This is a genomic window from Flavobacterium sp. NRK F7 (assembly GCF_024054195.1).
In the GTDB taxonomy this organism is placed as follows: Bacteria; Bacteroidota; Bacteroidia; order Flavobacteriales; family Flavobacteriaceae; genus Flavobacterium.
The window spans coordinates 2,845,516-2,960,858 of sequence record NZ_JAMXLB010000001.1 but is presented as its reverse complement, the minus strand read 5'-3'; the positions used below and the strand labels follow the sequence as shown (position 1 = coordinate 2,960,858).

Annotated in this window: 95 protein-coding genes and 1 tRNA gene (2 of these 96 only partly in view); 58 read left to right on the top strand and 38 right to left on the bottom strand. The window is 31.8% G+C overall.

What is annotated here, in order from left to right; all coding sequences use genetic code 11:
* The 10 genes from NHF47_RS13380 to NHF47_RS13335 form a co-directional block, all read right to left on the bottom strand.
* On the bottom strand, positions 1-387 hold the 5' end (the start) of the coding sequence (locus tag NHF47_RS13380; protein WP_252765403.1) for a hypothetical protein. The gene continues 390 nt to the left of window position 1, outside the view; 387 of the gene's 777 nt are visible here — the first part of the coding sequence; the start codon lies at positions 385-387; its stop codon lies off the left edge, out of view.
* A 113-nt stretch (positions 388-500) separates the two neighbouring features.
* The gene (locus NHF47_RS13375; RefSeq protein ID WP_252765402.1) at positions 501-1,193 is read right to left on the bottom strand and encodes a M50 family metallopeptidase; all 693 of its coding nucleotides are present in this window, start codon (positions 1,191-1,193) and stop codon (positions 501-503) included.
* 15 nt (positions 1,194-1,208) lie between these two features.
* Positions 1,209-2,288, bottom strand: a complete 1,080-nt coding sequence (locus NHF47_RS13370) for a YARHG domain-containing protein (RefSeq protein WP_252765401.1) — start codon at positions 2,286-2,288, stop codon at positions 1,209-1,211.
* Positions 2,289-2,299: 11 nt separating this feature from the next.
* Positions 2,300-3,091 carry a hypothetical protein gene (locus tag NHF47_RS13365; protein ID WP_252765400.1) on the bottom strand — a complete coding sequence of 264 codons (792 nt, stop codon included), beginning with the start codon at positions 3,089-3,091 and terminating at the stop codon, positions 2,300-2,302.
* 66 nt (positions 3,092-3,157) lie between these two features.
* The gene (locus NHF47_RS13360) at positions 3,158-4,237 is read right to left on the bottom strand and encodes a serine hydrolase (RefSeq protein WP_252765399.1); all 1,080 of its coding nucleotides are present in this window, start codon (positions 4,235-4,237) and stop codon (positions 3,158-3,160) included.
* A gap of 128 nt (positions 4,238-4,365) precedes the next feature.
* Positions 4,366-5,115, bottom strand: coding sequence for a triose-phosphate isomerase (gene tpiA, locus NHF47_RS13355; RefSeq protein WP_252765398.1), 750 nt, complete (start codon positions 5,113-5,115; stop codon positions 4,366-4,368).
* 37 nt (positions 5,116-5,152) lie between these two features.
* Positions 5,153-5,653: a TlpA family protein disulfide reductase gene (locus NHF47_RS13350; RefSeq protein WP_252765397.1), complete on the bottom strand. Its 501-nt coding sequence runs from the start codon at positions 5,651-5,653 to the stop codon at positions 5,153-5,155.
* A 107-nt stretch (positions 5,654-5,760) separates the two neighbouring features.
* Positions 5,761-6,159, bottom strand: a complete 399-nt coding sequence (locus tag NHF47_RS13345; RefSeq protein WP_252765396.1) for a hypothetical protein — start codon at positions 6,157-6,159, stop codon at positions 5,761-5,763.
* Positions 6,159-7,268, bottom strand: coding sequence for a BT_3928 family protein (locus tag NHF47_RS13340; protein WP_252765395.1), 1,110 nt, complete (start codon positions 7,266-7,268; stop codon positions 6,159-6,161). Before NHF47_RS13340 ends, NHF47_RS13345 begins: the two co-directional genes overlap by 1 nt.
* A gap of 75 nt (positions 7,269-7,343) precedes the next feature.
* Positions 7,344-7,886, bottom strand: coding sequence for a DUF1599 domain-containing protein (locus tag NHF47_RS13335; RefSeq protein ID WP_252765394.1), 543 nt, complete (start codon positions 7,884-7,886; stop codon positions 7,344-7,346).
* Positions 7,887-8,011: 125 nt separating this feature from the next.
* Here NHF47_RS13335 and folP point away from each other — a divergent pair, with 125 nt between their 5' ends.
* Both folP and NHF47_RS13325 read left to right on the top strand, forming a co-directional pair.
* The gene (gene folP, locus NHF47_RS13330; protein WP_252765393.1) at positions 8,012-8,842 is read left to right on the top strand and encodes a dihydropteroate synthase; all 831 of its coding nucleotides are present in this window, start codon (positions 8,012-8,014) and stop codon (positions 8,840-8,842) included.
* A gap of 11 nt (positions 8,843-8,853) precedes the next feature.
* Positions 8,854-9,588 (top strand): biopolymer transporter ExbD, encoded by a 735-nt coding sequence (locus NHF47_RS13325; RefSeq protein ID WP_252765392.1) that lies wholly within the window; start codon positions 8,854-8,856, stop codon positions 9,586-9,588.
* 72 nt (positions 9,589-9,660) lie between these two features.
* Here NHF47_RS13325 and NHF47_RS13320 read toward each other — a convergent pair whose 3' ends face one another.
* From NHF47_RS13320 to uvrA, 4 genes are all read right to left on the bottom strand, one after another.
* Positions 9,661-10,161 (bottom strand): hypothetical protein, encoded by a 501-nt coding sequence (locus tag NHF47_RS13320; RefSeq protein ID WP_252765391.1) that lies wholly within the window; start codon positions 10,159-10,161, stop codon positions 9,661-9,663.
* A gap of 152 nt (positions 10,162-10,313) precedes the next feature.
* Positions 10,314-10,787 carry a 23S rRNA (pseudouridine(1915)-N(3))-methyltransferase RlmH gene (gene rlmH, locus NHF47_RS13315; protein WP_252765390.1) on the bottom strand — a complete coding sequence of 158 codons (474 nt, stop codon included), beginning with the start codon at positions 10,785-10,787 and terminating at the stop codon, positions 10,314-10,316.
* Entirely contained in the window at positions 10,784-11,380 is a 597-nt protein-coding gene (locus NHF47_RS13310; protein ID WP_252765389.1) for a hypothetical protein, read from the bottom strand. The genes rlmH and NHF47_RS13310 overlap by 4 nt, the downstream gene beginning before the upstream one ends.
* Positions 11,381-11,428: 48 nt before the next feature.
* Entirely contained in the window at positions 11,429-14,227 is a 2,799-nt protein-coding gene (gene uvrA, locus NHF47_RS13305; protein WP_252765388.1) for an excinuclease ABC subunit UvrA, read from the bottom strand.
* Between the two features lie 356 nt (positions 14,228-14,583).
* Between uvrA and NHF47_RS13300 the strand changes: the two genes are divergently transcribed.
* The 12 genes from NHF47_RS13300 to NHF47_RS13245 all read left to right on the top strand — a co-directional run bounded on the left by NHF47_RS13300 (position 14,584) and on the right by NHF47_RS13245 (position 38,792).
* Entirely contained in the window at positions 14,584-15,825 is a 1,242-nt protein-coding gene (locus NHF47_RS13300; RefSeq protein ID WP_252765387.1) for a T9SS type A sorting domain-containing protein, read from the top strand.
* Between the two features lie 150 nt (positions 15,826-15,975).
* Positions 15,976-18,738, top strand: a complete 2,763-nt coding sequence (locus NHF47_RS13295; protein ID WP_308219269.1) for a triple tyrosine motif-containing protein — start codon at positions 15,976-15,978, stop codon at positions 18,736-18,738.
* A 226-nt stretch (positions 18,739-18,964) separates the two neighbouring features.
* The gene (locus NHF47_RS13290) at positions 18,965-22,021 is read left to right on the top strand and encodes a TonB-dependent receptor (protein ID WP_252765386.1); all 3,057 of its coding nucleotides are present in this window, start codon (positions 18,965-18,967) and stop codon (positions 22,019-22,021) included.
* Positions 22,022-22,031: 10 nt separating this feature from the next.
* A complete protein-coding gene (locus NHF47_RS13285) occupies positions 22,032-23,507 on the top strand; it encodes a RagB/SusD family nutrient uptake outer membrane protein (RefSeq protein WP_252765385.1) in 1,476 nt (491 codons plus the stop codon).
* Positions 23,508-23,519: 12 nt separating this feature from the next.
* Complete coding sequence (locus NHF47_RS13280; protein ID WP_252765384.1) at positions 23,520-25,073, top strand: hypothetical protein; 1,554 nt, start codon at positions 23,520-23,522, stop codon at positions 25,071-25,073.
* Between the two features lie 11 nt (positions 25,074-25,084).
* Positions 25,085-26,734: a glycoside hydrolase family 16 protein gene (locus NHF47_RS13275; RefSeq protein ID WP_252765383.1), complete on the top strand. Its 1,650-nt coding sequence runs from the start codon at positions 25,085-25,087 to the stop codon at positions 26,732-26,734.
* A gap of 108 nt (positions 26,735-26,842) precedes the next feature.
* Positions 26,843-29,146: a beta-glucosidase BglX gene (gene bglX / locus NHF47_RS13270; RefSeq protein WP_252765382.1), complete on the top strand. Its 2,304-nt coding sequence runs from the start codon at positions 26,843-26,845 to the stop codon at positions 29,144-29,146.
* A gap of 6 nt (positions 29,147-29,152) precedes the next feature.
* Positions 29,153-29,911: a family 16 glycosylhydrolase gene (locus NHF47_RS13265; protein ID WP_252765381.1), complete on the top strand. Its 759-nt coding sequence runs from the start codon at positions 29,153-29,155 to the stop codon at positions 29,909-29,911.
* Positions 29,912-30,099: 188 nt separating this feature from the next.
* Positions 30,100-32,298 carry a beta-1,3-glucanase family protein gene (locus tag NHF47_RS13260; RefSeq protein WP_252765380.1) on the top strand — a complete coding sequence of 733 codons (2,199 nt, stop codon included), beginning with the start codon at positions 30,100-30,102 and terminating at the stop codon, positions 32,296-32,298.
* A gap of 379 nt (positions 32,299-32,677) precedes the next feature.
* Positions 32,678-35,080: a carbohydrate-binding protein gene (locus NHF47_RS13255; protein WP_252765379.1), complete on the top strand. Its 2,403-nt coding sequence runs from the start codon at positions 32,678-32,680 to the stop codon at positions 35,078-35,080.
* A 53-nt stretch (positions 35,081-35,133) separates the two neighbouring features.
* On the top strand, positions 35,134-37,035 hold the full coding sequence (locus NHF47_RS13250) for a glycosyl hydrolase family 18 protein (protein WP_252765378.1): 1,902 nt from the start codon (positions 35,134-35,136) through the stop codon (positions 37,033-37,035).
* 65 nt (positions 37,036-37,100) lie between these two features.
* On the top strand, positions 37,101-38,792 hold the full coding sequence (locus NHF47_RS13245; RefSeq protein WP_252765377.1) for a carbohydrate-binding protein: 1,692 nt from the start codon (positions 37,101-37,103) through the stop codon (positions 38,790-38,792).
* A gap of 51 nt (positions 38,793-38,843) precedes the next feature.
* Here the strand turns inward: NHF47_RS13245 and NHF47_RS13240 are convergent, their stop codons facing one another.
* Both NHF47_RS13240 and NHF47_RS13235 read right to left on the bottom strand, forming a co-directional pair.
* The gene (locus tag NHF47_RS13240; protein ID WP_252765376.1) at positions 38,844-39,542 is read right to left on the bottom strand and encodes a LytTR family DNA-binding domain-containing protein; all 699 of its coding nucleotides are present in this window, start codon (positions 39,540-39,542) and stop codon (positions 38,844-38,846) included.
* Complete coding sequence (locus NHF47_RS13235; protein WP_252765375.1) at positions 39,532-40,572, bottom strand: sensor histidine kinase; 1,041 nt, start codon at positions 40,570-40,572, stop codon at positions 39,532-39,534. Before NHF47_RS13235 ends, NHF47_RS13240 begins: the two co-directional genes overlap by 11 nt.
* 290 nt (positions 40,573-40,862) lie before the next feature.
* Here NHF47_RS13235 and NHF47_RS13230 point away from each other — a divergent pair, with 290 nt between their 5' ends.
* The 7 genes from NHF47_RS13230 to NHF47_RS13200 all read left to right on the top strand — a co-directional run bounded on the left by NHF47_RS13230 (position 40,863) and on the right by NHF47_RS13200 (position 55,954).
* The gene (locus tag NHF47_RS13230) at positions 40,863-43,898 is read left to right on the top strand and encodes a SusC/RagA family TonB-linked outer membrane protein (protein WP_252765374.1); all 3,036 of its coding nucleotides are present in this window, start codon (positions 40,863-40,865) and stop codon (positions 43,896-43,898) included.
* Positions 43,899-43,908: 10 nt separating this feature from the next.
* Positions 43,909-45,489: a RagB/SusD family nutrient uptake outer membrane protein gene (locus tag NHF47_RS13225; RefSeq protein ID WP_252765373.1), complete on the top strand. Its 1,581-nt coding sequence runs from the start codon at positions 43,909-43,911 to the stop codon at positions 45,487-45,489.
* Positions 45,490-45,565: 76 nt separating this feature from the next.
* A complete protein-coding gene (nagB, locus tag NHF47_RS13220) occupies positions 45,566-47,503 on the top strand; it encodes a glucosamine-6-phosphate deaminase (RefSeq protein WP_252765372.1) in 1,938 nt (645 codons plus the stop codon).
* A 144-nt stretch (positions 47,504-47,647) separates the two neighbouring features.
* Positions 47,648-49,708, top strand: a complete 2,061-nt coding sequence (locus NHF47_RS13215; protein WP_252765371.1) for a beta-N-acetylhexosaminidase — start codon at positions 47,648-47,650, stop codon at positions 49,706-49,708.
* 163 nt (positions 49,709-49,871) lie between these two features.
* Complete coding sequence (locus NHF47_RS13210; RefSeq protein ID WP_252765370.1) at positions 49,872-54,920, top strand: glycosyl hydrolase family 18 protein; 5,049 nt, start codon at positions 49,872-49,874, stop codon at positions 54,918-54,920.
* Between the two features lie 250 nt (positions 54,921-55,170).
* Positions 55,171-55,755 carry an RNA polymerase sigma factor gene (locus NHF47_RS13205; RefSeq protein WP_252765369.1) on the top strand — a complete coding sequence of 195 codons (585 nt, stop codon included), beginning with the start codon at positions 55,171-55,173 and terminating at the stop codon, positions 55,753-55,755.
* 55 nt (positions 55,756-55,810) lie between these two features.
* A complete protein-coding gene (locus NHF47_RS13200) occupies positions 55,811-55,954 on the top strand; it encodes a hypothetical protein (protein ID WP_181369160.1) in 144 nt (47 codons plus the stop codon).
* A gap of 22 nt (positions 55,955-55,976) precedes the next feature.
* Here NHF47_RS13200 and nth read toward each other — a convergent pair whose 3' ends face one another.
* Entirely contained in the window at positions 55,977-56,636 is a 660-nt protein-coding gene (gene nth, locus NHF47_RS13195; protein ID WP_252765368.1) for an endonuclease III, read from the bottom strand.
* Between the two features lie 70 nt (positions 56,637-56,706).
* Between nth and bcp the strand changes: the two genes are divergently transcribed.
* Positions 56,707-57,162, top strand: coding sequence for a thioredoxin-dependent thiol peroxidase (gene bcp / locus NHF47_RS13190; protein WP_252765367.1), 456 nt, complete (start codon positions 56,707-56,709; stop codon positions 57,160-57,162).
* Between the two features lie 51 nt (positions 57,163-57,213).
* On the opposite strand, the gene NHF47_RS13185 is transcribed toward bcp, so the two are convergent.
* On the bottom strand, positions 57,214-58,677 hold the full coding sequence (locus NHF47_RS13185; RefSeq protein WP_252766104.1) for a TonB-dependent receptor: 1,464 nt from the start codon (positions 58,675-58,677) through the stop codon (positions 57,214-57,216).
* Positions 58,678-58,793: 116 nt separating this feature from the next.
* Between NHF47_RS13185 and NHF47_RS13180 the strand changes: the two genes are divergently transcribed.
* The 16 genes from NHF47_RS13180 to NHF47_RS13105 all read left to right on the top strand — a co-directional run bounded on the left by NHF47_RS13180 (position 58,794) and on the right by NHF47_RS13105 (position 75,220).
* A complete protein-coding gene (locus NHF47_RS13180; protein WP_252766103.1) occupies positions 58,794-59,558 on the top strand; it encodes an MBL fold metallo-hydrolase in 765 nt (254 codons plus the stop codon).
* A gap of 4 nt (positions 59,559-59,562) precedes the next feature.
* A complete protein-coding gene (locus NHF47_RS13175) occupies positions 59,563-60,057 on the top strand; it encodes a hydrolase (protein WP_252765366.1) in 495 nt (164 codons plus the stop codon).
* A gap of 75 nt (positions 60,058-60,132) precedes the next feature.
* Positions 60,133-61,158 carry a quinone-dependent dihydroorotate dehydrogenase gene (locus NHF47_RS13170; protein WP_252765365.1) on the top strand — a complete coding sequence of 342 codons (1,026 nt, stop codon included), beginning with the start codon at positions 60,133-60,135 and terminating at the stop codon, positions 61,156-61,158.
* Positions 61,159-61,188: 30 nt separating this feature from the next.
* Positions 61,189-62,052, top strand: coding sequence for a hydroxymethylglutaryl-CoA lyase (locus NHF47_RS13165; RefSeq protein WP_252765364.1), 864 nt, complete (start codon positions 61,189-61,191; stop codon positions 62,050-62,052).
* Between the two features lie 9 nt (positions 62,053-62,061).
* Positions 62,062-62,439, top strand: a complete 378-nt coding sequence (locus NHF47_RS13160) for a hypothetical protein (protein WP_252765363.1) — start codon at positions 62,062-62,064, stop codon at positions 62,437-62,439.
* Positions 62,440-62,541: 102 nt separating this feature from the next.
* Positions 62,542-63,747 (top strand): DUF4856 domain-containing protein, encoded by a 1,206-nt coding sequence (locus NHF47_RS13155; RefSeq protein ID WP_252765362.1) that lies wholly within the window; start codon positions 62,542-62,544, stop codon positions 63,745-63,747.
* Between the two features lie 98 nt (positions 63,748-63,845).
* Positions 63,846-64,964 (top strand): imelysin family protein, encoded by a 1,119-nt coding sequence (locus NHF47_RS13150; protein ID WP_252765361.1) that lies wholly within the window; start codon positions 63,846-63,848, stop codon positions 64,962-64,964.
* Between the two features lie 12 nt (positions 64,965-64,976).
* The gene (locus NHF47_RS13145) at positions 64,977-66,338 is read left to right on the top strand and encodes an HTTM domain-containing protein (protein WP_256477038.1); all 1,362 of its coding nucleotides are present in this window, start codon (positions 64,977-64,979) and stop codon (positions 66,336-66,338) included.
* Positions 66,319-68,754 carry a TonB-dependent receptor gene (locus tag NHF47_RS13140; protein WP_252765360.1) on the top strand — a complete coding sequence of 812 codons (2,436 nt, stop codon included), beginning with the start codon at positions 66,319-66,321 and terminating at the stop codon, positions 68,752-68,754. Before NHF47_RS13145 ends, NHF47_RS13140 begins: the two co-directional genes overlap by 20 nt.
* Positions 68,755-68,769: 15 nt before the next feature.
* Positions 68,770-69,399: an SGNH/GDSL hydrolase family protein gene (locus NHF47_RS13135; protein ID WP_252765359.1), complete on the top strand. Its 630-nt coding sequence runs from the start codon at positions 68,770-68,772 to the stop codon at positions 69,397-69,399.
* A 229-nt stretch (positions 69,400-69,628) separates the two neighbouring features.
* The gene (locus NHF47_RS13130; RefSeq protein ID WP_252765358.1) at positions 69,629-70,795 is read left to right on the top strand and encodes an imelysin family protein; all 1,167 of its coding nucleotides are present in this window, start codon (positions 69,629-69,631) and stop codon (positions 70,793-70,795) included.
* A 28-nt stretch (positions 70,796-70,823) separates the two neighbouring features.
* Positions 70,824-72,242: a di-heme oxidoredictase family protein gene (locus tag NHF47_RS13125; protein WP_252765357.1), complete on the top strand. Its 1,419-nt coding sequence runs from the start codon at positions 70,824-70,826 to the stop codon at positions 72,240-72,242.
* 181 nt (positions 72,243-72,423) lie between these two features.
* Positions 72,424-73,017: a hypothetical protein gene (locus NHF47_RS13120; RefSeq protein WP_252765356.1), complete on the top strand. Its 594-nt coding sequence runs from the start codon at positions 72,424-72,426 to the stop codon at positions 73,015-73,017.
* Entirely contained in the window at positions 73,014-73,493 is a 480-nt protein-coding gene (locus tag NHF47_RS13115; protein WP_252765355.1) for a hypothetical protein, read from the top strand. The genes NHF47_RS13120 and NHF47_RS13115 overlap by 4 nt, the downstream gene beginning before the upstream one ends.
* Positions 73,494-73,606: 113 nt before the next feature.
* The gene (locus tag NHF47_RS13110) at positions 73,607-73,978 is read left to right on the top strand and encodes a VOC family protein (protein WP_140997763.1); all 372 of its coding nucleotides are present in this window, start codon (positions 73,607-73,609) and stop codon (positions 73,976-73,978) included.
* A 372-nt stretch (positions 73,979-74,350) separates the two neighbouring features.
* Entirely contained in the window at positions 74,351-75,220 is an 870-nt protein-coding gene (locus NHF47_RS13105) for a hypothetical protein (RefSeq protein ID WP_252765354.1), read from the top strand.
* 90 nt (positions 75,221-75,310) lie between these two features.
* On the opposite strand, the gene NHF47_RS13100 is transcribed toward NHF47_RS13105, so the two are convergent.
* Positions 75,311-76,822, bottom strand: a complete 1,512-nt coding sequence (locus NHF47_RS13100; protein WP_252765353.1) for a sulfatase-like hydrolase/transferase — start codon at positions 76,820-76,822, stop codon at positions 75,311-75,313.
* Between the two features lie 292 nt (positions 76,823-77,114).
* Here NHF47_RS13100 and NHF47_RS13095 point away from each other — a divergent pair, with 292 nt between their 5' ends.
* The 14 genes from NHF47_RS13095 (at position 77,115) to NHF47_RS13035 (ending at position 90,269) form a co-directional block, all read left to right on the top strand.
* Positions 77,115-77,450 (top strand): hypothetical protein, encoded by a 336-nt coding sequence (locus NHF47_RS13095; RefSeq protein ID WP_252765352.1) that lies wholly within the window; start codon positions 77,115-77,117, stop codon positions 77,448-77,450.
* A 160-nt stretch (positions 77,451-77,610) separates the two neighbouring features.
* Entirely contained in the window at positions 77,611-78,441 is an 831-nt protein-coding gene (locus NHF47_RS13090) for a hypothetical protein (RefSeq protein WP_252765351.1), read from the top strand.
* Between the two features lie 193 nt (positions 78,442-78,634).
* The gene (locus tag NHF47_RS13085) at positions 78,635-79,087 is read left to right on the top strand and encodes a hypothetical protein (RefSeq protein WP_252765350.1); all 453 of its coding nucleotides are present in this window, start codon (positions 78,635-78,637) and stop codon (positions 79,085-79,087) included.
* A gap of 12 nt (positions 79,088-79,099) precedes the next feature.
* Positions 79,100-79,849, top strand: a complete 750-nt coding sequence (locus NHF47_RS13080) for a hypothetical protein (RefSeq protein ID WP_252765349.1) — start codon at positions 79,100-79,102, stop codon at positions 79,847-79,849.
* A 208-nt stretch (positions 79,850-80,057) separates the two neighbouring features.
* A complete protein-coding gene (locus NHF47_RS13075) occupies positions 80,058-81,611 on the top strand; it encodes a rhomboid family intramembrane serine protease (RefSeq protein WP_252765348.1) in 1,554 nt (517 codons plus the stop codon).
* Positions 81,612-81,756: 145 nt separating this feature from the next.
* On the top strand, positions 81,757-82,158 hold the full coding sequence (locus tag NHF47_RS13070; protein WP_252765347.1) for a hypothetical protein: 402 nt from the start codon (positions 81,757-81,759) through the stop codon (positions 82,156-82,158).
* A gap of 197 nt (positions 82,159-82,355) precedes the next feature.
* Positions 82,356-82,946 (top strand): hypothetical protein, encoded by a 591-nt coding sequence (locus tag NHF47_RS13065; protein WP_252765346.1) that lies wholly within the window; start codon positions 82,356-82,358, stop codon positions 82,944-82,946.
* A 140-nt stretch (positions 82,947-83,086) separates the two neighbouring features.
* Positions 83,087-83,734 carry a hypothetical protein gene (locus NHF47_RS13060; protein ID WP_252765345.1) on the top strand — a complete coding sequence of 216 codons (648 nt, stop codon included), beginning with the start codon at positions 83,087-83,089 and terminating at the stop codon, positions 83,732-83,734.
* 87 nt (positions 83,735-83,821) lie between these two features.
* Positions 83,822-84,421, top strand: a complete 600-nt coding sequence (locus tag NHF47_RS13055; protein WP_252765344.1) for a hypothetical protein — start codon at positions 83,822-83,824, stop codon at positions 84,419-84,421.
* A 588-nt stretch (positions 84,422-85,009) separates the two neighbouring features.
* Positions 85,010-85,333 carry a hypothetical protein gene (locus tag NHF47_RS13050; RefSeq protein ID WP_252765343.1) on the top strand — a complete coding sequence of 108 codons (324 nt, stop codon included), beginning with the start codon at positions 85,010-85,012 and terminating at the stop codon, positions 85,331-85,333.
* A gap of 46 nt (positions 85,334-85,379) precedes the next feature.
* Positions 85,380-85,502, top strand: a complete 123-nt coding sequence (locus tag NHF47_RS17260; RefSeq protein WP_256477037.1) for a hypothetical protein — start codon at positions 85,380-85,382, stop codon at positions 85,500-85,502.
* Between the two features lie 683 nt (positions 85,503-86,185).
* A complete protein-coding gene (gene guaB / locus NHF47_RS13045; protein ID WP_140997782.1) occupies positions 86,186-87,658 on the top strand; it encodes an IMP dehydrogenase in 1,473 nt (490 codons plus the stop codon).
* A 231-nt stretch (positions 87,659-87,889) separates the two neighbouring features.
* On the top strand, positions 87,890-88,408 hold the full coding sequence (locus NHF47_RS13040; RefSeq protein WP_252765342.1) for a hypothetical protein: 519 nt from the start codon (positions 87,890-87,892) through the stop codon (positions 88,406-88,408).
* A 73-nt stretch (positions 88,409-88,481) separates the two neighbouring features.
* Positions 88,482-90,269: an ABC transporter ATP-binding protein gene (locus NHF47_RS13035; protein ID WP_252765341.1), complete on the top strand. Its 1,788-nt coding sequence runs from the start codon at positions 88,482-88,484 to the stop codon at positions 90,267-90,269.
* A gap of 59 nt (positions 90,270-90,328) precedes the next feature.
* Here the strand turns inward: NHF47_RS13035 and NHF47_RS13030 are convergent, their stop codons facing one another.
* The 8 genes from NHF47_RS13030 to NHF47_RS12995 form a co-directional block, all read right to left on the bottom strand.
* Entirely contained in the window at positions 90,329-90,688 is a 360-nt protein-coding gene (locus NHF47_RS13030; RefSeq protein ID WP_252765340.1) for a cupin domain-containing protein, read from the bottom strand.
* A 148-nt stretch (positions 90,689-90,836) separates the two neighbouring features.
* Positions 90,837-93,308 carry a CAP domain-containing protein gene (locus tag NHF47_RS13025; protein ID WP_252765339.1) on the bottom strand — a complete coding sequence of 824 codons (2,472 nt, stop codon included), beginning with the start codon at positions 93,306-93,308 and terminating at the stop codon, positions 90,837-90,839.
* Between the two features lie 81 nt (positions 93,309-93,389).
* Positions 93,390-93,899, bottom strand: a complete 510-nt coding sequence (locus tag NHF47_RS13020) for a CAP domain-containing protein (RefSeq protein ID WP_252765338.1) — start codon at positions 93,897-93,899, stop codon at positions 93,390-93,392.
* Between the two features lie 10 nt (positions 93,900-93,909).
* A complete protein-coding gene (locus tag NHF47_RS13015; protein ID WP_252765337.1) occupies positions 93,910-95,055 on the bottom strand; it encodes a hypothetical protein in 1,146 nt (381 codons plus the stop codon).
* A 137-nt stretch (positions 95,056-95,192) separates the two neighbouring features.
* Positions 95,193-97,037 (bottom strand): PLP-dependent transferase, encoded by a 1,845-nt coding sequence (locus tag NHF47_RS13010; protein ID WP_252765336.1) that lies wholly within the window; start codon positions 97,035-97,037, stop codon positions 95,193-95,195.
* Between the two features lie 172 nt (positions 97,038-97,209).
* Positions 97,210-98,556 (bottom strand): adenylosuccinate lyase, encoded by a 1,347-nt coding sequence (gene purB, locus NHF47_RS13005; RefSeq protein ID WP_252765335.1) that lies wholly within the window; start codon positions 98,554-98,556, stop codon positions 97,210-97,212.
* A gap of 168 nt (positions 98,557-98,724) precedes the next feature.
* Positions 98,725-99,507, bottom strand: coding sequence for an anti-sigma factor domain-containing protein (locus NHF47_RS13000; RefSeq protein ID WP_252765334.1), 783 nt, complete (start codon positions 99,505-99,507; stop codon positions 98,725-98,727).
* The gene (locus NHF47_RS12995) at positions 99,500-100,030 is read right to left on the bottom strand and encodes an RNA polymerase sigma factor (protein WP_140997793.1); all 531 of its coding nucleotides are present in this window, start codon (positions 100,028-100,030) and stop codon (positions 99,500-99,502) included. The genes NHF47_RS13000 and NHF47_RS12995 overlap by 8 nt, the downstream gene beginning before the upstream one ends.
* A 109-nt stretch (positions 100,031-100,139) precedes the next feature.
* On the opposite strand from NHF47_RS12995, the gene NHF47_RS12990 reads away from it, so the two are divergent.
* Positions 100,140-100,748, top strand: coding sequence for a hypothetical protein (locus NHF47_RS12990; protein WP_252765333.1), 609 nt, complete (start codon positions 100,140-100,142; stop codon positions 100,746-100,748).
* Between the two features lie 48 nt (positions 100,749-100,796).
* Entirely contained in the window at positions 100,797-101,456 is a 660-nt protein-coding gene (locus NHF47_RS12985; RefSeq protein ID WP_252765332.1) for an RNA methyltransferase, read from the top strand.
* A gap of 60 nt (positions 101,457-101,516) precedes the next feature.
* Here the strand turns inward: NHF47_RS12985 and NHF47_RS12980 are convergent, their stop codons facing one another.
* The 4 genes from NHF47_RS12980 to NHF47_RS12965 all read right to left on the bottom strand — a co-directional run bounded on the left by NHF47_RS12980 (position 101,517) and on the right by NHF47_RS12965 (position 106,607).
* Positions 101,517-103,088 (bottom strand): carboxylesterase family protein, encoded by a 1,572-nt coding sequence (locus NHF47_RS12980; protein WP_252765331.1) that lies wholly within the window; start codon positions 103,086-103,088, stop codon positions 101,517-101,519.
* Positions 103,089-103,105: 17 nt separating this feature from the next.
* On the bottom strand, positions 103,106-103,567 hold the full coding sequence (locus NHF47_RS12975; protein WP_252765330.1) for a hypothetical protein: 462 nt from the start codon (positions 103,565-103,567) through the stop codon (positions 103,106-103,108).
* A gap of 334 nt (positions 103,568-103,901) precedes the next feature.
* Positions 103,902-104,675: a carboxypeptidase-like regulatory domain-containing protein gene (locus NHF47_RS12970; RefSeq protein ID WP_252765329.1), complete on the bottom strand. Its 774-nt coding sequence runs from the start codon at positions 104,673-104,675 to the stop codon at positions 103,902-103,904.
* 90 nt (positions 104,676-104,765) lie between these two features.
* The gene (locus tag NHF47_RS12965; protein ID WP_252765328.1) at positions 104,766-106,607 is read right to left on the bottom strand and encodes a DEAD/DEAH box helicase; all 1,842 of its coding nucleotides are present in this window, start codon (positions 106,605-106,607) and stop codon (positions 104,766-104,768) included.
* A gap of 179 nt (positions 106,608-106,786) precedes the next feature.
* Here NHF47_RS12965 and NHF47_RS12960 point away from each other — a divergent pair, with 179 nt between their 5' ends.
* Complete coding sequence (locus NHF47_RS12960) at positions 106,787-107,398, top strand: trimeric intracellular cation channel family protein (RefSeq protein ID WP_252765327.1); 612 nt, start codon at positions 106,787-106,789, stop codon at positions 107,396-107,398.
* On the opposite strand, the gene NHF47_RS12955 is transcribed toward NHF47_RS12960, so the two are convergent.
* Both NHF47_RS12955 and NHF47_RS12950 read right to left on the bottom strand, forming a co-directional pair.
* Positions 107,370-107,951 carry a non-canonical purine NTP diphosphatase gene (locus tag NHF47_RS12955; protein WP_252765326.1) on the bottom strand — a complete coding sequence of 194 codons (582 nt, stop codon included), beginning with the start codon at positions 107,949-107,951 and terminating at the stop codon, positions 107,370-107,372. The two genes, NHF47_RS12960 and NHF47_RS12955, sit on opposite strands and share 29 nt — an antisense overlap.
* Entirely contained in the window at positions 107,948-108,826 is an 879-nt protein-coding gene (locus NHF47_RS12950; RefSeq protein WP_252765325.1) for a lysophospholipid acyltransferase family protein, read from the bottom strand. Before NHF47_RS12950 ends, NHF47_RS12955 begins: the two co-directional genes overlap by 4 nt.
* Positions 108,827-108,908: 82 nt before the next feature.
* Here NHF47_RS12950 and NHF47_RS12945 point away from each other — a divergent pair, with 82 nt between their 5' ends.
* Positions 108,909-109,550 carry a rhomboid family intramembrane serine protease gene (locus tag NHF47_RS12945; protein WP_252765324.1) on the top strand — a complete coding sequence of 214 codons (642 nt, stop codon included), beginning with the start codon at positions 108,909-108,911 and terminating at the stop codon, positions 109,548-109,550.
* Between the two features lie 39 nt (positions 109,551-109,589).
* Positions 109,590-110,285, top strand: a complete 696-nt coding sequence (locus NHF47_RS12940; RefSeq protein WP_252765323.1) for an SIMPL domain-containing protein — start codon at positions 109,590-109,592, stop codon at positions 110,283-110,285.
* A 55-nt stretch (positions 110,286-110,340) separates the two neighbouring features.
* On the opposite strand, the gene NHF47_RS12935 is transcribed toward NHF47_RS12940, so the two are convergent.
* The 5 genes from NHF47_RS12935 to NHF47_RS12915 form a co-directional block, all read right to left on the bottom strand.
* Positions 110,341-110,421, bottom strand: a tRNA-Tyr gene (locus NHF47_RS12935).
* A gap of 165 nt (positions 110,422-110,586) precedes the next feature.
* Complete coding sequence (locus NHF47_RS12930; RefSeq protein WP_252765322.1) at positions 110,587-111,723, bottom strand: TlpA disulfide reductase family protein; 1,137 nt, start codon at positions 111,721-111,723, stop codon at positions 110,587-110,589.
* A 123-nt stretch (positions 111,724-111,846) separates the two neighbouring features.
* Positions 111,847-113,256 carry a rhodanese-like domain-containing protein gene (locus tag NHF47_RS12925; RefSeq protein ID WP_252765321.1) on the bottom strand — a complete coding sequence of 470 codons (1,410 nt, stop codon included), beginning with the start codon at positions 113,254-113,256 and terminating at the stop codon, positions 111,847-111,849.
* Positions 113,257-113,317: 61 nt separating this feature from the next.
* Positions 113,318-114,103, bottom strand: coding sequence for a sulfite exporter TauE/SafE family protein (locus tag NHF47_RS12920; RefSeq protein ID WP_252765320.1), 786 nt, complete (start codon positions 114,101-114,103; stop codon positions 113,318-113,320).
* On the bottom strand, positions 114,103-114,735 hold the full coding sequence (locus NHF47_RS12915; RefSeq protein WP_252765319.1) for a Crp/Fnr family transcriptional regulator: 633 nt from the start codon (positions 114,733-114,735) through the stop codon (positions 114,103-114,105). Before NHF47_RS12915 ends, NHF47_RS12920 begins: the two co-directional genes overlap by 1 nt.
* A 73-nt stretch (positions 114,736-114,808) precedes the next feature.
* Between NHF47_RS12915 and NHF47_RS12910 the strand changes: the two genes are divergently transcribed.
* Positions 114,809-115,343: the 5' portion of a hypothetical protein gene (locus tag NHF47_RS12910; RefSeq protein WP_252765318.1), read on the top strand. Its footprint extends 11 nt past the window's final position; only the first 535 of its 546 coding nucleotides appear in the window; its start codon is at positions 114,809-114,811; its stop codon lies beyond the right edge, outside the window.

Sequence of the window (115,343 nt, the reverse complement as noted above, 5' to 3'; positions counted from 1 at the left end):
TTTCTCTAAAAAAAGACCTTTATCACATGCATCAACAAATTCAGTTGTTTTGGATTTTTTTTCAAAATTTATTTTACGAATGAAAAATTCAGAAGGAGTGGTAAGATGTCCAATATGTTCTCCATTTTCAAATGCTTTAGGGTCAACTTTTGATAAATCATGTCCTTCAGTTTCGTCTAAATCATGAAACATGGTAGCATGCATACTGGTATATTCTGCTTGATTTAAATCATCTAAAGTGAAAATAATTGTTTGATTTTCATACTCTTTTCTGAAGTTATAATAAATTTCAAGTAATTCCTTTATTGATTGAAAGTCTTCAATAAGATAATTTGGAAATAATCCTTCCTTTGAATTTTGATTTTCGTTTAAGAGTGTGATTTTCATATGGAGTAAATAATAGGTATGTTATTGGTTTAAATGGTTATTTTAAAAAGCAAAAGTAATTCAATTTTTAAATGAATTTTTAAATTACATTCATCTATTTTTAGTATAAAATTTTATCCTTTTTTTTGGTTTCTATAAATATATTGAAAAGCATAAAACAAAAGTAATAATGCAATTAGGATCCAAATTATGCCTACAATTCTACTTGGAATGCCTGTTAGGTTAGCAATTTGATGGGCGTCACTAACTTGGTTCGTTAAAGGGAAAAGTACATCTTCTTTAATATCAATAATAACATATACACAAGAAGTAATGCCTATAAATTTTAAAAATAAATCATGAAAAAGAGGTCGGCAATATTTAAAAGCTAGCATCATGAAAAGTCCAAACCCTAAAGTAATTGCGGTACCAAATAATTCACCCGATTGCAATACAAAATAAGAAAGCAGTAGTAAAATAAGGCCTATAATTAAAGTAATGTATTTATCTTTTACAGATTTAATTGCGGCTAATAAAATTATTATACCACCAATTAAACTCCCTAAATAACCAGCACTAGCCGTCATGAATTGTCCCCAAAAGCCAGCTTGTATTTGATATTCACAATAACCTCCAATTTGAGAATCAATTTGGATTTGAAGAATTTTTCCACCAAAAAGTACAGCCATTAGTCCGTGACTCATTTCATGAAGCATGACCACAAAAAGTTTGATAGGGTAGATAAGTAAAGTATTCCAAAAAACAAAAGCAATTAATAGCATCCCAATTAAATAAAGAATTGTATGGCTTCTGCTTTTGAAATTCATGTTGATTAATTTAAATTACTGATTTTCTTTACTAATTATTTTCTCAATAAAGTCTTTTTCAAATTGTTCCAATTGTATATCTTCCATTTTAAGATTTGGATTAGGAATATACCATCCAAATTGAGAAAAGTATTCTTTTAAGTCGGGAGCGTTAAAAACATAACCATATTGTGCATAAATTGTATTTCTCATAAGACGTAATTCATTTTTAGAATAATTTCCGTCAAGTTGCATTTTTCCTAGTGAAACTATTTTCCCTTCTTTAATTTTTTCATGATGAATAGGATAGGTTATGAAGGATAATTTATTAACAATTCCAAATTCGATGTTTTTTTTAGGTTCAAATTGGTAACACTTAATTTGTAAATAACCATTTAAAATACGGATCATTTTGCAAAAATCATTATCAATGTAATCGAATTTATCTTGTGTTACTTTCCCTGTTCCAATAATGGACCATTCTGTATTTTTATCAAAAATATCATTGACATAAAAATAACTATTTTTCCCCATGTCAATAGTAATTGTCAAATCTTTTATTTTTCCTCCAGCCCATTTCGATCCAGTTGTTAAAATATAATTGTAGAATTCATTAATCGCAACATTACTACTGTAAGGAAACTCATAACTATGCTGAATTTCATTCATGCCAGGTTTAAATGTAATTTCAAAGAGATAAACAAAAACTCCAACTTCTGTTTCAACAAAATCTATTTCATTTACATTTTTTAATTCACAATTTTCACATTCTGCTTTTTTGATTTCATACGGAAGAATTTTTTCATTTTGAAGAATTATGAAATTAGAAATTTGATTTCTATTCTTCATCTCATTTGAGACATCCCCAACTGATGTTGGTGCTTGAAAGCCAATTAATAATTTTCGACTTATATTTTCAGGATTGTTAAAAGTAAATTGAATGGTAACACTTGCAACACCTTCAGGGGAAACCTTAAAAGATAAAATTTCTTTTTCTAATGCTATTTTTGTTTCTTTTGTAGGATAGATTACACCACCATGTGTGAGATATACACCATCATTTGCATATGATATATAAGTCAAAAATAAGAGTAGTATACAATATAAGTTTTTCATCTATGCGAAATTTATTCTATTTTTAAAAAAGTTCCCTCAATTGTTGCATTATGACCAAATTGACCTGAACAATAGCCATTTGTATACATAATAGTTGCAAAATCCTTATAAAACTGTACATTAAATGAACAATTATCTGAGTCTGGAATTGTGTAAGTGAAATTTGTTCCATCTAGGGTAATCGTATCTTTATCCACAGTAGCTAAATTTCGTGCAGGATCACTAGTTACACTTTCAATTTCAAATATAGCTTGATTGTCATTTAATTTTTCAATTGTAAAATACCCTTGGGGACCAGCATCGCTAAATCCATAATGGTATTTGCCAAATAGTTTATTTTCATTGGCAACAATACTTGGTGCAATTACGGTAGTATCTTTTTCTGTTAAATCTAAAGTAAAATTCTTTCTTGTTTTGGGTGAAAACCAATCACCAACGAAATGATTTTCGCCCGTAACAGTACCTGTAATAATTCCTGAGATGTTCCCAGATGATTCAAATTCTAGTAAACGAAACTGATCCTCTTCAAAACTGCCAATAATTTTTATAGGTTGTTTTTCTTGGGTATTTAAATAAATTATTTCACCTACAATAATGTCATTTTCTATTTGGTAATGTAAGTAAATAGGAATCGATTTATTAATATATCCTTTCCAGAATGTTTCAGAAATACCCATTTCTTCTGATTGTGAAAAAGTTGAAGTAAGGGTGTCTTTTACTAAGGTTGGAGTTTCTTTTTCTTTTTTGGATTGACAAGCGATTCCTAAATACAATGCGGTAATAAATAGAATTATTTTTTTCATGTGTATATGTTTACCCTAAAAATAGCATAATCTTTTTAGGTAAACAAAAAGTCAATCTTATTTATTTTATTCTTTTTTCCAAATGGTTTTGAAAGTAGCCACATTATTTTTTGTTAGATCTTCATTGGCCATAAAAATTTGCCCTGTATTTGTCTTAGGATTAAACTTGAGCACACTTGAAGCTCCTAAATCGGAACCTGTATGTCCGATTTCTCCAGAAGGAAAATAGAAAATAAAAATCCCAGAATTGGGTTCTTTGGGATTACTATTTTGTGGTTGCCAATGGTTTTCTGAAAATTGCTTTGAAAAAAAAGTGGACCAGCCATTTTTACTAATTAGATTAGAATTTCCATTATAGCCTTTAATGAGTTCGATTAGATATAGTGATAAATCTGTTATGGTAGTTTTTAGGCTTCCATCAGGATAGGTGTCACAAGAGTATTTTGCTAAAGGTGTTTTATTTTCGTCATATAATAGGGCTAGTTTTGTAGCATCGATTTCGTCAAAAAACCAACCCGTATTCTTCATTTGTAAAGGAGTGTAAATGTATTCTTGTGTAAATTTATTAAAGGGTTTTCCGCTTGCTTTTTCAAGTACGTAGGCCGCTAAAGCTGCTCCAACATTACTATAAGAATAATTTTCTCCAGCTTTGTATTTGCTAAAGAGTTTCTTTTTGGATTTGGATGCCAACGCTAAATTTTTATAAAAAAAATCGTGTAAATTATTTTTAGGAACTACATCAAAAGTATAGGAAGATTCATAGATTATTTCATCATCTATAATTCCTGAAGTATGTGTTGCCAAATGTCTTAAGGTAATCGTATTGGCCTCTTTTATGTTTGGATTACTAATTTCAAAATCAAGATAGTCATTAATATTAGTATCCAAATCAATAATTCCTTTTTCTTGAGCAATAATCAAGGCAAGACCAATAAAAGTTTTGCTAACAGATCCAATGGGTTGGATTGTGTTTTTTGCATAAGCTATTTTATTTTCTTCATTAGCATAACCAAAAGTAGTACAACTTATAATACTATCTTGATTCACTTTTGATACGGCGTAACCAACAAAAGAATCATTTTGACAATAGGAGGAAAACTTACTGAATGAGAAAAATAGAATAATAAGTAGTTTTGAAAATCTCATAATGCTAGGTTTTTTTATAAGACTTTACAAGTTAGATTTTGTTACTTTTTTTTATTTAAATTGGAATAAAAAGAGAACCCCTTATTATGTTTTTATAATAAGGGGTTATTTATCTATAGAAAATGGATCTAAAAACCATTAACAATTGCTAAGAAATCGTCTGCTTTTAAAGACGCTCCGCCAATTAATCCTCCATCTACGTCAGGTTTTGAGAAGATTTCTTTCGCATTATCGGGTTTAACGCTACCGCCATATAGAATAGTAAGAGTATCAGCAATTTCATTACCATATACTTTTGCAACTAAGTTTCTAATAAAAGCATGCATTTCTTGAGCTTGTTCTGGAGAAGCTGTTTCTCCTGTACCAATCGCCCAAACAGGCTCATAGGCTAAAACGATGTTTGCCCAATTTTTCTTTTCAAGATGGAATAAACCATCTCTTAATTGATATTCTACAATATTGAAATGATTGTCTGCTTGTCGGTCTTTCAATTCTTCACCAAAACAAAATATTACGCGCATTTCATGCTTTAAAGCGGTGTCTACTTTATTGGCTAGCAGTGCATCCGATTCATGAAAATAAGCACGTCTTTCACTGTGGCCTAAAATGACTGTTTTTACATTAATATCAGTTAGCATATTGGCAGCAATTTCACCTGTGTAAGCTCCACCTTCCGCTTGATGCATGTTTTGAGCAGCCACTGTAATTCCTTTTCCAGCAACTTTGTCTTGTGCTGCTTTTAGATTAACAAATGTAGGTGCTACAATAATTTCAGCGGTAGTATCTTGTTTTTTGGCTAGTATCTCCTCTAATAAAGCTAAGGTTTCGGTATGCGTTTTATGCATTTTCCAATTTCCTGCTACAATATTTTTTCTCATTGTTTGTAGTTTTCGTTTGTAATTTATAAAGTAAAAATTATTTTACTTGTTCTTTTAAAGTAGCTATTAACTTTTCATCATCTGCTTCAATAGCTTTGAATAAAGCGATTTTACCTTCTTTGTTCACAATCATATATCTTGGAATCCAATCTAATTTAATTGAAGATCCAAAAACGCCTTTCATTCCATCAGTTGTAAGGAAATGTTCTCCTTTAACTTCATATTTTTCAATACCTTTTAACCAGGCTTCGTAGTTTTTATCCATTGAAATAAATAAGTAAGTTACATTTGGAAAATCTTTTTGTAAGGTTTTAACCTTTGGCATACCTTTAATACAATCTGGACACCATGAAGCCCAAACATCTATTAAAACCGTTTGTCCTTTATATTGATTTAAAATTTCTTTAAATGTAATGTTTTCATTTTTGGTTGAAATCATGACATTGTCTAAAGCATCTTGTTTGAATTCGGTATCTTGTGCATTTGAACATGAGGTGATGAACAGAGCAAAACTTAATAAAGCGATTATTTTTTTCATTTTTAAATTCATTTTTATAATTCAAAAATAAGGTTTCTGAATTTTATATTTGTTAATTAAAAGTAAAAAACATTCCTTTTGTTTGTCTTCTAACTTTCTTGATAGTATTAATAAATAGTTATTTGAAAAGATTTACTTACTGTATTGCCACAAATTCTATCACTACTATTTTCATCATTATAATCGGTCAGTATGAGGGTAACATTAAAATCATAGGTTCCCGCTAAAGTAGGTCTACCATCAAGGTATAATTTTCTGCCATCTGGAGTTGCAGTAATTCCAGGAGGTAAGTTTCCTTCAATAGTAAACTCTTTGATATAGTAATATTCATCAGAAGCATTTACAATGGTGACTTCTACATAATCTTCATAGAGTTGTCCTACAATTCCATTGTTTAAATTCCTATCTACTATTTTTGCTTCAATTTTTAAAAGACAACCTACAATAGATTGACAGTTAATAAAAGTAATACAAAAGACAAAAAGTAAAATCTTAACAACTTTCATTATTTTAAAATTATTGTATCTATATCATTAAAATGTACTTTTTGAACAATGGTTCCTTTTTCTAATACAACGATTCCAGGATTAGCTCTTACAATGGTTTTAAGTGTTGTTGGGTCACAAAAATAATAGTCAAATGTCAGGTTAAATTGTTTTTGGAATGCTTCTCTTAAGTTTGCATCAGAAGCCGTTAAACCAATTACTTCATACCCTTTCTCTTTAGCTTTCTGGTTCAATTCTTCTAATTTTTTCATTCCTTTTTCTTTCGATTTATTCAAATCATAGGTAATTAGCAAGACCACTTTAGGCTCTTCTAAAATGGTTTCTACATAATTAGTACCGTCTTTTTCGATACTGAAATCATGAATTGGAGGTATATATCCTTCTACTATAATTTTGTCTTTTCGGTCCACAAATTCTGCATTTTCAGGAACTTTATTAGCCATTACATCAGCATATGAAATTTCAGTTTCTACACCATTTATTTTATAAATAAAGACCATTTCATATTCACTTTTTGGAGCTCCTTCTGGAATTTCCATCCCTTTTTGAATATTATTACCCACTTTATACGCTCTAAAATCGATAATTGGAAGATGTTGTAATACATAATATGCCATTAGTAAACATAAGGAATAGGCTGCAAAAACCGTTAGATTTAAAGCCGATTTACCATATAATGGTTTGATGTATTTTTGATTGAAGAACAAAATTAAAATTAGTGCTGTTAAAATTAAATCTTTAATAAAAGATTCAAATGGAGTTAATTTTAAGGCATCTCCAAAACAGCCACAATCTTTTACTTTATCAAAATACCAAGAGTAGAAGGTAAGAAATGTAAAGAATACAATCATTCCTAAAAGACTCCAAACTGTAAATTTTGTTTTAAAGCCAATGAGCAACATTACTCCTAAAACAATTTCAAAAATGACCACAAAACAAGCAATAATTAATGCCATTGGAATTAAAAATTCCATGTTTAATACATTTGCATTAAAATATTCTTCTAATTTATAGGAAAACCCAAGAGGATCATTTAATTTAATTAAACCTGAAATTATAAATAATATACCTACTAAAATTCGGGCTATTTGTGTAATTATATTTCTCATGAATGTAGTTTTTTCAAAGTTACTTTTTTCAAGACGTTTTACTTCTAAATAAGATGTTAATCAGTTGTTAAAGGATTATACTGCTTTTCCTAAATGAATCAATGCAAAAACAGAATAATTAATCATATCTTGGTAATTGGCATCTATACCTTCAGAGACTAAGGTTTTTCCTTTATTATCTTCAATTTGTTTTACGCGTAAAAGTTTTTGCAAAATCAAATCGGTCAAACTGCTTACACGCATGTCTCTCCATGCTTCACCGTAATCATGGTTTTTATCTTCCATTAATTTTTTAGTAAGTGCAATTTTAGTATCATATAATTGTACCGCTTCCTCATAGTTTAAATCGGGTTGGGTAGCAATACCTTTATCAATTTGGATTAAAGCCATTATACAATAATTAATGATTCCAATAAATTCTGAGGTTTCATCTTCATCAATTTTTCGTACTTCATTTTCTTGTAGTCCTCTAATGCGTTGTGCTTTAATAAAAATTTGATCAGTTAAAGAAGGCAAACGTAAAATTCTCCAAGCGGTTCCATAATCTTTTGTTTTTTTGGTAAACAAATCGCGACAAATTGTAATTATGGCATCATATTGTTGTGAAGTATTCTTCATTTATTCGGTATATTTGTATGAAATTTTTTCAAAAATAAAGAATATAGTATTACGATTGAAGTATTCGAGATAAAGATTTTTTATTTTAATCTTCGATTTATTAATAATAAAGAGGAAACGCTTTTATGACTATCAATTGTAGAGGAAAACTAATCGATTTAAGTCGCCCGAAAGTCATGGGAATTTTGAACACAACACCCGATTCATTTTATGATGGAGGCAAGTATAAAAATGACCAAGCTATTTTACAACAAGTAGAAAAGATGCTCAAGGAAGGTGCCACTTTTATTGATATTGGAGCTTACTCGAGTAAACCTGGAGCTGCTTTTGTGTCTGAAGAAGAGGAAATCAATCGTTTGTTACCAATAATTGATTTAATTGTAAATCGTTTTCCTGAAATCTTAGTTTCTGTAGATACTTTTAGAAGTGTTGTTGCAGAAGCAGCCGTTTTACATGGAGCCAGTATAATTAATGATATTGCTGCTGGATTTTTAGACCACAACATGTTACCTACTGTTGCTAAATTGCAAGTTCCGTATATTATGATGCATATGAAAGGAACGCCAGAAACCATGCAGTCTTTGGCATTTTATGAAGATATTTTTAAAGAAATGATGTGTTATTTTTCTGAACGAATAGCTATTGCTCGAAGTTATGGAATTAATGATGTACTAATCGATCCTGGTTTTGGTTTTGCTAAAACATTGGAACATAATTATCAATTAATGCAGCATTTGGATTACTTTTTACATTTAAATTTACCTATATTAATTGGTGTTTCCAGAAAATCGATGTTGTATAAGTTATTGGAAACTACTCCAGAACATGCTTTAAATGGGACTACGGTTTTGAATACGATTGGTTTACAAAAAGGAGCTTCTATTTTAAGAGTTCATGATGTAAAAGAAGCGGTAGAGTGTATTACTATTTTAGAAGAATTAAAAAAAATAACCTAATTATTGAACTAATGAAAATAAACCAAGCCTTGAAGAGTGTTTTGATACTAATAGTAACTGCTCTTTTATTTTCTTGTAAAAAAGAAGATGTTTTGCTTCCACAAACCAATGTGTCTGTTATGGAAACGATTACAGATCATTCTCCTATTTATCTCTTTTATGAAGCAAAGAAAACGGATACCATTGCTTTAGTTAATGCTAAAAACAGCATTAGTACGACCAATTGGATTTTTAACATTGATAAACGATTGTCTTTAGACTTGGTGATTCCAGAGGTGAGAGTGTTACAATCCATGAAAAAAAGAGCTAGTCATACCAATCAAGATGCCATAAATGTGTTTTCGTATTCGGATAGTATTACCAAGAATTTGGCCTTTTTGCCTTTTACAGATGTTCAATTTAAATACGATAAAGATTTTTCAAAATTTTATATCAAAGATCATGGCGATTTGTATTTGGATTACTTTAATTTAACGGTAAATTTTAATAAGGATAACCAAATTACAGTAGATGGAAATGAAGTGGAGCGTGAAGAGTTTATTGCTTTTATTAAAGATTTTGCTGATTTTATGAGTGCTGGAAAAACAACCATTATTCATTTAAATTTTGATAAAAGGCTTACTTATGGGGAATATATTCAAAATAAAGTGATGGCTTGGCAATTAACATCTGATAAAATTCAATTGTCTTCCTATGAATTTATTTATGATGAAGCGCAATTACCTGAATGCGGTTGTAAATTGTAAAATTCATTTTTGTATATAAATAAAAAAGGTATCAAAATAGATACCTTTTATTATTTTACAAATGTTCTTTTTTTATTTGAATTCCGACATTACATCGTCTCCTTTTTTCTTTCCTTTACTGTTTCCATTTGTTGCTTTTTTCTCAAATAATTTATCGATTTGACTTAAAGTAAACGCTTTAGAAACTCCCGTAACTTCATTGTTTTTATTTTTACTCATGAATTGTACAAAAGTACGATCTAAGTTTTTAGAATAGTGTAACCATACAAATTGGTTTGGTAATTCTAATTTAATGTCTAATAATGGATCTGCATTAAAACCAGAAACAATAATTTCTTGCAACTTTGCGAAATCATTATCTAAATCTTTAAAAGAGAAAGAACGCGTATTTGTTTCTTCTTCTTTTTCGACATTTTTATAGAAGAATGTATATTCTTCACCTTCATGTTGAATGAACATATCATTTTGGCCGATAGATCCTAATCTTACTACAGGAGTGGTTTCAATCACTTTAATTTGGGCAAATGCAATACAATTTGAGATTAATGCAAGGGCAATAATGACTTTTTTCATAACTTTTATCAGTTTGGGTTAAGTGTTATTTATTTTTGCTAAATATATGTTAAAAAATCATACTGGCAAAAAAAAATTAATCGAAATGAAGAATTAGTATGTATTTGTAAGAAATAAAATATAAGTTATTAAAAAGAGCACTTTTCTGATTTTTATTGATGGTGATAAGGTTCGTTTCTTAAAATAGTAAAGCCTCTATAAATCTGTTCGATTATAAACAAACGTACCATTTGATGCGAAAAGGTCATTTCTGATAAGGAAACTTTTCCTACGGCTTGTTTGTAAACAGTATCACTAAAACCATACGGACCGCCAATCACAAATGCTAGAGTTTTAATACCTGCATTCATTTTCTTTTGTAAAAACTCAGAAAAACCAACACTTGAAAATGTCTTTCCCTTTTCGTCTAAAAGAATCAAATGATCGGTTGCAGTAATTTTGGAAAGAATCAATTCGCCTTCTTTTTCTTTTTGTTGGGCTTCGCTTAAATTCTTTACGTTTTTTATATCGGGAATAATTTCTAAATCAAATTTTATATAAAAACCTAAACGCTTGGTATACTCATCCATTAAGGCTTGTAAGTTTTTATTATCCGTTTTTCCTATAGTTAGTAATTTGATGTTCATTGGTTTAATTTTGAATAGTTACCATTTATAACTTTCATTGGTAAAGGTCTTTCAAATTTACCATTATAATAATAAAATGTATAGTTATTATTTAATTTATCAAAAGTACAATAAGCATTTTTTCTATTAAAATTTGATTTTTTATCAAATTCTAAAAAAATGGTATCCTTTTTAATTTTGTATTTTCCTTGATTGTAATCTATTCCAAAAAAAATCGATTTTTCAATAAATACATTATCATTTTTGAATTTTAAATTTGTGGTCCCATTTGCAACACCTTCGTATTGAATATAAAGAATGTCATCACCATAAATAATTTTTTCAAAATTGATACATCCAAATGGGAATAAATATATAATTACTAAAACAAATAAAGAAACCACTATATTAATATTCCTCTTTTTAAATTGAAATTTTTCATTAAATCCTTTTTTTAATTGTTTTATGAATAATACGATTAGAATTAAAAAACTTAGAAATAATAAAAAACTTATTAATGCGTCAAATAATACAGGAAGTTTTACCCAGAAATAAGAAGTATTTACTAGCAATAAAAGAGAAATTGAAAAAACTATAATTGCATTTTTTTTCATTTTAGAGTTTTTTCATATTAAACGTAATTCTTGATGTAATGATTATTACTATTCTAACTTTTCTTTCAAATACTTCCCAGTCACTGAATTCTTATTTTTTGCTACTTCTTCTGGTGTGCCAAAAGCAATTAATTCACCACCGTTTTCCCCACCTTCCGGACCAATGTCAATAATGTAATCGGCACATTTTATCAAATCCAAATTATGTTCAATTACAATAATGGAATGTCCTTTTTCAATTAAGGCTTCAAAGGATTGTAATAATTTTTTAATATCATGAAAATGTAAACCTGTTGTTGGTTCGTCAAAAACAAATAAAGCTTTGTCTTTAATCGTTCCTTTGACTAAAAAGGAAGCCAGTTTGATACGTTGTGCTTCACCACCAGACAAGGTAGATGAAGATTGTCCTAATTGCACATAGCCTAAACCAACATCCTGTAAAGGTTGTAATTTTTGAGTGATTTTAGTTTGTTTATGAAGATCAAAGAAAGCTACCGCATCATCAATAGTCATGGTTAAAATGTCATCGATATTTTTGCCTTCAAAAGTAACTTCTAAAATCTCTTTTTTAAATCGTTTTCCATTACAAGTTTCACATTCTAAGTGCACATCTGCCATGAATTGCATTTCAATGGTTACTTCGCCATCTCCTTTACAGGTTTCACAACGCCCTCCATCAACGTTAAATGAAAAATGTTTAGCTTGATACCCTCTTAGTTTGGATAAATTTTGTTTGGAGAACAAATCTCGAATATCATCATAGGCTTTAATATAAGTCACAGGGTTGGAACGAGAACTACGACCAATTGGGTTTTGATCTACATATTCAATATGCTTAATGTTTGCAAAACTGCCACCTAATTCTGTGAATTGCCCTGGTTTTTCACTTACGCCTTCTAATTTCTTTTGAATAGCTGGAAATAAAATTTTCTTAACTAACGTACTTTTTCCACTACCAGAAACTCCTGTAATAACCGTAAGACAATCTAAAGGAAAAGTAAAATTCTGGTTTTTTAGGTTGTTTTCACGAGCCCCAATAATATCGATATGATTTTTAAACTTTCTTCTTTTTTGAGGTACAGCAATTTGTTCTTTTCCATTTAGATATTTAGCTGTTAACGATTCGGATTGTAAGATTTCTTCATACGTGCCTTGTGCCACTAATTCACCACCAAAAGTACCTGCTTCTGGACCAATATCGATAATCATATCGGCTGCTTTCATGATGTCTTCATCGTGTTCCACTACAATTACAGTATTGCCTAAATCACGAAGGTCTTTCAATACTTCTATTAAACGTTCGGTATCTTTTGGATGTAAACCAATACTTGGCTCATCTAAAATATACATAGAGCCCACCAAACTACTTCCTAAAGAGGTAGCCAAATTAATACGTTGTGATTCTCCTCCCGAAAGAGAAGCTGAATTTCGATTTAATGTCAAATAACTTAATCCCACATTCGCTAGAAACCCTAAACGATTATTAATTTCAATAAGTAATCGTTTTGCTACTTTAGCATCGTACTCATTAAGCTCTAATTTTTTGAAAAATTCAATTAGATTCACAATTGGTAAATCGACCAATTCGGTAATGGTATGATTGGCAATCTTAATATTATTCGCTTCAGGTCGTAGTCTTTTCCCTTTACACAGTGTACACTTGGTTTTGCCTCTATAACGAGATAATAAAACCCGATTTTGAATTTTATAATTTTTTTCTTCTAATTCGGTGAAGAAATCATGTAATCCGGTAAAGTATTTATTTCCGTCCCAAATAAGTTGCTTTTGCTCTTTAGTCAACTCAAAGAAAGATTTATGAATGGGGAAATCAAATTTATAGGCATTGTTAACCAATTGATCGCGGTACCAACTCATACTGTCTCCTCTCCATGGAAAGATAGCATTTTCATAGACTGACAATGCAGTATTGGGAATTACTAAATCTTCATCAATACCAATAATGTTTCCGTAACCTTCACATTTAGGACAAGCTCCATATGGGTTGTTAAAACTAAACAAATGGACATTAGGTTCTAAAAAAGTAATCCCATCCAATTCAAAATTGGAACTATAATGTAGTCTTTTTTGAGTATCTACTTCTTGTAAATAACACTCACCTTTACCTTCATAAAAAGCAGTTTGAACGGCATCAGCTAATCGATTGTAGAATTCTTCTTCCTCTTTTACAATAATACGATCAATAATCAAAAATATTTCATTATCTGAGGTCACTTCGAGCGAAGTCGAGAAGTCATCCAAACGAATCATTTCATTATTCACCAAAATACGAGCAAAACCTTGTTGAAGTAGTACTTTTAATTTGTCTTCTAATGCTCTTCCTTTTTCCAAATGAATAGGAGCTAAAAGCAACCATTTTGAATTTAATTCAAACGTCTTTATTTCTTCGATGACGTCTGTAACCGTATCTTTTTTTACTTCTTTTCCTGAAATGGGAGAGTAGGTTTTACCAATTCGAGCATATAAAAGTTTTAAATAATCGTATATTTCAGTAGAAGTACCAACAGTAGAACGTGCATTGGTAGTATTAACTTTTTGTTCAATGGCAATAGCTGGAGCAATTCCTTTAATATATTCTACTTTAGGTTTGTCTAAACGACCTAAAAATTGTCTAGCGTAAGAAGACAAACTTTCAACATAGCGCCTTTGACCTTCTGCGTAGAGGGTATCAAAAGCCAAGCTAGATTTTCCTGATCCAGACAATCCAGTTATGACTACAAGTTTGTTTCTAGGAATAGCGACATCTATATTTTTGAGATTATGCAATTGAGCTCCTTTAATAAGGATATTTTTTTTAGGCTCTAATTTTGAAAAATCTGTTTTTACCATAATAAAATCTAAAGGAATGCAAAGATAATTAATCTAAAAATAAGTTCCATATGCATTAGCATTTCATTTTAATTTATGGATTTTTTTTAACTTTTATAGGTTTTAATCTGTTTGTAGTATCCAATATTCACCTATACATAACCTATACGAAAGCGTTGTAATTGGGTTAAAAATGTTGTAATTCTATTTTTCAAATGTAGCCAAATCTTTTGTTTTAAAGGCTTTTAGTGTTTTTTTTAATGCTTTGTTTCAAAAGATTATATTGTATAGTTAGTATAACAGTTATTTTGTTATTTATAGCTTTTTAGTTTATAAATTTATATATTCTTATTTTTTAACCATTTTAATTGTATAATATGAAAAAAATTACTCTTTTAATTACCTTATTAGGAATTTCGACTGGGTTTTCCCAATCTTTTCCACTTGACTTTTCAGATCCTTTGGATTTGATGACTGGCTATGATGGTTGTAATGTAACTTTAGTTGATGATTCAGGGAATATGGTTGCACAAGTTGTAGGAGGTGGACAATTATATGATACGGCTCAATTAGATTTAGCTCAAAATTTAAATTTAGCAGATGACGCAAATAATACCATTACTTTTAGGATTAAACCTGCTGCAGGTACAACAACAGGAAATCATTTGCTGAAATTTGAAGGGGGTGTAGGTGGCCCCGCTACTGTAGAATTACCATTTACAACTTCCGGTACTGCATGGCAAAACATAACATTAAATTTTGGAAGTGGTTTAGGAAATTATTCAAAAGTGGTTCTTTTTACTGATTTTAATAATTATGAAACAGATACGTACTGGATTGATGATTTTGCAGGAGGAACAAATGTAGCTCCGCCACCACCATTACCAACACCTTCTGGCCCTGCACCTGTTCCTACAGCAGATCCTTCCACAGTGGTAAGTATGTATAGTGAATCGTATCCAAATACGTATCAATATTCTTTTGGAACCGCTTCAGATGTTGACTTAGATTCTGGGTCGGGTGTAAACAATGCATTAAAAATTAATTTTGCTGTTGCAGGTTTTGGAGCAGGATATACGGAAACAAATGTAACGAGTGCTCAGTTTGTTCATTTTGATTATTGGACAAGTGATGCAACTACTTTTGGATTGTATTTGATTTCAAATAGTCCCGTTATGGAATATGTATATCGTTTGCCAGAACAGGAAGCCATCGTTTTAAATACATGGAAAAGTGTTACTATACCCATGTCTTATTTTACTAATTTAGGATTTAATCCAGCAACTTGGTTTCAGTATAAGTTTGATGTGTTAGCTGCTACTCCAGGTACAGTTTACTTTGATAATATTTATTTCACATCGGCAGCTTTGGATATTGAAAATTTTGATACAAAAACAGTACAGATGTATCCTAATCCAGCTACTACTTCTTTAAGTTTTAAAACTAACACAAAAATTAATCAAGTTAAGCTACTTAATCAATTAGGTCAAGAAATATTGGTAAACACAGTAAATGATAATCAATTTTCTATTAATGTTGAGGGGTTGCAAAAGGGACAGTATTTTGTTACTTTACAATCCGATAACAATGTAATAACAAAGATTTTTATAAAAAGTTAATCACTTTATTATTTTAAATACGAAAAAGGTGTGCTGTGCATACCTTTTTTTATATTTTTATAATGTCATACATTAATTTTAAATGTTTTAATCGATTAAAATATATTTATTTTGAGATCAAAAGTTTTTCTTTTTATATTTTTTTGCTTTTTGAATAGTTTTTCACAAGAATTACCTCCTATAGTAAAGTATCCTCAAAATGCTTACTCAGCAGGGAATCAAAATTGGATGATTACCCAAGACAAAATGCATTCTGTTTTTTTTGCTAATAATGAAGGATTGTTAGAATTTAATGGCGCCAATTGGATTTTGTATCCGTCTCCTAATGAGACAATTATCCGTTCTGTTAATGCAATTGATGATAAAATTTTTACTGGTGCCTACATGGAATTTGGTTTTTGGTCTAGAAATCCAAATAACGAATTGTTTTATACCTCATTAAGCTCTAAAGTAAAAGAAAAATTGATAGATGATGAACAATTTTGGAACATTCTTCATTATGAACAATGGATTATTTTTCAATCCTTTAATAGAATCTATATATATGATACTAAAAATGAGGTATTTAATATTATTTCTGAAACTGATGCTATACTAAAAGCATTCGTAGTCAATAATGCGATTTATTTTCATGTTATCAATAAAGGATTATTCGAAATTGAAAAAGGTAAAAGCAAACTTATTTCAAATGATCCTATTTTTTTAAATAGTAAGATTGTAAACTTATTTTTTATAAATGAAGAATTGTTAGTTCAAACTGAATTTTCAGGTTTTTTCAAATTAAAAGAAGGAAGATTAAATAAGTTTGTTACTGATGCTGATTCTGAAATTGCATCTAGTAATGTGTATAGTAGTTTGTTATTGTCTGATGGAAGTTTTGCTGTTGGAACGGTTTCAAATGGGGTTTTTATATTAGATAGTAATGGGAAGATTAAATATCATTTAACGCAAAATAAAGGGTTAAGTAATAATACTGCCTTATCTCTTTTTGAAGATGTAGATAAGAATTTGTGGATAGGACTTGATAATGGTATCAATTGTATTAATTTGCAGTCACCTATAAAAAGCTTTTCTGATGATACTGGAATTTTAGGAACAGTTTATGCTTCAATAGTTCATAAGGATAAGTTATATGTGGGAACCAATCAAGGATTGTTTGTTAAGAAATTAAAAGACGAGGACTCTTTTCAATTTGTTCAAGGAACTAAAGGACAGGTTTGGTCTTTATTTGCAGAGAAGGATGATTTATTTTGTGCGCATAATGTGGGTACTTTTTTGATAGATGATACGAAAGCGAATCTTTTATATGCAGGTTCTGGAACTTGGAAAATTGAAAAAATACCCAATAGATCCGATTTGTTACTTCAAGGAAATTATATTGGTTTGACTATTTTAAAAAAAGTGAATAATCAATGGGTTTTTAGTCATAAAATTAAAGGTTTTGATTATTCATCAAAGCATTTTGAGTTAACCAAATCTCAGGAAGTCTATATTAGTCATGAGTACAAGGGTGTATTTCGACTGCAATTGGATCCTAGTTTCACTAAAGCTACTTCTTTTTATACCTATCCTTCTCCTTCTAAAGGTAAAAACTCTTGTTTAATACAATATAATAGTAATATATACTATGCTTACAAGGAAGGTGTTTTTAAATTAAATCCTAAAAATAAGCAGTTTGAAAAAGATTCAATTTTAAGTGCTGTTTTCGAAAAAGACGAATATACATCTGGAAAGCTTATTGTAGATCCATCTAATAAATTATGGTTGTTTACCAAGAATTACATCCACTATTTTTCTCTTAGTAAATTAAGCAATCAATTGAAAGAAAATGTGATCCCTATTCCAGCTTCTTTAACAAATTCGATGCTAGGTTATGAAAATATTACACAATTATACAATTCCACCTATTTAATTGGGACAACAGATGGTTATTATACGATTAACTTAAATGATCTGACTTTTAAAGAGTATAAATTAAAAATAACAAATATTGCCATTAATAAACTTAATGAAAAATTGATTAGTTGCTCTATTGTGGAAAACGGACTTTTTAAATACAATGAAAATAATATCATTTTTAATTATTCGGTTCCAGAATATAATAAATACATCAATGCGGAATACCAATTTTTATTAGAGGGTTTTCAAGAAGAGTGGAGTGAATGGTCTTCTAAAACAAGTTCCAATTTTAAAAACTTATCACCTGGTGATTATACTTTTAAAGTGAGAGCAAAAATTGCTAATTCTAAACCCGATGATATAGTAACGTATCGTTTCACTATTTTAAAACCTTGGTATTTTACAAATGTAGCGTTAATGATTTATGTTTTCATTTTAGTTGTAATTGCTATTTATATTCATAAAAGGTATAAAAAGTATTATATTCAAAAAGAGCAAAAATTAATTGAAGAAAATAATTTATTGTTAGAAATAAAGGAGCTCGAAAATGCCCAACAATTAATGAAAATTAAAAATGAGCAATTGGCGCAAGATGTAGATAGTAAAAACAGAGAATTGGCAGTTTCAACGATGAGCTTAATTAAAAAAGATGAATTATTGGCTTTAATTAAGGAAGATTTAAAAAATGCACCAGAAATTACAAATAAAAGTGTCAAATCGGTAATTACTACCATTACAAAAAATATAAATAAAGAAGATTCTTGGAATATTTTCAAGGAAGCTTTCGATAATGCAGATAATGATTTTCTTAAAAAGGTAAAACAAGATCATCCAACTCTAACTCCTAATGATTTAAGACTTTGCGCTTATTTAAGATTGAATTTATCATCAAAAGAAATAGCTCCTTTACTAAATATTTCAGTGAGAAGTGTGGAAATTAAAAGGTATCGTTTGCGCAAAAAGATGAATTTAGATCATGAGCAAGGATTAGTAGAGTACATCTTATCTTTCTAATACCTATACATTATAAATTTTACCTATACAAGACCACAACATCAACGTTTTCGTTGTTAATTTTAAGTTTTTTTTAAGATTGAGTATTGCTTAAAAATAGGACGATTTTTTATCAATAACATAATTAAAATATATTTTTTTTACAATGTATATTTTTTGTTGAGGTTATTTTTAATTTATTATTAAATCAATGGTTTAATTTTAACTTTATAAACCGAAACATATTATGAGATCAAATTTTTTACTAATTGCATTTCTATTATTAACAGCTATGGGTTTTGCACAAAACGTAGATGTTTCTGGAAGTGTACTTGATTTAGGTACTGGGGAACCAATACCTAGTGTTAACATCTTTGCTAAAGATTATAAGATTGGAACTTCCACTGATTTTGATGGGAATTTTACTCTTTCTAATGTACCAGTGGGTGTTACTTTAATTTTTAGTTATGTGGGATACAATAATTACGAATACAAAGTAACGAAATCTGAAATCATTAAAATAAACATGGTCCAAGATTTAAAAGCTTTAGAAGAAGTTGTTGTTATTGGTTATGGAACTAAAGCAAAGAAAGATGTAACAGGTTCTGTAGCAGTAGTTGATACTAAAGTAATTGAAGATTTAAGACCTATAAAAGCAGAACAGGCGCTACAAGGAACTGTTGCTGGTGTTTATGTTTCTGCAGCTTCTGGAGCACCCGGTGCTGGTTTGAATATCCGAATTAGAGGTATTTCTTCAAATGGAGATAATGGACCATTAGTACTTATAGATGGATATCAAGGAGATATGGAATTACTTAATCCATCCGATATTGAATCTTATACTGTACTTAAAGATGCTCAAGCTTCAGTTTATGGTGCAAAAGGAGCAAATGGTGTTATCTTGATTACCACTAAAAAAGGTAAAAAGAATTCTAAAACAAAAATTTCTATCAATTCCTATACTGGATTTCAAGAAACAACTAAAAAATTGAATGTTTTAAATGCTACTGAATATGCGTTGCTTTTAAATGAAAGTTATGCAAATGCAGGCTTAACATTACCTTATCCTAATGTTAGTGGATTAGGCGTAGGTACTAATTGGCAAGATGAAGTGTTTGAAAGAGCTCCAATTACCAATAATGATATTTCTATTTCAGGTGGTTCTGATAAAATTGCCTATGCTTTTAGTGCTTCTAAAATTAACCAAGAAGGGATTGTTGGTTTAAATAAATCAGGATTTGATAGAGGTACGGCAAGAGTGTTTGTTGGGGTAGATTTATATGATAATCTAAAATTAGAAACCAACTTAATCTATACCGATTTTAATAGACAAAGCTTAAATGAAAACGGTTTAGGTTCTGTTTTATTTAATGCAATTAATATGCCATCTGTATTTTCAGTTTATGATACAAATGGTGATTATACTTTATTGCCATCAACTGCGGGTTATGGTTTAGAAGTAATTAATCCATTGGCACAAATTCAAAATACATACAACAGCTATAATCAAGAGCGCTTAAATGGATCTGTGAGTTTAGAATATAAAGTATTTAATGATTTAAAAATAACTTCTCGTTATGGCTTTCAAAGAGCAAATAGTGTAGGGAAAAGTTTTAACATGCTAGTTTTCTACGGGCCGAGTAAAGTTTTTAATAATGTGGACCAAAGTACTGTTTCTCAAAATACAATTAAGTTTAATAATTCGACTTTTGATTTATTTGGTGAGTACAAAAAAACACTTTTTACAGATCATACTTTTAAATTGACTTTAGGTGGTACTCTATATCAAGAGAACGGAGAAGGATTATTTGCAACAGGTTATGATGTACCAAACAATTCTTGGGAATATGCTGATATTGCGTTAGCGAATGGTACACCAAGTGGCGGACCAATAAAAACGAATGGCTCATACAAAGCTACACCGTATAAAAGACCTTCCTTATTTGCCACTTTAGATTATAATTTCAAAGAAAAATATCTTTTATCCTTTATTTTTAGAAGAGATCAATCTTCTAAGTTTGGTCCTGAAAATAGCGTAGCTTATTTTAAATCAATTTTGGGAGGATGGATTATTTCAGAAGAAGACTTCTTTAATAAAGATGGAAAATTGAACTTCTTAAAACTAAGAGGTAGTTATGGAACATTAGGAAATGATGCAATTGGTAATGATGCATTTCGTTCCTTATTAAATGGAGAAGCTGAATACGTATTTAATGGAAATTTAGTTACAGGAGTTGCTGTAGGAGGGATTACAAATCCAAATGTTAAATGGGAAACAGATACTAAATTAGACATTGGATTAGATGCTAAAATGTTTAACAACAAATTAGAAATAACTGCGGATTATTATAATAACGTTAGAAAGGATTTATTAATTCCAAATACTCCCGTTTCAGGTATTGGTGGTGGAGCTGCACCAGGCTCCGGAAATCCAACTATAAATGCTGGAACTGTTGAAAATAAAGGATTCGAACTAGCATTGAACTACAAAGACAATATTAAAGATTTTAATTATGCTGTTGGCTTTAATATTACTACAATTAACAATAAAGTTACAGAAGTGAATAATGGATCTGGATTTCTTCAAAGTGGCGCTTTTGGTGTAGGTCAACCAGCACCAACGAGAATGCAAGTGGGACAAACTATAGGTGCCTTTTATGGCTATCAAACCGATGGTATTTTCCAAAACCAAGCAGAAGTTGATGCACATCCATCACAGTTAGCATTAGGTGCTGAAGCGGTTCCAGGTGATATTCGCTATAAAGATATTAATGGTGATGGCATAATCAATTTAGAAGATAGAACCTTTATTGGTAAACCAGTTGCCGATTATACTTTAGGCTTTAATTTAAATTTAAGCTACAAAAATTTTGATTTTGTGGGTTATTCTTATGCATCAGTTGGAAATGACATGATTCGTAATTATGAAAGAGCTGAAAATAAATTGAATAAATTGAATTATGTTTTAGGAAGATGGACAGGTGAAGGAACTTCTAATGAAGTGCCAAGAGTAACTGCTGGAGCTTCTGCAAACAATGTTTTTTCAGATTATTTTGTTGAAGATGCTTCTTTCTTAAGAATTCAAAATATTCAACTAGGATATTCGTTACCATCTAGTTTTATTGAGCATGCAAAATTATCTAAAGTAAGATTATATGCTTCTGTAAATAACGTATATACATTTACAAAATATAGAGGGTATGATCCTGCAGCTAATAGCGGTGATCCAATTGCTGGAGGAATTGATTATGGTTTTTATCCTACTCCAAGAACTTATATGTTAGGATTAAATGTTACTTTTTAAAAAAATGACTATGAAAAAATATACAGTAAAAATTGGAATTATTATGACAATACTGGTGTCATTAATTTCAGCATGTTCAGATGAATTTGTAAATGAAGCACCACCTTATTCAATTGATTCAGAAAATTATTTCAATTCAAAAGATGATTATGAAAAGGCATTAATAGGTGCATATGATATATTACAATCTACGTATGTAAATGTCTTATTAGGAGAAATTGCTTCTGATAATACGCTTTCGGGAGGAGAAAGTGCAACGGATGTAATTGGTTTTCAACAAATAGATGAAATGATTCACACTCCAGTAAATTCGAATTTAAAAGATATTTGGAACTGGATGTTTGCAGGGGTTTACAGAACCAGTTATATCTTAGAATTTAAAGATAAAACTGATTTTGATGGGAAAGAGCAAATTATAGCGGAAGCGCGATTTTTAAAAGCGTACTATAACTTTGAATTAGTGAAATGGTTTGGTCCAATTCCTATTAAAGAGGATCAAAGATTTAGCGTAAGTGATGTAGAAACACTTCCTCGTTCTCCGGTATCTGAAGTGTATGCAAATATCGAAAGTGACTTATTATATGCTATCGATAACTTAAGCCCAACTGCGGCTCAACAAGGTAGAGCTACTAAAGGTGCCGCACAAGCTTTATTAGGAAAAGTATATTTATACCAAAACAAATTTGTAAATGCATCTACTATTTTAGAACAAGTTATTTTAGACGGGAACTATTCTCTTGTTGCGGATTATTCTACGCTTTTCGAAAATAATGCAGAAAATGGACCAGAATCTGTTTTTGAAGTGCAGTATTTTGACGGTCAAGGTGCAGGATTTGGTTGTTTACAATGTAGTGAAGGAAATGTTGCTGTAGGTTTTAATGGTATTAGAAATTATAGTGGACCTTTATTTGATTCAGGATATAGCTTTAATGTGCCAACTCAAGAGGCTTATGATGCTTTTGAAGTAGGTGATAACAGAAGAGACGTAGCAATTTTAAATATTGTTGAATGGGCAGCTAATACGGGAGCTACATATGGTGAAGGATACAAGCACACTGGATTTTTCAACCGAAAATACCTACCTCGTCAAGGAGATTCTAATGTGGGTGACCAAAACTTAACCAACCCAAATAATTATAGAGCAATTCGTTATGCAGATGTATTATTAATGGCTGCTGAAGCATTTAACAGAGGCGGAATTGACGATGCTAAAGCAAGATTGTATTTAAACATGGTTAGAAGAAGAGCTTTTGGAGATACCAATCATGATATTTCTGCATCAGGTGCTTCTTTAACCGATTTTATTTTAGACGAAAGAAGATTAGAATTAGTGGGTGAAGGACACCGTTTCTTTGATTTAGTTAGAACAAATAGAGCTGTAGGAACCATTCCAGGATTTACGGCTAATAAAAATGAAGTTTTCCCAGTTCCTTTTGAAGAAATTCAGTTTTCTAACGGTAATTGGCAACAAAATCCAAACTATTAAAATATACGTATTATGAATAAAATTAAAATAGTAATAGGTCTATTGGTTTTCTCCCTTTTTATGGGATGCTCCAATGATGACGATACTGTGAACTTAGATAGCATTAGTACTCCTAAAAATATAAGTGCAGTAATGACCATAAAACAAGACAATTCAGGGCTTGTGACTATAATTCCTAATGGTGAAGGTGTAACCCAATATGAAATTTATTTTGGTGATGCAACTACTACACCTGCTTTAGTAAATCCAGGTAGTGCAGCACAACATACTTATGCCGAAGGGAATTACCAAGTTAGAATTGTTGGTACTACATTAGATGGTAAGTCTTCAGAAGCTACTCAAGATTTAACAGTTTCTTTTGTGGCACCTGAAAATTTAGAAGTAGCAATTAACTCCATACCAGGTAACAATTTAGGAATTACAGTTTCTGCAACAGCAGATTATGAAACTTTTTTTGAAGTTTATTTTGGAGAAGATCCAAATCAAGCTCCTGTAGTTTTTATGCAAGGAGAAACAGTAACATTTAACTATGCAACTGTGGGTACTTATACAGTACGTGTAGTTGCTCTAAGTGGTGGTACTGCTACTACTGAATATACAGAAGATGTAACTATTACCAATCCTGTTTTATTACCAATTGATTTTGAATCTGCAACTTTAAATTATGACTTTGTTAGTTTTGGTGGTGCTAATACTGTAAAAGTAGCTAATCCTAATATAGACGCTAATAATGGTAGTGCAAATGTAGCTCGTTTAACTAAAAACAATGGATCGGAAGTTTGGGCTGGTTCTTTAATTGAATTAGGTGAGCCTATCGATTTTTCAACCATGCAAAAAATTAAAATGAAATCTTGGGCTCCTCAAGCTGGAATCGTGGTGAAGATGAAATTAGAAAATTTATTAGACTCTAACATTAATGTTGAAGTGGATGCAACTAATACATTGGCTAACGGATGGGAAGAGTTAACATTTGATTTTAGTGGTGTTAATAATGGAAATAACTATCAAAGAATTGTTGTATTCTATGATTTTGGAAATGCTGGAACTGGGGCAAATTATTATTTTGATGATATCGAATTAACTTCAGGTGCACCATCAGTACAATTACCTTTAGATTTTGAATCAACAGTTTTAACGTATTCATTTGATAATTTTGGAGGAGCTAGTACTACGGTGGTAAACAATCCTGATATGTCAGGAATAAATACTTCTGCTACTGTTGGTAAATTAGTAAAAGCAAATGGAGCAGAAGTTTGGGCTGGTTCTTTTATTGAATTAGGTAGTCCAATCAATTTTGCTACGATGCAAAAAATTAAAATGAAAGTATGGTCTCCGCAAGCTGGTATTGTTGTGAAACTGAAATTAGAGAACTTAGTAAACGGTGGTACAATAAATACAGAACTAGACGCTACTACTACTCAATCAAATGCTTGGGAAGAGCTTACTTATGACTTTACTGGAATAAATAATGCAAATAATTATCAAAGAGTGGTTGTATTCTTTGATTTTGGAAATACAGGAACTGGAGCATCATATTATTTTGATGATATACAATTATCCAATTAAAATACTAGAAAATGAAAAATATAAAAAAATATATCTTATTGTTATTAGGGCTTACATTTTTAGTGAGTTGCCAAGAAGAAGATAAAAACATTGGAGATTTAGATGCTCCTACCAACTTAGTTGTTGAAGCTGTTATTCAAGGACAAGATGCTAATAATCCATATGGAGATGGAACAGGAGTTGTCAATTTTAAAGCGCATGCAGATAATGCTATTTCTTACAAATATGCTTTTAGCGATGGAAATACTAAAAACGTGCCTTCTGGAGAATTTGCCTATGCATTTAATACAAATGGGATTATCGAATATACAGTAACTGTTATAGCATTTGGTAAAGGAGGAGTAAGTACTACAACAACTTTGATGCTTACTGTTTTTAGCGATTTTTCAGATTTAGAAGCAGTTGATTTTTTAACTGATGGAACAAGCAAAGAATGGTATTGGTCCGCATCGGAACCTGGTCATCTAGGAGTAGGTCCTAATAGTACTGATGAAACACAAAACTATTTTGGTTTTTGGTATCAAGCTGCTCCTTGGGAAAAAGCAGCGAGTCCAGACAGTAGCTGTTTGTATGATAATGTCTTAACTTTTTCTGTTGAAAACGGACAATTAAAATTTGTATTGGATAATGGTGGTAAAACATTTTTTAACACAGCTTTCGAAGGTGTTGTTGGAGGAAGTGCAGGAACGGATATGTGTTACGATTATGATGTTTCGGGCCTTAAAAACGTAACCTTAAGCCCTTCTACATCTGTAGTTACAATGAATGCAAATGCGGCAACTCAAACTAGAGGTACTTTAATGAACTTTTCTGATAATGGCTTTATGGGGTATTATATTGGCCAAAGTACTTATGAAATTTTATCTTTAACACGCAATAGAATGGTAGTTAGAGCTATTATGGGGAATGACCCAGGATTAGCGTGGTATCATACTTTTACAACTACAAGACCAGTTCAAAATCCAACTACAGATTATACTAATTTAGTTTGGTCTGATGAATTTAATATAGATGGAGCACCAGATGCTACAAAATGGGGCTATGATTTAGGTGCTGGTGGATGGGGAAATCAAGAAGCACAAAACTATACCAATAGTGCTACAAACTCAGTAGTTTCTAACGGAAATTTAGTGATTACAGCAATCAATTCTGGTGGGAATTATACTTCAGCAAGATTAAAATCTGAAAATAAATTTGAATTTACTTATGGTAAAGTAGAAGTTCGAGCAAAATTACCAGTTGGTGGAGGTACTTGGCCTGCTATTTGGATGTTAGGAGCTAATTATGATCAAGCAGGATTCACTTGGCCGGCATGTGGCGAAATTGATATTATGGAACACAAAGGGAATGTACCCAATGTTATTCATGGAACCTTACATTATCCAGGTAATTCTGGAGGAAATGGAAATGGAAATACAACAACGATAACTGGGGCAAGTACTGATTTTCATGTTTATAAAACAATTTGGAGTCCAACTTCTATTCAAATATTTGTAGATGATGTATTGTTTCACTCTGTACCTAATTCAAACGCAGTTCCATTCAACCATGATTTCTTCTTAATTCTAAATGTTGCAATGGGAGGAACTTTTGGTGGAGCAATTGATCCAGGTTTTACACAATCTTCAATGGAAGTAGATTATGTAAGAGTTTATCAATAATACTTTTTCATTTTTTTATAAAATATTTTTTATCATTTCAATCTTAAGGAAGTCTAGTTTATAAATTGCTAGCTTTCTTAAGGCTTGGAATATTATTACCTATCTCTAATGAAAATCAAACCTATTACACATAGTATTTTATCCTTATCCTTTTTATTTTTTATTGGATGTAACAAAAACCAAACAAAACAAGTGGGGACATCTGAAAAAAATGATTTGATTGAACAAAAAGTAGATTCCATTTTAAAGCTAATGACTTTGGATGAGAAAATTGGTCAAATGAATCAATACAATGGTTTTTGGGAAATTACGGGCCCAGCTCCAAAAGAAGGGCAAGCAGCTAAAAAATATGAAGATTTAAAAAAAGGACTAGTAGGTTCCATGCTTAATGTAAAAGGAGCTAAAGAAGTGTATACCTTACAAAAGATTGCAGTTGAAGAAACTAGATTAGGAATTCCACTATTATTTGGGTTTGATGTTATTCATGGTTATAAAACTATCAGTCCTATTCCTTTAGCTGAAGCAGCAAGCTGGGATTTAGAAGCAATTCAAAAATCGGCTGCAATTGCTGCTGAAGAAGCAGCAGCAGTAGGTATTAATTGGACTTTTGCCCCTATGGTTGATATTTCAAGAGATGCCAGATGGGGAAGAGTTATGGAAGGAGCTGGAGAAGACCCTTATTTGGGAAGTAAAATTGCTGAAGCTAGAATTAAAGGTTTTCAAGGTGAGGATTTATCTTCTAAAAAAACAATTCTTGCTTGTGCTAAACACTTTGCAGGTTATGGTTTTGCTGAAGCAGGTAGAGATTATAACACGGTAGATGTTGGTGAACAAACACTTCAAAATATTATTTTGCCACCTTTTAAAGCTTCAGTTGATGCTGGGGTACGCACATTTATGAATTCGTTTAACGATTTAAATGGAGTTCCTGCTACAGGAAATAAAATGTTGCAAAGAGAAATTCTAAAAGAAAATTGGAATTTTAATGGTTTTGTAGTTTCCGATTGGGGTTCTATTAACGAAATGATTGCTCATGGTTATGCTAAAGACAGCAAACATGCTGCAGAAATAGCTGTTAATGCTGGTTCTGATATGGATATGGAATCCTATGCATACGTCACTTATCTAAAAAAATTAATCGAGGAAGGTAAAGTTAAAGAAGCTGATGTGGAAGATGCAGCTAGAAGAATTCTAAGAACAAAATTTGAATTGGGATTGTTTGAAAATCCCTACAAATACTGTGATGAAGCTTATGAAAGAGCAACAGTAGGTAAAAAAGAATTTCATGATGGCGTTTTAGAAGTGGCCAAAAAATCGATTGTTTTGTTGAAAAACGAAAATGATTTATTACCCTTATCTAAGACGGGTAAAAAAATTGCATTAATTGGCGCTTTGGCTAACGATAAGACAAGTCCGTTAGGAAGTTGGAGAATTGGTGCTGACGACGAAACAGCTGTTTCAGTTTTAGAAGGTATGGAAGCATATGTTGGCAATCAATTGTCTTTTGCAAAAGGGACTAATGTAGCTACAGGTAGAACTGAATTTATGTGGGAAACGAAAATTAATACTTCAGATAATTCTGAATTTTCCAAAGCAATAGCTATTGCTAAAAATGCAGATGTAGTGGTCATGGTTTTAGGAGAACATGGTCTGCAATCTGGGGAAGGAAGAAGTAGATCCGATTTAGGTTTACCAGGTCTACAACAAGATTTACTAGAAGCTGTTTATAAAGTAAATAAAAACATTGTTTTAGTATTAAATAACGGGCGTCCCTTGGTTATTCCTTGGGCAAAAGAAAATATTCCTGCCATAGTAGAAGCATGGCATTTAGGAACGCAATCGGGTCATGCTATAGCGCAAGTATTGTATGGCGATTACAATCCTAGTGGTAAATTGCCTATGACTTTTCCTAGAAGTGTAGGACAAGTTCCTTTGTATTATAATTATAAAAACACAGGTAGACCTATCATGAATGAACCAGAAAGTGTTTTTTGGTCTCATTATATAGATGAAAAAAATACACCCCTTTTTGCCTTTGGTCATGGATTAAGCTACTCTAAGTTTGAATATTCAAATCTTACTTTAAGTAAAAAGAACTTAAATAGTTCTGAGAAAATTATTGCTTCAGTAACCTTAAAAAACAATAGTAAAGTTAAAGGGAAAGAAGTCGTACAAATGTATATTCGAGATTTGGTAGCGAGTTCAACAAGACCCGTTAAAGAGTTGAAAGGATTTCAAATGGTTGAATTAAATGCTAATGAATCCAAAGTAATTTCATTCGTAATTGATGAAAAAATGTTGGCTTTCTATACGAATAATAAAAAATGGGAAACAGAACCAGGAGATTTTAAAGTCTTTATTGGAGGTAGTTCAGACGCTACTTTAGAAGATACGTTTCAATTTTTAAACTAATTTATAATGAAAAAAATAACGCTACTAATACTCCTTTTTAATTTGACTTATGCTCAAAAAGATAATAGAAAATTAGTTTGGGAAGAAAATTTTAATGGAAAAACTTTAGATTCAACTGTTTGGAATTATGAATTAGGAAATGGATGCCCTAATATTTGTGGTTGGGGAAATAATGAATCTCAAATTTATACGAAGAATAATCATAAAGTTGAAGATGGTATGCTAACGATTACTGCTGCTTATGATGGAACGCAGTATACTTCTACAAGAATCACCACAAAAGATAAAAAAGAATTTCAATATGGTAAAATGGAAGTTCGTGCAAAATTGCCTCAAGGAAAAGGATTATGGCCAGCATTTTGGATGTTAGGTTCCAATATTTCTCAAGTAGGTTGGCCAAAATCGGGTGAAATTGACATTCTGGAATATATTGGAAAAGAACCGGGACAAGTTTTTACTTCTTTGCATACACAAGATAGTCATGGAAATACTATTAATACGAAAAAAACTAAAATTGAAGGTATTGAAGAAGGCTTTCATTTGTATGCAATTGATTGGAATAAAGATCAAATTGCATTTTATGTAGACAATCATTTGGTATATACTTTTAAACCTGAAGTTAAAAATGAAAATACTTGGCCTTACAACCAGCCTTTTTATTTTTTAATTAACATGGCAATTGGCGGAAACTTTGGCGGTCCCGACATTGATAATAGTGTATTTCCTCAAGAATTTAGTATCGATTATATTAAAGTATATCAATAACTAAGTTCCTGTTTGTTTCCTCATTTTTAGTACTAAAAATGTGTTGTTAAAAATTGTAATTGAGAGTAAAAAGCGATTTACTCTTTATTGTAATACGTTTCTTTATAAGAAGCCCTCAAATAGAAAAGTTCATAAAATAAAATTGCTATGTGAAACCAAACTATTTATTAACATTTAACAAACAAAACATGAAAAAAACAAAACAAACTTATGCTGTAAGTTGGAAATTTCTTTTCCTCTTATTGATTACTTCTTTGGGTTATAGTCAAGGTCCTATACCATTTGAAATCAAGAATACCTCTACATTTAACGATTCCGAATTGTATGTAGCTATTGTAGGGATTAACTACAATACCGGCGCACATGTTTGGGTTGATGCCAGAACAAGTCAGGTGTATCCAATGAATTCTTCTTATAATACGGTACAAGGGCCTACACCTGGTGGAAATCTTGGTCCTGGTGGCAATGGGAAGTATGCAAACTGTTTTACAAGGTTAAGTGATATCCCTAACAAAACGTTCACTTTACCTTTAATTGCAGGTTGTAGAGTTTTTATTTCCAAAGGATCGCAAATGTATCTTTATTTCTTTGGATCTACTGGTGCACCATCGGGTTATGCAGGACATAATCCTTTAAATCCAACAGATCCCAATAACGGAATTTTATATGAAATGATTGAATTAACCAATAATCAGTATGGTTTTTTTGGTAACCCAACACGTGTAGATTCCTATAAATATCCAATGGGATTGGAATTGTATGGCGCAAATGGATATTACAAAAGAGTGGGCGAATTAAAAAAACATGATGAAATTGTTGCTGCTTTTAGGGCTAATGTTCCAACAGAATTTCAAGGTTGTTTAAATAATACTACTGGAGAAATTACGGCACCTTCTAAAACTCCTGCTTTTGCAGATGGAACTGGCGGTACAACTCCTGGACCGTATGCAAATTATCTGAAATCATATATTGACGCAATTTGGAACAAGTATAAAAACCAAGATTTAATTTTTTATGCAGGTCAAGCAGGTGTCTTTAAAGGGAGAGTTATTGGTGAACAATTAGAAATGGTTGGACAATCAGGAGCTTTCGTAGGAAGAACGGGTAGAGTACAATATAGACCTTCTACTCAAGAAGCTTTAGAAGGAAAAGGTGTATTAGATAGAAGATTAGTAGATGGAGATTTGGACTTAGTGATTCAAGCCCAATTAACAGCAGCTATCAATAGACACGTTGTAGATGTTACCAGTGCAAATCCTGGCCAACAAAACTGGCATAATATTGCTTCATTTTATCAAGCGAATCCTATGAATCATTATTCTAAATTTTGGCATTTACCAGGAATAAGTGTTGATAATCTTTCGTATGGTTTTGCATATGATGATGTTGCAGATCATTCACCATCCTTACATACGACACAACCTACAAGAGCTGTTGCTGTTTTTGGTGGTTTTGGAAATGGTGCACCAAGTACTGCAACGGTTTATAAGCATTGTAATTATGGCGGTTATGCAGTAGGTTTACCTGTAGGAAACTATACATTAGCACAATTACAAGCCAGAGGAGTTTTAGATAATGATGTATCTTCAATAAAAGTACAAAGTGGTTTTGAAGTAGTATTATATGCTAATGACAATTATTCTGGGAATTCTATTATTATTGGTTCAGATGATACTTGTTTAGTGGATAATAACTTCAATGATGTTACTTCTTCAATACGAGTTCGAACTGCTACGAATGCTTCATCTGTATTTATACAAGCTGAAGATTACTCAGCCATGAATGGTGTTCAAACAGAACCTACTACAGATACAGGAGGAGGTCTAAATGTAGGTTATGCTGATACAGGTGATTGGATGGCCTATAACAATATTACTTTCCCAACTAATGGTGCTTATTTGATTGAATACCGTGTTGCAAGTGCTGTTAACGGAGCACAAATTTCTTCAGATTTAAATGCAGGTTCCATTGTTTTAGGCTCTGTAAATATTCCAAATACTGGAGGTTGGCAGAACTGGCAAACTGTTTCACAAACCGTAAATGTAAACGCCGGAACCTATAATTTTGGAATTTTCATCCAAAATTCAGGTGTTAACTTAAATTGGATTAGAATTACTAAAGTTAGCAATGCTCTTAGAGTAGCAACTACTTCAGATGAAAAAGAAGATGTAACCTTATATCCAAATCCAGCTGAAAATATTTTATACTTTAGTACATCTTTAGATAAAGCAACTATTCAGGTGGCAGACTTCCAAAGAGGTATTTATTTAAAAGTTCCTAAATCCGATGCAAATAGTTTAGATGTTTCAAATCTTCAACCGGGTATTTATGCGGTTATTATTGAAAAAGACGGTGTAAAAACTGAAAAGAAATTTATAAAAAAATAAGGTTGTTAGCGCTCAAACGTAAATGAAAAAAGGTTTGAGCGCTTTTTATTTCAGCGTTTTTAATTTATGTGATTTCATCTTTAAAAAAATAAATATTCTTTTGAAAATGAATAGTTTAAAAATATTTTTGAGTTGCTTATAGTGATGGCGAAAAAGCATTTTGTTGATTGAAATATGCTGTTCGTTGAAAATAAGATGCTGTTCGTTTAATTTATTTTTTTCAAAAAAATGGTTACAATACATTTATATAGATAATTGAATTTTTGTATCAATAAAAAATTTTTTTTTAACTTTTTTAAATGTATAACTATGTGTAAAAAAAGACGCTTCTCTTAGAATTACTATCTAAAATCTTAACATAAACAAATAACAAACAAACATGAAAAAAAGAATTTACTTTAGCTTTATAGCTTTGGTTACATTTTGTAATTGGGCTATATCACAAACTTCATTAGGAAAAAATGAAACTTTTCTATCTACTGTTAAAAAGAATTTGGCTTCTAATACAGCAAAAGGAAATGAAAAAGACATACTCTTAAAAATTGCGAATGATATTTCGCTTAACGGAAAAATCAATTTCCAAAAATCCAGTGCTTCGAGTGAGTATCTAATTGGAGAGATAAAAAGTAACGGAGGATCTTTTTACTTAGACATTAGTAAAAAAGAGCTTGAAGGTCATATTATTATTAAAGCTACTGAAAAGGCTTATAAATATTATTCTGAAAACGGAAATGCATTTGTAAAAGAAGTAGATATTAATAGCTTAATATGTATCAATTATCAAAATGTTCCTAAAAATGAATTACTAACGAATTCTGAAAGAGTAGACACACCTCAAGAAGCTCCAATTGCGCAAGCACTTTTAAACTTGCAAAGTTTACCAGGAGCTGCTGGTTGTGTATTATTAGATTTTGATGGATATTACATGCCAGCTGGTAATTTATGGAACAATGGGAATGCTATTAATGCAGCTCCTTCTGGAATGAGCGATGCTGCGGTTCAAGAACATTGGGAAGTAGTATCTGAAGATTACCGACCTTTTAATTTAAATGTTACTACTAGCGAATCTGTATTTAATTCTTATCCTAGAAATAGAAGAATGCGTGTGGTTGTTACGCCTACAAATACAGCCGCTCCAGGTGCTGGAGGTGTGGCATATATTGGTTCTTTTAATTGGGATAACGATGTGCCATGTTGGGTGTTTATTACTTCAGGTAAATCAGGCGGTGATGCTTCGTCTCATGAAATTGGGCATACTTTCGATTTAGGGCATGATGGGCGCACAAATCCTCAAGAAGGTTATTTTCTAGGTATTGATGGTACTTCTTGGGCGCCAATTATGGGCGCAGGTTATTACAGACCTGTTGTACAATGGAGTAAAGGACAATATAATTATGCTAATAACTTACAAGACGACGTAGCTACAATTGCAGGATCTAAATTTGGTGTAGGTTACAGAGGTGATGATTACAGTAATGGTATTTCTGGAGCAGCAGCTTTAAGTTATAATTCAAACGGAAATATCAATCAAAAAAGCGGTATCATTTCTAGTGAAGCAGATTATGATTTTTTTAGTTTCACAACAGGTGGTGGAAATGTAGTAATTAATGCAAATACAGTAAGTAGAAACGGGAATTTGCATTTAATAATTCGCTTATTTAATGCTTCTGGAACTCAAATTGGAACCTACTGGAACTCTGATCCATTTGCTCTAAATGCTACATTGAATGCAAATTTAGCAGCGGGTACTTATTATATAGGTGTTGATGGTACAGGTGCTGGTGACACTGGTTACGGAGGGTATTCGGCTTACGGCTCTATAGGGAGCTATACTATTACAGGTACAATTCCTCCAAATAATGGCGTAGCAACAGTTTATAAAGATTGTAATTATGGTGGTTATGCAGTGAGCTTAGCACCAGGTAATTATACATTAAGTCAGTTACAAGCTAAAGGAGTTGTAAATGATGATATTTCTTCTTTAAAAGTAAATAGTGGCTATGAAATGGTACTATATGTTGATGATAATTTCACTGGCTCCTCTATTGTTGTTGGAAGCAATGATGCTTGTTTAGTGGATAATAGTTTTAATGATTTAGCTTCTTCTTTACGTGTTAGAGCAACAAGTAGTTCTTCAAGTGTTACAATTCAAGCTGAAAATTATTCTGCTATGAGTGGTATTCAAACGGAGCCAACTACTGATGCAGGTGGAGGATTAAATGTAGGTTATGCTGATACAGGCGATTGGATGGCATATAACAGTATCAATTTTCCAACTTCAGGTTCTTATTTAATCGAATACAGAGTCGCTAGTGCGGTTAATGGTGCTGTACTTTCTTCTGATCTAAATGCAGGAAGTATTATTCTTGGAAATGTAAATGTGCCTAATACTGGTGGATGGCAAAACTGGCAAACGGTTTCTCAAACGGTAAATGTGAATGCAGGAACCTATAATTTTGGTATCTATATCCAAAATAGTGGTGTAAACTTAAATTGGTTTAGAATTACTAAAGTAGGTAATGCTGCTGCAAGAACAGAATCAGTTGAGGAGCCTAAAGAAATGTTTGTAATTTATCCTAATCCAGTTGAAACTACATTGTTCTTTACTGCTGATGTTCAAAATTCTAAAATTACAATAGTTGATGCACAAACAGGTACTTTTATTCCTGTTAATAAAGGGGATGGTAAAAGTATAGATGTTTCGAGTCTTAAACCGGGTATTTATTCTGTTTTAGTAGACCACAATGGTCAAATGGAAGAAAGACGTTTTATTAAAAAATAGACAGAATGGGAGCCTCATTCTTGTGAGGTTCCTATTTTATAAATACAGGTATTATGATAAAATTACAACAGCTATCCTATAAGTTGACTTTCATCTTAGTGTTTGGGATTTTAAATTTTTCTTATGCACAAAAAAAAGTAATTGGATATGTTCCCAATTGGATTGATTTAAATGCTTTTTCCAATAGTATTCAATACAGTAAATTAACCCATATTAATATCGCATTTGAAAATCCAGATGCAAATGGGTATCTTTCTTTCCAAAGTGCAAATAGTACACTTATACAAAGAGCGCATTCAAATAATGTGAAAGTATTTGTTTCAATCGGAGGAGGTGCTATTTCAGAAGGAGGCGCTATTCGTGATAATTTTTTCAACCAAATGAGTGCAGGTAACAGAGCATCATTCGTACAAAAATTAACCAACTATGTAATCAGTCATAATTTTGATGGGATTGATGTAGATTTAGAAGGCCCAGCAATTAATGGAGATTATGGCAATTTTATTATTGAATTAGCCAATAGTATGCACGCCAATAATAAACAAATTACGGCAGCTTTATCTCAAGGATATGGAGGAGCCAATGTACCTTCGTATACTTTTTCTTATTTTGATTGGATTAATATAATGGCTTATGATGCTACTGGACCATGGAATCCCAGTAATCCAGGCCAACATTCTCCCTATAGTATGGCGGTAGATCAGTTTAATTATTGGACAGGTAGAGGATTACCTAGTAATAAAGCAATAATTGGTGTACCTTTTTATGGTTATGGTTTTGGAAGTTCTGCTAATCAAGGAATTTCATATGCTGATATTGTAAACACCTATCCCGGTGCAGAAAATGTGGATCAAGTAGCGAATACAATTTATTATAATGGTATTCCTACCATTAAACAAAAAACTACATTTGCCGTTCAAAATGCTGGTGGAGTGATGATTTGGCAATTAGCTCAAGATGCTGTTGGTCCTAAATCGTTATTAACGGCTATTGATCAAGTTATTAATGGTGGCCAACCTCAAAACGGGGTTGCAACGGTTTATAAACATTGTAATTATGATGGATATGCCGTTTCTTTGCCAGTTGGAAATTATACCTTAAGTCAATTGCAAGCTAGAGGCGTTTTAGATAATGATGTTTCTTCTGTAAAAGCGCAAAGTGGTTACGAAATTGTACTGTACGCAAATGATAATTTTACTGGTACTGCAGTAACTATTACTTCAAACGATGCCTGTTTAGTAGATAACAATTTTAATGACGCTACCACTTCAATACGCGTTCGTACTGCTACAAATTCGTCTTCTGTTTTTGTTCAAGCAGAAAATTACTCCAATATGAGTGGAATTCAGACAGAACCCACTACTGATTCCGGTGGTGGTTTGAATGTGGGTTATGCCGATACCGGTGATTGGATGGCTTATAATAGTATTACTTTTCCAACTTCTGGTGCTTATTTAATTGAGTATCGCGTTGCGAGTGCTGTAAATGGAGCTATGCTTTCAGCGGATTTGAATGCTGGGTCAATTCAATTAGGTAATGTTCCAGTTCCAAATACAGGAGGCTGGCAAAATTGGCAAACGGTTTCACATACAGTAAATGTAAATGCAGGAACCTATAATTTTGGTATTTATATACAAAGTAGTGGTGTCAATTTAAATTGGTTTAGAATTACGAAAGTAAGTAACGCTGCTAGAACTGTTGCTTTAGAGGAAGATAAAAAAGAAAGTACTCCTATTGATTTCAACTTTTATCCGAACCCAGTTGAAAACGGTTTGAATTTTAGTTCTCCAATGAAGGATGTAAAAGTTACTGTGTATACACTTTCTGGTTTACCAATAATTACAACTGAAACTGTTGAAAATTATTTAGATGTATCTGAATTAGCATCAGGAATATATGTTATTGTTTTCGATACTTCGGAAACAAAAATTATCAAAAAATTTATAAAAAAATAAGATAAGCAAAGCCCTAGAAGATAATTCTAGGGCTTTGTTGTATTCTTTACTTAAAAATAAAATATATGAAATATAATAAAAGAAATATTCTATACATGTTGTTGTTTGTTTTTTCTACTCCAATACTGTATGCTCAGAATTGGCAATTGGTTTGGCAAGATGAATTTACAAATGGAATAGGTCCTGACTGGGTTTTCGAAACTGGAAATGGAGGCTGGGGAAATAATGAGCTACAATACTACCGACAACAAAATGCAACAGTTGAGAACGGTAATTTAGTTATTACGGCTAAGAGAGAATCTTTTGGAGGATCTAACTATACCTCTGCTAGAATGAAAACTCAAGGTAGAAAATCTTGGAAATATGGTAAAATAGAAGCTCGAATTGCCATGCCTTCTTTTCAAGGTATTTGGCCAGCTTTTTGGATGTTAGGGGATAATATAAGCTCGGTAGGTTGGCCAAGTTGTGGAGAAATTGATATCATGGAGCATGTGAATGGTGGCGGACAAGTAGTAGGAACTATCCATTGGGAAGAAAACGGTCATGCTTCTTATTCGGGCTATACTGATACTAATATAACGGCCTATCATTTATATACTGTTGAATGGGACGAAAACTTAATTAAATGGTTTGTAGATGGTGTAAAATATCATGAAGTGAGTATTGCTGGTGGTGTTAATGGAACAAGTGAATTTCATAATAACTTCTTTATTTTGCTCAATTTAGCAGTTGGTGGCAACTGGCCAGGATTTAACATCGATAATAACGGTTTTCCAGCAAGAATGTTGATCGATTATGTTAGAGTGTACCAAAAAGGAGTAAACCCACCAACTAATGGTGTGGCAACAGTTTACAAGCACTGCAATTACGGTGGTTATGCGGTTTCTTTACCAGAAGGAAATTATACTTTAGGTCAATTACAAGCTAGAGGCGTTTTAGACAATGATATTTCATCTGTAAAAGTACAAAGTGGCTATGAAATGGTTTTGTATGCCAATGATAATTTTACAGGTAATTCAATTGTTGTTAGAGGAGATGATACCTGTTTGGTTGATAATAATTTTAATGATGTTGCTACTTCTGTACGTGTAAGACCAGCTACTAATAGTTCTTCGGTATTAATTCAAGCGGAAAATTATAGTGCTATGAATGGGGTTCAAACAGAGCCTACTACTGATACTGGTGGAGGCCTTAATGTCGGTTATGCCGATACAGGTGATTGGATGGCGTATAATGGAATTACATTTCATTCTTCGGGAAGTTATTTAATTGAATATCGAGTGGCTAGTGCGGTAAATGGCGCAGCTTTGTCAGCCGATTTGAATGCAGGTGCTATTCCTTTAGGAAATGTAGCGGTTCCTAATACTGGTGGTTGGCAAAATTGGCAAACGGTTTCTCATACAGTAAATGTAAATGCAGGAACCTATAATTTTGGAATTTACATTCAGAGTAGTGGTGTTAATTTAAATTGGATTCGAATTACTAAAGTTGGTGCGATTACTTCTAAAAATGCAATTATTTCAAATGAAAATATCAAAGCATTAGTGATTTATCCTAATCCTGTTGAAAACACGCTTCACTTTACTACAGAAATTGCAACTTCAAAAATTACGATTTTCAATGTTCAAGATGGAACTGCAATTGAAGTGAAAGTAAAAGGGAAAACAATAGATGTTTCTCATTTGAAACCAGGTATTTATAGTCTTGTAGTCGAAAATGAAGGAAATAAAGAAGAAAAACGTTTTATCAAAAAATAAGGTTTAACGGATAAGTAAAAAGCAGTGTTATTAGGACACTGCTTTTTTATTTTAAGTATTTAAGATTTTATTTTTAACGTCTTTTCCATAATTTCTTCCAATAGGTAATTTATGCGTTAAAATTTGAATTCGATTGCCTTCAATGGATTTTATTTTATCGATAGCTATGATAAATGATTTATGAATACGAATGAATTTATCTATAGGTAATTCTTCCGATAAAGAGGCCAAAGATTTTAGAGTAATGTAAGATTTATCGGCTGTAACTACTTTAATATATTCTTTCATACCTTCGATAAAAAGAATTTCTTCCATTAGAATTTTAATCATTTTTTTATCTGATTTTATAAAAATATGATGATCTGTTTTAGATGTTTCTTGTTTGATTCCGTTTTTAACATCTAATTCTGCAGTTATTTTACCAATTGATTTAATAAACCGCGATAATGGTATTGGTTTTACTAAATAATCCACTACATCTAAATCATAACTTTCTGCAGCAAATTCTCTAAAAGCAGTCGTGATGATTACTCTAGTATCAATCAATTTTATTAAATCAAAACCACTCATTACAGGCATGTTGATGTCTAAAAATGCCACATCAACTGGATTGTTTTTAATATAATCTAGCGCCTCTAGAGAGTTATAAAAAACCCCTACAATTTCAAATTCTGGAAAATTAACGAAATAATTTTGCAAAACTTTTACAGCAAGTGGTTCATCATCTACTAAAACACATTTAATCTTCATACACAGGTATTTGTAAAAGAATAATAAAATAGTTGAATTTTATTTTTTGTTCAAAAATAAAATTGTCTTTATAAAGCAATTTGAGTCTACTTTTAGTGTTTTGTAAACCAATTCCTTTCTTTAAATTGGGCACTTGTGAAGATACAAAATTATTTATTATTTCAAAATGGAGCCTCTCATTTTTATCCGTTTTGAAGTTAATCGTAATTTTTAAATGTTTGTTATTCATGCCACCATGTTTGAATGCATTTTCAATAAGAGAAATGAATAGTAAAGGTGGTACTTTTACATTTTCTATATTCGAATCTATATTGATAGTAACATCGACTTCTTCAAAACGGAGTTTTTCAATTTCTATATAATTTTCGATATAATCTATTTCTTTAATTAAGGGAACAAATTTGGTGTCTTTAATATCATAAAGGACATATTCCATTAATTTTGAAAGTTTTAAAATAACCACAGGAACTTTATCTGATGAAGCTAAGGACAAAGCATACAAATTATTCAACGTATTAAAAAAGAAATGAGGCTGAATTTGTGTTTTTAAATATTTCAATTTGATTTTAAACTGGCTTTCTGTTAAGGCTCTATTTCTTTCTCTTTCTCGTAACCAAGTTAATGTAAAATAGACTGATGAAGCCATAGACAAAACGTATAACTCTCCAATACAAACTGCGACGATATGATTCACATCAAAGGGTTTATATTCTCTATTGGCTTCAGGCCAAATATTTTCTGAAATTAGATAATATGTTAGTCCCGTTTTTAATAAATAGATGAGAAATAAACTGGCCAAAAGTGCAAGCCCAAATTTTAAATAGTGTGGTTTTAAAACAAATTTTGGAACTAATACAAATAAGTTAAAATATACTAATGGAATATGTAGTGTAAATTCGATTAAATTCGATTGAAAAGAATATTCATAATCATTAAAATAAGCGCCCCATCGTAAAGTGTTTAAAATAAAATAGACACTCCAAAACCAAAAATGATAAATTGGCTTTATTTCAAAATTAATTTTGTTCACGCTTTAAATAGTTGTTGTTTGAATAATTCGCAATTTTAGTTAAAATATTATAAAAAACACTCTTTTTTTTAATATTTATTTCAATTTTTAATCTAAAAATCATTTTTTTTAATAATGAGTATACTTTTGTTTTAGATTACAAAAAAAGCTTTATATATCAGTCGTTTGCGTATTGTTGAGTAATTTTTGTCGTTTGTTGAACGTAAAATGTCGTTTGTTTAATATATTTTTTTAAGAAATACTATAAGAATAAATTTACAGTATTAACTAACAAATAAACAAATCGATTAATGAAAAAAATTGTATTACTCCTTATGATTGTTTTTGCTGTACAAAATTCTTTTGCGCAAGTAAAAACCATCAATGGTACAGTAACCGACCTGGAAGGCATACCATTACCCTCTGCCAATATTCTTATCCAAGGTACTTCTCGAGGAACCGATTCGGATTTCGATGGAAAATTTACAATTCAAGTCAATGTGGGGGAAACTTTATTAGTTTCTTACATTGGTTATGAAACTCAAAAAATTCTTATTGGAGAACAAAATAATTTAAACATTCAATTAAAAGAATCGGATGCTAATAAATTAAAAGAAGTTGTTGTAACCTCTCTAGGTATTAAGAAAACTAGAAAATCTTTAACCTATGCTGCTCAAGAAATTAAAGCAGAAGAATTAACAAGAGTACGAGATGTAAATATTGTGAATACTATTGCTGGTAAAGTTGCAGGGGTAACTGTTACTAAAAGTGCAGGAGGAACAGGAGGTTCTACTAAAGTTGTTATACGTGGAAATTCTTCAGTGAATAATAACCAACCTCTTTACGTAATTGATGGTATTCCAATGTTAAACGTGGGGGCTGGTCAGCCAAATGATACTTTCGGAAGTTTAGCTGGTGGTAACAAAGATGGTGGAGATGTAGTCTCTTTAATAAACCCAGATGATTACGATGGAATGACGGTACTTAAAGGAGCTGCAGCATCAGTATTGTATGGTAGTCAAGGAGCAAATGGAGTTATTTTATTATCTTCTAAAAGACCACAAATTGGAAAAGCTAGTATTACAGCTGGTTCTGTTACTACTTTTGAAACGGCTGCTTATTTACCAGAATTTCAAACCGATTATATAGCAGCGTCAGGAGCAGATGAGAGTTGGGGAGCGGCTCAAAAGACTAGAGATCATGTAAAAGATTTTTTTGATACAGCTGTAACTCAAACTACTTCAGTAGGATATGCATTAGCTTCTGAAAATGCTGCTACATCATTTTCTTTTGCCAATGTTGATGCTTCTGGAATTATTCCAGGCAATCATTTAAAGAAAAATAATTTTGGAATTCGTCAAACCGCTAAATTTTTTAAAGACAAACTTACTTTTTCTGCAAATGCAAATTACACGTCACAATCCATTATAAATAAACCGGTAAATGGTTTTTATTTTAACCCACTTACAGGAGTATATTTAATGCCAAGAGGAAATGATTTTAATTATTATAAAAATAATTATGAAGTGTATGACCCAACCAGAAACTTAATGGCTCAAAATTGGATGACGAATAGAGATATTATGCAAAACCCGTATTGGGCAATTAACCGAAATAAATCAGAGGATGAGAATCATTTTTTTAACGGGGCCTTATCTTTATCCTATAAAATTAACGATTGGTTAAGTATTGCTTCAAGATACAGTTACAATAGAATTACAAGTGAATTTGATAAAAAGATATATGCTACTACACAAGGAACATTATCTCATAGTAATGGTAGATATATCAATGAAAATTCGGTTAGCACACAAAGATATGCCGATTTAATTGCTACTATAAATACAAAATTTAATGAAGAATTTAGTTTAAATGCAAATATTGGTACGAGTGTAACCAACACCATGATCAATCAAAAAACAGGTTTAGATTCTGGAATTAGTGCAGGATTACAATATGCCAACTGGTTTACCTTGCACAACTTTGTAAATAATAATGGAAATTATCAAACCATAGATTCTAGAAAAGAAGTTCAATCTGTATTTGCAGTAGCTACTTTAGGATATAAAGAAATGTTGTTTTTAGATGTAGCAGGTAGGAATGATTGGTCATCCGCTTTAGTAAATTCAGATAAAATTGGATTTTTCTATCCTTCTGTTGGGGTTACTGGAATAATTAGTGAAATGACTGAAATGCCAGATTTTATTAACTTTGGTAAAGTAAGAGCTACTTTCGCTCAAGTAGGTAATGATGTATATCCTTTCGTTACATCGCCAACGTATTATCAAACTCCTGCAAACCCTAATTCTAATAACCCTAATGCAGGTCCTAAAACAGGAACCTCTTTAAAACCAGAGTTAAAATCGGAATTTGAAATTGGTACAGAATGGAGACTGTTTAATAATCGTCTAGGTTTTGAAGTTTCGTATTATAATTCAGAAACAAAAAATCAATATCTGCAAGTCATTGCTCCTGTAGGAAATAGTCAAGGTTTAACCTATTATGGTTTTAATGCAGGTAATATCAAGAATAAAGGGATTGAAGCTATTATAACAGGTGGTATTGTTAGAAAAGAAAAATTTTCTTGGGACACAACAATTAACTTCTCTAAAAACACCAATCAAGTAAATGGAATTCCAGCAGAACTAGGAAACCGATTGAACTTAACAGAAGCTGGAGTAAATAGTTATAGATATTCCCTAATTGAAGGAAGACCTTTTGGAGTTATCGAAGGAATTAATTTTAAACGAGACGACCAAGGAAGAATCTTATTAAATGACGATGGAACTTTTCAAAGAACTGATTTTGAAGAGGTAGGTAATGCAAATCCTGATTTTATGCTTGGTTTTTCTAATTCTTTCAAATTTGGAAACTTCACCGCTAATATTCTTTTAGACGGTCGTTTTGGTGGTGATGTTATGAGTTTAACGCAAGCACAAAATGATGCATTTGGAGTTTCTAAGGCATCTGGAGATGCAAGAAACGCAGGAGGAGTTCCTATTAATGGTGTACGTGCAAGTGATGGGGTGCCCGTAACAAGTATGGATGCTCAATCCTACTACACACAAGTGGGAGGAAGAGCAGGAATTTCAGGAGAATATGTATATGATGCTACTAATGTAAGTGTTAGAGAAATCTCTATTGGGTATACCATTGGAACAAAATTAATCCCATTTTTTGATAAAGCTTCTGTTTCATTAATTGCTAGAAACCTGTTTTTTATTTACAAAGATGCACCATTCGATCCTAATATTGCTTTAAGTACAGGCGAAGGCTTACAAGGTGTAGATATTTATGGTTTGCCTTCTACGAGAAGTATTGGGATCAATTTAAATGTAACTTTTTAAAACAAACACAATGAAACTTTATAATATAACAAAAAAAACACTATTAGTATCCATGCTAACCATAGCAGGATGTACAAATAACTTTGAAGAGATTAATACCAATCCAAATGGATTTACTCAAGAGCAATTAGAACAAGATTTCAATCATATTAGAAGTGCCTTTAGGCCCATTTTTAATAATCTTCAAGTACTAGATCCTGTTTGGGTATACCAATTGCAACAAGGTTTAAATGCAGATATTTGGTCGGGTTACATGGCTACACCAACCCCTTTTGCTGGAAATATTAATAATACCACCTATTCTTTGGTGAATGGATGGAATGGTTTTATTTGGGATTATGCATATCGAAATGTCATGTTTAATGCGTATTATATTGCCAATAATTCTAAAGATAAATACGATCAGTTTTATGCCCTTTCTCTAATTTTAAAAGTAGAAGGAATGCATCGTGTGACTGATATTTTTGGACCCATAATTTATTCCGATTTTGGTTCTTTGGAAACGACTATTGCTTATGATTCTCAAGAAGAAGTCTATAATCAAATGTTTGAAGAATTGGATTTTGCTGTAGGTGAATTAACAGCACGATACAATGCGGGTGAACCATCTACTTTTACCGCTACTGATTTATCTGGTTATGGGGGTGATTATAAGCAATGGGTAAAATTTGCCAATACATTGCGACTACGTTTAGCCATGCATATTGTGAAAATTAATCCTGTTTTAGCTAAAAGTGAAGCCGAAAAAGCCATTGCACATGAATTTGGAGTATTAACAACCAATGATGATATTTTTAAAGTGGTTTCTCCAGTTTATACGAATCCTATTGCTACCATTAGCGGTTCTTGGTTGGATATTAGAATGTCTGCTGATATGGAATCGATATTAGGAGGCTATGAAGATCCTAGAGTTGCCACTTATTTTGATACATCTGCTGAATTTCCAGGTGAATATAAAGGTGTTAGAACTGCTATTGACTTAGTTGCTAAGGCGGATCATCAAGATTTTTCAGGAATAGGTTCTATCGTCCGTTCTAATGAAATTGTTTTAATGACTACAGCTGAAGCTTATTTTCTAAGAGCTGAAGGAGCCTTGAGAGGTTGGGCAATGGGAGGAACAGCACAATCTTTTTACGAACAAGGAATTGCCTTATCATTTGAACAACATGGAGCTTCAGGAGCAGCTACTTATATAGCAGACAATGTGAAAACGGCTCAAGATTATGTAGATCCTAATTTTCCTGTAAATAATGCATTAGCAGTTAATACTGTAACGGTAGCATGGGATGATTTAGCCACAAATGAAATCAAATTACAAAAAATTATTACTCAAAAATGGATTGCTGGTTTTCCTGAAGGACAAGAAGCATGGACCGATTATAGAAGAACTGGTTATCCCAAATTATTTCCGGCTTTAGTAAATTATAGTGGAGGAACTATAGATTCTCAATTAGGCCCAAGAAGAATCAATTTCGCGCAGTCAGAAATTAGTAATAATGCAGGTGGAGTAGCAACAGGTGTCGCGCATTTAGGTGGTCCAGATAATGGAGGAACAAGACTTTGGTGGGATACTACAGGACCTAATTTTTAATTATAAACCTAAATTCCTATCCTGATACTAACAGCCAAAATACAAAAGCAATAAATTTTTTAATACGAATATAATAATGAAAAGTGCTATAGAAATTAATCGCGATATAAGCTATAAAAGCGCTGGAAAATTTGAAGAAACAAGATTTGAAAAAATTCATTGCGAAATTTTTAAAAATTCTATGGAAGCCTCTAAAATTGTAGCTCAGGAAATAGCGCAATTAATTAGATCAAAAAAAGAAAAAAATAAAACCTGTGTTTTAGGGCTAGCAACAGGTTCTTCACCCATTAAAGTATATGAAGAATTGGTTAGAATGCATAGAGAAGAAGGGTTAAGTTTTGCAAATGTTGTGACTTTTAATTTGGATGAATATTATCCAATGAATAAAGAAAATAAACAAAGTTATCATTATTTCATGCATCAGCATTTATTCAATCACATAGATATTTTACCAGAAAATGTAAATATTCCTGATGGAACGATTCCTTTAGAGGAACTAAATCAATACTGTATCGATTATGAAATGAAGATTAAAGAATCTGGAGGATTGGATTTTCAACTATTAGGAATAGGTAGAACTGGGCACGTTGGTTTTAATGAACCAGGATCGCATGTCAATTCTGGAACACGAATCATTACCTTAGATCATATTACGCGTTCAGATGCTTCTTCCGATTTTAATGGTATTGATAATGTGCCTAAAAGGGCTATTACAATGGGAGTTTCTACCATTTTGCGTTCTAAAAGGATAGTACTTTTGGCTTGGGGCCAAAATAAAGCATCCATTGTTAAAAGAACTGTACAAGGTGATATTACTTCAGAAGTTCCCGCTACATTTTTGCAAAATCATACCAATGCTACTTTTGTATTGGATCAATCAGCGGCAGCCGATTTGACTCGTTTTAAAACACCATGGTTAGTAGGGGAATGTCTTTGGACTCAAGAATTAAAAAGTAAAGCCATTGTTTGGTTGTGCCAAAAAACGAACCAATCTATTTTAAAATTAACAGATAGAGATTACAATAATAATGGAATGTCTGATTTGTTAGCACAAGAAGGTTCTGCCTATCATCTGAATATTAATATGTTCAATGTTTTACAACATACTATAACGGGTTGGCCTGGTGGAAAACCCAATACAGATGATACGCATAGACCTGAAAGAGCCTTTCCTGAGAAAAAAAGAGTGATCTTGTTTAGTCCACATCCAGATGATGATGTAATTTCTATGGGTGGTACTTTTTCAAAACTCATTCGCCAAGGACATGATGTGCATGTGGTGTATCAAACTTCTGGAAACATTGCGGTTACGGATCAGGAAGCTTTAAAATTTGCTGAGGTTTGTAAAGATTTTGTAAATGATGCTCTGTGTTCTGATACCATTTCTAAAATAATTGATTTTTTAAATCATAAAAATGAAAATCAAGTAGATATATTAGAAGTAAGAAAGTTAAAAGGACTCATTAGAAGAAGAGAATCGTATGCTGCTACAAGATATATTGGCTTGAATGATCAAAATGTTCATTTTTTAGACTTACCATTTTATGAAACAGGCCAAGTGAAAAAGAATCCTTTAGGACAAGAAGATATTAGTATTGTTAGCAACATTATTAAAAAGATTAAACCACACCAAGTTTTTGCAGCAGGAGATTTAGCAGATCCACACGGAACTCATGAAGTGTGCTTGAATGCTATTTTTGCAGCAATGAAAAGTTTAAAAACAGAACCGTTTATGAATGATTGTTGGTTATGGCTGTATCGAGGTGCCTGGCATGAATGGGATATACATGAAATTGATATGGCTGTTCCTTTAAGTCCAGATGAGGTACTTTTAAAACGAAATGCCATACTCTTTCATCAATCCCAAAAAGATAGGGTGATGTTTCAAGGAAATGATTCTCGAGAATTTTGGGTTAGGGCGGAAGATAGAAATAAAAATACAGCTAAATTGTATGATGAATTAGGATTAGCTGAATACGAAGCTATTGAAGCCTTTAAAAAATTTGAGTATTAATATATTTATTTTGAGTTTGGGAGAAATGAAGAGGATGATTTTTTTATTCTCTTCTTTCTCATTTTTAACAGATTATAAATATAATATGACTTTAAAATAGCTACATTTAAAAAGTAAAGAAGTATCTAAATAACAATACCATTAATGAATTTAAAACACGCCTTAATTTTTGTTTTTTTTAGTTTAAACATTTATTCACAAACCGAAACTCAATCTCTAAGCCTAATACCATGGCCAAAAGAAATTCAAGTACAACAAGGATTTTTTAATATTAATCCAGAATTTAGCTTAAATATAACAGGAAACGCTCATCCAAGAATTTATAAAGCAGCAACTCATTTTTTAAGAAGGCTGGATGGAAGAACTGGATTATTTTTAAAGCAGGGTTTTATCGCAAAATCAAATGAAAACTCTAAAGCGCAATTGCAAATTCATTGTCAAAGAAAAGGGGATGTAAGTATTTATGAAGATGAAAGTTATTCGTTAGAAATTAATGAAAAATCAATTAAAATTGATGCTGTAACCGATATAGGTGCTCTTCGTGCATTAGAAACGTTATTACAGTTATTGCAAAATGATTCCAATACTTTTTTCTTTCCAATTGTTAGCATTTCAGATAGACCAGAGTTTAAATGGCGCGGTTTAATGATTGACGTGGCGAGACATTTTCAACCTGTTGAAGTTATTAAAAGAAATATTGATGCCATGGCTGCTGTAAAACTAAATGTATTGCATTGGCACTTAGTAGATGATCAAGGTTGGAGAATTGAATTAAAAAATAGAAAGAAACTGACAGAATTAGCTTCAGATGGTTATTATTATACGCAAGAAGAAATTAAAAATATCATTCAATATGCCGACGAAAGAGGAATTGTAGTAGTGCCAGAAATTGATGTTCCTGGACATGCAACGGCTATTTTAACCGCTTATCCTGAAATAGGTAGTAATTATAAGAAAAATCCAGAAGAACAAACTGCTTCAACCTATAGTATTGAAAGAAATGCGGGCGTTTTTCGACCAACACTTGATCCATCTAATCCCAATACATATAAGATATTAAGTGAAATCTTTGATGAGGTTTGTCCGTTGTTTCCAGGAAAATACTTTCATATTGGAGGTGATGAAAATGAAGGGAAAGCTTGGGATGATAATCCTGTAATTCAAGAATTCAAAAAGAAAAAAGGGTTTCAAACCAATCATGAATTACAAAGTTATTTTACCTTACAGTTAGTTCCCATGTTTAAAAAGCATGATAAAGATATTGTAGGTTGGGAAGAGATTATGAATGAAAAAATGCCAAAATCAACCATAATTCATTCCTGGAAAGGAACCAATGAAGGTTCTACTGCTGGAGCTTCTTTAATCAACGCGGTAAAAAAGGGTTATAGAACGATTCTTTCCAACGGCTTTTATATTGATTTAATGCAAAGTATTAACGAGCATTATATGTCGCCTATTATTCCCAAAAATGCTAAATTAACTACTAAAGAAAGAGAAAATATTTTGGGTGGGGAAGCTACGATGTGGAGTGAACTTGTTACAGCTCAAAACATCGATTCGAGAATTTGGCCTCGAACTATTGCTATTGCAGAATTATTTTGGTCAAACCCTCAAAATCCCGATGTTACTAATATGCTTCAAAGACTCCCTTCGGTATCCAATCGATTGGAAGAATTAGGAATTACACATATTAGAAATAGAGAAGTTATTCTTCGTAATATTGCCAACTATCAAAACACATCAGCTTTGGAATATTTTTCAAAGCTATGCGAACCTTTGAAAATTTATACTAGAAATAAAGGTGGAACAGAATATCAAATGTATTCTCCTTTTACGTTATTTGCAGATGCTTGTACAGTAGATGCTAGTGAAGCTTTACAATTTAATTGGGCTGTAAACCAATATTTAAAAGAAAATAATCCCACGAATTTAGCAACTGTTACTTCTTTTTTTGAACAATGGAAAAAGAACCATGAAGAATTAGTTGTTTTGAGTGAAAATGCACCTCTACTTCAACCCATATTGCCTCTTTCTGAAAATTTAAGTCTTTTGTCTGAAGAGTTATTACAAATTCTAAAGCATAATAAAGAATATGATTCAGTTTATCTCAATCAATTATGGGAAAAATGCAATTCAAAAGAACATGCTGATGTAGAATTAGCAGTAGTCATTGGGGTAAAAAAAATGATTGAAAATCTCAAATAAAAACAGAATTGCACAATATTGATTGTTTTTTGTTGTTCGTTTAATTTTTCTTGCGTTTGGTTGATTAATTTTTTTCAAAATTCTATTCCATCGTATATTCACCTAGATTGTAAAGTAATACAATCCTAATAAACAAACAATATACTAACAAAAAACAAACAAAATGGTAAGAAAACTCAATTATCTATTAGGTTTCTTTTTAATTTTCCCATTCTTGTTGCAAGCACAACCCAATCACAATAAAAAAGTGGTAGGTTACTATGCACAATGGGCAATTTATGCAAGAGATTTTAATGTAGACAAAATCGATGGGAGTAAATTAACCCATCTTATGTACGCTTTCTTTGGAACTGAATTTGATCCAGCAAACCCTCAAAGTGCAAAAATCAAATCGTTAGATACGTATGCCGATTTTGAGCATACTGAAGGCGGAGCACCTTGGAATGCAACTCCAAAGGGTAATTTTTATGATTTAATGCAATTAAAACAGCGATATCCGCATCTGAAAATCTTAATTTCAATAGGAGGTTGGACTAAATCTCAAGATTTACCAGGAATTGCTGCTTCTCCAGTTGCTAGAACGGCTTTTGCTCAAAATATGGCCAACTTTTTAACTACTTATCCTTTTATTGATGGCTTTGATATTGATTGGGAATTTCCAATTATTGGTGGTATAGATGGTACAGAAGTAATTGGTGGGATAACACCTCCTGCACAACCGCATACTCCAAATGATCATAAAAATTTAGTGTATCTTTTAAAAGAAATGCGTTTGGCAATGCCAAATAAAATCATTTCTATTGCTGCAGGAAATAATGTCGTTCATGTGCCGAATCAATTTATAGGTCCTGGGAACAAAGCGCAATTTGGAATGCAAGATGATATTACTACATATTGTGATTTTATTACTTTTTTCGGGTATGACCTTGGAGGAAATTGGTACGATAAAACCTGTTACAATGCTCCTTTATATGGTAGTGGTAATACTAATGATCCTTTACATGCAAATAATGAATCGTTAGATCATTTAACAAATATCTATTTAAATACGTTAGCTATTCCAAATGATAAATTGGTCATGGGAATCCCTTTTTATGGAAAGATTTTTAATTCGGTTGCCAATAATGGAACCATACCTTCATTACCAGGTTTATTTGTTGCTGCTCCAAGAACTACAGGAAGTTGTGTGAATCCACAAGCTCCTCAAGGTACTTGGGATAATGCTTTTTGCGAATTTACTGGAAGTGTAGAATTTTGTGATTTGGCAGGTGCTAGTGGAACAACTGGACATCATTTTCTGAATCCTTCTAATTCTTCTTCTGTTTTACCAGCATCTTCAAGTGCAGGTTGGGTAAGATATTGGGATAATACAGCTAAAGTTCCGTATTTATATAACGCAACAACACATCAATTTGTAACTTACGATGATAAGGTTTCAATAGACGAAAAAGCAAAATATATCAAACAAAAGAATTTAGGTGGTGCTATGATTTGGGAACTTTCTCAAGATACAAGACCTGGAAGTCCAGAACCAGCTGCTTTGCTAGGACAAATAAATACTACTTTTTCTTCAAACGTTAATCCTCCTACAACTGTTACGCTAACTGTTGTTTTTAAGGATAATGCGAATACACCTATTTCTGGCGTTACTGCTGTTCTAACCAAAACCGGAACAAATACAACCGTTACCCAAGTTTCTGATACTAGTGGAAATGTACAATTCCCTAATACGGCTACGAATGCGGGTTATGTAATTACGTATACAAAAAATGGATATAATTTTACCCCTCAAACTACTTCAATAGCTTCGGGTAGTTTGTCTTCCAATGTTTCTTATGCTATTACAGGTTCTACGCAAACGAATCCTAGTTATACCATCTCTGGAAGTGTAAGAAATGGAACTACAGGATTATCTGGAATTACGGTAACTTTAACTGGGAATGGAGCTTCAAGAACAGCTACAACAACGAGCACTGGAAGTTATTCGTTTACCAATGTTACTGCGGGTCAAAATTATACGGTTGCTGCTTCCAATTCGGGTCAAACTTTTTTACCGGCATCAGCTAGTTTTTCGAACTTAAGTGCTAATCAAACGCAAGATTTTGCATTACAAGTTACCAGTTCTACTTATTTAATAAGTGGAACAGTCAAAAACGGAACAATTCCAGTTGCAGGTGCTAAAGTAGATTTAATTTTACCATGGACAGATAATACGCATAATTGGGTAAATCTTTCTACTAGAACTGATGCGCAAGGAAATTATCATTTTGAAAATGCAGCTTTGAGTGGTTATACCACTTATTCTAGCTTGAAATTAAATGCTTGGGAAAACAATGATGTAACGTATTATCCTTCTTATTCACAAGGAACTATTCCAACGTCACCACAAACTTTTAATTTTAATACGCAAACGGTTGTGAATACAACTCCTGTGGTGTCTATAACAGCTCCTACGACTTCAAATGTTGCAGTAAATTTAGGAAATGCAGTTAACTTGGCAGCAAATATAAGTTTAAGTGCAAATGATGGTACTACAATTGCATCTGTTGTATTTACTATAGATGGTCAAAATCTTACGGTAAGTAATACAGCAGGTAACTATACCGCTAGTTGGACTCCAACTGCCAGTCAATTTTCTGGAAATCATGTGCTAAAAGTTGTTGCAACAGCTTCTAATGGAACCACAGATGAGAAAACACATAATTTTACTTTAACATGTTCTGGTTCAAACTGTCCAAATCAATCGTATACCATTTCTGGAAGTGTACGAAACGGAACAACAGGTTTGTCAGGTGTTACGGTGACTTTAACTGGGAATGGAGCTTCAAGAACGGCTTCAACTTCAAGTACTGGAAGTTATTCGTTCTCCAATGTTACTGCGGGTCAAAATTATACGGTTGCTGCTTCCAATTCGGGTCAAACTTTTTTGCCTGCCTCAGCTAGTTTTTCTAATTTAAGTGCCAATCAAACACAAGACTTTGCATTACAAGTTTCAAATACTACTTATTTAATAAGTGGAACGGTCAAAAATGGAACTGTTCCTGTAGCTGGTGCCAAAGTAGATTTAATTTTACCTTGGACAGATAATACACACAATTGGGTTGATTTATCGACTCTAACAGATGCGCAAGGAAATTATCATTTTGAAAATGCTGCCTTAAGCGGTTATTCAACGTATTTAAGTCTTAAATTGAATGCTTGGGAGAATAATAACATAACTTATTTTCCTTCTTATTCACAAGGAACTATTCCAACATCTCCACAAACATTTAATTTTAATACGCAAGAGGTTGTAAATACAACTCCTTTGGTAACGATAACTGCCCCAACAACTGCATCAGTTGCTTTAAATTTAGGAAGTGCAGTTAACTTTGCAGCAAATGTTGGTTTAAGTGCCAACGATGGTACTACAATTGCATCAGTAGTATTTACTATAGATGGTCAAAATGTAACAGTAAGTAATACTGCAAGTAATTATACTGCTAGTTGGACTCCAACTGCTAGTCAATTTTCTGGAAATCATGTGCTAAAAGTTAAAGCTACCGCTTCGAATGGAACAACCGATGAGAAAACGCATACTTTTACCTTAACTTGTTCTGGTACGAATTGTCCTAATCAATTACCTATACTTACTTGGAATGCTCCATCAAGCACTACTATATATCAAAGCTCTTTTCAAACACTACCTATTTCAGTTTCTGCAACTGATTCGGATGGAACGATTGCAAATGTTACCATAACCGTTAATGGAAGTACGCATACGATGACAGCTGGAGCTAATAATACATATACATATAACTTTTTACCAACGGCCTATCAAGCCTATCCAATTGTAATTAAAGCAACGGATAATGTTTCAGGTCAAACCACTTTAAATAAGACGATTACAATAGCTACCATTTCGAATAACCGATTCAATCCTTTACCAAATAAAGTAGTTTTAGGTTATGCACATTCTTGGGAAAATGCGGAAGCTACTTTCTTGTATTTCAATCAAATGGTTGGAAAGAAATTTAATGTAGTGGCCTATGCTTTTATTGAAACAGTGAATAGAGATGGTTATACACCTGTTTTAACTACAAATGATAATCGTTACGTAACAAACGGAGTTTTCGATAGACAATTACTTAAAAATGATATCCAAACCTTACGAAATAGTGGCGTACCAGTAATAGTTTCTATTGGAGGACAAAACGGACACGTGGTTCTACAAACTGTTGCACAAAAAAATACGTTTGTAAATGGATTGAAAGCCATCATAGACGAGTTTCAATTTGATGGTGTAGATATCGATTTTGAAGGTGGTTCTATGGATTTTGGTGCAGCTGGATTAACAGATTTTTCTTATGCAGGAATTTCAGCTTACCCAAGATTGAAAAATGTGGTAGATGCATTTAAAGAACTAAAACAACACTACGGACCTGGATTTATCCTTACTGCTGCTCCAGAGACTTTTTATGTTCAAGTCGGTTATCAAAGTTTTGCAGGAACTGCAGGATCCTTTTTACCTGTTCTGCATAATTTAAGAAATGAAATGGACTTATTAATGGTACAATTGTATAATTCCGGACCAGTAGGTGGATTAGACAATCAAAACTATTTTTCAGCCACACCTAATTTTGTTACTTCTATGACGGATATGCTTCTTAAAGGATTTAATGTAGGGACTACTGGTTTTCATTTTGATGCTTTACCACCTTCTAAAGTAGTGGTAGCATTACCCGCTTGTCAACGTGCAGCAGGAACAGGATATTTAGCTCCTTCAGAGGTTGTTAAGGCGTTAGATTATCTACGTTTTGGGACTAATTTTTCGGGACGTACGTATACGATGCAACCAGGCGGTCCTTATCCAGATCTAAGAGGAGTAATGACATGGTCTGTAAATTGGGATGCAGCGGCTAGTTGTGCATCGAGTTATGGTTTCTCAGAAACATTAGGAAATTATTTCAATGGCTCTCCAATAGTTTCAAATCGTGTAAATAATGATGTGAAAGGCTATATTGTTGAAAATAAATTAACCATACAAGCAAAAACAGCATTAATTAAACAAGTGAATGTTTATAATTTGTTAGGACAATTAATTAAGCAACAAAATTTTGATGCGAATACGAATACTGTAGAAGTTTTTGATGATTATTTCAGCAATAAACAAATCTTCATCATAAAAGTTGTTGATAAAGAAGAAATTATAACAGAATTAAAAATATATTAGTTTTTTAAAATTGATATGGTTGTTAATAACCCCTTCCTATTAAAATTAGGTTGGGGTTTTTTTAAATAAAATACCTGTTTATATGCTTTTTTTAATTATTTTTTCAACTCAGGTGTTAATTTTTTAGTTAGTATTTGCTTATTAATAAAAAAAAATGTTAAATTTGACCCATTAACAATAAAATTAAAGGCTTATACAATAAAATTACTTTTTAAAATTTCGAACCCAAATTAATTTAAAAGGTATTGTTATGGCTAATAATTTAATCTCAGATGCTGTTCTGGTTAAAAATTATATTGAAGGAGACGAGTCTGCCTTGAGTATATTAATCGAAAGACACCAATCGAAAATTTACGGATTTATTTATACAAAAATTCAAGATCGAGACATTTGTGACGATGTGTTTCAAGATACTTTTATTAAAGTAATCAAAACATTAAAATCGAAATCGTATAATGAAGAAGGAAAATTTCTTCCTTGGGTAATGCGTATTGCTCATAATTTGATTATCGATTATTTTAGAAAGTCTAAAAAAATGCCTATGCAGCGAGATAACGAAGAGTATTCCGTTTTCTCATATTTGACAGATACTAATTTGAATGTGGAAGATCAAATTATATTAGATCAAGTTGAATATGATTTGTCTAGGCTCATTGATGAATTACCAGAAGATCAAAAAGAAGTACTTCAAATGCGTATTTATCAAGATTTAAGTTTTAAAGAAATTGCTGATTCCACTGGAGTAAGTATCAATACTGCTTTAGGAAGAATGCGTTACGCATTAATGAATTTGAGAAAAGTAATTGAAAAAAATCAAATTATTTTAACGAATTAATACTAAATTTTTTTTTTTGCCGTTATTAAATTATTAAATAATAAATTTTTTATTGATGGCAAAACTTTACTCAAAACAAAAATTAGCAGGACAAAGTATGTTACCTAAAAAAGAGACAATTGCGTTTATACTTAATTACTCCAAAGCATTAAGTATTAAAAAAATAGGTAAGATGTCATTTGAAATTATAGCTAATTAAAAAGGGAATGCTTCATAATCAATTATGAAGCATTCTTTTTTAAATATGAGTCAATAACGGACTTTCTACCAATAGTTTTGGTAATAATATCTTTCTCTAAATCCCAACCTCGAGCTGGTGAATATTCTCGTCCATACCAAATAATTTGTAAGTGTAAATCATTCCAGATTTCTCTGGGAAAGATTCGTTTGGCATCTTTTTCCGTTTGTTGTACATTTTTTCCATTGCTTAAATTCCAACGATACATCAGTCGATGGATATGCGTATCTACTGGAAAAGCAGGTACACCAAAAGCCTGACTCATAACAACACTAGCTGTTTTATGACCAACCGCTGGTAAGCTTTCAAGTGCTTCAAAACTTTGAGGTACTTTGCCATTATACTTTTCAATTAAAATCTCAGATAAACCATGAATGCCCTTAGATTTCATTGGAGACAATCCACATGGTCTTATAATGGCAGCAATTTCTTCAATACTCATTTTTACCATGTCATAAGGATTATCCGCTTTGGCAAATAATAAAGGTGTAATTTGGTTTACTCTTACATCGGTACATTGTGCAGAAAGCAATACAGCAACTAATAAGGTATAAGGATCTTTATGATCTAATGGAATGGGTATTTCAGGATATAATTCGTTTAACGTATTTATAACAAATGTTACTTTTTCGTTCTTAGTCATTTTTGTAATTTTATAGTCTAATATTAACTTTAAAGCAAAGTTAAGCTTTTAACATAGTAAAATTAATAAAATGACAACATTAAAGAAAGGAGACAAAGCTCCAAACTTTTCAGGATTAGATCAAGATGGTAAAAAGCATTCATTACAAGATTATCATGGAAAGAAATTGGTAGTATTTTTTTATCCCAAAGCAAGCACTCCTGGATGTACAGCAGAAGCATGTGATTTAAGAGATAATTTTGAACGTTTTAGCTCTAATAATTATGCTTTGTTAGGAGTAAGTGCAGACAGTGCAAAAGCACAAACTAAGTTTATTGAAAAATATGATTTACCTTTTCCTCTGTTAGCCGATGAAGACAAATCAGTTATACAAGCTTTTGGTGTTTGGGGTCCCAAAAAATTTATGGGTAAAGAATATGATGGTATTCACAGAACTACTTTTATTATTGATGAAAAAGGAATAATAGAAGAAGTAATAGATAAGGTAAAAACCAAAGAACACACAGCTCAAATTTTAGGGAAATAAATACTACTTTAAAAAAAGCTGTCAATTATTTTGACAGCTTTTTTTATACTATTATTTACTAGTTTGACTCAAGGATTCTTTAGGTTGGTAACCGAATAAACGATGCTTCTTAATTAATTCTGCATTTCCTTCAGGTAACATGTCTTCCCAACCTTCTTCACCGTTTCCAATCATTTTTAAAACTTGTCTTGAGAAGATATCCAGATTTTTTTCTTCAAAATCAGTAATGTCAACTACTTTACCATTAAACTTAAAGAATTTGTACAATTCCTTCATTCTTGGATGCACTTTTAAGTTTTCGGAATTGATTAAATTACCTTCGTCATCTTTCATTGGATACAAATATACTTTTAAATCACGGTAGAAAAGTTTACCAAAAGCTTCCAAGATTCCTCCTGATAAATGACGGTAATATTTCTCATCAAAAATATCGACTAAATTATTAACACCCATTGCTAATCCCATTCTGGCTTTAGTATAATTTGAGAAATATTCTACTACTTTATAATATTCTTGGAAATTAGAAATCATTACGGTTTGACCTAATGAACAAAGTAACTCTGCTCGGTCTAAGAAATCTCTTTCATCAATTTCTCCTTCCGCTTTTAAATTGGATAACGTAATTTCAAAAACGACAAACGTATTTTCAATATCCACTTTTTTCTCTTCAATAAACATGTTATACGATTTCATATACATGTTCATATTTACTTTGGTAACAGGTCTAAAACTACCTCTTAATGCTAAAATATTTTTTTTGTAAAGTACAGCTGCAGGTAAAATATTATTCCCATCTGGGCCAAACATAACGGCATCAGTCATGCCATTTTTCACCAGTTGTAAACTCATCAAACGGTTGTCAACTTCCGCAAAACGTGGTCCTGAAAAATTGATAGTATCAATTTCTAATTGGTCTTTATCTAAATGGTCATATAAATAACGCAGTAATTTTTTAGGGCTTTCGTATTTATAAAAAGCACCATAAATTAAATTAACTCCTAAAATACCAAGGGTTTCTTGTTGTAGTTTTGCATCCGTTTCTTTAAAACGAATGTGTAACGTAATTTCATTATACGCTTCATCTGGTTCTACTTGGTATTTAATACCAACCCAACCATGACCTTTATATTGTTTCGCAAAATCAATAGTTGCTACAGTATTGGCATAACTAAAAAAGATTTTATTGGGATGTTTATCTCTTTTTAAACGTTCTTCTATAAGTTGGGTTTCATGAGCTAACATTCTTTTTAGACGGCTTTCTGTTACATATCTTCCATCCGGTTCAACGCCATAAATCGCATCACTAAAATCTTTATCATAGGCAGACATTGCTTTTGCAATTGTACCTGAAGAAGCTCCTGCTCTGAAAAAATGACGCACAGTTTCTTGTCCGGCACCAATTTCTGCAAAGGTTCCATAAATGCTTTCATTCAGGTTAATACGTAAAGCTTTGTCTTTAATAGAAGGTATTTGTTCTATAACTTTATCACCTCTCACTTTAATATCTGTAACAATACTTTTCATTCAATTTATCTTTAGGATAATAGCAGTTGAAATTTCTAATACTGCAAAGTTAATTAAAATGATAAAAACTACTGCATTTATTATTATTTTTGTAGCATATGAGTACGATTAAAGTTTATTTTTTAGGAACTGGCACCTCGCAAGGAATTCCTGTAATAGGAAGTAATCATTCGGTTTGTCTAAGTAAGGATGCAAAAGACAAAAGATTGCGAGTTTCTGTTTGGATTCATTCCGAAGATTTTTCTATCGTAATAGATTGTGGTCCCGATTTTAGACAACAAATGTTAACTTCTAATTGCAATTATATAGATGCCTTATTATTTACACATGAGCATGCTGATCATACAGCAGGTTTAGATGATATTCGTCCGTTTTATTTTAAACAAGGACCTATTCCAGTATACGCTCATAAACGCGTACTAGAGAACTTAGAAAAACGATTTGATTATATATTTATTAATGAGAATAAATATCCTGGTGCACCTTCAGTAACGCAAATAGAAGTGAAAGAAAATGAAGGTTTTAAAGTTAACAATCAATGGATAGAACCGATTAATGCTTCTCATGGAAATTTACAGGTTTTTGGTTATCAAATAGAAGGATTTGTTTATTTAACTGATGTTAAAACGGTTGCTATAGATGAGATAAATAAAATAAAAAACTGCAAGGTGTTGGTTATAAATTGTTTACGAGAAGAACCGCATCATTCTCATTTTAATTTAGAAGAAGCCTTAGATTTTATATCTTTGGTTCAACCAAATAGAACTTATTTAACCCATATCAGTCATCTCTTTGGTTTTCATGAAGAAATTCAAAAAAAATTACCCAAAAATGTATTTGTAGCTTACGATAATTTAGAAATTTTAATTTAATCCAATGAAAAACACATTCTTATACCTTTTTATTCTTGCTCTTTTACTTAATATTTTTCAATATGTAAATTCTAACAAAATTTTAGATGCCAAAGAAAAAGAAGTACAACTTACAAAAGAACGATTGAAAATTGCAAGAGATTCCATTTCAATTGTGGGTTATAATGATTATTTTGATATTGAAAAAGATCAGGATGCACAAGACTATTATTATTCTAAAAATTTAGATTATTTAAAAGTGATGCAAAAAGTAAATGAAGACATACAAGAGTTAAACACAAAACCAAATGGAAATCCTTTAATTCCGTATGAACCAATTGATGGTAAAAACTTTATTATCAATAAAGCGAAAGTGTTAAACCATCGTTGGATAATTGCTGAATTTTCAAACACCCAACTTTGGGGGCAAGTTTTAATAAAATATTTTCATAACGATGACAAACCGACCGATTTCGAAACCGTAGAAACGATTCTTTATGAAAAACAAAAAATGGAATAAATGAAAAGCTCTTAAGGGAGCTTTTTTTATTGCAAACGAATCTCTATTTTTGCAGCACACAACTACTTCAATTTTATGTATAAATTACTTATTCGACCGATACTATTTCTGTTTGACCCAGAAAAAGTGCACTACTTTACCTTTTCATGTATTCGTTTCTTTCATAAAATAGGATTTGGACCTTTTTTTAAATCTTTATATACGGTATCAAATAAAGAATTAGAAACCGAAGTATTTGGTTTAAAATTTAAAAACCCGGTAGGTTTAGCGGCTGGTTTTGATAAAGATGCAAAATTGTATAATGAGTTATCGAATTTTGGATTTGGATTTATAGAGATAGGAACGTTAACACCTAAAGGACAAGAAGGAAATCCTAAAAAAAGGTTGTTCCGCTTGCAGGAAGATCAAGCTATTATTAATCGTATGGGATTCAATAACGGAGGTGTTTTAGACGCTGTAGAACGGTTGAAAAAAAACAAGGGAGTTTTAATTGGAGGTAATATTGGCAAAAATAAAATTACACCTAATGAAGAAGCTGTTTTAGATTATGAAATTAGTTTTGATGCGCTTTTTCCCTATGTAGATTATTTTGTTGTAAATGTAAGTTCGCCTAATACACCTAATTTACGTGCATTGCAAGATAAAGAGCCTTTAACGGCTTTGTTATTAAAATTGCAAAATAAAAATGCAAGTAAACCCAAACAAAAACCGATATTACTAAAAATTGCTCCTGATTTAACAGACGAACAATTGTTAGACATTATTACTATTGTAAATGAAACAAAAATTGCAGGAGTTATTGCAACGAATACTACCATTTCAAGAGAAGGTTTACAATCTGAAAATAAAAATGAAATGGGTGGTTTATCTGGAAAACCATTAACTCAAAGAAGTACAGAAGTAATTCGTTTTCTTTCAGAAAAGAGCAATCAATCCTTTCCAATTATAGGAGTAGGAGGCATACATTCTGTTCAAGATGCCTTGGAAAAATTAGATGCTGGAGCTAGTTTGATACAGTTATATACAGGTTTTATTTATGAAGGACCTAAATTAGTACGTGACATCAATAAAGCAATTTTTAAAGCTAAAACGATTTCGTAAAATAGAATTCTTTCCTATCTTTGGCTACACATGAAACACGTCAAAATAATAGAATGTCCTAGAGATGCCATGCAAGGCATCAAAGATTTTATTCCTACAGAAAAAAAAGTGCAATACATACAAGCTCTTTTGCGAGTAGGTTTTGATACCATTGATTTCGGAAGTTTTGTTTCTCCAAAAGCAATTCCGCAAATGCAAGATACAGCTGCTGTTTTAGCACAATTAGATTTGTCCGCTACTACAAGTAAATTATTGGCCATAATTGCCAACACAAAAGGAGCTGAATTAGCGGCTGTGCATCCAGAAATTAATTATTTAGGTTTCCCTTTTTCTATTTCTGAAAATTTTCAAATGAGAAATACGCATAAAACTATTGCGGAATCTATTGTAACGCTTCAGGAAATTTTAGAAATTGCGGATCAATCCAAAAAAGAAGTAGTAACCTATATTTCTATGGGATTTGGAAATCCATATGGTGATCCTTGGAATGTAGATATAGTAGGAGAATGGACAGAAAGATTGGCCAAGATGGGTGTTAAAATTCTTTCGCTTTCGGATACGGTTGGTAGTTCAACCCCCGAAGTTATAGATTATTTATTCTCTAATTTAATCTCAAAATATCCAGATATCGAATTTGGAGCTCATTTACATACTACTCCTGATTCATGGTTTGAAAAAATTGACGCCGCCTATCAAGCAGGTTGTACTCGATTCGATGGTGCAATTAAAGGTTTTGGAGGTTGCCCAATGGCTAAAGATGATCTTACTGGAAATATGCCTACCGAAAAAATGTTGTCCTATTTTACAGCAAAAAAGATTGATACCAATTGCCATGCCATCAGTTTTGAAAGTGCTTATAATGAATCGCTAAAAATATTTGATTATTATCATTAATAGCTTATAATGAATATATTTTTACCATATTTTGGTTGGTATACCGTTGCTGTTCCTTTTATTCTAGTAATTTTATTTTTACTGGCTTTTAGTTTTATGTACTGCAAATTACAAGGTCCCAATAAATATGTGGCCAATTTTTCTTTTTATATGCCAATGTTAAGTGCTATTGTTTTTGGAATTTTGTTATTCTATACCACTTTTTTTTGGACTACTTTTGTATTGTATTTTCTTATTTTAATCCTAGTAAATATAACCTCTTTTAAAGTATTAGCAGAAGCATTAGAAGATAAAACAGCTTTAGGTGTAACGATGTTTTCTGGCTTAGTCAGTATTTATATCTTCGTCTTTTGTTTTATTGTCAAACTTATTATTGATTTATTTTAGTAATTTAAATTATTTTAATTTATTCTAAATAAAACTTTGGACTTTCCAATTTAGTTTTTATTTTTGCATCGTTAAATTATTTTAAATAAATCTAAATAAATAATGCGAACTATCATTTTTTCTAAAATTGTTTTATCTTTTTTATGTATTGGTCTTTTATCCTGTTCAAGTGATGATAATGGAAGTACTACTGATTCTGTTACTGTTCCTGAGACCTATGAATTTAATAGAAATAACCAAACTACAGTTGATTTTAGTGGACAATCAAATCGTATATTGATGCTTACTGAAATGGGAAATTATATTAAAAATCAAGGAGTAGCAGGTAATCAAGTAGATGTAACTGTGCTTAGCAATATGTATGCAAACGAGAACAATCCGTTTTCAACTACTGAAATGAATACTTCTGGAAAAGAATTGAAAGACAAAACAGCTGCTTCAAAAGATTATTTTGTATATTTTGGTGGTGGAGGTTCAACTTTAGAACAAGCTGAAGTACGCACTTTTTTTGAATCTCAATTTACTGATGCAAATGCTGCTAGTCAAGGAAATAACGCGTCTGAAAATGTAGCTGGAAAATATCAAGATGGAACTTCGATTAGACTATTTGCAGCAAATGGATTAGAACCACAACAAGTACTTTTAAAAGGTTTAATGGGAGCTTGTTTTATGGACCAAATCGTAAATAATTATTTAAGTACTACAGTTTTAGATGAAGCAAATAACAAAATAAACAATAGTAATAAGGTATTGGAATCGGGTAAAAATTATACTAAAATGGAACACTTATGGGATGAAGCTTATGGTTATATATACGGTGCAGGCGGTGGAAAGTTTTGGGATAGTTATATCAATCAGGTAAATGCTGATGCAGATTTTAATACGGTTAAAGCTGAAATTGAATTGGCTTTTAGAAAAGGAAGAGCTGCTATTGTTGCAAATAATTATACGGTTAGAGATGAACAAATTGCAATTATTAAAGCAAGATTAGCTTTAGTACCTGCAGTTAGAGCGGTATTTTATTTAAAAGAAGGAAAAGCTAAATTAATTACCGATAATGGAGCTAAAGCATTTCACGCACTATCAGAAGCGTATGGTTTTATTATGGCTTTGAGATATACGAATAATCCTACTACAAATGCACCTTATTTTTCTAAGGCAGAAGTTGATTCTATTTTAAGTGATTTAACGGCTGGAACTAATGGATTATGGGATGTGGATTACTTAAATACAAAATTAGACGAATTAGCAACTACTATTGCAACTCGTTTTAGTTTTACAGTTGCACAAGCTGAAATCGTTAACTAAAAATTAGTATTTGCTTAATGAACAAAACTTCTAATTTGGTTTATTTTTGCAAACCAATTAAAAGAATTCAAAATCAAAATATTTAAAATATAGCTTTAATGAAAAAGATAGTTTTAGGATGTTTCTCTCTACTTTTTTTAATCGCTTGTTCGAGCGATTCATCAAGTAATGAAACCAATAACGATAATTTTAATAGAACAGAATTATTAACCAATTGGGCCGATAATATTATTATCCCTAGATATGAAAATTATCAAGATAAAGTAGCACTATTAGATACTAAAGTAAGTACTTTTGTTAGCACTCCAGACCAAACTAACTTAAACGAAGTAAGAACCGCGTGGTTAGAGGCTTACAAAGCGTATCAATATGTAGGAATGTTTTCCATTGGTAAAGCCGAATTAATCAACTTAAATAGTACAGTTAATATTTATCCTACAAACCAAGCAGGAATTCAAACTAATATTACTAATGGTGGTTATAATTTTGCTTTGTTGTCTCAATATGATAAACAAGGTTTACCTGCTATGGATTATATGATTAATGGGTTGGCAAGTTCAGATGCTGAAATTATAGCTTTCTATGAAACAAACCCAGATGCTACAAAATACAAACAGTATCTTTCTGATTTGGCTAACCAATTAAAAGTAAATATCGATGCAGTAGTTACCGATTGGAATGGTACGTATCGAAATACTTTTATCAGTAGTAATGGAAATTCAGTAAGTAGTAGTACCAATAAAATGGTAAACAGTTTTATAAAATACTATGAAAAAGATATCCGTTTAGGTAAAGTGGGATATCCTTGTGGCGCATTCGTAAATGATGGAAATAAATATCCAGAAATTGTAGAAGCTTATTTTAAGAACGATGTTTCAAAATTGTTATTGGAAGAATCTATTAAAGCTTCTCAAGATTTCTTTAATGGTAAATATTTTAATGCAAATACGGAAGGATCTAGTTTAAAGTCGTATTTAGATTACTTAAATACAAATAGAGATGGACAAAATCTTAGTACCATTATTAACAATCAATTCCAAACCATTTTGACTGTAAATAATTCTATCGATAATAGTTATTCTAATCAGATTAATTCGAATAATGTAAAAATGGTAGAATTATATGATGCATTGCAATTAAATATTGTGTATTTGAAATTAGACATGATGCAAGCATTGAATATTACTGTGGATTATGTAGATAATGATGGAGATTAATTTTGCTTTAATTTGATACAAACGTATTTAAATAAGAAATCAGATACTGTAACGCTAGCTTTTTTTAGGCTGGCGTTTGGTTTAATGATGCTTTTTAGTATCATTCGATTTTCTGCCTATGGTTGGATTGATAAAATGTATATCCAACCCAAATTTCACTTTACGTATTATGGTTTTGAATGGGTAAAACCTTTGGGAAATTTTACGTATATTTTATTTTTTATATGCGGATTAGCCGCATTACTAGTTGCTATTGGATATCGCTATAAAATAGCGATTACGGTTTTCTTTTTGAGTTTTACCTATATAGAATTAATGGATAAAACTACTTATTTGAATCATTATTATTTTATTTCTGTAATTAGTTTTATCCTTATTTTTTTGCCTGCCAATGCTAATTATTCAGTGGATGCTGTACAAAACGAAAAGATTAAAAGCCTCCAAATTCCTACTTGGAATATAGATATATTGAAAGTAATGTTAACCATAGTATATTTTTACGCTGGTTTAGCCAAACTCAATTCAGATTGGCTACTAGAAGCCATGCCTTTAAAAATTTGGTTACCCAATCAGTCGAACACTCCCATCATAGGAAATTGGTTTCATCAAGAATGGGTACAATATGCTTTTAGCTGGTTTGGTGCTCTTTATGATTTAATCATTCCTTTTTTATTATGGAATAAAAAAACAAGAAATATTGCCTTTGTTTTTGTAGTAATCTTTCATGTATTAACCAAAATATTATTTCCTATAGGGGTGTTCCCGTATGTTATGATTATCAGCACGCTTATCTTCTTCAGTGCTGGGTTTCATAAAAGAATAATGAATCTTATCTTTGTCGCTTTTAAAAGCAAACAAACGTTTTTTGAAACACCAAACGCATTAATTGCTTCTATTAAGCAACCTAAATATAACTTGAAAATGTATTTTTTAGCTGTATTTATGGCTTTTCAGTTGGTTTTTCCATTCCGTTATTGGTTATATCCTGATGAGTTGTTTTGGACTGAAGAAGGATTTCGATTTTCTTGGAGAGTCATGTTAATGGAAAAAGCAGGCTATGCCCAATTTTATGTTACAGATGCTAAAACAAAACAAAGAAAAGCAATTGATACAACACGATTTTTAACTCCTTTTCAGGAAAAACAAATGGCTTTTCAACCTGATTTTATTTTAGAATTTGCTCATTTTTTACACGATTATTACGAAAATACTGGTATATATGACCCTATAGTAACCGTAGACAGCTATGTAGCTTTAAACGGAAGACTCAGTCAAAGATACCTTGATCCAAATATAGATTTAGCTAAAGAATATGAATCATTCCAACACAAAACGTGGATTTTACCATTTAACGATGACATCAAAGGTTTTTAATACGTTACTTTTCTTATGTATTACCGCTACTTTCGCTCAAAAAAGTGTAAAAGGAATTGTGACCAATAGTTTGAATAAACCACTTGAAAATGTGGAAATATATAATAAAACAACCTATCAATATACGCGCAGTGCATCTAATGGTACCTTCGAAATTACGTCGTTAGTTGAAGGTAATAACACTATAGTTTTCTTTTTACAAGGCTATCAAATTGAAGAGGTATCTGTTCAACCCAATGCTAATGATCTTCAAATTACGTTAAATGAATTAGCCACAGCACTATCAGAAGTGGTCATAATTAAAGAGAAAGAAAAACAATTTGCGCTCAATAAATTAAAAGATATTGAAGAAACCGCTATTTACGCAGGTAAAAAAACGGAAGTCATTTCCTTAGATAAAATTACTGCGAATAAAGCCACAAACAATCCTAGACAAGTGTATGCACAAGTGGTAGGATTAACAATTAATGAAAGTAATGATGGTGGTTTGCAATTGTCTATTGGAGGAAGAGGGTTAAACCCCAATCGAACATCAAATTTTAATACCAGACAAAACGATTACGATATAAGTGCAGATGTTTTGGGTTACCCAGAAAGTTATTATGCTACACCTACGGAAGCCTTAGAGGCTATTCAAATTGTAAGAGGTGCCGCTTCTTTACAATATGGGACGCAGTTTGGAGGAATGGTTAATTTTAAAATAAAAAAACCAACCTTAAAACCCATCGAAGTCATCACTAGAAATACGATAGGTTCTTATAATTTGTTTACCAATTTTACAAGTGTAAGCGGAACGCATGGTAAATTCAGCTATTATACGTATTACAACTATAAGACTGGAGACGGATTTAGGCCGAATTCTCAGTTTGATTCAAAATCCTATTTCGCAAATTTAAATTATCAATTTTCAGCAAATACATCTTTGCATTTTGATTATACCTATTTTGATTATTTAGCACAACAACCTGGAGGTTTAACTGATGTTATGTTTGAGGAAGATCCTAAACAAAGTAATAGAAGTAGAAATTGGTTTGATGTCAATTGGAATTTGTATGCGTTACGATTTAAACATCACTTTCAACATGATGCTGATTTTTCCTTGCAATTATTTGGCTTAAATGCTTCCCGAAAAGCTTTAGGATATCGTTCTAATAGGGTTTCCAGTAGTGATGTTGAAGGTACAGAACGAGATTTGATTATTGGTGATTTTGTCAATTGGGGTGCAGAAGCACGTTATTTAAAAAAATATGATTTCTTTGGAAAGCGAAATGCTTTTTTATTGGGTACCAAATATTATCAGGCTAAAAATTCAGGTCTTCAAGGTCCAGGAAGTTCGGGAAGTGATGCTAATTTTAATCTTGCAACAGATGAATTTCCAAATTATGCCAATCAATCGGATTATACTTTTCCTAATTTGAATGTCTCTATTTTTGGAGAAAACATCTTTAAAATTACGGATGCCTTTTCAATTACACCAGGATTTCGATATGAAAATATTAAAACCCAAGCCAATGGCTACTACAGAAAAATCATCACCGATTTAGCAGGTAATATTTTATTAGATACTTCTGTGAATGAAGAAAATGTAAAAGAAAGACAATTTTTCCTTTTCGGAATTGGAGCGAGTTACAAAATGAAAAATGGATTAGAATGGTATGGTAATGTTTCTCAAAATTATCGTTCAGTAACGTTTAACGACATTCGTACTACATCACCTAGTTTTGAAATTAATCCTGATATCACTGACGAAAAAGGCTATACTTCTGATATTGGTTTAAGAGGAAAAATTAGAGATATTATTTCTTTTGATGCAAGTATATATGCTTTGTATTATCAGGATAAAATTGGCGAACAAAGGATAGAAAGTCCTACAAGAGCAGCCGTAGATGTGCGTTACAGAGATAATCTAGGAACCGCTTTAACATATGGTTTTGAATCACTACTAGATTGGAATATTAGTAAAACTTTTTTTAGAGACAATGAAAACTTTATATGGACCGCCTTTTCCAATGTTGCTCTAACAGATTCTCAATATGTGGAATCAAAAGTTGAAACAATTAAAGGAAATAAAGTAGAATTTGTTCCCAATTATAATGTAAAGTTAGGAACAGGTATTGGTTACAAAAACTTCTTATCTAGCGTGCAATTTACTTATGTTTCTTCTCAATTTACAGATGCTTTAAATATTAAAACCAATTCAGATGATGATACCTATGGTATTTTTGGTGAAATTCCTACTTATTATGTTTTGGATGTTTCTACTTCCTACAAATGGAAACAACTAAAATTTGAAGCAGGAATTAACAATGTATTAAATTCATGGTATTTCACAAAAAGAGCTACGGGCTATCCAGGACCAGGTATCATACCTTCTGAACCTAGAGTTTTTTACGCAACAATTGAATTTAAATTTTAATTAATTTATACTTTAATGAATAACTTAGGTTTTTTTTTCATTCTTTTTTGTACTGTTTTTTTGAATCATTCAAATCAAAAGACTGATGCTCTATTAAATTCAACACCTAAGTATAGTCTTTTATTTATAGGTAACAGCCTCACGTATACGAATGATTTACCTAAATTAGTAAAAGAAGAAGCAAAAGAAAAAGGAATAAAAGTAGCTGTTGAAATGTTAGCTTATCCTAATTATGCAATTGAAGATCATTGGAATGAAGGTAAAGTCCAAAAATTAATTGCTTCTAAAAAATACGATTATGTTATTATACAACAAGGTCCTTCTTCTCAATCGGAAGGAAAAAATATGCTTCTTGCTAGTGGAAAAAAATACAGTGATATATGTAAACTAAACAATACCCAACTTTGTTATTTTATGGTATGGCCTGCAAAGAGTAATTACCATACTTTTGATAAAGTAATTCAAAATTATACAGAAGCAGCTATACGAAACGAAGCTATACTTTTACCAGTTGGAAGTGCTTGGAAGTCTTATATAGAGAGTACAAATACTTGGGATTATTACAGTGAAGATGCTTTTCATCCCTCCTTAAAAGGTAGTAAAGTTGCAGCTATGGTAATCATCAATACATTATTCCATAAATAAACAAGCTTTAAACTCCATAAAGCAAATCAATTTCCTAATTCTACTATTATTCAATTAAATTATCGTTAAGAAGTAAAAAAGAACTTGCTTTTATTTGTATTTAATCTAAATAGTAATAATTTTGCAGGGATTATTAATTACATAGGAAGTAAATGTAGCATCCTTTAGAATTAGGAAGCCCTGTACTAAATGTAAACTGCAATTTTCTTACTATAAAATATTTAAACCCATGAAAAAAGTTCGTTTTTTTAAGCCATTATTACTACTTACTACTATTGCACTTGCTTTTAACTCTTGTCAGGATGACGAGGAAGCGATACAAAGAATATCTAAAACGGAAGTGATTCAAAATTATGCTGAAATAGTACATGCTAATTATGTACAAGCCTATAATGATGCAGTAGCTCTTGAAACTGCAATTACAAATTTTACTACAACACCTTCACAAACGTTATTCAATCAAGTGAAAATGGCTTGGCAAACCGCAAGAGAAAGTTATGGAACTACCGAAGCTTTTCGTTTTATTGATGGACCTATCGATGACGCAAATGGTCCAGAATCGATGCTGAATGCATGGCCTTTAGATGAAAATTTTATCGATTATGTAGACGGTGCGCCTTCAGCAGGAATTATAAATAATACAGCTACTTATCCTACACTTTCTAAAGCTTTATTGGAAAGTTTAAATGAAGAAGGTGGGGAAAAAAATATTAGCGTAGGCTATCATGCTATCGAATTCCTTTTATGGGGTCAAGATTTAACCGCTCCATCTGCTAATTTAGCAGGTCAAAGACCTTATACTGATTTTGTAGATGCTGGTACTGCTGCCAATCAAGATAGAAGAAGAGCCTACCTAACTATCTGCGCAGACTTACTTACCGATCATTTATCATATTTGGTGGACCAATGGAAACCAAATGGAACCTATAGAAACTATTTCTTGAATTTAGATGAGAATGAAGCTATTAAAAAAATGTTTACAGGGGCTATTGTTTTAGTATATTCTGAATTGGCTATAGAAAGAGTAAATGTAGCTTTATACAATCAAGATCAAGAAGACGAACATTCTTGTTTTAGTGACAATACGCACAGAGACATTCGTCAAAATTTACAAGGTGCAATCAATGTGTACCAAGGCGATTATGGAACTATTTCGGGTGTTTCGTTAGAAAATTTGGTAAGAGAAAGTAATTTCAATTTAGCAAACGAAGTAAATGAAGCGATTGCAGATGCTAAATTAAAAACAAATGCTACATTAATCCCTTTTGATATGGCTATCCAAGACGGGCCTACCTCTACGGAAGGTGCAAAAGTGAAAGCGGCAGTAGATGCCATGCAATTAATGGGCTCTAATTTAAAAGCAGCCGCGCAAAGTTTAGGAATTACCATAGAGTAATTCATTCCAAAATTTGAATGAAAAACAAATGAATTGTCACAGCTATAAAAGTGCTTTTATTGGACTAATATATATAAGTTCACTTTTTATTTCTTGTTCTTCAGATCAAGATAGTGAAACCTATCAATTGATACCTGAAGCAGACGAGCAATATTCTGGAGGTAAAAATGCAACTTCTTTTAATGTGTCTGAAGAGGCTTTCGGATTTTTCTCCTCACATTTAACAGCCGAACAACAATCTGATTTTGGTATTGGAAATTCCTTTTTTAGGCAAAGTTGGGTGGCTGCACCTGCTAGTACAACCGCTCGTGATGGGTTAGGACCTTTTTACAATGCCATTTCATGCTCGAGTTGCCATTTTAAAGATGGTAGGGGAAGACCTCCAATGTATAATGGAGAATTAGGCACGGGCTTATTGTTGCGTTTGAATTTACCGCAAACCGACGCACATGGAGGGTATTTGCCTGAAACAACCTATGGGAATCAATTGCAAGATGTAGCTATTCTAGGTCAGGATAAAGAAGGTGAATATACGATTACGTATCAGTATTCTTATGAAACTTATGCCGATGGAACGCAAGTAGAATTGAGAAAACCAGTATATACTATTGTAAATCTGAATTATGGTGCCTTATCGGGATCGGTAAGTGTTTCTCCTAGAATTGCCAATCAAATGGTCGGAATGGGATTACTTGAAGCAATTCCTGAAGCGACTTTGTTGGGCTTTCAAGATGTTTCAGATGCAAATGGGGATGGTATTTCTGGGAAAGCGAATTATGTTTTTGATGTGGCTTCGCAAACCACAAAAATGGGTAGATTTGGTTGGAAAGCCAATCAACCGAATGTGAAACAACAAGTAGCGGGTGCTTTCTCTGGTGATATCGGGATAACTTCTTCTTTATTTCCAAATGAAAACATTCCTACGGGTTACAATGGTGCTTCTATTCCAAATGGGGGTACACCTGAAATTACGGATGAAACCTTAGATAAAGTGGTCTTGTATTCGAGTTCTTTATCGGTACCAGCCAGACGAAATTATGAGTCCCAAAACGTATTAGAAGGAAAAGAAATTTTTAATAGTATCGATTGTGCCAAATGTCATATACCCAAAATAACAACGAGTAGTACCTATTATATTGAAGCCTTTCGCAATCAAATTATTCGTCCGTATACCGATTTGTTATTGCATGATATGGGCCCTGAATTAGCAGATAACGCTCCTGATTATTTAGCAGATGGGAACGAATGGAGAACGCCACCTTTATGGGGCATTGGTTTGATACCAACGGTAAACAATCATACTTACTTGTTACACGATGGTAGAGCTAGAAATGTTGAAGAAGCGATTTTATGGCATGGTGGAGAAGCAGCTACTGCGAAATCCAATTTTAAAAATTTAAGTCAAGCCGAACGCCAAAAAGTAATTGACTTTATCAATTCGTTATAAAATACCAAGTTAAAACTGCTTTTATAAGTCGTTTTACATAAAAGAGTCGTAGCTGTTTTGTTAGTTCAGCTACGGCTTTTTTTATTTAGAATAATTTTACTTGTTCCTTAATTAGTTTTAAAAAATAGTTTAGGTTTGTAAATATAAAACTATTTCAATCCAGTATTCATAGCACAAAAGAATGAAAGAAAAAGTTGATATTGAAAAATTAAGAGAAACAATTAAGAAAAAATACCCTCACGAAAGTTTTTATGCACGAAATTTTGGGCCATTTACCTATAAAGAACTCACAGAAAAAAATGCAGGAGTTAGATATACAGAGCGACATAAAATAGAGGGTTTAAAGATTTATAAACATAAATATATTTACATTGCTATAGTAACAGGAGCTATTTTTTTTCTACTTACTTTTCCAATCATGAACAAAAATGGAGAAAATACATCACTTATCATTTTTATGTATTTTTTTTGTCCGCTAGCTATTTTGTATTCCCTTTATATTTTATTTTTTACTAGAAATAAAGTTTTTATGGAGGTTGCTCAAAATGAATTAATATTTAATGAAAAAACACATATTGTTTGGGAGAACATTATTCTGACAGGAATTTTGAGTGAGAGAGCCGGAAAATCTACCGATCATTTTGCTATCCTAGGATTATCTAACGGAGAAATTCTGCAAATTGATGTTCTAGGTACAGATATTGCTGTTGAGGACGTTATAAAAATTATTCATTTGAAAAAGAAAAAAATGAGAGAGCAAATTGAAAATCAATGATGAAAATTTTAAAATATATCCTCGTTTTATTTTTCTTTAGCGGTGTTTTGTATTTAGCATTTTATACTCCTGATACCGTTAATATAGAAGGAAATTGGGATTTGGACGAACTCGTTTTACAAGGAGAAAAAATATATTCCCCAAAAAAAGAGAATCAACTTTTCCCTAAAGAATATAATAAGGTGTATATAAATGAATGGAAAGATTCATTGCATATCGAATCCGTTTTAAACAAAGAAATTACCGCTACATATAAGACGAAAAGAGGAAATAAAGGCAATCATATGATTTATTTAATTTCTGATGAAAAAGCCTTAAATGGTGATTTTTCTCTTCATGTGGATACTATTTTTTATGATAAAGTTAGATTTCAAATTAAAGTCAGTATTCAATCGGAAGCAACAATTTTGAAATTTAGTAGAAATGTATTAACTACCCCATGGAAGCCTCGGTATCCTTTTAGAGGTTCTGTTTAATACTTAAAATTGTAATGTAAAAGCTACTTGTTTGTCGGAAAAGAAGTATCAAATTATTGATTTTTTACTTGTAAAAGCATTAAATTTATAGTCTTAACTAAAAATAGATACATATGAAATTAGGTGCTTTTTCCATCAGTCTTGCGGTGAAAGATATTCATAAATCAAAAGCCTTTTATGAAAAATTAGGGTTTACTTACAAAGGAGGTAACATCGATCAAAACTGGATTGTCTTAAAAAATGAAAATGCGGTTATCGGACTTTTCCAAGGGATGTTTGATCACAACATCATGACCTTTAATCCAGGATGGGATGGCAATGCGCAACCAATCGATTCTTTTGACGATGTTAGGGAAATCCAAAAACAATTGCAAGAATCTGATATTGAATTGACCCGTCAAGCGGATGCAACGACTGAAGGACCAGAATACATTACCTTAACCGATCCTGATGGGAATGCTATTTTAATTGACCAACATCGATAGCAAGTATTTCCCAATTAGTACGATATTCCTTTTTACGTTCCATAACCTAAAATTTTAACGCAAGAACCTAAAATTTTACGTAGGTAGACGTAAAATTTTACCCCAGAGACGTAAAATTTTAGGTTGGTGGACGTAAAATTTTACCCTAGAGACCTAAAATTTTAGGTTAGTAGACGTAAAATTTTACCCTAAAGACTTAAAATTTTAGGTTCTTGCCTTGGTATAGCTGGGTTTGTTGTTTTTTTATCTGTTAAACTTCTGATAATTCTGATTTTTATTTTTGGGGTTTTATTTATTTTTGAAAGGAAGTGTTCAGAAGGTTTCTTTACGAATGCTTCTCTTTGTAAATACCAATTAATTCTCAATAACAATATGAAATCGGTAGTAGTTTCTTTCCTATTATTTCTTACTTCAATTGCATTTTCGCAAACTGAACCGTTACTTTTTGAACCGGAAGTAATTTCCAAGGATGGTGTTTTTGGTTTAACCCTTTCACCAGATAGTAAAACCGCTTTATGGGTGCGTTCCAATGGAAAAAGAGACACCTTACAAATTATGGAGTCTAGAAAAACGGCTGGGAAATGGTCAACGCCTAAAGTAGCTTCTTTTTCGTCAGCTTCTGGGAATTGGAAAGATATCGACCCAGTTTTTAGTCCCGACGGAAAAACCGTTCTTTTTCAATCGAACCGAAACACACATAGAGATACAAATCGTAAAGATTTTGATATATGGATGGTTCCAGTAACCAAAGAAGGTTGGGGAGAAGCATATCCTTTAGATACCCTTGTAAATACGACCACCTCAGAATCCTATGCTTCTATGACTAATAAAGGGACGATATATTTTATGAAAGAGAATGAAAATAAAGTAGGGCAGTCTGATATTTATTATTCAGTAAAGAAAAACGGAAAATACCAAAAACCAATAAACATGGGTGCACCCATTAATACGAATGAGCGAGAATCCAATCCGTATATTTCTCCTAAAGGCGATTATATGATTTACTTTTCATCAACTTCAGAAGGCTATGGCGAAGTAGATTTGTACATTTCGTTTTATAAAAATAAGACATGGACTACACCAAAAAACTTAGGTTTACCCATTAATTCTGCTGTTGCCGAGTTTTGCCCATTCGTACAGGAAAAAGAAAAAAGATTGTATTTTACGAGACAAGAAAAAGTAGGAGAGCGTTTTAAAGAAAATATTTTTTATGTACCGTTTGATGTAGATGCGTATAAATAAAAAAGTAAGGCTGTCCCAATACGAGTGGTAGTATTATGGCGTAATCTCGTATTTAGTAACAGCCTTGACTCACTTAAACCCCTAGTCTAATTAATAAGAAGGCGTATGCACTCTTAATTTTTCAATTTCTAAATGATGCAATTGCACGGCTAATTCTTGTCGGATAGCGGCATAATCTGGATCATAAGCTAAATTGGTGTATTCTGATGGATCGTTTTCCAAATCATACAATTCATATTGCTGGTAATACGCACCAAAAGCATCAAAATAATACGCATATTTCCATTTTTCAGTACGAATGCAACGAATGCGATTGGCAGCTTTTACAATATTCCAATTGCTATTGGAACCTGCTTTAATATCATCATAGGTAAATAAAATACTATCTTGAACTGCTTTGTCTTCTTCAATAATGGGTAATAAACTGTTTCCTGCCAAACCTGTTGGTGCATTGGAAACATTTGCTGCTTCTAAGAGCGTCGGCATGATATCCACCAAGGTTGCTAAACTCATGGAGTTTTTCTTTTCCGCTCCTTCAAACAAAATCGGATTGGAAATGACTAAGGGAATGCGCAAGGCTTCTTCATAAGCTACAAACGTTTTCTGACGCAAACCACCGTGTGCCAAGCCCATTTCGCCATGATCGGAAGTAAAGGTCACCAAAGCCGAATCTGCTAAACGCTTGCCGTCTTCATCTTTTTTATACAATTCGTCTACAAAACGACCAATTTCTTTATCGACTTCCGTTAAAAGAGACGCGTAGAAATTCACATAATTCAATTTGTCTTCTTCAGAGATAATTTCGCCCAAACTCACAGCCATATTCAATTTAATCTGTTCTTGAGCCATCGGTTTTTTGTTCAGTAATAAGTTTTCACCTTCGGTATCGGGTAAACCAATGTCTCTTTTTAACCAACTATCTGGATGGTACCCACAAGTTCCAGCTGTTTTTGGATACGCCAATACATCGTGTGGGTTGACCAACGAAAGAATTAATAAATACGGTTTGTGGTCTCCTTTTTTACGTCTTTCCTTTACTTCTTGTAAATATTGAATGGCTTCAGCCGTATAGCGTGCATCGTGATTCGCATAACCTCCTCCAAAATTCAGTGGATTCACATCTTCACCTGCATCAGGAGCAATCCAACCCATAGCACCGTATAACGAAATATCCGCTGCGGTTAAACTCTCATAATTAGTTTTTGTACCTGTTGGTGCTACCCCTTTACTCATATGCCATTTCCCACGGTATTGTACATCATAACCGTCTGCCCAAAACGTATTCATTAAATTAGGTAAAGAAGTATCTAAAGTAGGTTCCTGAGGCGAAAGTAAACCACCTTCCGTCAGCGTTTGTGTTACCCCATGTTTCGCAGGATAAATGCCTGTGAACAAAGTCGTACGACTGGGTGAACACATGCAGGTGTTACAAAACGCCCGATCAAAACTAAAGCCGTTTTCCTTTAAGAACGTTAGGGTTTTTAGGTTTTCCTTTTCCCATCCAGGAGGAAAATGTTGAGTTGCACGTTGTTCGTCTGTGATAATCAGAATTAGATCTGGTTTTTCGGTAATTTCTTGTAGTTTTTGTTTAAAGTTCATCATGTTTTGAAATTAACTGTTTGTTGTAAGTAATTTTATTGAAGCTAAGTTCCGTTAAATTGGGTTTTGGAACTAGGGTAGAATTACCTGTTTTGAAGATTAGGTAGTTTATGAAAGGGTTAGGTAAGAAGAAGTCTTGTTTTTATATAAAGCCCTTTTGATGATTTGTAACCAATAATTGTTATTTTTGGATATCAAAAAAAGTCTGACTGTTTTTCAGACCTATCTAACAAATGGTTGTTGTATATGTCTGACTTCGTCAGACATATACAACAAGTTGTAGGTAATTTTAAAGATGACTGAAGAAGAAATAAGAAATTTAGCAGAAAAAGAATCCAAACTTACTAAAGTTGCATTAGAAAACAGAATAGCTGAACTGAAATCACTAAAATGTAGCATTTTGGAGTGCATAGTTTATGTTAGAGTTAACCAAAATTGCTCTCTATCCGATGCAAAAGAACTAGTTGTAAATTCATCAGCATGGTCTGAAAAAAAAGAAGAATTTATTAAGCATCAAAAAGAGCAGATGGAAGAATTTCTTAATGCTGCGAAAGATGACGCAAAAGAAATAAAACAAACTTTTTATCCAGACAAAACGGAAATAAGCATAACTTTTAACAAAAAAAAATAAAAACCACCTACAACAGCGGTTTGGCTCAATAGCTACTTTTAAAATAAACAACAATGTTCGATTTTCCGCTGGAAAATCTTATCTTAGCAAGAAATAATCGTTCCACGCAGTCGCTACTGCGCCAAGCCGCGGAACGTTGTACGCAATATGAACAAGACCTATGAAATTTAGAGTTGGAAATTGGAAAATAGACTCAAATAGTCTTGTTAGACTACAGTGGAAAAAGTATTATCCGAAACTAATTGTACACGAGAAATTTGAAAAACCAGTCAAATGGATTTTACGAATTTTAACTGTAATTGGAATAGCAACGAGTTTTCTAACTCTACCTTATTGGGGCGGAATAATAATGACTTTCGCACTATTCGGGATAGAACAGTTATTTGAACGAACTCTATTCGAATATTCTGTGATGATTTTACAACCATTCCCTGACTTTGAAATTGAATATGACCAATGGCTAACCAATGGATATTTTTTATTAAATCCAGAAATTGAAAACCACGATGGATATTTGAATTATTTTGGTCCTGCATATGCTGATAAAGATTATGCTATTAAATTCTTCAATTACATTCGTTCTTGGAATCAAGATAATGACGTGGACGAAGAGAATAATATTTGTATTTCATTCATAATAGAAAGTGACGTAAGTTATTCGACTTATCTATATGCTAACCCTGACAGGAAATGGCTTGACCCAATGTTTTCGGATTATCAAAAATCAATGCAACTTGAGAAATATGGGAAACAGCAACAATCAATGGTTATGCAAATGGTTTTTTGGAAAAATTTAAAAATGCAACAAGGAATGTTTTTCCATCAATTTAGAGAACAACAGAAAAATGATGAACCATTTTATTTTGTTCCTTTTTATATCGACAATGGAAATCCAATTCCTGTGCAAGAATTACGAGTTTGGAAAACTAACTATAAAATCAAAGGACGTTCTGAATTAACACCAGACGAAGTTGAATATCATCATAAATAATAATAAAATATTGCGTACAACAATGGCTATAAGTAATTGCTTGTTCTCGCCTTCTTCTGAAAATCCTAGCGGATTTTCAGCTTGGTGAGTACTTGCAAAGTTAAGTGCTAACCCACGCAACTACTCATAGCCGAGACCGTTGTGTGCTATTTTATGACGAACCTTTTAAAATTCAACCTTTAGCAATGATTTTATGAAAAATTTTTTATACATATTTGTACTTCTTGTTTCTTCTTGCTATTCACAGCAAAGCAACAGAAAACATTGGATTGGTCAAGAAATAAAAAGTGAAGGTGGATTTCTATTAAATAAAGGTAAGCTCGATACTGATTATGGTATTGCATTTTCTAATTCTGAAACTAAAATATTCATATTATTTTTCAAAATTGAAAATACAAAAAAAATCATAATTGATATTTTAGAGATTGATAAGAAAGAATTGAAAGAAAACAAATTAACAGAATATTGCTACACAAATAATGGTGTTAATGTAGAAATTATTGCTCTTGTAAGAGATACAGATAACAATGTCGAATTTTACACTAAAATTATAAAAGCTTGGCGTGCGAACAGAAAAACTGGTAAATTTGAAAAAATAGCAAAACGGAAAGTAAAAAAATGCGATAACGAAAATTACGGAACTTAACCTTTGAAACCTTTGAAAAAATTCATTTACATATTCATTATTTTGCTTTTAGCAAATTGTAAAAATCCTAAAGTAACGGAAAATCTTGTTGTACAAAAAACTGAAAAAGACAGCACCAATCAGTCAAAACAGAAATATAATAAAACAGAAATAATTTATAAAAAACAAGACACACTTATTAAAACTAGTGAACCATTTATAATAAATAACATAAAATGTTATTGGAAACTCACTTTTATAGTTTACGAAGGAAATGAATATGGTGAAGGAATCTTGGAACTAAAAAATAAAAACAAAACATTATTAAATAATTCACGTAATTTAAGTTCAAATGACTCGTATTATCAACACAATTTTAGCAACTTTCATTTTGAAAGTTTTACTATTGATAGCAAAGAAGATTTGAATTTTGACGGATTTAAGGATTTTAAGATTTTTGACAAAGAACCTTCTGGCAGTGCAGGAATGTTTTATTGGGCATACATTTTTAATCCTAAAAAGAAGGTTTTTGAATTAAACAAAGAACTTTCGGGTTATGAATTAGAAGTCAATAAAGTAGAAAAAACGCTTTCGTCTTATGCGAAAAATGGTTTTGGTTATAATGTAAATAGTATTATTCATTTTGACAAGATTGGGAAAATAAAATATACAGAACTAATTGAAAGAGAAATTATAGACACAACAAATTTTGTAAAAACTACATATAAAAAACTAATCAACAATAAAGTAGTAAAAACAAAAAACAGAAACTACGAAATTTGAAGGATGGTAGTAAAAAACGAATATAAAAACAGCACACAACAGCAGTTAAAAAAAATGGCTTGTTCAGGTTCATTCCGAAAATTCTCCGAATTTTCTAAGTTTTGTTTATTTTTGGAATGGCTTGGTGCTGGTGCAACGCCACTGAGAGCAAGCCACAGAACGTTATATGCCATTTTAGGACGACCCAACAAACAACAACGACAGAACATTGGAAACATATATTGCAAAACTTAAACACATTCTTCCGACATTTTTAGCTATAACATTAGGGACAGTTTTCGGACTTGGATTTATTAGATGGCTTTTTTGCTTACAATTCTCAATCATTGACATCAAAGAAGAAATTTGGGTTTTATGGCTTCCTCTAATATTTCCTTGGATACCAATTACACTTTGGTTAAGACAACGTTTTAGAATTCTTACTTTTAAAGACAACGACAAGGGAAGATTTGGTTTTCAAATGATTGCTTGGCTTATTATAACTGCAATCTTATTTGTTTCACAAGGATACTTAACAACAGCAACTGGCAGACTTCAAAAATTATCGACAATTAGTGACATAGAAAAAGTAGAAAAATCACGTTACTATGAGTTAACAAATTTTTCTGTTGCTAATTATTACGGTGGCACATACACAGACTTCAGACAAAGCGGAAAATATAACCAATACTTAAATTTCGACATTTTTTTCGTTACCCCTATACTTAAAGACACTTCGGAAAAAATTAATGACATTCCAAAATATTGGTATGGCGTAAAATTTAAAGAACAGATAAGTAATAAAATTAGTAGCGATGAAAAGGAGAAAAAGTATCAAGCATTTTACGATGAGTGCATTGATAAAATGAATAAGTATGAATTTCATTCATTAGACCATTTTGAAAGGAAACCAACATCGGACGACAGACAAAATTATTTGAAAGCAATAGAAGCAAGAACTAACCAACCAACCAACGAAAGTTTCATTATTTTAGAACCAATTAAAGAAAAATATGAAGATAGAAACGGAAATAAATTTGTTTGGATATTCGGTTCGTTTGGTATTGGACTTAGCGTTTTGTTGTTTGCTTTAATTTGGCCAGGTTATAGCGAAACTGAAAGGAAAAGATTTTTAGCAGGTAAAAAACCAAAGCAAGACGATTTAGTTGATATGCTAAATTACCTTGTTCCAAAAGGAGACCATTTTGCGACTTCAATAATTTTAGACCTAAATATTCTTGTCTTTTTACTAATGGTTTTTTCTGGTATTCACATCATATCACCAAACGGAATGGAATTACTTCAATGGGGTGCAAATAGACGATTTGAAACAACTGGTGGCGAATGGTGGCGATTATTGACAAGTATGTTTTTACACGGTGGTATTATGCATCTGTTTCTAAACATTTCAGGACTTGTAATAGCAGCCATTTTTGTAGAACCATTACTCGGTCGGAAAAATTATTTTATCTTGTATATTTTATCCGGACTTTGCGGAAGCCTTGCAAGTATTTGGTGGTATCCTAACACAATAAGTGTTGGTGCATCAGGTGCAATTTTTGGACTTTACGGTGCAATTCTTGGACTACTTTTAACTAACGCATTTCCCAAAGGTGGTAAAAAAGGAATACTAATGATGATTGGAATTTATGTTGGTATAAATTTACTTTGGGGCTTAACAGGTGGCATTGACAACGCAGCACATATTGGCGGACTTTTAAGCGGAGCATTAATTGGAATAATATTATACAAAATTGACGGTGGACAGAAAAACGCCACATAACAGCAGTTTGGCAAAATGGCGGGTTCAGTGCATAAATGAAGCTTTGTACTTCGTATCAAGTTCAGTTCTGGCATAAATTTTAGTGCTTCTAAATCCGCTTCTTCGCCAAGCGCCAAACCGTTGTGCATAAGTTGAGAAAAACGATATGAATTGGAAATGGATTTTTGAAAAAGGAATGTTTTGGGTTTTAATCCTGACATTTTTCATTGGAAATTATTTCAGTGGACAAGAAATACGAGGAGTAAATAAAACTGTTGGCTGGACTTTTGATCAATCAAATCAATGGATTATTAACGGTTTTATAGTTTTTGGCTCGTGGTTGATTTTTTTAATCGGTTACGGAATTGTAGCACTAATGCGAAAAAAAACTGACTTAAATTTATCAATTGCTCATTTAGCCATTTTTATTCTGACTTTAATAATTGGAATCGTAAACGACCTATTCGGAATTGAAGTTTTAATAATTAGCCTGATTTCAACTCTTGTGTTTGGATTAAATATTTATTGGACTTTTAATAATAAAAAGCTGGAGACAATAGCAGAATGAAAAACCTACGCACAACAATGTATAACCGCAATTACGGCGGATTCGACTACGTCCGAATCCACTCGGAATTGCTAACGTCTGTGCTAAACCGAAAATTAACACATATTAACCCGTAACTGCGGTTATACGAGACCGTTAGTGGCTATTTTCTAGCCGAATCGGAGCATACAGAAATAGATTTTTAATTAAATTAAAAGATGTTATTAGATATTACTATTGGGAAACCAAAATTTAAATATTATTCTGAGAATAGAGTGTTTTATGCAGAAAATAATTCAAGAAAAAGTTTATTCCCTTTACTTTTTTTTGGTATGATGAGTATTCTCATTTTTTCGGGTTTTATTTTTTTAATTAAAGAAAAAGAATTTAATTTAGAACTATTTCTAATTGGATTCATTATTCATCCGATATTTGGAATTATTGGTTTGAGAAAATTTTTATGGTTAATTCGAGGAAAAGAAATTATAAAAATAGATGAGGAAAAAATGACAATAAGTAAAAGCGGTACATTCTGGACTAAAGATAAAATATTTAAAAAAAGTGAGATAAAAAACATCAGAGATAAATTTCAAGATGATGACTATAACAAAACACCATTTGAGTTTTTTAATGAATATAGAAACTCGATAAAAGAATATAACAGAGGTATGATTTACTTAACTATTGGAGAAGTCTTATTTGACTATAAATATTCAAAAGTAAGAGTTTTTAACTGGTTAAATAAGAATGAAAGACAGATATTAATTGTCGAAATGAAAAAATATTTAGAAAATAAAAACAGCCACTAACAGGCGTTTGGCAAGATTGCGAATTTTGTAGTAAATACACGTTAATTTCTCACAAGAAATTTTATCTTTAATAGAAAATAATCTGTTCCGAAGTTCGCAACCTCGCCATGCATGGGAACGTTAGTGGCAACCAGTAGGACATGACAATAGACGATAGAAAAACATTAGCAAAACAACCTATTACTTGGACAGGCGACCTATCGGATGACTGCACCGCTAAATGGGCTGGACTAATGTTACGAGCTGAATGGATGGATGAGGATTATTGGTGGTGGGCAGTTTATGACATGCAAAAAGACGAAGCTACAATTGACGACTCAAATAATTATACAGACAGATTTATTGGAGGTGACATTTCAAGACAAAAAGCAGAAAATGTTGCTAAAAAATATATCACCGAAATAACGGCACGACAAGAGACGGCAAAATATCTAATCGCTGACACTTTTAAAATTACTGGACGCGGACTCTTTTTTGCTGGCTACATAACAGAAGGACTGGTTTCAATTGGAGACACAATAGAATTTGTAGCGTTAAGCACAATATTTCAAAGACAAATAATTGGCATAGAAAGGATAACAAAATCGCAACCCGACAAAAACAATACTGGACTGCTAATCAAGTGCGACAGTGAAGCAGAAATAGACGAACTGAGAAATTGGAAACCAGACAATGTTGTAGCGACAGTATATAAAACAGAAATGACTGAGAAGAATCTGGCAGCCACTAACAGCACCTTGGCAAAAGCGGGACGAACGTGGTTACAGAAACTTTTCGGCTATGAATAAACATTAGTGCAACTTGAAAGGTTTGGTGCTCCCAAAGCCCCGCCTTCGGCAAGCTGCAAACCGTTAGCGGTAACCCAACGGAAACGAATGGAATTAGATATATCACAGAAACCAATTAAAACATTTTTAGATTCAGTAGACTCTGTTTTAAACAGCAATACGTTTTTATTGGAATTTGAAATAAAAACTGATAATATCAAAACAGATTTATTAAACTTCATTCGCTCAGACTCGTTCATTAGACAAATTTCTAACCAAGACATAGAAAGAGAATGGTTCAACATGCATGATTTTGACTATAAAACTAAAACTTATAAAATACGAAAGGGAAGTATACTTAAAAACAAAATTGAATTAGAAATAAAAGAAATTGAGAATACAAAAAATGAATATCTCACTGCAATGCTCACTGGAGATACAACAAAGGGACGATTTAACAGTTTTTATTCAAAGGAAATCGAGAAAGAAAAAGCTAAAACAATAGTTGAAAATCTAACTTCATATCTTTCTTTATATAGTAATTGGAAATTATTTTACGTTGAACCTAACTTTTTGAAAAATGCAGTTGAAATATATTCAAAAGATGAGGAACTTAAATATTTTGAAGGTGATTATGGAAACGATACTGCAACAATTATATTGACAAAAAATAATGGCTACTTATTATTAACAAATGGAATTGATTAATAAAATTGGCAACCGCTAACAAGCGTTTGGCAAGATTGCGAATTTTGTAGTAAATTCACGTTTACATTTCGCAAGAAATTTTATCTTTAACAGAAAATAATCAGTTCCGAAATTTGCAATCTCATCAAGCACAACACCTTGAATCAATTTAAAATGACAAGAATTATTATTGCAATTCTATACTTAATTTTAACAACTATTATCATTGCATATATTGACAACGGTATTAGAACACATAATATGAGTTTCTATTATGGAAAGGATAATGGCTATTTTACACGTTTTGAATCTATAATTATTCTAAACACTGTCTTCTTTTTTTTAATGACAATTAAGAAAAATCAGAGTGTAAAAGAATATTTAAAACAAAGCTTATTAGGTTTTGTGACAGCCCTAATTTTTGGTCTAGTTTGCTATTTTATTTTCTTGAGTGCTGACTATTATGGTCTGACATATCATGTTGCAACAATAATTATATGTTATTTCTCTTATTTTCTACTAAAAGGAATGAAATTTATGTTAGCACGGGTTTTGAAAAAGGCAAACTAAAGTATAAATTTAATGTTTCGATAAAATTTCACTTAAATTATGAACCCATTTGCCTTTTCTCTTTTATTAATCTTAAGTCCTTTGGTTTTCCAAATTATTTTGGGTACACGATCTCTTTTGAATAAAACCCGTTGGCATTTAGATAGGATAGCTACTTTTACTATAATTCTAGAGGTAGTATTTATTTTTATAGGCATACAACTTATTGCTATCGATGCAGAGAAACAAGCTATTCATTGTGGAATGCCACAAGCTGCTTTGGTGTTTTTTGGTATTTTTATTTTGGGAGTATTAGTAATTACCATTGGAATACAACAATGGATTAGAGCCTATAGAGCAAAGAAAAATAAGGATTCATTTTAATTTCATTACTAATCTTGACGAACACTAATTATTCAATTAAATACCTATGAAACACATTTTTATATTGATTTCCGTTTTAGCTATATTTCTTTTTTTCAACGATATAAATATACAATGGGAAGATGAGGTAACTGGTGATTTTTCATTTTCTAAAAAACAGTCTATGTAATGTGAAGCTTGGTGTTATGAATTTGCTGGCTGTACAGAAATTTTTGCGAAACGGTTGAGTAAAGATTCTATTGTATGTTATACGCTTCCCAATGAGGCTACTCATTCTACGTTGCATTTTTATATCGTTCAGGATAAGATTTGTCAACCAAGAATTGAATTAAACAGTATTACAGGAACAAAAAAAAACCTATGCTTGTAATAAAGGTAATATGAAAATAGATAAAAAAATGTTTCGAAAAGAAATAATAAAAGCAGATTTTGAAATGCAGTTTAATCATGACGAAAAACCTTCTAAGAGTATGTTCTGGAAAGGCAAAATCTTTACAAAAATTAAATAAAGGCTAACTACAATCCGTTTTCTATAAATAAGATCTTTATCCAATGTTCTAGCACAACAAATTCAAAAGTTTTGAATGCTATTACTTCAAATTTTACCTTGAGACCTTAAAATTTTAGGTTGGGTAACATAAAATTTTAAGTTAAGTATATAAAACTTTAACTCAAGGACCTAAAATTTTAAGTTGGTGCTATAAAATTTTAAGTTATTGGGACATTTTGAAAGATTTACTGTTGCGTGAGCGTATGACCAACTGAAAACGAAGTATAAAAAAACTTCACTTTTCTCCTTTCTAACTTCTAAATTTTTCCTATATTTGCTTGCAATTTAATCTAAATTGCAAGATGAAAGCACACACAACTAAAATCATCGGAGAAGGTCTTACATACGATGATGTTTTACTCATTCCAAACTATTCCCAAGTTCTTCCACGTGAAGTAAGTATTCAAACAAAATTTTCTAGAAACATTACATTAAACGTTCCTATTGTATCTGCAGCGATGGATACCGTAACCGAAAGTGCAATGGCAATTGCTATGGCGCAAGAAGGTGGAATAGGAGTTTTACATAAAAACATGACTATCGAGCAGCAAGCGGCTGAGGTAAGAAAAGTAAAGCGTGCCGAATCGGGCATGATTATCGACCCTGTTACCTTGCCTTTAACCGCTACTGTTGGAGATGCTAAAAGAGCCATGAAAGAGCATGGTATTGGCGGAATCCCTGTGGTAGATGATACCTTAACTTTAAAAGGAATTGTAACCAATAGAGATTTGCGTTTCGAAAAGAAAAACGAACGTCCTATTACTGAGGTGATGACTTCAGAAAATCTAGTAACTGCTCAAGTAGGTACCACGTTACAACAAGCTGAAGAAATTTTACAAGATCATAAAATTGAAAAACTATTAGTAGTATCAGAAGGCAATAAATTAGCGGGTTTAATTACCTTTAGAGATATTACTAAATTGACTCAAAAACCGATTGCAAACAAAGATACTTATGGACGTTTGCGTGTGGCTGCTGCTTTAGGAGTTACTGCTGATGCGGTGCAAAGAGCGAGCGCTTTAGTACAAGCTGGAGTTGATGCTGTTATTATTGATACGGCTCACGGTCATACTAAAGGCGTGGTTGATGTTTTAAAACAAGTCAAAGCTGCTTTTCCAGAATTGGATGTAGTGGTTGGAAATATAGCCACACCAGAAGCCGCTCAGTATTTAGTAGATAATGGAGCAGATGGTGTTAAAGTGGGTATTGGTCCAGGTTCTATTTGTACCACTCGTGTAGTAGCGGGTGTTGGGTTTCCCCAATTTTCAGCAGTTTTAGAAGTGGCCGCAGCCATTAAAGGCAGTGGAGTTCCTGTAATTGCAGATGGTGGTATTCGTTATACGGGAGATATTCCTAAAGCCATAGCAGCAGGAGCAGATTGCGTAATGCTTGGTTCTTTATTAGCAGGTACCAAAGAATCTCCAGGTGAAACTATCATTTTCGAAGGAAGAAAATTCAAATCGTATAGAGGAATGGGTTCGGTAGAAGCCATGCAAGAAGGCTCGAAAGACCGTTATTTCCAAGATGTAGAAGACGATGTTAAAAAATTAGTTCCGGAAGGAATTGTGGGTCGCGTTCCTTATAAAGGAGAATTAAATGAAAGCATGCAACAATTTATTGGTGGTTTACGTGCTGGAATGGGCTATTGTGGTGCAAAAGATGTGGCTACTTTACAAGAATCGGGGCGTTTTGTGAGAATTACAACCAGTGGAATAGGGGAAAGTCATCCACACAATGTAACCATTACTAAAGAAGCACCAAATTATTCAAGATAATTAAGTCAAAAGTCAAAAGTCTAAAGTCAAAAGTTTAAAGTCAAAAGTTAAAAGCCTCGAGTCTGTAAGTTGAAGAATTAGCTTTTGCTTATTTAGTATAAATATATTAAAAAACTTCTCGTTTTTCGGGAAGTTTTCTTTTTTTGAAAGGGTGCTAATGTTATTTTTAGCTTTATATTTGAAGTGGTAGAAAACGAACGGTATTCAATTAAAGATTTTAAAGTTAAAGTAATGAACATAACTAGACATTGCGATTTATGTAATCACCAAAAAATAGATTTAATTAATGGTTCTACTTGTGGTTTAACGGATAAGAAACCTGAATTTACTAAGAATTGTAGCAAGATTGATTTTCATGATAAATTAGAGTCAAAACTAAAAGAAGTTAATATAAAATACCAAAAGATTAAAAATGAAAAAGCGGTAACGTATATTTATTTTGTCGTTTTTTTAGGCATTGCTTTAGGTTTACTTGTTGGTGGTTATTTATTAGGAACTTATGCCTATGATAAAGGTGTAGTTTCAACGACTCCTTTTATTATTATGGCTATCGGATTAATTCCTCTAGGATTAGCATTTGGTGCTTTGAACAACCATCGTAACCAATTTAAAATTGCAGAAATGAAGAAAAAAAAGGTAGATGAAGTTTTACCTTTGTACCACATTGACTATACTATTCAGGTGCAATTTGGTAAAAAGTATCATGGGGTTCAAGAAGTTACTACAGATTTAAAAATGAAAGGAATTTAATCAACCTTACCAACTTTTATTATAACAAAACAATTGTTTCTACTTTCCAAAGGAATTAAAATTAAAAAAAGAAATGGCACGATTTCAAGAGAATGATTTACCCAAATCAAAATTAAATGCTACCACTTTAAGCAAAGCACTTCAAATTTTTAAATATGCAACTCATCATAAATGGAAGTTTTATCTTGGTTTGCTTTTTTTATTGTTAACAGGTGGAACGGCTTTGGCTTTCCCAATGTTATTAGGTATGTTGGTTAATTGTGTGGCCAATAAAGATTTAGTACAAGCTCAAAATATCGCTCTAGGTTTGATGGTGATTTTGTTTTTGCAATCCTTCTTTTCCTTTTTCAGATTGTCCTTATTCATCAATTTTACGGAGAATACCTTGGCGAATATTCGTGTAGCTTTGTATACCAATTTGGTCAAGTTACCCATGACGTTTTTCTCTCAAAAAAGAGTAGGAGAGTTAAATAGTCGCATCAGTTCGGATATTACCCAAATTCAAGATACTTTAACCACAACCATTGCTGAGTTCTTACGACAGTTTATTTTAATCATTGGGGGTATTATTTTCCTATTGACTATCAGTTTAAATCTGACCTTAATGATGCTTTGCATTGTTCCAATTGTAGCCGTTGCCGCTGTTATTTTTGGTCGCTTAATCCGTAAGTTTTCTAAAAGTGTACAAGATCAAGTAGCGGAAAGTCAGGTGATTGTAGAAGAAACCATGCAAGGGATTTCTAATGTGAAAGCGTTTGCAAACGAATGGTACGAAATTGCGCGTTACAAAAGGAAAATTAACGAGGTTGTAAAATTGGCCATCAAAGGAGGAATCTACCGTGGTTATTTTGCTTCTTTTATTATTTTTTGTTTGTTTGGGGCTATTGTAGCCGTGGTTTGGTATGGAGTAACTTTGTGTATTAATGGAGAAATAAAAGAAGTGGGAGACTTAATTTCTTTCGTCTTGTATTCGGCATTTATAGGAGCTTCCTTTGGAGGGATAGCCGAATTGTATGCACAAATTCAAAAAGCAGTGGGTGCCACCGAACGCGTTTTCGAATTGTTAGACGAAGTACCAGAAAAGATAAAAGCGACTCAAAATGATTCGACTCAAAAGATAAAAGGAAATGTAAGCTTTAAAAACGTAGGTTTTTCGTATCCATCACGTCCAGAAATAGAAGTTTTAAAAGAGGTTACCTTTACCGCGCAACAAGGTCAAAAAATTGCTCTTGTAGGACCAAGTGGTGCAGGAAAATCGACTATTTCCTCGCTTTTACTTCGTTTTTATACTATTGATAAGGGAGAAATTTTAATAGATGATAAGAATATCAACGATTATGATTTAGAAACTCTTCGAGGCAATATGAGTATCGTACCCCAAGATGTGATTCTTTTTGGAGGAAGCATTCGAGAAAATATTGCGTATGGTAAACCCAATGCTACAGAAGAAGAAATTATCACGGCTGCAAAACAAGCCAATGCCTATGATTTTGTAAACGGTTTTCCTGAAAAGTTTGATACTTTAGTTGGGGAACGCGGTATTAAATTGTCTGGTGGACAAAGACAACGTATTGCTATTGCAAGAGCTTTACTGAAAAATCCAAGTATATTAATTTTAGACGAAGCTACTTCTTCTTTAGACAGTGAAAGCGAAAAACTGGTACAAGAAGCTTTAGAAAATTTGATGAAAGGACGAACCAGCATTATCATTGCGCATCGATTGTCTACGATACGAAGTGCAGATGCTATTTTAGTATTGAATGAAGGAAGAATTGTAGAAAAAGGAACCCATAAAGAGTTACTAGAAATTGAAAATGGGATGTATAAGAATTTAAGTACGTTACAATTTAGTGAATATTAATGATAACATACAGAATTAAACACAAAAGCCTAACGCTATTTAAAAGTTAGGCTTTTGTATTATAACTGTTCTTCTATACTTTTAGTAACAGCTGCTTGTACGTTTCCAGTATGCAACGTAGTTTTGGTTTCGATAAGCATAATTTTGCATTCTTCCACAGCAGAAACTCTATGATTGATCCCTTTTTTTACCACAAATAGATCGTCTTTTTGCATGGTAAAACTAGGTTCGTTTTCAATTTCCATGAGTAGACTGCCTTCAATAATGTAAAAGAGTTCGTCTTCGTTTTCATGGTTGTGCCAAGGGATATCTTCTCCTTTTATTTTGGCAATTTTTACATATTGGTCGTTTACTTCAGTAATGACTTTTGGAGAGAAATAGTGTGTTATGGTTTCAAAAGATTGTGCTAGGTTTTTCAAGTGTATGAATTTAAGAGGTTGTACTTATTGTATGTTTGCGTTAGGGATTGCAGTGAAAATCCTTTTTTAAAGTGCTTCACTTTTAAAAAAGATTGTAACGAAAAGCCCGCCCCTTGTGGGAACGCCTTAATTATTTTGGGAATTAACTTTATTGGCATATTTTGCAATATTCTGTTTTTATAGTATTGTTTCTTAAAAGGTTACTGTTGTCATTTTGCCACTCGCACCATTCTTTTTTGTTTAATTTATATACTTTTTTTAAGATATAGTCTAAATCAGGATCAGTTTGTCCGTTATCTTCTACTAGCATTGGATAGGTTTGTGCGAGTATCAATGCTTCTTCTTTACTAAAGGTAGGTTTTTTCATTTCTTCTTTCAAAAGAGTAATGGTTGTTGTGTATGAACTCCAGTCGTTTAAAAAAAGGGCTAAATTTACGCGGTCTTTTGAGGTTCGAATGCTATTTTTAAAGCTATAATATACTTTTTCAAAATAAAAATTAATACCATCGTAATCGTTATTATGATTGCAGTAGTATAAAGAAACATAGTGGTAATTAGCAATCAGATTAAGAGTCGTTTTAAAAAAATCGAACTGATTTTCTAGGGTTTTAGGTTTGGTTACATTGGCTAATTTACTGGTTGCAATATCCCATGAGTTTAATAATTTTTCATTTGTTACACAATATAAAATAAGTAAATTGAATTGTGCATTTTGTGATAAAGTGTCATATTTTGTAAACCAATATTTTAAAAAGCGTGTGGTGTTGAAATAATCATAGCTATAATTTTGAATAAGAACTGCAGTGGCATTTTGAACTAAGTTAGCATTAGTCATTATTTCTTGAAAAACGGGTTCTTCAAAAATGGTGGTGTCATACTCTAATTTAGCAATTTTGGCTAAAGCTAAATTGGTTTTGTTATTGTTTTTTTCATAAACACCCGTGCGAAGATTTACCTGATAGAGGAATTCTAAGTATTGAGGATGATTGGGGTTTTTAGGTTTAATTTCACCATAATAGTTAGCAATGAGTTTAGATACCCGTTGCTGATCTAAATAAGCTTCCCATTTATTTTTATTTAAATTGATGTATTTTCTAATTTCTTGTTTTGATTCTTGTGCTAAACGGGATAAGTTTTCCATTTCTAACTGAATGTAACAGGTTTCCCAATTTTCTTCAGCTACTACTTTATTAGGTGGAATTGTAATGTTTAATTTATCTTTTCCATATTTTTCAATCGCTTTGGCTCTATCTTGATGCAATTTAATATTGGCGGCTTCATTCCCTTCTATGGAACTGAAACTATAAATTTGTGAAGAATGTATCGTTGTATTTAGAATTTCAAAAGGTATTTCTTCAATAATTTCTTCATATGGAACCTGTTCACCAATGAGTGTATCATAAGCTTCTTTTGGAACTGAGTCAACTTCTGGAGTTCTTTCTGGAAGGGTATCATAAAAAATATCAAAATCAAAACCCTCTAAAGCCAAATCGTTTTCTTGGTACAACGCACTTTTTGATTTTTCTAACTTTTCAATGATTTCATTTCGCCCAAATGCAAATTGATGTTCGTCGGTTTTAATAATACCTTTATTAGATAAAATAGTGTTTTTAGGTAGTTCCAAAATGGGTGCTACCGGTAATAATTGTAAGGATTTTGTTTCTACATTTACAGGTGAAAAATACTCACAAGCACAATTATTTAAAACAAAAACCATACTTAAAGCAAGTTGTTTGCCTATTAAATGCGGAGGTACTTCACCTACTTTAGTAATTAATTTCAACTTATTTTCAGCACGATTGTTTTCTAGGAGCTCTTTTCTATAAATAGGTTTTGAAAGCGTACCATCATAAATGGATGAAACATCGAACTGGTTTTTTTGACCACATTGAAATTGTTCTAGATCAATAAAATCGATTGCAATGGCATCGCTAGGTTCATTTAAAATGGTTTTGAACTTTTCTAAATCATAATAATACAAAATCACTTCATTACCTTCAATTTGTAAGCCATTTCCTAAATGTATTTTGTCACTAAATTTTACTTTCTTACACAAACTACTTTTTTCCTGTATTCCAAAAGCATTTTCTGAGAGTTGATTTGGAATGATAATTCCTTTGGTTCCAAATACATTCGTAGCATACAATCGTTTTAACTTTTTATCATATGAAAAAGCCAAATCCGTAAAATCATAATTAGTATGGATTATATTTTTATAATGTGGGGGCGAATGCTTCCATTGTAAGAAAAGTTTTTTGGCAAGTGCATCGGTTTCAGATGTACTGTATTTTTTGGGTTCTACAGTTGTAAATAAAACATTTTCCCCAAAAAATTGGAACATGTTGCCTTCATAAAATAAAACTCTGTCTTTTGGAAATTGTTTGTTTTTATTGTTTTGTTCATGTGTAAGGATTTTATTTTCCAACATATAAAGACTTTGGTCTTTGGCAGCTTTAAATAAAATAGCATCTTTTTTTAATTCAGAAAGTTGGAGTTGATTTCTGTGTTCATTAATAAGCGCTATTACTTTTTCATTTAACCTGTTATAATCAATAGTAAGTTCTTGTGCATTAGTTTGAAAGGTTACTAATGCCAGTAGTATTGGGAGAAAATACCTCATAAAAAATTATTTGGGTTACTAGTAATTGTATCAATTGTAAAATTAATACAGAATGGGTTTTAATTAAAACGATTAAATCTCTTATTTGTTACCAAAAACGGTTGTAGCATATAAACGTCTTGATTTTGGGTCGAATGCAAAAGCCAAACTCGCATAAGCATATTCATCACTAATCATGTTCGCGTAATGAGGTGGTGATATTTCCCATTCTGTATAAATTTTTTGAGCTAAAAGGACAATGTCACTTTGAGCGTAATTTTTAGGTTCAACCGTTAAGTATAAAACGTTTTCCCCGTAAGTATGAAAATCCAAACCACCATGAAATTGAATGCGGTTTTTAGGGTGCTTTTTCGCAGCAGCGGTTTGTTCGTGCGACAAACGTTTTATTTTTAGCATATAATTGCTTTGATCTTGAGCTGCTTTTTGAAGTACAACGTCTTTTTCAAGTGGATTCAATTTAAGCGTTTTTCGATGTTGGTTAATCAAGTGTAAGATTTCAATTTCTAAAGCTGCATCATTCAATTGCATTTCCTGAGCAGTTGTTGTTATTATACTGAAAAAAAGAAGCAGTAGGGTGATGGTATTTTTCATGATAGGAGATTTATTGGGAAATTAATACTTTTTTTAGGTTATCCAAAGTCGTTTCTTTTAGGTTGATTTCAAAATTAGTTTTCGAGCTTTTATTAACATAGAAAAAATCATACAAATAAGTGTCATTAGTAGTACTCATTACAACCACTTTAGTGCGACCAGAAACTTTAAAGTTTTTACTTAACGCAGGAGTAGAACGGTAAGACTCTTTTAAAAATGTTTTGTAATTTTTATAAATATAATATACTGAGAAGTGAGTTATATTTTTATGATTTTTTAGACTTAGTTGTAACGTAACTTCTTTTTCTACATTTAGTACTCTGTCGCAATTGATCCAGCCCAATTTTGAACTAGCAAAAGTGTCAAAGTCATAAAATTTTTGATACATTTTATATTGTTTCTCTAGTTGTTCAGTTGTTACTGTTGTATCCGTTTCAGTAAAATCACCAAAAGATGGATCTCCAAAATCAAATTCAGCCATATTAGTTTCTGCTATTATTTGATTTTGTATTTCTCTTTTTTTAGATTCTTTCCTATTTTTAATTAAAAGTAAAGAATCTCTTTTTTGTATAATGGAAACACTATCTGTTTTGACATTTTTAAAAAAGCCTCCAGCACCAGTCTTATCTACTGTAATACCAAAAGCAGCATTTTTTAAAATATCTATAATTGCAGTATCTCTCTGAATACCTTCAATAAATTCCCATTTAAAAATAGAATCATTGGCATTGCTATACAAGTTACTGTTGGCAAGAATTTTATTAGGTAATTGAGCTTTGTATCTTTTACCTTCTTTGATCGTTAACTGTTTCCCTTCTTCCGTGAAATTAATATAAATCATTCCTGAAGATTCTAAGAGTTCGTCTTTATCTGTAATAGTGGACAAACCGTTTAGAATTATGTCTTCTTTACTGAAATATTCTTTTAATTCGAAAGTGATTTTTCCATTGGTATAATTGTCAAATAAATCTTTGGGTATGAAAATTTGCGTACCTAGTCTTCCTTTAATTATAGTGTCGTTTTTAAGAATAAATTCGCTTATTGAAGCATTGTCTGTTTTAAGATTGGTTTCAATTTGTTTTAAATTGGAAGTAATGTCTTCTTGACAAGAGGTGAATAGTAGTATAGTAAGAAGTAGGATGATATAGTTTTTCATAAAAATAGTTTAGTTATTTGAATCAAATTTTATGCCAGTTGTTAATGAGATGTTAACATAAGTTATTTTTGTAAATATAAAATCCCCAATTGTTAGGGCAATTGAGGATATTACTATAGTTAAAAATAGTGATTTTATTAAAGCGTACGTACAAATTCTAAAAATACTTTTTTATGTAGTTCTAAATCCATATCTGGAGAAAGGGCTACACGAGCAATATAATCTTTGTCACCTTCTTTTGTGGTACCTTGAGTGGAGGTCGCTGGAATGGTCCAATAACACCCTTTCAATTGGCCATAACTGACACAATATTTACTTTCATTTGGGATTTTAGTAATCATCAAATCAATTAATCGGTGATTTAGAGCTCTTTTATAGGTTTCTCTTGCTTCAGGAGTAGTACCTTTTGTTGGTAAATCAAGCGAAAAAACAGAAGGAGTAAACCCTTGACTCGCTAATGCTTCTGAAACAAAATTGATTTTTGCTGTTGGTAAGGTTTCGTGAATGAAAGTTACAAATTCGCGAGTATTTTTATAAGCCTCTTCAATTCTTTGATTCATAGAAGGCAATTGTTCTGCTAATAGTTTGTATTGAAGCGGTGTGGCTTCATTATCGCAAAGCGTTAGATGGAGATTAATTTTGTCCATTAAAGCATCTACTTTGGCATTACCTACCACATAACCTGCCGTGCATTTTCCGCCGCTTGGAAATTTCGAACCACTAGCATATGAAATGGAACTTACTGTAGATAATATTTGACCTTCTCCTAAAAACAGTACATTAGGACAAAACGTTTGGTCTAATATAAACACTGGATCAATAGACGTATCGCCATTAGGCGTGTGTCTTTTTTTACTTAAAACGGCTTTTAGGTCGAGTAAATTTGGAACTTCTACTCTTGGATTGGTTGGAATTTCAGCGATAATATAAGGAATGGCATCTTCTTTAGCTACAGCATCTAAAATACGATCAATACTATTTACCATGTCATTGTCACCATCTACGGGTAAGTCAACTATTTCAACCATATCCAAGCAAGCAGCTACACGTCTCGCTTGGTCATTGGTGCCACCATAACAATTGGGCGGTACAATAAATTTAATGGCTTTTCCTTTGTGATTTTCCATTGCATCATGAATTAATCCCATCATAATGGCATATTGTATAGATAAACCACTTGAACCTACAAGAGGTGTTGAAGAAGTACCAGTAATGGTAGTAATGGATTTTAGTACTGCAGATTTGTGGTTTTCAACAGCATATTTAGGAGCTGAAAAATCAGTATTTTTTACTAATAGATGTAAGGCTGTGAAACAATTGGAAGGTGTCATAGCTATTGTTTCTCTTCGGCGTACGTGTTGAATTTCAGATATATATGTATCGTTTTCTTTTCCATTTACCACTAAGATACTTCCTAAATCAGAAATGTTTGAAATATAAAAATCTATTGTTGGATTAAAATCTATAGTTGGAATGTCTTCTTGTTGGGTTACAAAAACAGTGGTTCCATTGTATTTTGAGAGCGAGGCAAGACTATCAATTTTTTGTGTTTCAAATTGATAACCATATACTTCTTTGATGATTTGAGTAGTAAAAGATTCAGGCAATTCATCGGTATATACTATTTTTGTGTTTTTATTTTCCAATGCATTTTTTCTTAAAATGGCTAATATTGGAACAATTTTCGAAGAAAAACTAATGACTTGTTCTGGTTTAAGGTTATGTAGTTTTGCGATTCCCCATTCCAAAACGCAAGAAAGAGGATGTCCTAATCGAATGTAGTCATATGCGGTTGGTAATTTACTTAAAGCTGCTGTTGTGGCATTATTAGAATTAAATAAATTTTCAAATTGGTCTAAAAATTGGATTTTAGCTTCTTCTTCTGTATAAATATCTAAACGATGTGTGGTGAGTTGAATCCAATCTTTTGGACAGTTTTTTAGTACTTCATGGATATATTCTAGTGTATGATTTGCTTTCATTTTTTTCTTTTAAAATTGATACAAAATTACAGTAATTTGATTTGTTTAAAAAGGAAAGAGGTTTGATTTTTATTAAATCATTTTTGTCATTTTTGAAGGTATAGGAATAAAAAAACCTCAATCGACTTTACAATTGAGGAATTTATATTTAAAGTGAATCAAGAATTTAGTTTTAAATTCCTATATAATTACTTGGTGTAATTTGTTTTAGTTCGTTTTTAATAGTGTCTGAAACATTCAAAGTTTCAATAAAGTTATGGATGGCTTGTTTATTAATTACCGAATTGGTTCGGGTTAATTCTTTTAAGGCTTCGTAAGGATTAGGATAGGCTTCACGTCTTAAAATAGTCTGAATCGCTTCAGCTACAACTGCCCAATTTTTCTCTAAATCTTCTTCAAACTTAACTTCATTCAATAATAATTTATTCAAGCCTTTTAAAGTGGCTTCAAAAGCAATTATAGTATGTCCAAAAGGAACCCCTACGTTACGTAAAACGGTACTATCAGTTAAATCACGTTGTAATCTTGAAATCGGTAATTTGGCTGAAAGATGCTCAAAAATAGCATTGGCAATGCCTAAGTTTCCTTCGCTATTTTCAAAATCGATAGGGTTTACTTTATGTGGCATAGCGGAAGATCCAATTTCTCCTGCTTTGATTTTTTGTTTGAAATAATCCATAGAAACATACGTCCAAATGTCTCTATCTAAATCAATTAATATAGTATTGATTCTTTTTAATGCATCAAAAAAAGCAGCAAAATGATCGTAATGCTCAATTTGTGTGGTTGGAAAGGAGTGGTGTAGACCCAAACTGTTTTCTACGAAATCGGTTCCAAATTGTTTCCAATCAATACTTGGATAAGCAACCTTGTGCGCGTTATAATTTCCAGTTGCCCCACCAAATTTAGCTGCGAAAGGGACATTAAATAGCAAACGCATTTGTTCTTCTAGTCGTTCTACAAATACTAAAATTTCTTTTCCTAAGCGAGTAGGTGAAGCTGGTTGACCGTGTGTTCTAGCTAACATAGGTACGTTTGCCCATTCGACACTTAACTCTTTTAATTTTTGAATTACAGAAATTAAACTTGGTAAATATACATTTTCGAATGCTTCTTTAGTCGAAAGAGGAATTGCTGTATTGTTGATATCTTGAGAAGTTAATCCAAAATGGATAAATTCTTTATATTTTTCTAAACCTAAGGTGTCAAATTTACTTTTAATAAAGTATTCTACTGCTTTGACATCGTGGTTGGTCGTTTTTTCTGTTTCTTTAATCCACAACGCATCTTCCGAAGAAAAATGGGTATACATATCTCTTAAAGAGGCGAATATTTTTGCGTCTACCTCGGTTAATTGAGGTAATGGTAATTCACATAAAGCGATGAAATATTCGACTTCAATGAGTACACGATATCTAATAAGCGCTTCTTCTGAAAAATAAGGAGCTAAATTTTGAGTTTTGTTTCTATATCTTCCATCAATAGGAGAAATAGCATTTAATTGGGATAAATGTGACATGTTGTAGTTGTGTTGTTTTTAACAAAGTGCAAAAATAGTTATAAGTTGTAAGTTATGAGGTATGTGTTTGTTATTTTTTATAACTTTTTTCTTAAGAAAGTATTATGTAGATTTGGGATAAATAAAAAAAAGCGTCTTGAAGACGCTTTTTCTGTTTTGGGTTGTTTTTTATACTTTTCCTAAAGTGTATAATTGTTCTAGAGTAGGACTTTGGCTTCCTCCAGCAGGCTCTAAGGTAATTCCAAAGGCTTCTGCTTCTTCTGCTTTGTCTACTTTAAATACTTTTGTAGAATTTGATGCAAAATCATTTAATAGACCAATACTTTTAGGCGTTAAAGGGTCTAATTTTAATCCCCAAACTTGATATACTTTTCCTTCTGGAGGTGTTGGTAATCCAGAAGCATCAATGTATACTTCTTTGGTTTCTTTATTGTAATAAGCTTTAGCATAAGCATTAGGCGCTACTTCTTGACCACCTAAGGCTACTTGAATATTGTTGTTGTCTCTTACAATCGCTAATACTTTTTCAGCTTCTTGTTTTTCCAATTCTAAATCAACAATCAATCTTTGCATATTACTTTTTTCAGTACTTAATTGTTCAATAGTTGTTTGCGAATCATTCCATTTAAGATATTGGAAACCAAATCCAATTACAAATATAGCGGCTGCAGCCCAACCAATATAGTTTGTCCATGACGGTTTTCTTTGCAGTGCAATTACACCATTTTTACCTAAAATTTTTTGTCTAATTTTTTCATAATTAGTGGCAGATAAATGTGGAGCTACGCTTTGCGAAAGGTTAATAACAGCGTTTTCAATTGCTAAAATTTCTTCCTGAACTTCAGGGTGTTTTTTAGCCATATCTATTACATTTTTGTTTTCTTCTTCTGTTAGTTTTCCAAAAACAAAGAGTTCTAATGTACCAGATTCTATTAATTCTCTACTATTCATTGATCATTGTTCTTAATTCGTTCATGCAATTTCTGTTTTGCGTTTTTACGGTTCCTAAAGGTATTTCTAATTCTTCAGATGCTTCTTGTTGTGTATAACCTTGAAAAAATAGCAATTCAATAATTTGAATACACTTCGGTTTTAATTTTTTTATAAACCTACTTATTCCAATGGCATCTATCTTGTTGACTGTCTTCGAATTGTCTTCAAGCATATATACGAAGTTATCTGCAGAATGGTTTTTTTGACTATTATTATAGCCTTTAGATCTCAATTTATCAATGGTAGTATTGCGGGTAATGTTTAGCATCCAAGTGTATAATCTTCCTTTTGATTCATTATAAGAATCAATATTATTCCAAATTTTAACAAAAGCTTCTTGAAGCACATCTTCGGCTTCTTCTCTGTTTTTTATTAAATTGAAAATGACAGCATACAAACTTTTTGAATAATTGTCATATAACAAGGTAAATGATCGATCACTTTTACTAAGTAATTCTTTAAGTAATTGTTCTTGTTCCATAGAATTTTTTAAGTTATTGCTAATATACAAAAAAAATGGCCTCTTTTTAAAACCAATTTTTTATTTATCTCGTATATCATTTTATATTAACCACTCAATGATTGCCGTCATGAAAAAAGTAAAATTATTTCTCGAGTTAATTGTATTTGTTATTTTAGGAACTTTGCTAATCAGTTCTGGTTTAAATACTAGTAATTTAAGACCTGTTGTAAGTCCAAAAATCACTAATAGTTATAGTTCATATACCTCTGATTATCAAAATGTAGTTTTAGCTGCAGATGTAAAGAATTTTTTAGGAAAATCCATTTATGAGACTACTCCTTTTTATTTAGAATTTAATCTTACAAATGCCAATAATCAAGAATTTGTAATTCAGGCTAAAGCCAATAAAGGAAGAATTTATTTTTACGGACCTATCGTTAAAGAGAGAGTAACGGAAGAAACCATTTTAAATGAGAACCATTTATTAGGGAGCGTAATTATTACTCCAAAAGATTCTGAGCCTTTGAGTTATGTTTCTGATGAAGTTTCATTATTTGCAGGTGTAAAAAATAGAGAGAATTTATCTTTTCTAGATTTCTTATTCTTTCCAAATGCGAATGCTATAGATAAAGAAAAAGAAGAAGTACTTTCTTTAGTTATTAAATTTCCAAATGACCTAATAACGAACTCCTATCAATTAACAACATGGACAGAAATTAAAAAGATAGAATTATAATTTAATATAATTTTTAATTTATCCTTGGCTTTGCTAAATTTGGCTCCAATGAAAAATGTAGCCTTATTAGAATATTTAGAAGGATTTATTTCTGAAAATAGAAAACAACGTTTTATAGAAATTTTAGCCAATAGAACCCGTCATTTTACGGTAGCAGTAGAAGATGTTTATCAAATGCATAATACAAGTGCAGTAATGAGAAGCTGTGAAGTATTTGGTATTCAAGAATTGAATGTGATTGAGCAAAAATATAGTAAAACTATTGATAAGCAAATTGCCTTAGGTGCAGAAAAGTGGGTCGATATTAATGAATTTAGTAGTAACATGTCGTGCATGAAAACGTTGCGGCAAAGAGGATATCAAATTATTGCTACAACACCACATAATGAGTCTTGCTTTTTGCATGAATTTGATATTACAAAACCAGCTGCCTTGTTTTTTGGAACAGAAAAAGAAGGATTATCAGAAGAAGTTTTACAACATGCAGATGGTTTTTTAAAAATACCGATGGTAGGTTTTACAGAAAGTCTGAATATTTCTGTTTCTGCTGCTATTATCATACAAGACCTTACCAATAGACTCCGAAATTCAAATATCCAATGGCAATTAACGGAAGAAGAAATTATTGAAAAACGATTAGACTGGACAAGGAAATCAATTAAAGATATTGCATTTGTTGAAAGTCGTTTTTATGAAAACGACTTATAAGAAAGTAAAAGGCTTGTTAAAATAACAAGCCTTTATTAATCAAATGGTAACTATATATAATTATTGTTTATATATTCTGTGAATAGTGGGTTCGTCTTTGTTATTGCTTATTTGCATAAAATACAAGCCTGAATTTTGGAAAGCATCTCCTATGTTTTCAATTAGAGTTGGTTCATTTTTTAGTATCTTTTTCTCTTTGATGATACGTCCTGTAACATCATAAATAAGAATATTAATTTCACCCTGAAAATCATTTGTAATAGTAACAGTAAGGTTATCTATAAAAGGATTTGGCGCAACAAGAACGTTAGAAACCATTGAAGTTTTTAATTCACTTGTATCCATTCTTCGGGAGTTGATAGAAACTTCTAAATTAATTGTTGTTCCTCTTGCTAAAACTCTACTATACGGTGTCAGTGTGATAGATTTATTGGTAGCTGATCTATCCCAAGTGACTGTAATGGTATTGTCAAATGCATTGCTATAGTTTATTGTTCCTCCAGTAACTTGCCAATCATAATAAAAAGCATTACCAACGGCGGTATAATTTTGAGTTAAACAAGTACTGCATATGGAGCTGTAGCCTTCTAATGTAATTCCATTTGGTTTTAAAAATGTATGGTAGAAATATTGTGAGCCATTAGGTACGATATCAGAATATAAATTTGAGCCGTTATAATGTACATTATGGCCGCGATTTGTATATGAATAAAAAGCATGATTTGCATTTACCGTATTGGCGCGATTGTTCATTTGATTACTTCCATAAACCGTAGGTAAATTAAAACCAGGTAACCAACTAATATAAGAGAAAGGTTCGCCACTATTATAAGGAACCGTACTATCATTTGAGCTATGAAAATACACCCCTGGCACGTCAGAACTATTTTCAATGTAACTAAGTTCTCCTAAAGCTCCTGCAAATCCCATAACACCATTCGCTTTTCCACTAACTAGAGAACCATTAGCGTAGGTTTTATTATCTCCAATCGCATCTAATCCGCCTAAATCGGCTCTTCCAAAATAGCTTCTGGTAGATGCAGGCCTCTCTGAGTCTTTATCCAAATAAACCGCTTGATAGGCTAAGAAAGCACCTGCACTATGTCCAGAAATAAATATTTGATTAGGATCAACACCATATGTTGTAGCATTTTTTCTAAAAAAACGAACTGCCGATCTACCATCTTGTAAGGCTCTGTAAACGGCTCTTTTTGAGAGTTCTCTATCTCCAATATTCATGCCTAATCGATAATCTATAGTCGCTGTTACATACCCTCTTTTGGCAAAAGATTCGCAAAGTTTTACCATGCTTGCTTCTGTGCGACTTCCATTTACAAAACCACCACCAAATGCAAAGATGATAACAGGTCTTTTGGTTAAAGTGTCGTTTAAAGGTCTGTAGATATTCATTCGTAAGGTTGTTTTGACTTCTCCATAGGATTCTTCATTGGCTAAACGATTTCCAAAAAGATTAAATGATTTAACAGTTGGAATATTAGTGCTAAAAACAACATCTTTAGTTACTTGGAAAGAACTGAAAACATCTTGTTGGTATCTATTAGGTAAAGGTTGTGCTAGTGTGTTTAGTACAATAAAAAGCACACCCAAGAATGAGTATATAGTTTTTTTCATGATTGCTAGAGGTTAGTTTAGTTTGTTTTTTGATTGTACAGTTGTGCTACTTTATTTTGAAAAGAATCATTATTATGAAAGTAATTTTCAATCTCCTCATAGCGACTGAGTTTCATTTTATTTTTAGTAATAAATGAATCTAAAGCAACTTGGTTGATCATTCTATCTTTTTCCATGATTGCTTTAATTTTCTCAAATTCCTCTTTTTCAGTAGTTGTAAGTTGAATGTCATTTCCGTTAAATTGTGCTGTTAAAAGGGTAGTCATTCTCTCTTCAGATAAAGTAGTTTCTTGAACAGCTTTTTTTAAAGAGGTTGCGATGTCAAACGGATGATTTAATTTGTACTCATAAACTTTTATGAAGGTTGTAACTTCATCAGATGAGATAGGTGTGGTGAGAGTGCTTTTTTCTTGTGCATATAGCACAGTAGAACACAATACTACAATGAGTAATAAGGTGTAGTGTAATTTTTTTAACATAGTTTAGATTTTTGAATTAGTAATTTGTTTGTTGTTAAATTATGATTTTCGTAAAAAATCGATAATTATTTTACTAAAGTATAAAAAAATAATTTACTATGCATACATATAAAATATATATTTTGTTAAATTTTAAAAAAATATGATATTATTTTGTAAAAATATTATTTATAGGTGTTTTATAATGTTAATTTAATAGTATATATGTGTTATAACAAGAATATGTTAATTGCGAATTTAATAATAGGTATTTTCTTTTTAAAAAAATACCTATTTGTGTAAATAAAAAAATCAACGCTATAAACGTTGATTTTTTAGTGTGAAAGCGTGTTTTTTATTTATTCTTTTTCAAAATCTTATATTCTTCATAACAAGAACTAATAGCTTCTAAGATTTGTAAATCGTTAGCGGTTTTAATAAAATACTGAGAGTAATTACAGTTTTGAAGAATTAATGGAATGTCATCTTTATCAATCTCTAATAAAGCGGCTAAGGTTTCTCTATCAAATTTAGTAGCTAAGAGTTCCCTTACGGTATCATCTTTTTTCATTTCCTTTAGCTTTCGCATTTGTTTGGGTCGTTTACCAAAGGCATTATATAAGAAATCGGCAGGATTAAAAATCGCTCCTAATACTTTGGTAACGGCACTAGGTGACTTGCTTCCGGCTTCATAACCTGCATCTAGCCCAGAAATACTATAACGATAATCACTTTCAGAAACTGGAATTAATTTAGTGTCAACTTCAACATAACCAGTTAAGTTATATTTTGAAATTACGACTTCTTCTAAAGCGTATGCTTTTTCAGTAAGAGAAACTTTTGAGGTCTTATTTTTTACCCAATCGTGGGTTACTTTTACTTTAATTGTTTCAAAACCTAAATACGAAAATAATAAGGTATCGTTTGCTTTGGCAACAATTTCAAAAAAACCATTTCCGTCTGTAATTGTACCGCTTACTTTTGTAGTATTAATAACGTGTACGTTATTCATAGGTAATTTGGTCTGACTGTGAACAACTGTACCTTGAATAGTAGTTGATAAGGTGTCTGTCTGACCTATTGCGTTGTGGGTCAGTAGTATAAGTAAAAAGACTGTAAAGTATCTCATGGGCTAAATATTGATTCAAAAATACGAATCAAAAAGAGATAATTTACAGTCTTTATAATTTATTTATCAGAAAATTAACGAATCTGTTGCTTAACTTCTTCTAGAACGTTTCGCTTTTTCAAAGAAATTAGAGGAATCTCCTTCATTTCTTCTACCTCTTCTTTCATTATTATCTGATTTTTTTCCTTCAAATTTACTGTCTCTTCGGGGCTTTCTATCATTTCCGCCAGGACGTCTATCCTCTCTTGAATTTCGGTCTCCTCTAAAACCTCCACCTGAACGTTTGTCTCCACTACGTCCATTGTGATCTCTTCTTCTAGAGTTACTTCCTCCTTCATTTTTAGAAATTTCAACATTAATTTTTCTTCCTTGTAAACTAAAAGCATTTAAAACTTCCATTACTTTTGGAGCTAAAGAGGCATCTGTATTAAAGAATGAAAAACCTTCTTTTACATCTACTTTGAAAACATCATCGCGACCTAAATCTAACGTTTCTTTTAAGAAATCTTTCAAAGTCATCCAATCAAAATTATCTCTGGAACCAATGTTAATGAAGAAACGAACAGCACCATCTGTTGGTAATGTTCCAGATTCACGTCTTGTACCACCATCTGAAGCTAAATCTCTCGATTTTTTGTAGTAATTAATAAAACGATTAAATTCGACAGAAACCATTTTTTTAATTAATTCTTCTTTTGGAATGTCTTTTAAAACTTCTTCAATCGCAGGTAAGTAAGCATCAATTTCGTGATCTACTTCTACATCTTTTATACGATTTGCTAAATGAAATAATTGAATTTGACAAATTTCAATTCCTGATGGAATTGGTTTTTCTTCAAATTTCATTTTTATGATACGTTCGATTTGAGTAATCTTACGTAATTCACTTTTAGTAATAATTACTAATGATGTACCTGATTTTCCAGCACGACCTGTTCTTCCTGAACGGTGTGTGTAAGTTTCAACTTCGTCAGGTAATTGGTAGTTAATTACGTGTGTTATATCGTCTACGTCTATTCCTCGAGCTGCTACATCCGTTGCGACTAACATTTGAATTTGTCTTCCACGGAATGATTTCATTACGCCATCACGTTGTGCTTGTGATAAATCTCCATGAAGTGCTGCTGCACTATAACCATCTTCGATAAGTTTTTCAGCTACTGCTTGTGTATCTCTTTTAGTTCTGCAAAAAACTACTGAAAAGATATCTGGATTTGCATCTGCTAAGCGTTTCAAAGCAGCATAACGATCACGAGCGCTTACTAAATAAAATTCATGAGATACATTTTCATTTCCAGAATTTTTATGTCCAACCGTTATTTCTAATGGTTTTCTCATGAAGTCTTTAGCAATACGAGCTACTTCTTGTGGCATAGTTGCTGAAAACAACCATGTGCTTTTTTCTTTTGGTGTATCAGATAAAATAGCGGTAATATCTTCATAGAATCCCATATTTAACATTTCATCCGCTTCGTCCAATATACAATAGTTGATGTTTTTAATGTTAACCATATTACGGTTAATCATGTCTTGCATTCTTCCTGGAGTAGCTACAATAATTTGTGCTCCTCTTCTAATTTGATTGGCTTGTTCTGTAATACTAGCACCACCATAAATGGCAACTGTATTTAATCCTTTAATGTATTTAGAGTAAAGTTTAATCTCGTTTGTAATTTGTAGACATAACTCTCTAGTAGGCGATAAAATTAATGCCTGAGTATCCCTGTTTTCAGCATCAATTTTTTGAATAAGTGGAAAACCAAATGCAGCTGTTTTACCCGTTCCAGTTTGGGCTAGCGCTACAATGTCGGTGTCTTTTTCCAATAATAGGGGAATCGCTTTTTCCTGTACTTCCGATGGATTCTCAAATCCAAGGTCTTTAATCGCGAGCAGAAGCGATTCATTTAGACCTAATTGTTCAAATTTATTCATAAAATATTTTAAATTGGGTGCAAAGGTAGTTTTAATTAATTGGATAAACTAATTTGTTTGTAATTGATTTTCAATTAATTGTAATTTTGTTTTAAGTGTTACTATGAAAAAAATAACTTTCGATAGTTAAAAAGCATATCAATTCTTATTTAAATAGATACTTTTGTAAGAAAAGAATAATGGTTGAGTATATTGATAGTATTGGAACTCTTGTGTTTGCTATTTCGGGTGCATTAACTGCTATTTATAAAAAACTAGACTTATTTGGGGTTTTTTGTATTGCTTTTGTGACCGCTTTAGGAGGTGGTACTTTAAGAGATGTTTTAATTGGGAACACTCCAGTTGGTTGGATGCTTGATCTCAAATACATCATCATTATTTTTAGTGGATCAGTACTTTCTATTCTTTTTAATGCGTATTTGGAAAAATTAAGAATCTCGCTTTTTTTGTTTGATACCATTGGATTTGGAGTGTTTACTTTAATTGGTATTGAAAAAGGTATTGAAAAAGAGCTTCATCCTGTCATTTGTATTGCTTTGGGTACTTTAACAGCTACTTTTGGAGGTGTAATAAGAGATATTCTATGTAATGAAATTCCTGTTTTGTTTCGAAAAGAAATTTATGCAACCTTAAGTATTTTAGGAGGAGTTTTATTTTTTCTTTTATTGAATTGTAAGTTGGAAGTGGATTTAATTTATTTACTGTCTAGTTTTTTTATTATTGTAGCAAGAATTCTTTGTTTTAAAATGAATTGGAGTTTACCTACTGGAAGTGTTTTTGTAAAAAAGTGAGTAATTGGTTCACTGCTTTAGCTCTGTGACTGTATTTGCTTTTTTCTTCCATACTTAATTCAGCGAATGTTTTATCCAGTTCGTTTGGCTTAAAAATAGGGTCGTAACCAAATCCTTTCTCTCCTTTTTTCTCACCAATAATTACACCAGAAGCAATTCCTGTAAACAGATGCTGTTCCTTATTAATATTTAAAGCAATTACGGTTTTAAATTGGGCTTTTCTATTTGTATGATTTTCTAAAGCAAGTAATAATTTGGTCATATTATCATCTGCATTTTTTTGCTCACCTGCATATCTTGCCGAATATACTCCTGGTGCTCCATTTAAGGCTTCTACTTCTAAACCTGTATCATCTGCAAAACAATCGTAACCAAAATGTTCGGTAACGTAGTTCGCTTTTAAAATAGCATTGCCTTCAATAGTTGAAGCTGTTTCTGGAATATCTACATCACAACCAATTTCTTCCAAACTCAAAACAGTAATTCCTAATGGCATTAATTGTTGAATTTCTGCAATTTTATTTTTATTATTAGAAGCAAAAACTAATTTCATGCTTGATTTTTTTTATGTTTCCAACGATTATGTGTCCAAAGATAATATTGTGGAGCTTCATAAATTTGTTCTTCTACTTTTCGAATGAAGGCTTCCGAAATTTCATAATTAGGAATAGTTCTTGCTTCTTCCGTCATTATTTCTAAAGTTGCTTCGTAGTGCCCCCGTTTGACTTTTTTGGTTTTAAGAAAGACCACATTCATATCTAAACGTTTTGCTAAAAGTTCGGCTCCCACATGAATGGGTGTTTCAATTCCCATAAAGTGATACCAATGAGATTTTATGTACGATTTTGGAGATTGGTCACTAGCGAAACCATAAATGCCTAAAATCCCTTTTTTTTGATTTTCTTCAATTACTTTAATGGTGTCTTTAGTGGTGATTAATTTTGCTTTAAATTTGGAACGAATATCGCGTACTAATTTATCAAAATACTTGTTGGCAATCTTTTTATAAATGCCATAGCCTGTATAATTAATGTAGTAATTCATTGAAATTACCCATTCGTAACTCGCATAATGTGCACAAAGTAAGACAATACTTTTGTTTTTCTTCTCGAGTTCTTTATATATTTCTAAATTGGTGAATTTATACCTTTTTTGAATTTCGTCTTTTGAAATAGACATGGTTTTTATCATTTCTAAAAACATGTCACACATATGAGAATAGAATTTCTTTTCTACAACTAATCTTTCCTTTTCAGATAAGTGAGGTAAAGCCATAGCAATGTTTTTTCTGACCAATTTTTTTCTGTAACCAATAATTCGATAGACAAAAAAACAAATACAATCTGAAAAGAGATAGAATAATTTAAAAGGTAAAATAGAAATTAAATATAATAAAGGATATAATAAAATATATACGAGTAACTGCATATTAAATTTTTTACAAATATACTTTTTTAAAATAATAAGGAAATACCTAAACTATTATTAAATTTACAGAAAATAAAAAATAATGGATATACTCTTACTTGTTATCATAGGGATAACCGCTTTAGTAAGCTTTAAAGGTTTTAATGATTATGATTTTTTTAGAAAATATGAATTTCATGTAGGTAGGATTAGAGCAGGAGAGCAATTCAGAATGATTACTTCTGGATTTCTACATCTTGATTTTGCTCATTTGATATTCAATATGCTTACCTTGTACTTTTTTGCACCTATTGTAATTGATAGATTAGGTAATATTTATTTTCTCTATATCTATTTTGGAAGTATGGTAGCTGGAAGTTTGCTTACCTTGTATATGCATAAAAATGATTATTCCTATCGTGCCATTGGTGCATCAGGTGCTGTAACAGGAATTATTTATAGTTCAATCTTGTTGTATCCCGATTTGAATTTATATTTTTTCTTTATCCCGATTCCAATACCAGGTTATATTTTTGGAATTGGCTATTTGTTATATTCAATTTATGGAATGAAGGCAAAAAGAGATAATATTGGCCATACGGCTCATTTTGGTGGTGCTATTGGAGGTTATTTAATTACGTTAATTAGACAACCTTCTCTTATTGAAACCAATACTAGGATGGTTATTTTGTTAACTATTCCAATTGTAATCTTATTTTATTTGCATAAAACGAACAAACTATAGTTTGGCATATCTTTTGAACAAATAAACATAAAAAATAATATGAAAAAAGCAATTTTAACACTACTATTAGTAGGTACGACTATGATGAATCAAGCACAAGAAAACAAATTAACGCCTATTTCACAAGTGACTGTCTCAGGTGAAGGAAAAGTAAAAGTAACCCCAGATGAAGCTCTCATAACTGTTGGAGTTGAGTATACTGGTTCAGATGCGAAGGAAGTAAAGAAAAAGAATGATGAAACGGTGGATTTAGTACTTAAAACTATTAAATCTAAAGGGATTCCGGCTTCAGATTTTCAAACACAGCAAGTTTCTTTGTATAAGAATTATGATTATCAAACCAAAAAGAACAATTATGTAGCTAGTCAAACGATTAAAATTCATTTGAAAGATCTTTCTAAATATGAAAGTGTAATGATGGATTTAGTGAATAGCGGAATTAATCAAATACAAGGTGTGGAGTTTAAATCTTCTAAAATGAAGCAATATGAAACAGAAGCTAGAAAAAAAGCCGTTATGGATGCCAAAATGAAAGCAGAGGATTATGTGAGTGTTTTAAATCAAAAAATTGGCAAAGCAATTTCAATTTCTGATACAACCGCACCAAGTTATCCACAGCCAATGTATCGTAATGTTATGGCTAAAGGATTAGAAATGGATGCTGCAAATGAAACGTTGGCAATTGGAGAAATTGAAATTAATGCCAATGTAACCATCAGTTTTGTGTTGGAATAAAAAATAGAATAGTTATAAAATAAAAAAAAGCATCAAGAAATTGATGCTTTTTTTGTGGGGAGAGCAGGATTCGAACCTGCGAAGGTTTCCCAGCAGATTTACAGTCTGCCCTCGTTGGCCGCTTGAGTATCTCCCCAGCCTGTCGCTATTTTGACTTAGCGATGGCAAATATACTATTGTTTTTTATATTCGCAAACAAAAAAACAGCTATTTTTTTAATAATTTTATAACTGTTTGTAAATGAAAAATATAAAAAAATCTCCCTAAGGAGATTTTTTTAAAATAATAGTTTTTTTAAGGATTATTGACCTAATAATTCTAAAACTTTCGCTTTCAATTCATCTCCTCTTAAGTCTTTTGCTACAATATTTCCTTTTTCATCTAAGATAAAAGTTGCTGGAATACTTTTTACATTGTATTGTTCTGCAATTGGATCTTGCCAAAACTTTAAATTTGAAACATGATTCCAAACTAACCCATCATCAGCTATTGCTTTTTTCCAGCTCTCAGCATCTTTATCTAAAGAAACTCCAATGATATTTAGACCTTTTTCATGTAATTCATTATACAAAGCAACAACATTTGGATTTTCAAGACGGCAAGGTTTGCACCATGAAGCCCAAAAATCAATAATCGTTACTTTCCCTAATGATTCTTTTAAAGAGATTGTTTTTCCTTCTGGTGATGGACCACTAAAATCAGGAGCAGTTTTACCCATTGTTATTGCTGTAGCTGCATCTAATGTTTTTTTAATATTCTTAACTGGTTTGGTTTCTGCTAAAGAAGGATCTAATTTTTCATAGTTTTCTTTTACTTCTTCAATGGTTAATGCATTACTTAAAAGCATATTTTCTAATAGTAAGGCAGAAACATAAGCTTTAGGGTTAGCCTTCACGAAATTCACATACGTTTCTTTCACGTTTTTTTGTGTCTCCTCTTGAATTACTTTATAGTCTTTCATCACTTGATTGATTACAACGGTATCTTGTGATGCTTGTGCCGTCTTCATCTTTTCATCATTATCTTTCTTAAATTGGTTTATTTTTTCACCAACTTTACTTACTTTATCATTAAATTCTTGGAATTTATCATTGTTAAATGTACCACCAATTTTTGATTTTTGAAGACTGTCTTTATTAAACTCAATTTCAATTTTTCCTTCTTCAAAAATAAAAGGTAAAGCTTGCATACCTTCTTCTGGTTTTATAAAAGCAATGTCAATACCTGTTACATCACCTTTAAATTCAAATTTGTTATTGTTAACGATAGCAGTATCTTTAGAAATAGGTCTGCCCATTTCATCTTGAACTTGAATGAATAATTTTTTTCCATTCTCAATACCTTTTACTGTACCTGTAATTTCATATTGATTTTCTAAAGCTTTATTACATGATACGAATGCTAAAGCAGTTGCTAGTAATACAAAAGTTTTCTTCATTTATAATTTTGTCATTTAATTTTAGGCAAATGTATTTAAATTAAAATACTCTAAATATAATTTGGAATTAAATTTTTCATAAAAAATGTCAGGTAGAAACCTGACATTTTTTATGAAAAATTGTTATTTTAAAGTTGACGGACATACATAATTCGTCAAAGGTATTTCTGTATTCCTTATTCCAGCCATTCCTTTTTCTACGTTAATCATGTTGTGATACCCACGCGATTTCATAATGGAGGCCCAAATTACGGAACGATAACCACCAGCACAATGTACATAAAAGGAATCCTCTTTTGGGATTTCAGCTAAATGGTCATTAATAAAATCTAAGGGAATGTTTTTTGCATTTTCAACATGTTCTGCTGTAAACTCTCCAGGTTTTCTGGCATCTATAACAGTGGCATTTTCAAATTTTAGAGCAAATTCTTCTGGAGTTATAGAGGTAACGTTATCCGTTTCATACCCTGCTTTTTTCCAAGCGTCTAAACCACCTTCTAAAAAACCAAGAGTATTGTCAAAGCCTACTCTTGAAAGTCTTGTAACCGTTTCTTCCTCTTTGCCTTCTGGAGTAATAAGCAGGATAGGTTGCTTTACATCTCGAATTAAGGCACCCACCCATGGAGCAAATTGTCCATGTAAACCAATAAAAATGGAATTTGGAACGTGTTCTTTTATAAAATCATATTCATTTCTTACATCTAAAATTACAGCCTCAGTCTGGTTTGCAATAGTTTCAAATTCTTTTGGAGTTAGTGGTTTATTCGCTTTTTCTTTTACTTGATCTAAGCTTTCATATCCTTCAATGTTCATCATTACATTTTGAGGAAAATAGGCTGGAGGCGGTAATAAACCATCTAATAATTCCTGCTTAAATTCTTCCATAGTCATATCCAATCGTAACGCATAGTTCGTCTTTTTTTGGTTCCCCAAAGTATCTGTAGTTTCTTTACTCATGTTTTTACCACAAGCACTTCCTGCTCCATGATTTGGATACACAATTAAATCATCGCTTAAAGGCATGATTTTAGTCCTTAAAGAATGAAAAAGATATTCTGCTAATTTTTCTTGTGTTAAATCAGCTACTAACTTTTGAGCTAAATCGGGTCTGCCTACATCTCCTATAAATAAAGTATCACCCGTAATAATTCCATGTGCTTTACCATTTTCATCTGAAACCAGATAACAGGTGCTTTCTAAAGTATGACCAGGTGTATGTATCGCTTTAATGGTATAATTACCAATGGTAAATTCTTGATTATCTTCAGCAATTATAGCTTCAAAATTAGGTTTAGCTGTTGGTCCATACACTATTTTTGCACCTGTTTTTTCAGCTAAATCTAAATGGCCTGAAACAAAATCGGCATGAAAGTGAGTTTCAAAAATGTATTTAATAGTAGCACCATCTTTTTTGGCTCTTTCAAGGTAAGGCTCTACTTCTCGTAAAGGATCGAAAATGGCAGCTTCACCATTGTTTTCAATATAATATGCTGCGTGAGCAATACAACCTGTATATATTTGTTCAATTTTCATGATATATTCAATTTATTGTTACAAATTTACAAATAATAAATGGTAAAGGTTGTAACCAGAGTTACATTAATTCTTTAAAGGCAATTACAAAAGCCATTACTAATACAAAGTAGGCAAACCCTTTTTTTAGATGTGTTTCATTAATATATTTGCTAATAGAAGTACCTGTAAAGATTCCTATCATAGAAATAAAAGTAAAAGGAATCAGGAAGTTCCAATGAATATCGATGTGCTTTAAATCACCTAAAAAACCAATCAGTGAGTTCATAGCAATAATAAACATAGAAGTAGCTACCGCTTTTTTCATGGGTAATTTTGCGATGATTAATAAAGAAGGTATAATTAGAAAACCTCCTCCAGCACCTACTAAACCAATTATAACACCAATACTTAAATTCTGAATAATTATTTTTTTGTAATCGTGCTTTTCGGTTACTTCTTTTAAATTTACCTTGGTTTTTCGAATCATTGACAAAGCGGCAAATAGCATAATTAGAGCAAATAAAAGCATTAAAAAGGTATCTTTGCTTAAAACCGTTTCCCCATAATGAAATATGACACTAGGAATATTAGGAACAATGTATTTTCGGGTAACAAATACACCTATGAAGGATGGAATCGCAAAAATAATTCCAGTTTGAATAGCAACTAATTGTTTTCTGTAATTTATAAAGGCTCCAAAAGCAGAAGAACTTCCCACTACAAATAAAGAATAAGCCGCACTTATCACTGGATTATAACCCATTACATATACTAATAAAGGGACGGTAAGTATGGATCCACCGCCTCCAGTTAACCCTATAACAATTCCTATAAAAAATGCGCCTAAATATCCAAAAAACTCCATTATAATGCTACAATTTCAATTTTGTTTCTGTTTAATTTAATTTTACCTTGCAATTCTAAACTTTTTAATAATCGAGATATGACCACACGAGAAGTATGCATATCATAGGCAATTTGCTGATGTGTATTGTTAATTTCTGTGTTTCCTATTACTTTGGCTTTGTCTGTTAAATATTTATACAAACGCTCGTCTAAATTCATAAAAGCAAGCGTATCAATAGCTTCTAGCATTTCGTTCAATCGGATGCTATAACTTTCAAAAACAAAATTTCGCCACGTTTTATATTTCGTCAACCATTCTTCCATTTTTTCAACAGGAATCATAAATAAAGCACCATCATTTTCTGCAATGGCTCTAATTTTACTTTTTGACTTACCCATACAACAGGTTAAAGTCATGGCGCAAGTATCTCCACGTTCTAAAAAATAAAGTAATAATTCATCTCCATTTTCATCTTCTCTCAAAATTTTAATGGCTCCTTCTAAAAGTAAGGGCATGGATTTAATATAATCGCCAATTTCAATCAAGTATTCATCGGCTTTAAATTCTTTATAAGTGGCTACTTTTTCAATTTCATGTAACAACTCTTCTTCAAAAATATAACCGTAGGCTTGTTCTAAAATTTCTTTCATTACATATTTTTTGTAAAGATACATTTTATATTAAATTGAAGTATGCTACATTTGTTACATAAACTAATAATCCTTGAAAACGTTTTACAATCAGTACAATTTTCACAAACATACGTTTTGTGAGTTTCAAGAAGTAACCAATAATGAAATTGTTACTTTGCCTCTAAGTTATAAAAGTAAATCGGGAAGTAGTTATTATTTTACAGAAAAAGGAGTATATCGGGTTTCAAATCATTGGGGAAGAGCTGCAAATTGTAGGTGGCGTTTAAAAAGTGATGCTGCTAAGGTTAATAATACGAATGGAAGAATTGGATATGCACTTTGGACCGATTTTTATCCTAATAATGATAAAGATAAATTGTTTTATATTGAAATCAATTGGCAAACTAAGGAAGTTACCTTTCAACATAAAAACAATCCGAATTATACCTCTAATTTAATTGTCAGAGATGCATTGGCTACAGCCAAAAGAATACAGCAAGTGAAAGAAGTTTTGACAGAACAAAATTGGGCAAAGCATCTCCGATTTGAAGATATAGAACTTTTGCGAAAAGAAGTAGTAACACAATTATTAGAAACCAATGCAACGTTTATTCAAATCAAACAAA

Bases quoted from the DNA above. Each gene is read 5' to 3' on its own strand.
- NHF47_RS13375 (WP_252765402.1), bottom strand. From the start codon at position 1,193: ATGAATTTCAAAAGCAGAAGCCATACAATTCTTTATTTAATTGGGATG.
- NHF47_RS13370 (WP_252765401.1), bottom strand. From the start codon at position 2,288: ATGAAAAACTTATATTGTATACTACTCTTATTTTTGACTTATATATCA.
- NHF47_RS13365 (WP_252765400.1), bottom strand. From the start codon at position 3,091: ATGAAAAAAATAATTCTATTTATTACCGCATTGTATTTAGGAATCGCT.
- NHF47_RS13360 (WP_252765399.1), bottom strand. From the start codon at position 4,237: ATGAGATTTTCAAAACTACTTATTATTCTATTTTTCTCATTCAGTAAG.
- tpiA (WP_252765398.1), bottom strand. From the start codon at position 5,115: ATGAGAAAAAATATTGTAGCAGGAAATTGGAAAATGCATAAAACGCAT.
- NHF47_RS13350 (WP_252765397.1), bottom strand. From the start codon at position 5,653: ATGAAAAAAATAATCGCTTTATTAAGTTTTGCTCTGTTCATCACCTCA.
- NHF47_RS13345 (WP_252765396.1), bottom strand. From the start codon at position 6,159: ATGAAAGTTGTTAAGATTTTACTTTTTGTCTTTTGTATTACTTTTATT.
- NHF47_RS13340 (WP_252765395.1), bottom strand. From the start codon at position 7,268: ATGAGAAATATAATTACACAAATAGCCCGAATTTTAGTAGGTATATTA.
- NHF47_RS13335 (WP_252765394.1), bottom strand. From the start codon at position 7,886: ATGAAGAATACTTCACAACAATATGATGCCATAATTACAATTTGTCGC.
- folP (WP_252765393.1), top strand. From the start codon at position 8,012: ATGACTATCAATTGTAGAGGAAAACTAATCGATTTAAGTCGCCCGAAA.
- NHF47_RS13325 (WP_252765392.1), top strand. From the start codon at position 8,854: ATGAAAATAAACCAAGCCTTGAAGAGTGTTTTGATACTAATAGTAACT.
- NHF47_RS13320 (WP_252765391.1), bottom strand. From the start codon at position 10,161: ATGAAAAAAGTCATTATTGCCCTTGCATTAATCTCAAATTGTATTGCA.
- rlmH (WP_252765390.1), bottom strand. From the start codon at position 10,787: ATGAACATCAAATTACTAACTATAGGAAAAACGGATAATAAAAACTTA.
- NHF47_RS13310 (WP_252765389.1), bottom strand. From the start codon at position 11,380: ATGAAAAAAAATGCAATTATAGTTTTTTCAATTTCTCTTTTATTGCTA.
- uvrA (WP_252765388.1), bottom strand. From the start codon at position 14,227: ATGGTAAAAACAGATTTTTCAAAATTAGAGCCTAAAAAAAATATCCTT.
- NHF47_RS13300 (WP_252765387.1), top strand. From the start codon at position 14,584: ATGAAAAAAATTACTCTTTTAATTACCTTATTAGGAATTTCGACTGGG.
- NHF47_RS13290 (WP_252765386.1), top strand. From the start codon at position 18,965: ATGAGATCAAATTTTTTACTAATTGCATTTCTATTATTAACAGCTATG.
- NHF47_RS13285 (WP_252765385.1), top strand. From the start codon at position 22,032: ATGAAAAAATATACAGTAAAAATTGGAATTATTATGACAATACTGGTG.
- NHF47_RS13280 (WP_252765384.1), top strand. From the start codon at position 23,520: ATGAATAAAATTAAAATAGTAATAGGTCTATTGGTTTTCTCCCTTTTT.
- NHF47_RS13275 (WP_252765383.1), top strand. From the start codon at position 25,085: ATGAAAAATATAAAAAAATATATCTTATTGTTATTAGGGCTTACATTT.
- bglX (WP_252765382.1), top strand. From the start codon at position 26,843: ATGAAAATCAAACCTATTACACATAGTATTTTATCCTTATCCTTTTTA.
- NHF47_RS13265 (WP_252765381.1), top strand. From the start codon at position 29,153: ATGAAAAAAATAACGCTACTAATACTCCTTTTTAATTTGACTTATGCT.
- NHF47_RS13260 (WP_252765380.1), top strand. From the start codon at position 30,100: ATGAAAAAAACAAAACAAACTTATGCTGTAAGTTGGAAATTTCTTTTC.
- NHF47_RS13255 (WP_252765379.1), top strand. From the start codon at position 32,678: ATGAAAAAAAGAATTTACTTTAGCTTTATAGCTTTGGTTACATTTTGT.
- NHF47_RS13250 (WP_252765378.1), top strand. From the start codon at position 35,134: ATGATAAAATTACAACAGCTATCCTATAAGTTGACTTTCATCTTAGTG.
- NHF47_RS13245 (WP_252765377.1), top strand. From the start codon at position 37,101: ATGAAATATAATAAAAGAAATATTCTATACATGTTGTTGTTTGTTTTT.
- NHF47_RS13240 (WP_252765376.1), bottom strand. From the start codon at position 39,542: ATGAAGATTAAATGTGTTTTAGTAGATGATGAACCACTTGCTGTAAAA.
- NHF47_RS13230 (WP_252765374.1), top strand. From the start codon at position 40,863: ATGAAAAAAATTGTATTACTCCTTATGATTGTTTTTGCTGTACAAAAT.
- NHF47_RS13225 (WP_252765373.1), top strand. From the start codon at position 43,909: ATGAAACTTTATAATATAACAAAAAAAACACTATTAGTATCCATGCTA.
- nagB (WP_252765372.1), top strand. From the start codon at position 45,566: ATGAAAAGTGCTATAGAAATTAATCGCGATATAAGCTATAAAAGCGCT.
- NHF47_RS13215 (WP_252765371.1), top strand. From the start codon at position 47,648: ATGAATTTAAAACACGCCTTAATTTTTGTTTTTTTTAGTTTAAACATT.
- NHF47_RS13210 (WP_252765370.1), top strand. From the start codon at position 49,872: ATGGTAAGAAAACTCAATTATCTATTAGGTTTCTTTTTAATTTTCCCA.
- NHF47_RS13205 (WP_252765369.1), top strand. From the start codon at position 55,171: ATGGCTAATAATTTAATCTCAGATGCTGTTCTGGTTAAAAATTATATT.
- NHF47_RS13200 (WP_181369160.1), top strand. From the start codon at position 55,811: ATGGCAAAACTTTACTCAAAACAAAAATTAGCAGGACAAAGTATGTTA.
- nth (WP_252765368.1), bottom strand. From the start codon at position 56,636: ATGACTAAGAACGAAAAAGTAACATTTGTTATAAATACGTTAAACGAA.
- bcp (WP_252765367.1), top strand. From the start codon at position 56,707: ATGACAACATTAAAGAAAGGAGACAAAGCTCCAAACTTTTCAGGATTA.
- NHF47_RS13175 (WP_252765366.1), top strand. From the start codon at position 59,563: ATGAAAAACACATTCTTATACCTTTTTATTCTTGCTCTTTTACTTAAT.
- NHF47_RS13170 (WP_252765365.1), top strand. From the start codon at position 60,133: ATGTATAAATTACTTATTCGACCGATACTATTTCTGTTTGACCCAGAA.
- NHF47_RS13165 (WP_252765364.1), top strand. From the start codon at position 61,189: ATGAAACACGTCAAAATAATAGAATGTCCTAGAGATGCCATGCAAGGC.
- NHF47_RS13160 (WP_252765363.1), top strand. From the start codon at position 62,062: ATGAATATATTTTTACCATATTTTGGTTGGTATACCGTTGCTGTTCCT.
- NHF47_RS13155 (WP_252765362.1), top strand. From the start codon at position 62,542: ATGCGAACTATCATTTTTTCTAAAATTGTTTTATCTTTTTTATGTATT.
- NHF47_RS13150 (WP_252765361.1), top strand. From the start codon at position 63,846: ATGAAAAAGATAGTTTTAGGATGTTTCTCTCTACTTTTTTTAATCGCT.
- NHF47_RS13140 (WP_252765360.1), top strand. From the start codon at position 66,319: ATGACATCAAAGGTTTTTAATACGTTACTTTTCTTATGTATTACCGCT.
- NHF47_RS13135 (WP_252765359.1), top strand. From the start codon at position 68,770: ATGAATAACTTAGGTTTTTTTTTCATTCTTTTTTGTACTGTTTTTTTG.
- NHF47_RS13130 (WP_252765358.1), top strand. From the start codon at position 69,629: ATGAAAAAAGTTCGTTTTTTTAAGCCATTATTACTACTTACTACTATT.
- NHF47_RS13125 (WP_252765357.1), top strand. From the start codon at position 70,824: ATGAATTGTCACAGCTATAAAAGTGCTTTTATTGGACTAATATATATA.
- NHF47_RS13120 (WP_252765356.1), top strand. From the start codon at position 72,424: ATGAAAGAAAAAGTTGATATTGAAAAATTAAGAGAAACAATTAAGAAA.
- NHF47_RS13115 (WP_252765355.1), top strand. From the start codon at position 73,014: ATGATGAAAATTTTAAAATATATCCTCGTTTTATTTTTCTTTAGCGGT.
- NHF47_RS13110 (WP_140997763.1), top strand. From the start codon at position 73,607: ATGAAATTAGGTGCTTTTTCCATCAGTCTTGCGGTGAAAGATATTCAT.
- NHF47_RS13105 (WP_252765354.1), top strand. From the start codon at position 74,351: ATGAAATCGGTAGTAGTTTCTTTCCTATTATTTCTTACTTCAATTGCA.
- NHF47_RS13100 (WP_252765353.1), bottom strand. From the start codon at position 76,822: ATGATGAACTTTAAACAAAAACTACAAGAAATTACCGAAAAACCAGAT.
- NHF47_RS13095 (WP_252765352.1), top strand. From the start codon at position 77,115: ATGACTGAAGAAGAAATAAGAAATTTAGCAGAAAAAGAATCCAAACTT.
- NHF47_RS13090 (WP_252765351.1), top strand. From the start codon at position 77,611: ATGAAATTTAGAGTTGGAAATTGGAAAATAGACTCAAATAGTCTTGTT.
- NHF47_RS13085 (WP_252765350.1), top strand. From the start codon at position 78,635: ATGAAAAATTTTTTATACATATTTGTACTTCTTGTTTCTTCTTGCTAT.
- NHF47_RS13070 (WP_252765347.1), top strand. From the start codon at position 81,757: ATGAATTGGAAATGGATTTTTGAAAAAGGAATGTTTTGGGTTTTAATC.
- NHF47_RS13065 (WP_252765346.1), top strand. From the start codon at position 82,356: ATGTTATTAGATATTACTATTGGGAAACCAAAATTTAAATATTATTCT.
- NHF47_RS13060 (WP_252765345.1), top strand. From the start codon at position 83,087: ATGACAATAGACGATAGAAAAACATTAGCAAAACAACCTATTACTTGG.
- NHF47_RS13055 (WP_252765344.1), top strand. From the start codon at position 83,822: ATGGAATTAGATATATCACAGAAACCAATTAAAACATTTTTAGATTCA.
- NHF47_RS13050 (WP_252765343.1), top strand. From the start codon at position 85,010: ATGAACCCATTTGCCTTTTCTCTTTTATTAATCTTAAGTCCTTTGGTT.
- NHF47_RS17260 (WP_256477037.1), top strand. From the start codon at position 85,380: ATGAAACACATTTTTATATTGATTTCCGTTTTAGCTATATTTCTTTTT.
- guaB (WP_140997782.1), top strand. From the start codon at position 86,186: ATGAAAGCACACACAACTAAAATCATCGGAGAAGGTCTTACATACGAT.
- NHF47_RS13040 (WP_252765342.1), top strand. From the start codon at position 87,890: ATGAACATAACTAGACATTGCGATTTATGTAATCACCAAAAAATAGAT.
- NHF47_RS13035 (WP_252765341.1), top strand. From the start codon at position 88,482: ATGGCACGATTTCAAGAGAATGATTTACCCAAATCAAAATTAAATGCT.
- NHF47_RS13025 (WP_252765339.1), bottom strand. From the start codon at position 93,308: ATGAGGTATTTTCTCCCAATACTACTGGCATTAGTAACCTTTCAAACT.
- NHF47_RS13020 (WP_252765338.1), bottom strand. From the start codon at position 93,899: ATGAAAAATACCATCACCCTACTGCTTCTTTTTTTCAGTATAATAACA.
- NHF47_RS13015 (WP_252765337.1), bottom strand. From the start codon at position 95,055: ATGAAAAACTATATCATCCTACTTCTTACTATACTACTATTCACCTCT.
- NHF47_RS13010 (WP_252765336.1), bottom strand. From the start codon at position 97,037: ATGAAAGCAAATCATACACTAGAATATATCCATGAAGTACTAAAAAAC.
- purB (WP_252765335.1), bottom strand. From the start codon at position 98,556: ATGTCACATTTATCCCAATTAAATGCTATTTCTCCTATTGATGGAAGA.
- NHF47_RS13000 (WP_252765334.1), bottom strand. From the start codon at position 99,507: ATGAATAGTAGAGAATTAATAGAATCTGGTACATTAGAACTCTTTGTT.
- NHF47_RS12995 (WP_140997793.1), bottom strand. From the start codon at position 100,030: ATGGAACAAGAACAATTACTTAAAGAATTACTTAGTAAAAGTGATCGA.
- NHF47_RS12990 (WP_252765333.1), top strand. From the start codon at position 100,140: ATGAAAAAAGTAAAATTATTTCTCGAGTTAATTGTATTTGTTATTTTA.
- NHF47_RS12985 (WP_252765332.1), top strand. From the start codon at position 100,797: ATGAAAAATGTAGCCTTATTAGAATATTTAGAAGGATTTATTTCTGAA.
- NHF47_RS12980 (WP_252765331.1), bottom strand. From the start codon at position 103,088: ATGAAAAAAACTATATACTCATTCTTGGGTGTGCTTTTTATTGTACTA.
- NHF47_RS12975 (WP_252765330.1), bottom strand. From the start codon at position 103,567: ATGTTAAAAAAATTACACTACACCTTATTACTCATTGTAGTATTGTGT.
- NHF47_RS12970 (WP_252765329.1), bottom strand. From the start codon at position 104,675: ATGAGATACTTTACAGTCTTTTTACTTATACTACTGACCCACAACGCA.
- NHF47_RS12965 (WP_252765328.1), bottom strand. From the start codon at position 106,607: ATGAATAAATTTGAACAATTAGGTCTAAATGAATCGCTTCTGCTCGCG.
- NHF47_RS12960 (WP_252765327.1), top strand. From the start codon at position 106,787: ATGGTTGAGTATATTGATAGTATTGGAACTCTTGTGTTTGCTATTTCG.
- NHF47_RS12955 (WP_252765326.1), bottom strand. From the start codon at position 107,951: ATGAAATTAGTTTTTGCTTCTAATAATAAAAATAAAATTGCAGAAATT.
- NHF47_RS12950 (WP_252765325.1), bottom strand. From the start codon at position 108,826: ATGCAGTTACTCGTATATATTTTATTATATCCTTTATTATATTTAATT.
- NHF47_RS12945 (WP_252765324.1), top strand. From the start codon at position 108,909: ATGGATATACTCTTACTTGTTATCATAGGGATAACCGCTTTAGTAAGC.
- NHF47_RS12940 (WP_252765323.1), top strand. From the start codon at position 109,590: ATGAAAAAAGCAATTTTAACACTACTATTAGTAGGTACGACTATGATG.
- NHF47_RS12930 (WP_252765322.1), bottom strand. From the start codon at position 111,723: ATGAAGAAAACTTTTGTATTACTAGCAACTGCTTTAGCATTCGTATCA.
- NHF47_RS12925 (WP_252765321.1), bottom strand. From the start codon at position 113,256: ATGAAAATTGAACAAATATATACAGGTTGTATTGCTCACGCAGCATAT.
- NHF47_RS12920 (WP_252765320.1), bottom strand. From the start codon at position 114,103: ATGGAGTTTTTTGGATATTTAGGCGCATTTTTTATAGGAATTGTTATA.
- NHF47_RS12915 (WP_252765319.1), bottom strand. From the start codon at position 114,735: ATGAAAGAAATTTTAGAACAAGCCTACGGTTATATTTTTGAAGAAGAG.